Here is an 87,470-nt window from a genome sequence, read left to right on the forward strand (position 1 = left end):
CTTCAATAACGATTCGTTCAGGACTGTGACTCTTAATCGTTTTGAGTGCTTTTTTGATGCCTTTATCATTGTTCTCTACTGAGAAAAATAGGTCTAGTGGCCTGATGTGGATGCCTAATTGTGTTTTGCCGGTATCAACTCCAACGTTGATGCTTTGATTGATTTTGGTATTCATAATAAGCTAACTCATGCTTGCGTAATGCGGGTTCGAGACCCAGTCGACTATTCGAGGTTTATGCTTGAAGTCCTATGTAGCGTTCATGTTTGTTATCGGTCTCTCGATAGAGGAGCCAGCGTTTAAACGAACTACTACATAGAAAGCTTTAGTTGCAGCTAAAGCCTGGGTCTCACATTACCCGATTGGAGCGCTTATTATCCATACAAAGCGTTTAAGACAGATTCCCAACGCATGGCATTTTTTATTCCATCGTTGGGTTTTGTGTTTACGGTGGTATGGTTAGGTTTCGTGGTGGCGTTGCTCACTACTTAACGCGGCTATAACACAAAATCAGGCTATTGCTCAAAATTGCTATTTGAACTATTATTTGTACATTAAATTGTACCATAGGGAGTTCAACATGAGCCGCATCCATTTTGATCAAGATATTCAGCCTTTGTCTGAATTTCGTGCTGGCGTGACGTCATTTATTAAACAGATTAACGAAACTCGCAGACCACTAGTTATCACACAACGTGGTAAGGGTGTTGCGGTTGTCCTTGATGTTGCGGAGTATGAAGCAATGCAAGAGAAGATCGAGTTACTGGAAGAAATGCGTACTGCTGAAGCACAATTAGCTTCAGGTTTAGGTGTTTCCAATGAAGACGCTCGTGCTCAAGTATTGGGGCGCATTAAGAAATGAAAGTAGTCTGGTCACCACTAGCATTACAAAAGTTAGGTGATGCAGCCGAGTTTATTTCACTGGATAATCCAGTGGCGGCAGAAAACTGGGTTAATGAGGTTTTTGATAAAACTGATTTACTCTCAAGTATGCCTGACATGGGGCGAATGGTTCCTGAGCTGCCTCATACCAATTACCGTGAAATTTTGTTTGGTCACTATCGCATCATATATAGCCTTAGCCATGAAATTCGCGTCCTCACAGTACGAAATTGTCGTCAGATACTAACGGAAAGTGACGTGTAGCAATTGTGTTATAACAAGCAATTTAGGAGGGATTCACAACGCTTGGCACTTTTGCTCCTACTTCAAGTTAAGTGTTTATGGCACAATGCGTTAGGTTTGGGTGGAGGCGTTGTTCACCCCTTAATTGGGCTAGTTGCCCAGAGGAAGTAATCAATCCATTGGGAACTTTTGTTTCTGGTGGAGTACGCGCATAATTCGGATAATGTCGCCTTCGATCCAATAGGAGACGATCATTGAAATCTCAGGAATTATAAGTAATTGCCCACGAATGCCGTCTCTCTGTACACCCATTAGAGGCTGCTCAAGCAAGTTTTCTACTTTTGTTTCAATGAGGTTGTCAGCGTTTTCTGCCGCATCAGGGTTGAAGTCATAGATAAACTCAAAGATCCTTTCACGATCATTGAGTGATTCTTCTTCCCATAAAATCATTGCTTACCTCGATTACGTATTCTGGCTTTGCGTTCTTCCATTCGAGATTTAGCAGTTTGGTGTTCAACGAAAACGGATTCTCCTGAGTCAAACTTCTCAAATGCTAGGTTTACTTGTTCAGTTAGCCATGCATCGTGAGATAATGTCTGTCTTTGTTGCTCAGCGAGTTGCTCAGTAAGCTCACGGCAAGCACCACTCAGTGTGCGACCTTGGCTCTCAGCCATCTGTTGAGCTAGGCGTTTTGTTTCTTCATCAACACGAAATTGAATTCTAGTGTCCATGATGTATTCCTTTATTGGTGTGTGTACAAATGTTAGCACTCACCTTTGAGATGGGCAACTGACAAGCTACTATGGCGCCAATAACTAACTTTTGGTGCTATGTTTCATCGCACATAGTCCCATATCTCATCAACCATTGCAGAACGTTAAATGGTAGGTCACCACTATCTGTAGAGGAAAGTGCATTGAAGTTAACGAATAAACTCGTACGTTACCCGCACATTGATGTTAATCGTGCGTTTGAAAAAGAAGCTGAATTATTGCAGCAAATTCAGGCGGGTGAGATTGGGCAAGCCTTAATGTTGTGGCAAGCAAAAGCGCCGACACTTGTTTTGCCCGCAGGTAAAAAGTGGCCTGTGACCGTAGAGTCTAGAAAACAACTCGCGGCACAAGGTTGGCAACTCACCTCACGTAAAACAGGCGGCGCTCCCGTTCCCCAACTGTCGGGGATCATTAACTTATCGCACATTTACCATTGGCCTCGTGATGAAGCCTACAACATCCAAAAAGCGTATCTACATCTGTGCAATATCTTAACCCTGTTTTTTAAAGAACTGGGTATCGATGTGGATGTACACGCGACTTCCGGTTCTTATTGCGATGGTGATTACAATCTCAATATCAACAAACAAAAAATAGTGGGCACTGCGCAGCGTGTTTTGCTTAAACAAGGGGGCGGCCAAATTGTACTTTCGCAAGCCTGTATCTTGTTGGATGTCGACTTAGAGAACATCGTTGCACCCGTAAATTTTTATAATCAAGTTTGTGGCAATCCAACCGTGGTGGACGCGCAAGTTCATACTCCGTTGTCCGCACATCTGACAACTCTACCCAACGTAGACTCACTCTTTCAGCAGTTAAGCCAAGCTTTCATCAAGCATGCGTGATACCAACCTTTCGTTAACGCCAAACTAATTTGCCGATGGTAGAACGATTTCAATACTATGTGTCGATGACAACGAATGGGTTGAACTTGAGGCGGTGAGAACTTTATAATGTTACTTGTAACATAATAAAGAGTTCAAATAGTTATGACAGAACAGCAGAAGAAAACTCGAACCACACTTCAAGATGTTGCAGACAAAGTGGGGGTCACAAAGATGACCGTCTCTCGTTACATGCGCAATCCCGATTCAGTCGCAGCCAAAACTCGCGTTAAAATTGCAGCGGTTATTGAAGAGATGGGATACATCGAAAACAAAGCGCCAGCTATGCTCTCTAAATCGTCGAGTAAAGCGATCGGTATCTTGCTCCCTTCGTTATCAAACCAAATCTTTGCCGCGTTTGTTCAAGGTATCGAAACGGTTACTAAAGAGAATGGCTACGAGACGTTGCTTGCTCACTTTAGCTATGATGCTGTGGAAGAAGAGGAAAAGATTGCTTCGCTGCTTTCGTATCAAGTTGATGGGTTGATATTGACGGAAAGCCACCACACCCCCCGCACGTTACAGATGATCAAGAATTCAGGTGTTTCTGTTGTTGAAACGATGGAACTCCCAACCAATCCGATCGATATGGTTGTTGGCTTGGACCATATTGATGCTTCTTACCATGTCGTGAAGCGAATGATTGAAGCTGGTAAACGCTCTATTGCTTACTTTGGCGCTCGATTGGATGCGCGAACCAAGTTGCGTTTGCAAGGCTATGACAAAGCGATGTATGAGGCTGGATTAGAGCCTAAACACGTGTTGACTGAACAGCACTCTAACTTCTCTTTGGCTGAAGATCTGCTTGATCGCGCTCTTGCGGATTACCCAAATCTAGATGGCGTGTTCTGCACCAATGATGACATCGCGATAGGTACCTTGCTCATTGCCCAGCAACGTGGAATCCAAGTGCCGCAACAGCTATCTGTAGTGGGCTATAACGCGTTAGATATTGGTCAAACCATACGCCCAAAACTGACTAGCGTGGATACGCCACGTTATGAAATAGGTAAGAAAAGTGCCGAGCTACTGCTTGCCCGATTGAAAGGTGAGCCAGTCACGGAAACGGTAGTGGATATGGGCTATCGCATCACGGATGGAGAAAGCGTTTAACCAAGTATGGTGGAAACGGAAAGGGGCATCGAAATGATGCCCCTTTTGCTTTTACATTTAAGCGATGACACAGTTAGACGATAAAACTCGCCCCTTGTTCTGCACTCGAAACGCTTTGGCGCATCACGCTAAATAGGTTGCGCCCCATGGTTTGCTGGTTAGCGTCTACCTCAAACACCTTCGCTTGGCGAGACTGCATGTCGTTGAGGTTATTGAGTTCGCCACTCGCGCAATCTAAGCGCAGGATATCGCCTTCGCGAACAAGCCCAATGGCTCCGCCTCGAATCGCCTCTGGTGAGACATGAATCGCGGATGGGATCTTTCCTGAGGCTCCGGAAAGACGACCATCGGTAACCAGAGCCACTTTAAACCCTTGTTTCTGAACATTACCTAGAATCGGCATAAGCTTGTGCAGTTCAGGCATACCGTTCGCAGCTGGGCCATTGTTTATTACCACAACAATGCAATCTTTGTTGAGTTCACCTCGTTGATACGCGGCTTCTACCTTATGTTGGCAATCAAAAACTGCCGCAGGTGCTTCTATTACACGTTGCTCTTCTGCAACCGCTGACACCTTAATCACTGCGTTGCCAAGGTTCCCTGAAAGGACTCGCGTTCCGCCTGTGCTTTGGAATACCTGTTCTTGGCCTGCAATTACCTCTGCATCTGCCGACTGTTTGCACTTTTTCCACGTTAGCTTTCCATTTTCAAGCTCTGGAATACTCATTTGATCTTCAAACGAGCCAAAGGTAGGTGTGACATCTCGGTGCAGTAAGTTGGCTTGATCTAAACGGCGTAACAGCGCGGGAACTCCGCCTGCCGTTTGGAACGCATTCATATCTGCTGGACCGTTGGGATAAACTCGAGCAAGTAAAGGCACTACATCGGATAGATCGCTGATGTCTTGCCAAGTCAGAATAAATCCTGCTGCGCGTGCTACTGCGACCATGTGAATGCTGTGGTTGGTACTGCCACCTGATGCGAGTAGGGCAACAATGCCATTGATTAAGCTTTTAGCGGTAAAGACTTCAGAAAGCGGGCGGAAGTTTGCGGCTTGTGGTGTCATTGAAGCAATTTCAATGGCGGCATGCTGAGTGAGTGATGCGCGCAATTTAGAGTCAGGATGAATAAACGCTGAGCCCGGAAGCATCAGCCCCATCGCTTCAAATACCAGCTGATTGGTATTGGCTGTGCCGTAAAAAGTGCAGGTGCCCGCTGAGTGATAAGCGTTGCACTCCATATCCAGTAAGGCACTTTTTCCTACCTTACCAGCTGCGTATTCTTGGCGAATATGTACTTTCTCATCATTGCTGGTGCCCGTTGCCATCAAGCCCGCCGGAACAAAAGCGGTGGGTAGATGTGCAAAAGAGAGCGCGCCCATCAGTTGTCCTGGAGCTATCTTGTCGCAAATACCAAGTAATAGGGTTGAATCAAACACGTTGTGACTCAGTGAAAGAGCGGTCGATTGAGCAATCAAGTCCCTTGAAAACAAAGACATATCCATGCCTGGTTGCCCTTGAGTTACCCCGTCGCACATCGCAGGAACACAGCCTGCTACTTGAGAGGTGTGGCCGAACTTAGCTAACGCCTTTTTGATCTGATCTGGATAGTGTTGATACGGCTGGTGAGCGCTTAACATATCGTTGTAAGAGCTGATTAACGCCACATTGGATTTAGTGAGATCAAGAATCGAGCGTTTCTCATCGGAGCAAGAAGCTGCGACAGCATGAGCCAAGTTGCCGCAAGAAAGCCCTTTACCACCTTTGCCAGCAGAGGCTTGGTGTTGGGTTCGGTTTAGAAACGCTTCATGAGTCTCTTTGCTTCGTTCAATTAATCGTTGAGTCACCGCTTGGATGGTTGGAAGGGTCATGCTGTTTCTGCCTCATCAGTCATTGAAAGCACAATCGCAGCACAGTCCACAACGTCATCAATATCGCCATCAATGCTGATGACAACCGTATCTGGCTCGTGATCGGGTCTTTCTAATGTTTCGAACTGGCTTTTAATCATGTTCTCTTTCATGAAGTGGCCTTGGCGCTGACGCATTCGATGCAAGATCAGGTCAATGTTGCCATCTAAAAAGAGAAAGGTGAGGTTTTTGTTCCCTTCGCGAATTTGGTCGCGGTACTTCTTCTTCAACGCAGAACACACAATAATGCCGTGCTCATTTTTACTTTCTAGGCTGTACGCTGCATCACGAACGCGTTCCAGCCATGGAATGCGATCATCATCATTAAGAGGTTGGCCTGACGCCATTTTTTGAATGTTTGCTCGAGGATGAAGGTCGTCACCATCAATGAACTTACGCCCAAGTTTTTTTGCCAACTGCTCGCCTATCGTGCTTTTCCCACAAGCACTGACACCCATGACGATGACACTACTACCAGCCATAACTCAATCCTCTTAACAAATTTGCGCGTGATCTCAATTTTGAACATCGCTTGTAAATATGGCTTTATCTTATAAGCGTTACCGGTAACATGTTACCGGTAACTTAAGGAAGTGTGATGAAGGACACAAAACAACAATTCACAACAATTGTGATTGTTTTTGCATCCTATTGACGGAAAATTAGTCACATCTCACTATATTCGCGTTTAAAAATCACTGGAAAGAGATCTTTGGGGGATAAAATGGCCAACGATTACCGCGCAATTGCGAAATCTGTTGTTGAGCATCTTGGGGGCAAGACAAATGTGGCTGCCCTAACACACTGTATGACTCGACTACGATTCGTTTTACACAGCCAAAATGGCGTCGATATTAACAAGCTAAAAGCACTGAAAGGTGTGATGGGTGTTGTTGATAATGGAGACAAAGTACAAGTTATCATTGGTAACGAGGTATCGTATGCATACAAAGAAGTGATGGCGCTTTGTGAGCTATCCACTGTATCTGAGTCAGAGGTTCCTGCTAAAAAAGAGAAGCTAACGGCTAAGTCAATTGGTGCGAAAATGTTGGACGCACTGGTTGGTACCATGTCGCCTCTTATCCCAGCAATCATTGGCGCTTCAATGGTCAAACTGCTCGCCATGGTACTTGAGATGCTGGGCTGGGTTGAGCCAAATGCACCTACCTTGATTATCTTGAAAGCGATTGGCGATGGCGCCTTCTTCTTCCTACCGGTTATGGTTGCCGCTTCCGCATCGATCAAATTCAAGACCAATATGTCTCTTTCCATTGCGATTGCCGGTGTCTTAATCCACCCGAACTTTATGGAATTGATGGCGCAAGCAGCAGAAGGCAAGCACGTTGATTTCTTCGGTATCCCAATCACGTCAGTGAAATACACCTACACGGTTATTCCTGTACTTGTGATGACTTGGGCTCTTTCTTACATAGAACGTTGGGTAGATAGCATTACCCCTGCTGTGACTAAAAACTTCCTGAAACCTATGCTTATCGTATTGATTGCAGCTCCGGTTGCTATCGTACTTATCGGTCCATTTGGTATTTGGGTTGGTACTGCACTTTCAGCGCTTGTTTACACAATTCATGACACATTAGGTTGGTTGTCGGTTGCTATCATGGGCGCACTGTGGCCTCTACTTGTTCTTACTGGTATGCACCGTGTATTTACTCCAACGATTATTCAAACCATTGCTGAGACGGGTCGTGAAGGTATGGTTATGCCTTCAGAAATCGGTGCCAACCTCGGTATGGGTGGTGCGTGTCTGGCTGTTGCTTACAAAACCAAAAACAGCGCACTAAAGCAGACATCATTAGCCGCAGGTGCTTCAGCTATCTTCGCCGGTATCTCTGAGCCTGCATTGTACGGCGTGCTTGTTCGTCTGAAACGTCCACTTATCGCAACAATGATTACTGGTTTTATCGTAGGTGCATTAGCGGGCATGGGTGGCCTTGCGAGTCACTCGATGGCAGCACCAAGCTTGTTTACGAGTGTTCAGTTCTTCGATGTGAATGACCCAATGAGTATCGTTTGGGTGTTCGGTCTGATCGCATTGTCTATTGTTCTGTCATTTGTTCTAACCCTAGTTTTAGGCTTTGAAGATGTTCCAGAAGATGATGCCGATGAGAAAGCAACTTCAGAGTCAGCAAACAAAGAAGCTGGTAAGGCAGAAGACAAGCCGACAGTAGTGTCCGCGTCTTAATTAGAATTGATTAATTTATTCAGTCACCTTACTTCAGCGTAAGGTGACTTTTATTGTTTCCGAGGTATTCGATGTCAAACATTCAATTTCCCGAAGATTTCTTATGGGGCGGCGCTATTGCTGCAAACCAGTCTGAAGGCGCTCACTTAGCGGGTGGTAAAGGCCTAACAACCGTAGATATGATCCCTTATGGTGAGAACCGCATGCCAATTAAGCTTGGTCAGGTTGATAAGGTGACGCTCAGCGAAGACGAGTTCTACCCAAGCCATAACGCGATAGACTTTTATCACCGTTACAAAGAAGACATCGCCTTGCTGGCAGAGATGGGATTTAAAGTCTTCCGCGTATCCATCGCTTGGAGCCGAATCTTTCCAAAAGGTGACGAGCTAGAGCCGAACCAAGCTGGCTTAGATTTTTACCGTGATGTTTTTGAAGAGTGTAAGAAATACGGTATTGAGCCGCTCGTTACCTTGTGCCATTTCGATGTGCCTATGCACTTGGTCAACGAGTATGGTTCGTGGCGTAATCGTAAGATGATTGAGTTCTTTAGCCGTTACGCGAGAACCTGTTTCGAAAACTACAAAGGCTTGGTGAAATACTGGTTAACTTTCAACGAAATCAATATTTTACTAGCGAGCCCGTTTTCTGGTGCTGGATTGTTGTTTCAGGAAGGCGAAAATCACGATCAAGTGAAGTACCAAGCAGCTCACCATGAGCTAGTAGCAAGCGCTTTGGTAACCAAGATTGCCCATGAAGTTGATGAGCAAAACCAAGTGGGTTGTATGCTGGCGGGCGGTAACTTCTATCCATATTCATGTAAGCCAGAAGATGTGCTGATGGCTATGGAAAAAGACCGCGAGAACCTGTTCTTTATCGATGTTCAATCGCGTGGTTACTACCCATCTTATGCTCAAAAAGTGTTTGATAACAAAGGTGTGGTGCTTGAAACACAAGAAGAAGATTTCGAGATTCTAAAGAACACCGTCGATTTCATTTCTTTCAGTTATTACGCTTCACGCTGTGCTTCCGCTGATATGAATGCAGGAAATACGAGTGCAGCGAACGTCGTTAAGTCCATCAAAAACCCTCATCTTCCAGCAAGTGATTGGGGCTGGGTCATTGACCCTACAGGTCTTCGAATTACGATGAACACACTCTATGACCGTTACCAGAAACCACTTTTCTTGGTAGAAAATGGCTTAGGTGCTCGTGATACCTTGGATGACAATGGAGAAGTGAACGATGATTACCGCATTGATTACCTTCGTCAGCACATTGTTGCGATGCATGAAGCAATGGAAGACGGTGTACCATTGATGGGTTACACACCTTGGGGTTGTATCGATCTTGTTGCGGCGTCGACCGGAGAGATGAGCAAGCGCTATGGGTTTATCTACGTGGACAGAGACAACCTAGGCAATGGTACGTTAAATCGTATTCCTAAAAAGTCATTCCACTGGTACAAAAAAGTGATCGCAAGCAACGGCAGCGACTTGGCTTAATTTGTCTGTTTGATAATGAGAGAAATGAACAATGAAAACAATTGAACAGCGACTCAGAGATATTCGCATCGTTCCGGTGATCGCCATTAATGACGTTGCTCAGGCTGTGCCGCTTGCGAAAGTACTGGTTGAAAATGGCTTGCCTTGTGCTGAAGTGACATTTCGTACAGAAGCGGCAGCAGAGTCGATTCGTTTGATGCGTGAAGCTTACCCTGAGTTACTGATTGGCGCAGGTACTGTGCTGACTACAGAGCAGGTGGATACTGCCATTAATGCGGGTGTTAATTTCATTGTCAGCCCAGGTTTGAATCCAACCACAGTCAAATACTGTCAGCAAAGAGGGGTTACGATTGTTCCTGGAGTGAGTAACCCAAGCTTGGTTGAACAAGCAATGGAAATGGGGCTTAAGACACTAAAGTTCTTCCCTGCCGAGCCATCTGGCGGTGTCGCAATGTTGAAAGCGTTGACGGCTGTTTACCCGGTTAACTTTATGCCTACAGGCGGTGTAAGCCCAGCGAACGTTGAGTCTTACTTAGCACTGAAATCAGTCGTTGCCTGCGGTGGAACTTGGATGGTACCGACAGACAAAATGGACAAGGGTGATTGGGATGGAATCGCAGAATTAGTCCGAGCGGTCGGCTCCAGATAGTTCGATAGAGAGATACATAGCTAGAAAATGAAAGGGCCAGCTGACACTGGCCCTTTTTGTGGCTGCTTCAAACGATGTAGAGGTTACTCGTTACCAAGCAAAAGTTTTAATGACGTTTTGCTTAGTGATTGGGTTATGCGCGATGTCTTGATTTATCTTATCAAGAAACGGCTTACGAGCCTGAGGCAACATGCCACGCATTGGTGAGATGTTATTGCCGTGGTCACCCCAGTAGTAGCAATCGAAATCTTCTAGGTTTTCGAGTAAGTATTTTTCTTCTTCCAGAATCTGCAATGGCGTTGGTAAAACAAACTCGCCACGGTTTACTTCTTTTTCCAATACCGATCCCGGTTGAACGGCTAAAGCCATTGGTGCAATCGCATCTGGCTGCATGATGTTCAACAAGCTGGTGGTATTAATCGCATGCTCTATAGAACGCTCTTTGCCGCCAAGGCCAAAGATGAAAGAAGCCAGTACCTTGATGTCTGCTTCACGGGCTAGGTTCATTCCTTCAATCGCATGCTCACGCGTCATGCGCTTTTGAATGCGTTCAAGCAAAATTGGGTCACCGGACTCCAAGCCTGAATAGGCCATGCTTAAACCTGCCGACTTAATCTCTTTTAATTCAGACAAGCTCTTACGACGGAAGTCATTGAACCCTGAATACAGAGAGATGTTCTTGATCTCTGGGAAGGTGATCTTGATGTAATCCAGAATCGAAATCAGCATCTCGGTTCTAATCGCCATCACATTACCATCGACCAAAAAGATAGATTCAACATGCGGGTAGATTTTTCTCGCCGCATCAATATCTTCAAAGATGTCTTTGATGTCTCTTACTTTGAAACGCTTATCATCAAACATCGTGCAGAAGGTACACTGGTTATTACTGCACCCCAATGTTGTCTGGATGAGTACGCTCTCTGCTTCCATCCAAGGACGATAAACTTTACCTTCAAAACGCATAAATGCTCCTCGGCCGTAGCCTGTGTTGTTTCGACGGGGGCAAGTTTAGCAATCTGCATCTTGGGTGATAATTGGGCAAAGCGGGGAATCAGTATTAAAGAAATCTTAATAATCGAAAGAGCGCGCAGTTCTTTGTCTGTATAGATAGAACTGCGGCTTGGATTGTGTGTGTGGTGGTGGGGGGAGTGTTAGTGGTCGTTTTTTACTAATGAATGATCAGTGCGTAACGCACAGCTTTTCTTCGAGTAATTGATTAAGCACTGTCACCAGCTTGTGGTTCTTAGTGTTGTCTAATGCGTCGGCGTGCGGGTCTTTGAACAACCCAGAATCATTATCAAAATATTGACCAGAAGCGTTGGCAAACTCATCACTGAGCGCAGCACGACAAAGAATATCGGCTCCAATCGCAAGGTCGTTGCCATCAACGCCATAAGCATCTTTCACTAATTTACTACCAAGGAAAGAAGCTGGGTTTACAGGGATAATTGCGGTGCCTTTGTCTAAAAGAGTATTGGCTAATTCGATGGACCACATCGTTAGCGCCAGCTTACTTTGCGCGTAAACCGGACCATCAAGTTCGCCCGCATTCGGACTGATTAATGCATCTAGATCTACGGGTGCTTGGGCTGCTGAAGATAGGTTGACGATACGACCTGTCGCATCAAAAAGAGGAAGCAGCTTTTGTGTCAGTAGATACGGCGCAATGGTGTTTACGACAAAACGCACATCAAGATTGTCTGGAGTGGTGATGTCCGACACTTTATACACACCTGCGTTGTTAATGAGTATATCGAGTCGTTTGTGATCGCTTTTGATTTGGGTTGCGAGCGCCTCAACTTCAGAGAGCGTCGATAGGTCTGCGATGTAGCTTTCGATGATTGCATTCTTAGACAGGCGAGACAGAGCGGTCACGACTTTATTGACCTTAGCTGGGTTGCGGCCATGAATCAGAACATGGTGCCCTTGCTGCGTTAGTGCTTTTGCGGTCTCTAAACCAATGCCATCCGTGGCACCTGTGATCAGAATTATTTTTTGCATATTCCGTCCTTCAAAAAATAGTTTGAACAACGTTATAACAAAGATTAATGACACATAGTTGCATTTGGCTCACAAGCTGAAGACTCAAATGTGAGTCTATGGGGCAAATAATGACCATTTTAACACTTGGTGGTTAACCGTTGGCGTTTAACGATTAAGTAAGACAATGGGTCAGTTTGTGACTGACCCAAATTAAGAGAAGTGACCGAGTTATTTGATGTCTTGAACGTTCATAACCAGAGTTTCCCAGTTACGTTGGTTTTCCATATCGTGCTCTAGGCCTTGCTCATCGGCAATTTGGAAGCGCTTAACCGCAGGGGTTTTGCTCGTAGCTTGATACAACCAATAAGCTTCCGCTTTGAGTGCTTCGGCTTCGTCAGCATCAAAGTCTCTTGCCCTTGAACATTCACAGTACCGAAGTCAAAAGTGACGGTAAGAATTCCATCCTCGGCTTGAGCTTTAAACGTTGTATAACCTTGATATACCATTTCCATATTCCTTCTGAGAGATTTCATTTCAGCCTATTCAGTGTGAATGCGACCTAAATTCAGGCTAGCGAGGAATGTTCGAACCAACAATTAACCATTAAACGAAACACTATTAACGAATTATTAAGAGTGTTGGCGCGTTTGATAATTTCAATTTATTCAGTGTCTTAGATGGATATTTTAACGTTGAAGGTATCTTGCTAATTCGATTGTCAACGAAATCTAAAAACTCATTCCTTGTCTGGCGCTCTTATCCTTTTCATTTAGCTTCGTATACTGCTCAACTAGGTAATTAGCCCCAAGGTACAGACAAGAGTGAACCGACTTATGCAGATGAGATCCGCGACTTTGAAAACCATTATTGAGAAAACGCTGCCACTGACGCTGGGTGTGTTTGCGATCATGATGGTTCAATTGGTCGATTCGATCTTTATTGGTCAGCTAGGGGTGAATGAATTGGCGGTTCACGGTATCACCTTGCCATTTCAAGCAGCGTTTACCGGTGTTCAAGTGGGCATCGGTGTGGCGGCAACGTCCATTATTTCTCAAGCGGTAGGGGCAAAAGAACAACGTAAATCTACTTCAATTGCGACGCTGTCGGTTGGATTTGGAGTGTTGGTGATTGCTTTGATCTGCATAGGGCTGATTGTTTTTAGCGATTCTGTTTTTGCGTCGTTTGTGAATGATGTCTCTGACGCTCAATACCAATCCATGCTGTCTATTTTTAATGTGTACTGGCCACTGTGGTTGTTCAGTGCATTGATGGTGGCGGTGCTTTATCTGGCCACCTGCGTTTATCGTGCCAATGGCGATACCAAAACAACCGGAAGCATGTTCTTGGCTGCTAGCGTGATTAACCTAATTCTCGACCCTATTCTGATCTTTGGATTGGATATGGGCATCGCAGGGGCGGCGATCGCATCGAGCATTGGCTACGCTTTCGGCGCAATCTACATGCTAATCAAGTCTCGCGGCAAAGGTTGGTTTGGCTTCAATGGCGCGTGCAGTAACCGAATCAAAGGCTACAGTTTTGAGTTATTCAAGACGGTAATGCCAACCACTGCGAATCAGATATTACCTGCGGTCAGCGCGTTCTTCTCAATGCTATTGATTGCGAGAATCGGAACCGATGAGATGGCTTTTTGGAGCTTACTCGCCCGTGTTGAAAGTTTTATGCTGGTGTTTTCTCTTGCTCTGACGATGTCTATCCCGCCTATGATTGGTCGTTACCTAGGGGCGCAGCAGCGATGCAAAATCCCTGAGCTATTGAATACAACAGCGAAGTTCTTATTGGTTTTCCACACCGTGATGGCAACATTGTTGGCGCTGTTTAGTGGCTGGATTATTCCTGTTATCTCGGAAGAACAAAGCATACGCAGCTGGTTTGAAGTGACCTTGTTATTTATACCGTTCAGCTATGGGCCGCTTGGGCTTTGCATGTTGGTTGCGTCGGTCTTTAATGCCTTGGGTGTGCCGCGTAAAGCTTTGAATGTCTCTTTCCTACGCTTGTTTGTTTTCTACATTCCCGCTTTATGGATCGGCTCGATAACCGGAGACATGGTCAATGCGGTTATTGCTGCGACAGTCGCCAATGTTTTAGCGGGCGCTTTTGCATGGTTTAAGCTTAATGCCTATATTAAAACTCACATTATTCCCCGTGCCGCTGCGGCCAATAAGCAGCGTGTACTCAGCGCAGGCTAGCCATTATTGATGAACATTGAACATCTAAAATTGTTTGTGCGACTCGCGTCTACGCACAATATAGGTCAAGCAGGACAAGAGCTTGGGTTGTCACCTCCGGTAGCCAGTATTCATATCGGAAAACTCGAAGAGAGCCTAGGTGCTATCCGCGTCGATCACGGTGAAGCGGTAAGGGATGTATGTGTCGATGGCTTGGGCATTGCCATGTGCGCGAGTTGGATAGCATACAAGCAGCTCGCGGAAGGTTCGCTGGTTGAGGTGTTGCCGGATTACCCTTTAAAGGATGAGGCGGCTATCTGGGCGGTATACCCGAGTGCTCAGTTACTTGCACCAAAGGTGCGCGTATTTATCGATTACTTTGTTCAATATTATGGTTCACCTTCTTATTGGGATTGCGACGTAAACGGGCAAACTCAATAGCGATTCAGAAGCATATATTGAGAACAAATAAGAAAGCCCCAACCAAAAGGGAGGGGCTTGTTTTTATGTTCTTTATAGAACGTTTTTCTAGCTAACTGCTGTTGTTTTTATTTAGTGTATCTGGCGTTTAATGAGCGTGTACCGCTGAATCTTGGTATAGCTCTGCATCAACTTCTTCGCCTTTGTTTGGACGCGGTACAATCTCAAAAGAGGTGTCAGCTTCTGTCAGTGAAGACAGCAGTTTGTTAAGTGATGTCTTATCACCTTTCACGCCTGCTTGTCCGTCTTCTAACAGTTTTCCTAGGCTTGTTTTCTTAAGCACGATGTCAGACACGTCAGACTTATTGATGATCAGTGTTGTATCGGCGTCTTGTAGCTCGCTCACTTGAATATTGTTCAGGTTACCGTTAGACATTTCAACGTAGTAGAACTCTTGCACGTCTGGTAGCTGAATATTCAACGTAAATGGTGTTTCTTGTGCTTTTAGCGAATCCACTTTAACTGCTAAGTAATCCAACAAGTTCTCAATGGTCATGTTCGCTAACACATCCGGAGATGCAGTCTTTGGTGCGCCCGGTTGTGTGCCAATGCGAAGCTCTTGAGCGCCGGTTAGGTAGATGTTTCTCCAACCTGCACCTTCTGATTGATAACCCAACTGCTCGTATGTATCTGCCAATAAGCCACGTGCAACTTTGTTTTCTGGCTCAGCTTGAATCACCTTATTCAGTGCTGTTGCAATGAAGCGGTATTCACCTTCTTGGAAATCTTGCTGCGCTTTTTCAATCACAGCGTCGCTGCCGCCCATGTACTCAACAAACTTCACTGACTCTGGCTTGATTGGTAGTGGGTTTAGGTTAGCTGGGTTCATGTCGAAGTAACCAAGATACATGTTGTACACAGCGCGAGCATTGTGAGAGTAAGTACCGTGGTAACCGTTGGTGTGCCAAGACTGTTGGATGCTGTCTGGCATGACCTTGTAAATCTCGTCACCGATGTCTTGCAGAACCACGCCGTTATTGGCTAAGCGAAGCGTTTGGTTATGAGTAAAACCGTAAGCGTCACGCTGCATTTTTAGGTAATCAGAGATCTCTTGTTCGCCCCAGATTGGCGATGAGTGAGACGCAAACAACACCTCTGTTTCTTCACCCCAAGTGATTAACATCTCGTTGATCTTCTTAGACCATTTCAAGCCGTCACGTACTTTAGCGCCACGCAGCGTGTACAGGTTGTGCATGCCTTGGTAGGTCAGTTCGCCAGTCCAAAGTGCTTTCATGCTTGGAATATATGTCACCATTTCAGAGGCCGCTTCGGTACCTGAAGCATCCATGAATTGCATTTCTAGGCCGTCGATAACCAGAGTTTCAATCTCTTCGTTATGGTTCAGCTCGTAGTCTGGCAGTACGTAAGTAATGCTACCGGTTGATAGACCTTTCGACAGTGCCGCATCCACAATACCGTGTTCGTGTCGGTTCAGGGTTGCGCCATATTGATATGCGGTACGACGAGACATTGCATTACCCGCCAATACGTTTTCGTCGACGATTTCTTTAGTGATGTTTTTCGAACCGTACACTTTTACATCTGGATACGCGTCTTTGATTGCTCTTGCGCCACCAAAGTGATCAGCGTGCGAGTGAGAGTAAATCATGGCAACGACTGGCAGTTCACCGCCGTCAGGCACATTGTTCTTGAAGAATTCGAGTGATTTGGCGGCTGATTCTTTGGTAAGAAGAACGTCGTAGGCGATCCAACCGTTGTCACTACGAATGAAAGAGATAGACGCTAAATCTGCACCTCGAACTTGGTAAACTTTACCCGGAACAACTTCATATAAACCTTCCGCCGCTTGGTTCAATACCGCTTGGCGCCACAGTGAAGGGTTTACTGAATCTGGTGCTTGGTCTGCATTCGTCACACTTGGATCGATGAAGTTAAAGCTATTACGAATGATGTCGCCCGTCTCTTGATCAAAGCTAGCAATCAGACCTTTGTTGTTATTGTCGAAAGCGCGAGTGTCGGCAAAGTTCAGTGTTTTTGCGAACTCTTGGTTTGCTTTGGTCGTCATCTCGGTTGCGCTTTTGCCACCTTGATCGCCAATTTCGCTGAAGTGTGCGTGGTCATGGTTAGCTGCAATCGCCGGGAATGCCAGCGAGATAGCTAGGAACAGTGATGCATTTTTGAACGTGCGAGAAGTTTTCATAAGAGCCTCTTCATTTCAGAATTTTGTTTCGTTGAGGCGATTATAGGAATAAGACATATAGCAAAAAATAAAGTAAGCTTTATTTAACACATCACGAACTGTTATGTGTTGTATGCTTAAAAGTAGCAGATTGAAGCGCAAAGCTTGTCGCATACCCAATGCGAGTGCAACTAAACATGGAGAGTGACCGTGAGTGATGTTGAAAAGTTAGATCTAAATTTACTGAGCGTATTTTTGGAAGTGTATCGATTAAAGTCGATAACGCTTGCATCAGAATCGCTTGGTATGACTCAGCCTGGGGTTAGCGGGGCATTGAAGCGATTGCAATCTCAGCTTGATACCGACCTGTTTATTCGTGAAGGGCGTGGGATTATTCCGACTAACGCTGCGGTGCAATTGGCAGACCGAGTAGAGCCTGCTCTAGAAGGGATAAGCAGCGCAGTAAGCACTTTAAAGACATTTGATAATCAGCAGCATCATGTGTTTCGTATCCTGGTGAATGAGATTGGATTAACCAAGCTTCAACCTCTCGTCGAGCAAGATGAGACGTTGGGCAATATCTCGATTGAATTCAATATGGTGCCGAACAACGAAGAAGAATTATTGCAAGGCTTGAGCATGCAACAAGCTGATTTAGCGATTGATATCCATTACCCGCAAGTTAACGGCTACATGAAGCAGCCGATGATTGAAGATGAGTTGGTGCTGATAGCTCGAAAGGGGCATCCGAGAATCAATGGCTCTGTGACGCAAGAGCAATATTACAACGAAAAGCATGTTACTTTTAGAATGCGTCGAACCCGTTTATACACGGCAGATTATTTTACCAAGTCGCCACTGAAACAGAGAAAAGTGAGTGCCGAGTGTGACTCGCTGATGACCATGTGTGTGCTGGTATCGGGCTCAGATTGTGTCGGCAGTACATCGCGTGATTTTGCCAATCAATTTTCCGAATCCTTCCAGCTTCAAGTCCTTGATCAGCCGTTTGAAATCTTACCGATGCAGCAATACATGATTTGGCATAAAAGAACCGATTTGAACCCTGCTCATCAGTGGCTGAGAAACAAGATTCAGCAATATATGGCTGATTAACGAGCCGCTCTTGCTGCTCGTTTCTGTTTGGCGCTCTCTATCATCTTAGAAGGCGTCATTCCTGTCACCAACATGGTGCCGGTGATAACCAGAATTGAACCAACAATCGTATTGATGCCAATTGCTTCATCTAAGAATAAGTTACCCCATAGAATACCAAATACCGGAATGATGAAGGTCACGGACAGGGCTGAAGGTGCGCCGAGTTCAGAGACGAGATTGAAGTAAAGTAGATACGCTAACCCAGTACATACCGCGCCTAATAAGACAACCGATGTAGTGATCGTAACGTCGGGTGTTTCTCTCATCGGAATAAAGAATACAAACGGCAAAACCAGCAATACCGCAGCCCACATGCTGCCATGAGCATTGTTGAATGCCTCAACTTTAGGGGCTTGTTTGGTATAGTTTGACGCTATTCCGTAGCTAAAGGCCGCCATCACTGCTGCAAAGATAGGAAGCATAGCCTCACGGCCAATGTTCATCGCATCCCAACCGACTAACACGCCAACTCCTGTTACCCCAATCCCAAGTCCCAATAGAACTTTCGCCTCGAGTGCTGTTTTGGTCCATATTGCACCAATGATTGCCGCCCATATTGGCGCGGTAGAGTTCAAGATGGCGAGTGTCGAGGCGTTAAGTGTCTGCGCGGCATAAGCGAAAAGCAAAAAAGGAAGTGTGGTGTTAAACAGGCCGAGAATGAAGAAGTGTTTTGCGTGATCATGAAAAGAGAGCTTCTTTTTTAAATAGAAAGAAACTAAAAGCAGAGTAAGTGCTGCAAACAGAACTCGCGCTTCAATTAAGACTGCGGGCCCTAATGGATTGGCGGCCATTCTCATGAAAAGAAACGAGCCTCCCCATATAGCCGCAAGTAGTATCAGTTTTAAAAAGCTCACAGTTTGAATCTCAGATTGTGTAAAACCTGACTATGGAGGAAAGATAACTATTACACAAACATAGATGCCAATACTGTGCAGTTATGGACATAAAATCGAGCCCGTTAATCAGGAACAATTTCGATGAATTTCGTTCTGTTTATTGTTCCTTATTTGATGAGTAATCTAGCGTTAGACATCAAACTTAGGCAAACAAAATGAAGATTGAACACATCGCAATTTGGACCAAACAACTCGAAGTACTGAAGCGATTTTATGAAGATTATTTCGGCGCGACATTGAACTCAAAATATCACAACCCAACCAAAGGGTTTTCTTCATACTTCCTCTCATTTGATACGGGAAGTCGTTTAGAGATTATGGAAATGGACTCTGTCCCTGAATCGAAAGACGACATCTATGACCAGTTCACAGGCTTCATTCACATGGCGATATCATTAGGTTCGGAACAGGCGGTCGATCAACTGACTCAACACTTGGTCGAAGACGGCTATGAGCGCTTAGATGGCCCAAGAAGAACAGGCGATGGCTATTATGAGAGCTGTGTACTCGATCCGGATGGTAATCGTTTGGAACTTACCGTTTAATGTAGAGACTTAATTGAGTTACTCATCTACTAACGGAACTGAGGTATGACAATGATGAAGCTTGCTGTGACTTTCCTTTTTAGTCTTGGGCTTATGGGATGTGCTACCTCAGAACCGGTGTATGAGCAGGAGGCGGACTCAAAGCTTGAACCATCACAACCCATAGGTTACCTCGGTTTTAAAGCTCACCAAGAGTGGGCGATTCAATTCAATGATTGCACGGTCTACGATTTAATCGGTGCACAACCTTACCAGTGGTTTGATCGCACTTCAGCCTCTGTGAGCTGTTATACGTTTAAGCCAAACGATGCCATCGAGCCTTTATCTGTCTATGCCGACGCAAACTTCGACAGCAATAAGCTAGCCCCGATTAACCTATTTCAAGAGCTGCAGGTATCAGAGTCTGGCTGGGGCAAGTTTCCTGCCGTCTATGAGACCAACGGTACCAATTGGCTGAAAGTCAAAGAGGGTTGGATTCACCTTACTTTAGCCGATCAGACACTCGTCCAGTTCTACCCGGGAACTCAAGACCTATCCGGCAAATCTCAGCATGATCAGTATTTTGAGCAGCATTGATCGTAATGCTGACTGTTGATTAGTCTGTAGTTCGATCAAAAAAGATCTTTTAACTGTTGCTGAAACCGGTTTCAACCTGTATCTTTTCTTTTATTGAAATCGGTTTCAGAGTTGCAATGAGCTCTCTAATCCTGATCTTTTTCACGAATAACTTGTAGCGAGTAATGGTATGAACAACGAATTTCCGAACGATTTTTTATGGGGTGGTGCGGTTGCTGCACATCAACTAGAAGGCGGCTGGGATGCGAATGGTAAAGGTGTCAGTGTTGTTGATGTATTAACAGCGGGCGCTCATGGTGTACAACGTCGAATCACCGATGGCGTCATTGATGGCGAAAACTATCCCAACCAAGTCGCAGTGGATTTCTACCATCGCTATAAAGAAGACATTAAGTTATTCGCTGAGATGGGCTTTAAGTGTTTCCGTACCAGTATTGCTTGGACGCGTATCTTCCCAAATGGTGACGAAGCTGAGCCGTGTGAAGCAGGTTTAGCATTTTACGATGATCTGTTTGATGAGCTGCTGAAATACGACATTCAGCCAGTAGTGACGCTGAGCCACTTTGAAATGCCTTACCATCTAGCTAACGAATATGGCGGCTGGATGAACCGTAAAGTGATCGACTTCTTCGTTAAGTATTCAACTACGGTGATGGAGCGATACCAACACAAAGTGAAATACTGGATGACGTTTAACGAGATCAACAACCAGATGAACACTTCGGCAGACATCTTCGGTTGGTTGTGCTCTGGAGTGAAGTTCCCACAATGTGAAAAGCCACAAGAAGCCATGTATCAAGCGGTTCACCACCAGTTTGTCGCCAGTGCGTTGGTGGTTAAGAAAGGTCACGAGATCAATCCAGACCTTCAAATCGGCGCAATGTGTGCGATGGTGCCTTTCTACCCTCGCTCTTCAAAGCCTGAAGATATCATGGTGGCACAACAAGCGATGCGTGACCGTTACTTCTTCTCAGATGTGATGGTTCGCGGTCATTACCCAAATTACGCTACGCGTGACTGGGCAATCAAAGGCTTCAATATCGAAATACAGCCTGAAGATGAGCAAATCCTAAAAGAAGGCAAAGCGGACTACCTTGGTTTTAGCTACTACATGTCGAATACCTTGGATTCTTCTTCGCATCAGTCGACTGAAGAAGCAATGGACGGTGGTCATGAAAATTCGGTCGAGAACCCGTTCATCAAGTCGAGCGATTGGGGCTGGCCGATTGACCCAACAGGCCTACGTTACTGTTTAGCATCTCTTTATGAGCGCTATGAAGTGCCGTTGTTCATCGTTGAAAATGGTTTTGGCGCAGTTGATACCATCGAAGAAGATGGCAGCATTAATGATGACTATCGTATTGCTTACCTTGGAGATCACATCAAAGAGATGAAAAAAGCTGTTGCGATTGATGGCGTTGACTTGATGGGTTACACCCCTTGGGGCTGTATCGACTTAGTTTCGTTCACCACGGGCGAGATGAAAAAACGCTACGGATTCATTTACGTAGATAAGCACAACGATCAATCTGGCTCACTAGAACGCAAGCGCAAGAAGTCTTTCGAGTGGTATAAAGGTGTGATTGCATCTAACGGTGCCACTATTTAGAATGCATTCCCCAGCGCAGTTATGTGAACTGTGAGCTGTCATTTTGCAATGAATTAGTCGGCCTATGTCGGCTAATTTTTTATAAAGGAAAAGAAGCGAATGGTAACCATGCTTGATGTCGCAAACCGCGCAGGCGTATCTAAATCGACCGTTTCTCGTGTCTTAAATGGCAAGAACATCGTGCGCCCAGATGTGGTGAAAAAGGTATTTGATGCGATTCAAGAAACAGGTTATCGACCGAACTTGTTGGCTCAGCAATTGGCGACCAAGAAGACCAATTTCATCGGCTTTGTAATTACCAATGAGTTGTTCAATGGCCCTTACTTCTCTTCCTTGATGTATCACGCGGCTTCTTATAGCGAAAAGTCGAATCACCAATTGGTGATCACCGATGGCAAACACAGCGCTGAAGACGAAAGAAAGGCGATCAATTTCCTGCTGGATATGAAGTGCGCGGGCATCATCCTCTATCCGCAATGTTTAACCGAAAGCGAGATAGCTCAGATCATCGAAAGCACTGACACTCCGATTCTGGTACTCAACCGAGAAATGCCGTCGAAGCCCAATCATGCTATTACCACCGACCATTATCAGAGCGCTTGTTTGATGGTTGAACACATCATCGAGCAGGGTCATACCGATATTGCAGTGATTCGTGGTAAAGCCGGTTCTTCGACCGATGAGCTGCGTTACCAAGCCTATCAAGATGTGTTAACTAAACATGGTGTTGCATTGGATGAGTCCAACGTTGTTCAAGGTGATTGGACGATGGAGAGCGGTTATCACGCGGCTCAGGCTTTGGCAAAAAGCAGAACCACATTCACTGCTATCTTGTCTGAAAACGATGATATGGCGATTGGTGCGATTAAGGCGTTAACCGAACTTGGGTACTCATTGCCTCAAGATGTTTCGATCGTCGGCTTTGATAACAGCAAAGTGGGGGCGTTTTTAACGCCAAGCTTAACGTCTGTGAGTGTGCCATTAGAGCAAATGACGCAAAAGGCGATCCTGCAAATTGTCGGTGAAACAGAGCAAGCGACCACCATCAATACCACTGGTAGTTTGGTGTTACGTGATTCGATAGCGAAGCTAAATTAGCACTGTTCGAATTTCATATTTTACCTACAAAAAGTGACGAGCTGCGCATCTCTTAAACCAAGCTCAAACACTCCTTATTCACTGTTATTTAGATGTGCGATATTGCGTTTTTGGTCGATGAATTGACCACCATTAGTTAAGTAATGTGGAGCTAGATAAGTAATATGAAAATAGCTAATTGATGTGAGAACAGGTAAGTAACGTGAAAACAGAAAAACAAAAAATGCTAGCAGGTGAACCTTATCAGGCTTGGGATAAAGAGCTTTATGCAGCTCGTATCGAATGTCGCAAGGTGCTTCAAAAACTCAATAACAGTATTCCTGGCACATCTGAATGGGAAGCAGCAACGCAAGAGCTCATTCCGGACTGTGAAAATGCACATTTAGAACCTCCATTTCGTTGTGACTACGGCTCGAACATCAAGCTAGGCAAGAACTTCTACGCTAACTTTAACTGCGTGATTTTGGATGTGGCTGAAGTGACTATTGGCGATAATGTGCTGCTTGGTCCGAACGTTCAAATCCTGACTGCAGGTCACCCACTCGATGTGAAAGGCCGTGTAGAAGAAGGCGTTGAGTTTGGCACACCGATTAATGTTGGCAACAATGTTTGGCTTGGCGGTGGTGTAATTATCTGCCCCGGTGTCACCATTGGCGAAAACAGCGTGATTGGCGCGGGCAGTGTCGTAACCAAAGACATCCCAGCCAATGTGGTTGCAGTCGGTAATCCATGTAAAGTGCTGAAAGCGATCGATAACGAGTAATAATCAGATTGAATTGATAAAGCCCGAACCTAGGTTCGGGCTTTGTTTTTTCTATTCTTGCTAGATGCTAGATGCTAGATGCTAGATGCTAGATGGAACAGCTTGTTGTGCTTGCTTCTTATCTAACGCACCACTGAATCGAGTCAGAACAAGAGCGATCAAAACGATCACAGCACCTACCCAAGGGGTGTTCATTAATCCAGATTTCGCGACAATCAAACCACCGCCCCATGAGCCTAATGCAATACCGACGTTGAAGGCTGCAATGTTCAATCCAGAAGCGACATCGACGGCGTCTGGTGTGTATTTCTCAGCCAGTTTCACAACATACACTTGTAGTCCTGGAACGTTACCGAATGCGAATGCACCCCAAACCAAAATGGTAGCAACAGCTGCGTAAGGGTTTACTGCGGTAAAGTTGAATACCACCAGTACTGCGGCTAAACCAGAGAAGATAACGGTCAGTGCTTTAATTGGGCCCATCTTGTCGGCCATTTTTCCGCCCCAGATGTTACCGACCGCCACTGACACACCGTAAACCAACATGATTAAGCTGATTGAGCTCGAATCAAATCCTGATACATTTTCCAGTATTGGAGCAAGGAACGTAAACGCTGTGAATGTGCCGCCATAACCTAGTGCTGTGATAGCGTAAACCAACAGTAAGCGTGGTTGAGTTAGAACCTTTAGTTGTGCCGAAATCTTCGCCGCTGGTGGTTGCTTAAGGTTGCTTGGAACCAAGATAGCGCTACCGATAAGAGCAATAAGACCAAGCAGAGCCACGATCAAGAAGGTCGCTTGCCAGCCAAAGGTTTGCCCGATATAAGTGCCCAGTGGTACGCCGGTTACCAATGCAACCGTTAAACCTGTAAACATGATCGCAATGGCACTGGCTGCTTTATCTTTTGAAACCAAACCTGTCGCGATGGTCGATCCAATCGAGAAGAACACGCCATGGGCAAGGCCAGTCAAAATTCGTGCGGCGATCAGCGTGTTATAACCCGGAGCTTGCCACGCCAATAAGTTACCAATGACAAACAATGCCATCACGGTCAGCAACACCGCCTTACGATTCCATTTGCCGGTTAATGCCGTTAATACTGGTGCGCCAATGGCAACGCCAAGCGCGTATAAACTGACTAATAGGCCTGCCGATGGCAGAGATACATTCAAGTCGCTCGCCATGGTAGGAATCAAGCCTACGATGACAAATTCTGTGGTTCCGATGGCAAAGGCGCTGAGCGTCAATGCAAGTAATGCTAATGGCATAATCATCTCTCTTACTGTTCTTTGTTAAATACCGAGCGCGATAAAATGGGGCAGCTTGTGACTGCAATAGGAGCGCTTCGTTTGATGGCGAGGATTATCTAGCAAAATATATTTGTGAAAAATGCCGCTATTCACAAATAACCTTTGTGAAATTTGCAATAATTAAAGAGTTAGCCGATCATTGGGTTAAGCTGATGAGATCGAAAAGACTCAGATGATTTGAGCTGTGATGAGCACAAGCGAGATGACATTAAACAAAATGAAGATAGCGAAGGAGCCTCATGTTAACCCGTTCAGATGATTTAGAAATGGTACTCACCGTTGTCGATGCTGGTGGTTTTTCTGCGGCGGCAGAGGCGCTGGATGTGCAGGTCGCCAAGGTGTCTCGTTCGGTGAGTAAGGTTGAGTCGCAACTCGGCGTCTCAATATTCAACCGAACAACGAGACGCGTGGAATTGACGGAGGAAGGACGGCAGTTTGTCGATTCAGTCAGGGTGGGATTACAGATGATTCAGAGCGCGGAAGAAGAAATCGTGTCGCGCGGAGAGTTGCCAAAAGGTCGTTTAAGAGTCGATGCCGCCAGTCCATTCGTATTCCATCAGCTAGTGCCGTTGGTGCAGTCATTCAAAGAGGCTTACCCAGACATTGAGTTGGAACTCACTTCCAACGAAGGCTTCGTTGATCTTCTCGAAAAGAGAACTGATGTTGCGATTCGAATCGGTAAGTTGTCCGATTCAACACTGCACGCTCGCCCGTTAGGAAAAAGTTTACTCCATATTGTGGCGTCACCTGATTATCTCGCTAAGCGTGGGCTGCCCACCAAACCTGAAGATTTGAGTTCGCATCAAATTGTGGGGTTTGCGGGTAACAAAGTGCTTAACCATTGGCCTTTACCAAACCAAAGTGATGTCGCGCCTACTGTGACAGCCAGTAATGGTGAAACCGTGCGTCAACTAGTCTTAGCTGGAAATGGGATTGCTTGTTTATCGGGGTTTATGGTGCAGGAAGATATGGCTGCGGGTCGCCTAATCCCTATTCTGGAACAAGACAAACTTGCCAACACAGACCGAGAGCGAGTGAATGCGGTTTACTACAAGTCGTCATCGGTCTCTAAACGTATCTCGGCGTTTATCGACTTTATTCAGCCCCGTTTGAGCTTGTAGGGAAGGCTTGTGTAGAGACGATAAAGGTTATGCAGCGTGAACAATGTTTTCGGTGTTGATCCTTACATGCCCTTAGATCAACAACAGCTTTAGCGCTTACGTAAGTAATGCGTTTGCACAATCTCATATAAGTAAGTCGACACGCCTGTTAGTGTGAAATCAAGCGGTGAAACTAGATCTCCAAACAATGGTGAAGCATCACCCAGACCGAACAGACTCAACATCGAAATGGTAGAAAAGCCGCTGAGTTTATACTGTTTGGCACTCACCCAACTTAAGTGATCTGTAGGCCAATTTACCGACCTTTAAATTTATACTGGATAATTACCTATAAATTTCGGGCTTTAGCAGTAATAATCAATGAATAGATCGGAATAGCTTGTTCATTGAAAAGCTGTACGGAAAGTTTCTAAAGACGTCATCGTGAAAAGGAAGTCAGATACATGCCTGTGCTCCAACGCATCAGTTTAACACTAATCTTAATCGCCGTTTTAGGTGGGTGTTCTTCACTTCCTGAAGGCATCGACCACCCGACAGAACCGCCAACCTCTCCTGCACCCAGCACTTTATCGGTTCTAACCAATGAATTTCAGCCTGAAGCTTTAGAGCAAGGCACCACTGCGGTTCGTCTGCAAGAGTCTGGTTGGGATGCCTTGGCACAGCGATTAGCGCTGGTCGAAAGTGCCGAGCACACCATCGACATTCAATACTACATCTGGAACTCTGACGAGTCGGGCAGTTACTTAGCCAGTCGTTTGTTAGCCGCGGCCGAGCGCGGTGTGAAGGTTCGTGTAATGCTGGATGATATCAACCTCAACGAACGTGAAGGTTTGCTGTCGGCACTGGATGCGCACCCGAACGTCGAGATTCGTATCTTCAATCCAACACCAACACGCCGTGGCTTCAGTAAATGGCTGAGCTTTGTCGGTGACTTTTCTCGCTTAAATCGCCGTATGCACAATAAGTCGTTTACCGTAGATGGTACTTTGTCTGTGGTTGGCGGGCGTAATATTGGTGATGAATACTTTGACCTTTCTGATGAAATCAATTTCCGAGACCGCGATGTATTAGTCATGGGCTCGGTAGTTAACACCATCCAAACCAGTTTTGTTGAATACTGGAACAGTCGTTGGTCTTACCCTGTCGATATGCTGGGGGATGACGAACAACCTGATCTCTCAAAGATAGATAATATTGTCGTTCCGCACTATCAAAATTACCCTGAATTACCATTAGACCGTGAGGCTGCTGATAGTTTGCTGAAAGAGGTGATTGGTGAGATGACATGGGTGAATGCTCGTTTTGTTTACGATCAACCCGTCCCTGATGATTCAGACAATACCGATGAACCGAAAGCGACTGCGATTCTTCTAGGGAAATTAGCGAGAGAATCGAAACAAGAGATCTTGCTGGAATCCGCTTACCTTGTATTCGATGATGGTCAGCTTGAAGAGTGGCAGGTATTGAACAACAAGGGCGTTGAGATAAAAGCGCTAACTAACTCTATGGCGTCTAATGATCTGGTGACTAATCATTCTGCTTATGCAGGCAGACGTTACGACATGTTGGAGCATGGCATCGATCTGTTTGAGCTAAAACCAGAATCTAAGCTGTGTGAAGCATCGACTCAAGACGTGTCTAAATGTGCGCCTGAGACGGCCTATGGTTTGCACGCTAAATCAGTTGTATTCGACCGCAGCATCGCAAGCATTGGCTCATTTAACTTCAACTTGCGTTCTACCTACCTCAATACGGAATCGGTTTTGATCATCGAGAACAAAGAGATTGCTGAAATGTTAGCTGACACCATTGAGCAAGCGATGAGTGAAGATAATAGCTGGCGCTTGGAACTGGAAGACGGTGATGTGTATTGGTATTCAGGCGATCAACGTTGGGACAGCGAACCTGACACTGGTCAATGGGAACGAATGCAATCAGGTTTCCTACAGTTGTTACCGATTGAGAAATATCTGTAAGCTAGCCGCCTCCGGATAAATAAAAATGTCAGCGTATATTACGCTGACATTTTTGTTTGTACTGCTGTTTGCTGCTAGCTCTAATCGCTTAACGGCTTAACGGCTTAACGGCTTAACGGCTTAACGGCTTAACGCTTGGTCAGCTGCTTGCTGTTTAAGTAAGGCAGGATATGTGGGCGAGATTCACCAGAGAGTTTCTGTGTGATCTGCTGTGACCAACTGCTCTGCTTTTGGTTGCTTGAACGGCTTGCGTAGTAGCTTTGCATCGAATCATCGTAGCTGGCAATTTCATCTAGGCTCAGCGGTTGGTATTGGTTTTCGTGCATTACTACGTGAGCAGGGAGGCGAGGTTTCACCTCTGGTTGTTGTGCCGGGTGACCTAAGCACATCCCGAACAACACGGCGGTGTGCTGTGGCAGTTCTAACAGTTCATCGACTTGTTGTGCGCTGTTACGCAACCCGCCAATGTAAACGCCACCCAAACCTAGAGACTCAGCAGCCAGCATGCAGTTTTGCGCCATGATGCCAGAATCGACCGCGCCAATCAGGGTCAGTTCAGTAAAGTCGGTTTTCACTTCAGGGTTAATTTGAGCGTGGCGTTGATAGTCGATACAGAACACCAAAAACTCAGCCGCGTTCTCCACGTAAGCTTGATTGCCTGCGTATTCAGCTAGCAACTTGCGCTTCTCTGTGTCTGTCACTCTCACGATAGAAACAGCCTGCAGTAAGCTCGATGATGAAGCCGCGAGACCAGCCTGAATAATCACATCAAGTTGTGCTTTTTCAATCGGTTGATTTGTATATTGACGAATGGAGCGGTGCCCCAGAATAGTTTCAATCGTGCTGTTCATAACTCTCAGACAGTCCTTGTGATGATGGCGTAGAGAATCACAATAACGACAATTACCATGAGCGTAAAGGGTGTTCGAGCCTTTCTGGTTGACATATTTCAGCAGCGTCAGCCCAGTTTTTGAGATTCTATTTATAATCGATTAATGCCAGCTGCTATGCCGCTGGCATTTTATTATTGAGCGAAACTTGCTTCGAAATAGGCACTAAATGATAAAAACTGTCGGATAAAATAGGGCATACTGGACTCAATATATAAACCCAAGAAAGTAACCACGCGCATGAATCCGATCTGCCTCAACGACCCTTTTTCTCTTCCTAATGGCCAAGTGATCAAAAATCGCCTGTTCAAATCGGCAATGAGTGAACAGCTAGGTGATAAACATCATAACCCTAAGCAAGGTTTAGTCACGCTTTACCAGCGTTGGGCTCAAGGAGGAATTGGTCTATCCATAACGGGTAACGTGATGGTCGATAGAGGCGCGCTTGGTGAACCTAAAAACGTTGTGTTGGATGAACAAAGTGACTTAAGCGTATTTCGTGAGTGGGCGAAGGCTGGAACACAAAATGGTTCGCAGATATGGATGCAATTGAACCACCCAGGAAAGCAAATCCCTAAATTCTTATGTGATAGCCCGGTTGCTCCTTCGGCTATCTCTTTAGAGCGTGGATTAGAGAAAGGCTTCAATACGCCACGAGCTCTGACTGAGACGGAAATAATCGCAATCATTGATAAATTTGCGCTGAGTGCAAAGCTATCAAAACAAGCGGGTTTTACCGGTGTGCAGATCCACGGTGCTCATGGTTATCTCGTGAGTCAGTTTTTGTCTTCAAGACATAATCAACGCCAAGACAAATGGGGTGGCTCACTCGAAAACAGACTTCGTTTCGTGCTTGAGGTTTATCGCGCGATTCGAAAAGAGGTCGGTGACGATTTCCCTGTCGGAATTAAGCTCAATAGTGCTGATTTCATGAAAGGTGGCTTCACTGAAGAAGAGTCGATGCAGGTTGTACAAACACTCAGTGACAATGGTATCGACCTGATTGAGATCTCCGGCGGCACCTATGAAAGCCCATCAATGATGGGGTCGAAAAGCAAAACTGAACCAATCAAGGCCAGCACAGTAAAACGTGAAGCGTATTTTATGGATTACATGGTTAAGGCGAGAAAACTCGTCAGCACTCCGCTGGTGGTCACGGGTGGTTTTCGAACCGCGCAAGCAATGAATGAAGCATTAAACACCTCGGCGACCGATTTTATTGGTATTGCGCGAACAATGGCGGTTGATCCTGATTTCCCTAACAAGTTAATTGAAAACCCTAGCCACGGCATGCCACTAACGGTGCCAACCACAGGAAAACCCGCATTAGACAAGGTGGCGATGGTCGGGCTGGTTTGGTATGAACATCAGATGTGGCGCATTGCCTCTGGCAAGAATGCTGACCCTAAACTTAGCGCATTAAGCGTGGTGGTAAAAACAATTTTCAGCGCCGGCTGGCACGCTTTCAAAAAGCGCAGAGCGTAAGCAGTCATGGATTGTTAAAGCAGAACTTTGAGGAATTGAAGTTCTGCTTTTTTGTTTGTCTCCTTTTAAGTTCTCGATAAATACATCGCAGAGCACCCTCAGCCAGCTTAGCTGTGGTACTAATCTAATACCAACATGAGCATTGGTTATAGTGTTCATAAGTGGTAAATCAGAGTAGACCAACTAGGATGAATTGAATTAAACCCTACAATTAATTCAACAACATGGTAGTTGCTATGATGAAAATAACCCTCTTATCTGTCGCGATCTTATCCAGTCTCTCTTTCTCATCTTTTGCTAAAGATTGTGATCCCAACTTGCTGCCTTCTTGGAAGGACAGCGAGAGCAAATCCGCTATCGTCGACTTTGTTGGGCAAGCCACTAAAGCTGAGTCTGATACGTTCGTGGCAATTGAAGATCGCATTGCCGTGTTCGATAACGACGGTACGCTTTGGTCGGAAAAGCCTTATTACTTCCAATTAGCCTTTGCACTAGATCGTGTAAAAGAGATGGCGCCTGATCACCCTGAATGGAAAACCGAAGCACCGTTTAAGTTTGTACTCGAAGATGATATTGAGAGCGTTCTGGGCAGCGGTGAAGAAGGGCTATTGAAAATCATCATGGCGACACATTCTGGTATGACTGTTGAGCAATACCAGCAAGACGTTGAGCAATGGCTGACGGTAGCAAAAGATAAACGTTTCAACAAAGCCTACACAGACCTTACTTATCAGCCAATGAAAGAGATGCTGACTTACCTGCAAGAGCATGACTTTAAGACTTATATTGTGTCGGGCGGAGGCGTTGATTTCATGAGGGCGTGGGCTCCACAAGCTTACAATATTCCTACAGAGCAAATCATCGGTAGTGCGCTTAAATACAACTACAGCTACAACGATGGCAAACCAACGGTGACCAAAGATTCGTTGATTTTGACCATTGATGACAAAGCCGGAAAGGTCACTAACATTCAGCATATTATCGGCAAGAAACCTATTCTAGCGGTCGGCAACTCAGACGGTGACCAAGCGATGATGCAATGGGCAACGAGCCAACCCAATTCAATGGCGATGATTGTTCATCACACTGATGCTGAGCGCGAGTGGCAGTACGATCGTGAGTCTCACGTTGGCAAGCTTGATAAAGCGCTAGATGAGCCGAATTCCAGAGAGGATTGGACACTGATCGACATGAAATCCGATTGGTGTGAGGTGTACTAACGCCAAGTATACCCTTGGTCAAAACTTCAAAGGCTCGGATTTTAAATTCGAGCCTTTTTTGTGAGCGGAGGTTTTGGGAATGAACGGTTTGAAAGCAATCGTTTGAAAGGAATAAGGTGTTATGGGTTCGCTTTAAGCAAGAACGTACTATAAATTTTCAATGCATGACGGTTTAATCGAGTTAGTCGGAAATTAAAGGAATAGAAAAATGAAAACGATCGGTTTGCTCGGCGGTATGAGTTGGGAGTCGACAGTGAGCTACTACAAATCCATCAACGAGGGCGTTAAAGCCACACTCGGCGGGCTCAATTCTGCAAAGGTTTGTATGTACAGCGTGAACTTCGATGAGATAGAAAAGCTTCAACATCAAGGTCGCTGGGCTGAGACGGCGGATATCTTATCGGACGCGGCTTTATCGGTAGAGAAGGGCGGGGCTGATTTCATTCTGATTTGTACCAATACCATGCATAAGGTCGTTCCTGAGATCGAAGAGAAGGTCACGATTCCTATCTTGCACATCGCTGATACCACAGCGCAGAAGTTGCTTGAACAGGGTGTAAAGAAAGTTGGATTACTCGGTACCGCTTTCACCATGGAACAAGATTTCTATAAAGGCCGTCTGACTAACAAATTCGGTATCGATGTGGTGATTCCTGATGAGAGTGACCGAGAGAAAGTCCACAACATCATTTATCAAGAGCTGTGTCGAGGCCAAGTAAAAGAAGAATCTCGAGATGTATACCGTCAAATCATTGAGAAGCTAGGCCAACAAGGTGCAGAAGCCGTTATTCTGGGCTGTACTGAAATCGCCCTCCTGATTCAGCAGCAACACACTGATGTTCCCTTGTTTGATACCACAGCCATTCATGCAGAAGCGGCTGTACGTTTGGCGACGAGTGACTAACTTCTAGTTCTTATTCTTAGTTCCATAGCTGTCCTATTTTCGCTCTTGTACGATTTTCATTCGTTGAAGTGAAAGTTTTTTGTACAAAAGCAGGTCGTTAGTTAAAGAAGCGATGCTTTGTTCATTAACCAAGGCCTTATCGGTAGGTAAGGTTTTAGTTAATGACTGAGGTATCCGCGCTTTTAAGCACTATGCTTTAGTCATGACCGAAAGAGGATTTATTATGAAATGGCTTATCTTATCTGTAACGCTGTTATTCGTGGCAGGATGCCAATCGACGGGGTCTCAAGAAGCACAAGTCGGTGACGACATGAATCGAGTTCATACCCAAGGGTGCAGCAGCTAATCTTCTTTTGTGGAAACACATTTTCAGCTGCTCCGGTAGAGAGTTACCCCTACAAAGCCTTGTGTTGTCACAAGGCTTTTATTTTATACAAAATCTAAAAACTGATTCGACTATATCGCGAATTATCAATGAATACTGGTGTTGATAAACTCTGTTTTATTAAAGCACGCTCTCGTGCTTATAGACCGGAGAAACCAATATGAATTACGAGGGAAAAGTATATCGTCCATGGACAGAGGCGAAGAGCATTCTGATTCAAACCACTTTAGGTTGCAGTATCAACACGTGCACGTTCTGTAATATGTTCAGCGATAAACGATTCAAGGTTTGTGATATTGAGGATGTGTTTAAAGATATCGAAGAAGCTCGCCTGATTTATCCTTATGTTGAATCAATTTTCCTTATCGATGGCAACGTGATGGCCGCCCGCACGGATTATCTCCTTAAGATTTTGGATAAGCTTCGTCATACCTTTCCAGAAAGCAGAAAAGTATCGCTCTATAGTGGTTTGAACGATTTCCGTCGTAAAAGCTTGAGCGAACTTAAAGAGCTTAAAAGTGCCGGTCTCACTATGTCTTATGCGGGGTTGGAGTCAGGCGATGCGGTTGTACTCGACAACATCAAAAAGCGCATGACACCAGAACAAGCGATCGAAGGCATGGAATTAGCCAAAGAAGCCGGCATTGAAACCTTACTTTCGTTTATCTTCGGCCTTGGCGGTCGTGATCGATCACGTGAACATATTGTCGAGACCACAAGATTACTGAATATCATGAAGCCTGAGCAGATAGCGCCAATGGCGTTAGCGATTCAGCCAGGAACCGTGATGGAACAAGAAGTAAAAGGTGGCAAGTTCGTTATGCCGACGCAACTTCAGATCTTAGAAGAAGAAAAGTATCTGCTTGAGAATCTAAACATCGACACTTTCTATTGGGGCGACCATGGTAATAACATCGTGACTCAGAAAGGTTTCCTGCTTGATTCAAGAGAGCAATTTTTGGCTAAGGTGAACCATGCGATAGCATCAAACCCAATGGCTAAAGACAGTGTTATTCAGACGTTTGCTTGGTAGCGTTTAGTTAAAAACGATACTTGCAGGCTAAGTAAAAATCGAAAGAAGTATTGTTTTCGAGGCGGGATAATCGCCATAAGCCTACTTCCGTTACTGAGACAATTCAAAATCAGTAAAGCCATTTTCTTGGTGGATGTTGTAAATTTGTGAATCTGAACTGTCTATATTCTAGGCTGTGTACTGGATCTCATTTGTTATTTGAGTCCCTTGCTAAGGTAAATAATGAATGTGTACTACCAATCACTTTACTCAACTTAAGAGGTTTCTATGCTAGGTGAAAATCACTCTCTTGTTCACGAATTTCCTGAAATGAAAGACAAAATTGCTGAGCTTGCTAAAACTGACGATGGCTTTGCAGAAGATATGAAGACATACGACAACCTTGATAAAGAGATTCGTAAACTAGAGCTGAAAGATTCACCCATTGATGACGGCTCGATGCACCAATTGAAACATGATCGTTCTGAACTTAAAGATTCACTGCATGCTCGTTTAACTGGCTAGTGAGTTGGCAATTTTGCTGACTAGCTAAATGGCGAATTACAGACTTAGACAAAAACTCCTTCGGGAGTTTTTTTTCGTTTTGGCTCAATCACTTCTTCACAATTCAACTGAGTTAATACGTTGTATTGTTATGTTAATGACGCATAATGAGGGTTACTGGTACACGATTTTTAAGATTTTATTGGTAATCTCATGAATATTGAACACCTCAAATTGTTTGTTCGTTTAGCTTCCACACATAACATCAGCATGGCTGGGCAAGAGCTTGGTTTGTCTCCTGCTGTTGCAAGCTCGCACATTAGTAAACTGGAAGACAATTTAGGCGTTCGCTTGGTGCATAGAACCACTCGTAAGGTCTCTTTAACCGAAGAGGGGGAAGCGTTCTTGCCTCATGCTGAAGAGGTGTTATCGAGCGTCGATGCTGCCAAATCGGCGGTTGGTGTGGGCTGTGACTCTCCAACCGGAACGCTGAGAGTTACCGCATCTGCGTCTTTTGGGCGTTTGCATCTTGTCCCTGCTTTACCTGGATTCTTAGAGCGCTACCCTGGGTTAAAAGTCGATCTCAGACTATCAGATTCGATGGTGGATGTTGTTGAAGGTGGCTTTGATATCGCGATTCGCATCTCGGAGCTGAAAGACTCGACACTGATTGCCCGAAAACTTGCGACAGACAAGCGTATTGTGTGTGTATCGCCTGATTACTTAATCAAATATGGTAAGCCAGCCACACCTCGAGATCTTAATGATCATCAGTGTATTAGCTTAATTGGTTTAGAAAACTGGACGTTCAATACTGAAAGCGGGCCTAAGACGATTAAGGCATCTGGGTCGTTCAGGGCAGATAACGGAGAAGCACTGCGTGACGCAGCCTCAGGTGGTATGGGTATCACGGTGACATCGAATTGGTGTGCCTATGAACAACTGAAAAGCGGTCAGCTGGTTCAAATATTAGAAGATTACCCATTAACATCAGAGCCTGCAATTTGGGCTGTGTACCCAAGCACAAGGTTACTTGCACCAAAGGTGAGAGCCTTCATTGACTACTTCTCTGAATATTATGGTAATCCGCCGTATTGGGAGAAAACATAGAGACAAACGTTATTAAAGCGCTGACATGGTGAGCGTTTTTAAATGTGTTGTTTCGTTGAGATAAAGAATAGCAACCTTTTGTGAAGTTGATAATCAACCGGATTAATAAAACACTATTTAGTTTTTGTTGAAAATAGAGGTGTGAATAAAGTCTCAGGCTGAGCGGAATAGTAGACAATAAAAAAGCTTAGCGTGGGGAGCGCTAAGCTTTGTCATTATTTATATTCAGGAGCGGATGGTTTTGCTAGAAGAACTAACCGACTTGAGAAAAGTTCACCACAGTGCTTTCAAGATTCTCTTTTAAGTAGCTAGAAACTGCATGCTGCTCTGTTTCACTTAAGTACAGGCCAAGCTTGGTTCTGCGCCACAAGATGTCTTCGTCAGTCATCGCCATCTCTTCATTGATCAAGTAATCGATCTCAGCTTGATAAACGCCGTGTGCTTCGCTTGAGAATTGGGTACCAAGATCAGCTTCGCTCGTTGCACCTTCCAGCAGCTTCCAAGTGTAAGTACCAAATTGAGTCACATAACGTAGTAACAGTGCTTCTGATATCCAAGGGTACTTGGTGTGGATCATCTTAGCGAGCTGTTCTCTGCTGCAGCTGAAGTTACCACCCGGTAGTGTGTCGTTAGCTGTCCAAGGTGCGCCCATGTGTTTCAGGTAAGGTTCTAGCTTGTTCAGTGCCGCTTCGCCGAGTTTACGATAAGTCGTTAACTTGCCACCAAAGATAGATAGCAGTGGTGCTTGATCCATTTCTGCATCCAGCTCCAGTGTGTAGTCACGAGTGATCGCTTGTGGCGAGTCAGATTCATCATCACAAAGCGGTCTTACGCCACTGTATGTCCAAACCACGTCTTCACGGCCAAGCTGTTTAACAAAGTGCTGGTTAACGATATCAATCAAGTAATCTACTTCGACATCATCAATTGCGACGTTACGTGGGTCGCCTTTGTATTCAAGGTCGGTAGTGCCGATGATCGAGAACTTATCTAGGTAAGGGATCATGAACACAATACGATTGTCTTTGTTTTGCAGAATGTACGCTTGTGGTTCGTCGTGAATGCGTGGCACAACAATGTGCGAGCCTTTGATCAGACGAATATTACGAGGCGAAGCCTGCTCTAAACCATCATCAAAGAACTGTTTCACCCAAGGGCCAGCTGCGTTGACCAATGCTTTCGCTTTGCGCTCGAAACGTTGGTTTGTCATCACATCAAGAATCGTTACGTGCCAAATGTCGCCTTCGCGGTGCGCTTTTTCAACTCGGCAGTAGTTGCGTATTTCTGCGTTGTTTTCTTTCGCCGCTAATACGTTCAGCAATACCATACGCGCATCATCGACCCAGCAGTCTGAGTATTCGAAACCTGTTTTCATTTCTGGTTTAAGCAAACCTGATTGAGCCAAGTTCACCGTTTTACTTCCAGGAAGAGTCGTACGTTTACCTAAGTTATCGTAAAGGAATAGGCCACAGCGGATCATCCAAGCCGGGCGTAAAAATGGTCGGTGCGGTAAACGGAAACGCATTGGTTGTGCAACGTGAGGTGCTTTTCTCAGCAACACTTCACGCTCTGCAAGTGCTTCTGAAACTAAACGAAATTCATAATGTTCAAGGTAACGTAAACCACCGTGGATTAGCTTTGAACTTGCAGAAGACGTCGCAGAGGCGAAATCATTTGCTTCGTATAAACCAACGTTTAGACCACGACCAGCAGCGTCTGCCGCGATACCCGCACCATTGATGCCGCCGCCAATAACGATTAAGTCTAGAGTTGAAGATGTACTATTGTTTGAATTAGTTTGTTGAGCACTCATGGTTTTGACCTCTTTCTGAGCGAACGAGCATTTTAGAACATAATTGAATCGTATATTAACTTTCGTTTGCGGTCATTTATTATTTTCGTTTATGCGCGTTTTATGTGATTTGCGCATAAAAAAACCTTCGCTTATGACAGCGAAGGTTCCAAATAACTCTCATTCGAGCATAGAAGTGATATTAATCATGTTCAAGTGCGACTTTCCAAGTAACAAAAAAGCCCATTATCGATAAAGTGATCTATCAATAATGGGCTCTTTTAATGAACATGATTTCTGAGCGTTTTTTTATTCGTCCGACGCTAGTGGTTGAGACGCGGTCTCGATCACTTCCAATGGGATCGATGAATCCTTGAGGATGTTCAGGATCTCTTCTGGTGGCTGTTTATTGGTGAACACCATGTGTGCTTGAGAGATGTTACCCAGCTTAACCATTGCGTTGCGACCAAACTTACTGTGGTCGACTGCCAGGAAGATGCTGCGGCTGTTTTCGATGATAGCTTGCTTCACTCGAACTTCATGGTAGTCAAAATCAAGCAGTGAGCCGTCAAAGTCGATGCCGCTGATCCCTAGAATGCCGAAATCGAGGCGGAACTGCTTCACGAAATCGAGTGTTGCTTCACCCACGATACCGCCATCACGGTTTCTTACCTCGCCACCTGCCAAGATAACTTTTATCTCTGGGTTTGGTAGCAGGATACTGGCAACGTTGATGTTGTTAGTCACGACTCTGAGTTGTTTGTGGTTTTTGTTCAGCGCGCGTGCCACGGATTCTGGTGTGGTGCCGATATCAACGAACAAGGTTGCACCATCTGGAATGTGTTTTACCAGCTCGTCGGCAATCACATCTTTTTCATTGAAGTTAAGCGCTTTACGCGTGTTGTAAGAGGTGTTTTCTGAGCTAAGAGGAATGGTTGCACCACCGTGATAACGACGGATTTTGTTGCTATCAGCCAGCTCATTGAGGTCTCGTCTGATGGTTTGTGGGCTAACATCGAACTTCTCTACGAGCTCTTCGGTGCTCACATATCCTTGTGTTTTTACCAGGTCTACAATCTGCTGGTGTCTTGGTATCTGCTTCACTTAACTTACCACTCCCTGCACGCTATGGGCTCTAGCGCGTCACAATCGAAAATATTAACTCGCGCTATTGTGCTCGAATTGATGAGGAGAGAGAAGTAATGATAGTAAGGAATTATGTCCAAACCGCAAAAACGTTGATCAAAACATGAAAAATTGGCTCCAAACGCAAAAAAGAGCACAAAATAGTGCTCTTTTTAGTTTCGTTTACTGAGGAACGAACAATTCAATCGATAAGAGAGTGATTATTCGAACGCTCGATTTTACTCTTCGTCGTCATCGTGCAGTTCAGACCAAACTTGTGCACACTTGATAGCACGCTTCCAACCTTTGTAACGGCGGTTACGCTTTTCTTCATCGTGGTGTGGCAAGAACGTACGGTCTAGTACTGCTTTGTCTTGAAGCTCATCGATGCTGTCCCAGAAACCAACTGCTAGACCAGCAAGGTATGCTGCACCCAGAGCCGTTACTTCAGTTACTTCAGGACGGTGAACTTCTGTATCTAGTACGTCTGATTGGAATTGCATTAGGAAGTTGTTCGCTACTGCACCACCATCAACACGTAGGTTTGCTAGCTTGATGCCAGAGTCCGCTTGCATCGCATCCAATACGTCACGAGTTTGGTAAGCAATACCTTCCAGTGTTGCACGGATGATGTGGTTAGAGTTAACGCCACGTGTTAAGCCAACAATCGTACCGCGAGCGTAAGCATCCCAGTATGGTGCGCCCAGACCAGTAAAGGCTGGAACAACGTAAACACCGTTTGACGTATCTACTTTAGTTGCGAAGTACTCAGAGTCTTCTGCGCCAGCCAGTAGCTTCATTTCATCACGTAACCATTGGATAGATGCGCCACCCATGAATACCGCACCTTCAAGTGCATAAGCTGGTTCGCCTGTAGGACCACATGCTAATGTCGTTAATAGGCCGTTCTTCGATGTTACTTTCTCTTGGCCTGTGTTCATCAGTAGGAAACAGCCCGTGCCGTATGTGTTTTTCGCTTGACCAGCTTCAACACACATTTGACCGTAAAGCGCTGCTTGTTGGTCACCTGCAATACCCGCGATTGGGATACGAGTACCGCCTTTACCACCAAGGTTCGTTTGACCGTAAACCTCAGAAGAGCGCTTCACTTCAGGCATCATGATTGCTGGAATGCCCATTTCATCAAGTAGCTTCTGATCCCAGCATAGGTCGTTGATGTTGAACAACATAGTACGTGACGCGTTGGTGTAATCCGTAACGTGTACACGTCCTTGAGTCATCTTCCAAACCAACCAAGTATCAACGGTACCGAACAATAGTTTGCCAGCTTCAGCGTCTTCGCGAGCGCCTTCAACGTTGTCTAGAATCCATTTTACTTTTGTACCTGAGAAATACGGGTCAAGGACTAAGCCTGTATTGTCACGTACGTAGTCTTCTAGGCCACGCGCTTTTAGGTCTTCACAGATGTCTGCAGTACGGCGACACTGCCATACGATTGCGTTATAAACAGGCTTGCCTGTCTCTTTGTTCCAAACAATGGTGGTTTCACGTTGGTTCGTGATACCAATGCCCGCTAGCTCATCGCTGCGGATGCCTGCTTTAGCAAGAGCTTCAACCAATGTAGAGCTTTGAGTCGCCCAGATTTCCATTGGATCATGCTCAACCCAACCCGCTTTCGGGTAAATCTGAGTGAATTCTCGTTGAGAAGAACTAACGATGTTTGCATCGTGATCGAGGATTACAGCGCGAGAACTTGTGGTGCCTTGGTCTAGGGCAACAATGTATTTTTGCTCGGTCATGGTAAGAATCCTTTTTCTTTCGTTATTTATATTTTAGTAAATGTAAGGTCGCTTAGGGATTAAGCTTGAGCTTGTTCAGCTTCTTCTTCTGTTTCACATTGGTTTGGAATTGTGCAGCCTTGGCCTTCTACTGGTAGGTAAGCACCGATAACACGTGGGTACAACCAACCACCAAAACACGCACCAGCAATTGGAGCAAGAATTGGAACGATGAAGTAAGGAATATCACGTGCACCGCTTAGTGCGAAATCCCAACCTGCAAAGTAAGCGAACAGTTTTGGTCCGAAGTCACGAGCAGGGTTCATTGCAAAGCCCGTCAGTGGACCTAAAGAACCACCGATAACCGCGATAAGAATACCGATCAGTAGAGGGTTCATTGCACCGCGAGATGCGCCGTTGTTCTCATCACCTAACGCTAAAATGGCAAACATCAACACTGCAGTAATCACGAATTCCACAGCAAAAGCGCCGAAGAAAGAAAGTGAAGCATGTGGGTAAGTCGAGAAGATACCAGCAGTTGATAGTGCGTCTTGGCTGCTACGAACAAAGTTATGTGCGATTTCGTAGTCAGTAAATAGGTTGCTGTACAGGCTGTAAACCAATGCTGCAGAGCAGAAAGCGCCAAGCAGTTGCGAAATGATGTAAGGCACCACTTTCGCTTTATCAAAACCATGGAACATGGCCAGTGCAATCGTTACGGCTGGGTTGATGTGTGCGCCTGAAACGCCGGCAGTACAGTAAATTGCAATCGCAACACCGAAGCCCCAGATGATGCTGATTTCCCATTGTCCGAATGTCGCACCGGTTAATACCAGAGCGGCCACACAGCCAACGCCAAAGAATATGAGTAATCCTGTACCGATAAATTCAGCCAAGCATTGCCCAAATAAAGAAGGGTGTTTGTTTGTTGTCATGTTCGAGTCCTTTTTAGTTTTGCTTATCTAGCACGTGTATTGTGCATATATTTGCGAACTCGAAAATAAACGAACATCAAAAGTGAGCGTTTGAGCATAAAATTGTTAATTAAAGTCACTTGAAATGTTAATCCGAACACTTTTGCTCGAAAAAGATGCTCGCATGAACGTCATTGCTCGAATTGATAGGTTGCGAAGCCGCTCAAACTACCTATATGTAAATGAATGCGCAACTGGTACGAGGAGTTTATGTTTGGATTTGTGATGCTACTTCGTGAGTGGCGGATTATTAGACTTAATTAGGGAGGGCTGTGTGATGTTTTTGCTATGTAACAAGGGAGTTAACAAATGAGCTTATATGCATAAATGAATAAACTGCCAACTATTTTGTAGTTTGGCAGTTTTCATTTGGGTGTATGTTCTTGTTATACGAGACGAACTTACCGCTCTAAACCAGAGCTGCCACTTTTCCTTTCGCAACCAATTGATATCGAACCGAGTCATACGCCCAGTTGAACGCTATCGCGTAAAGTACGAAGAAAATAACTAGGCCGATGTCCATGATCAGTACGGTTAGGAAATCGAGTTGTAGAACCCACATCAAGACAGGTAGAGTCACTGTCATTAAGCCAAGTTCAAACCCCAATCCGTGTAAAACTCGGGTTTTCTTCGTTCGTTTTGTTCTGTCTGCCCCGAAGATTTTGTCGTAGACGTAGTTCCAAGCCATTGCTATTAGCGACATCGCAAGTGCTAACCCCGCCATCATGATCAGTGCGAACACTTCAAATAGCACCATGTGCAACATGCGTTCTTTATGTGACATTTTTCTAACTCTCTTTACGATTAAATAGCCGCCGATGGGCTAATGACTTGGCTAAATAATATCTACTTAAGTGATAATATAAAGATAGTTAGCATCACATATAGTGATAGTAAGTTTTGGGAGACACCGAATGTACAACATTGAACAACTGAAAATGTTTGTGTATGCCGTTGAATTAGGGTCATTTTCTGCCAGTGCTCGTCATTTGGGGAAGGTGCAGTCGGCGGTGAGCCAAGGCATCAGTAATCTTGAAATAGATTTTAATGTTGAGCTTTTTGATCGTTCGACTCGAAAGCCTTCACTAACCAAAGCGGGCGAGCAGTTATTTAAACAGGTGAAAGCGATCGTGCTTCAGGTTGAAGATCTGAATGTGACGGTTAGTGCGATGGGCAGTGGTGAAGAGGGGCTCATCAAAATTGCATTAGATGATTCACTATTGGTCCCGAATCTATCTAAGATCCTTAGTCAGTTCAGTCAACAATTCCCTGCGACTGAAGTGGAACTGGTTGCGTGTACCACGACAGAGGTCAATCCGTTAATTATCGAAGAGAGGGCCGACATTGGATTAATGTTTACTAACTTGGCTTTTGATGTCGGTTCTGAGCCTTGCTTTATCGGTCACTTACCGTTTATTGCTGTGTGTCATCCAAGTCATGCGCTCGCAAAAACAGGTGTGGCGAAACTCTCTGACTTACTCCCGCATCGTCAGTTAATGTTGAGGGGAGACAAAGGTAAGGTGATGGATCAGTTTCCGCTGATTGCCGGAAAGGTATGGTGGTCAAACAGCTTTATCGTCATTAAAGAGATGATTCTTGGTAGCGATATCGGTTGGGCATACTTACCGAAACACCTTGTTGAAGAAGAGCTTATTAAACAGCGCTTGGTAGAGGTGAATGTGTCATTTGACCATAAAACTTGGTCGCCTCCGGTTGATCTTGTTCTGTCTAAAACACGCTCAAAAGGTCCTGCATTACTTTGGCTTGAACAAGCATTGAAAGGCCTATTAGACGAAACTGAATAAAGAAAAGGCTCACCGTTTAACGTGTGAGCCTTTCTGTTCAAAGTGATGCTGCTTTTTGTTAGTTCTAGTTCTAGGTGTAGACGTAGATGCTATACGCTAGGTTTAACCGTCTGACCGTTGTAGTACTTGTCTTTCATCTTAAGCGCCACGTTCACAAGGTAAATCAGCACAGGGACTTCAATCAGTGGACCGATAACGCCTGCAAACGCTTGGTCTGAGTTGATACCGAATACTGAGATAGCCACGGCAATCGCTAGCTCGAAGTTGTTACCTGTTGCTGTAAATGCAATTGATGCGTTCTTGTCGTACTCGATGCCCATCTTTTTACCGATGAAGAAACTGATGAAGAACATCGCAGTGAAGTAGATAGTCAGTGGAACCGCAATTAATAGAACGTCCATTGGCAGTTCAACAATCATTTCACCTTTCAGGCTGAACATCAGAACGATGGTTGCCAGTAGTGCAATCAGTGTGATTGGAGAGATGCGTGGAATAAATACGTCGTTGTACCACTGCTCGCCTTTCATCGACACAAGGATCTTACGGCTTAGGAAGCCCGCTAGGAATGGGATACCTAGGTAGATAAGTACACTGTGTGCAATGTCGATCATCGAGATATCAACCAACATGCCTTCGTAACCAAATACTGGTGGAAGAACGCTGATGAACAACCACGCCATAAAGCTGTAGCTCACCACTTGGAATGCACTGTTTAGAGCAACCAATGCCGCGCCGTACTCTTTGTTACCGCCGCCGATGTCGTTCCAAACCAGAACCATCGCCACACAACGAGCAAGACCAATCAGAATCACCCCAACCATGTAACCTGGGTGGTCTCCCAAGAAAGTTAGTGCCAATACAAACATCAGAATTGGACCAACGATCCAGTTCATGATCAAAGAGAGCTTAATGGCTTTCTTATCTTTTACCACAGTGCCTAGCAGGTTGTAGTTAACCTTAGCCAGAGGTGGGTACATCATTAAGATAAGGCCAATCGCAAGCGGAATGTTAGTGGTGCCAACAGACATTGAATCGTTCCACTGTTCGATCTGTGGGAATAGGGTGCCGAGTAGTACACCAAGGCCCATGGCAATAAAAATCCACAGTGTTAAGTAGCGATCTAGAAAACCTAACTTTGGTTTCATGATAATCTCTCTTAGTTGATATCGTAAATCGTCGAAAAACGATTGGTTGTGGCAAAAAAACACGCTTAAAAGTAAAGGCTATCAAAGCCGATCATTCAAGCGTGAACTTCTATTTTAAAATGCTGTTAAATATCGATTCGAAGCGTTGAATATTGTCGCGGTCGATGCGGTAACACATCTTCGGCGGAATCGACTCAGCCGTAATAAAACCTGAGGCTTTCAATATTCTTAAGTGCTCTGATACCGTTGATTGAGCTAAACCCAATTCACTCACCAGATCACTGTTCAAGCAGCCGCCCGATTTTTCTAACGTGGAAAGGATACTCAATATACGTATTCTTGCTGGGTGAGCGAGTGCTTTCGCCAGTGCGGCCATTTGCTTTTCTGCTTTAGCATCACCGTGTTCGATGGGCAGAGAACAGCCACCAGATGTCGAGCAAGTTGAGTTCATATTGACGTCTCACTTTCATTAATCGTTAAAAGACGATTAATGATAAGCCTATTTTAAATAGGGGTCAATGCTCACTGTCTATTTGAACGAACTTTAAGGTGGCGATTCAGGGACTATGGTTGAACTCTGCTTTGACTGAGCTACGCAAAATGGCGTGAACATCGATTAAACGCCATTTTGCTCGGTTATCCGCTAGTTAAGAACGGTATAGCCTCGGTTGATCATACAGTTACGATTCACTTGAAACTTCTGCTGCTCAGATAGCTCGGCGGATTGTCTTTTTTGAGCACCGTGCTTTAAAGCGCCGCTGATAATACCGATGCCAGCACCAATTTTTGCACCATCATGACCACTCCCGCCAGAGACGGCTCCACCAACCGCACCCAGCGCTGCACCCTTAGCGGTTGAACCGACAATATCGCTGCCAAGAGAATCGACCTCTTCAGGCTTCACTTGTTGAGCGTATTGCTCACATTCATACAGATCGGCGTGATACTGTGTTTTATCAACACCTTTAGTATCGACAATGATTTGATTAGCAAATACTGAACTTGATGCTACAAGCAATATCGCTGCGATTGGAGAGAATGGAAATTTCACAATATAGACCTCTAGAGTATTCATTGCATTGTTAAAGTGACGTGTAGTTCTCGATGAAATCAAGGCGACGATCGGTGTACTCACCAGAATCCAACATCTTAGATAACCCGCGAAGCGTGTTGTAAGGCTGAGAAACGGCCACCATGTTAATGAGCCAATACGGAATATCGCCACCTGGATCACTCAATACTCGATAAGAGATATGGGTGGTGTTTTCGTCGATTGGTGTCAGGATCCAACTCGCCTCTAATTCAGCCACTCTGATGATTTTTTTATTATTGTTTGGCAGGTAATCAGGCCTACCATGCTGATCAATGGTGACAACCATCGTCTCTGGATCTTGAGTGATGACGTTCTCTACGATAGCTTCACGATCGGCAACTGGCCAAGGTGCCTTGGTATAGGTTTTGGTGATCGTGTGCGCCGCACTAAAATGCTCTATTTCTTCCATGTCATCGATGTTTTCTACCCATTGCGTGCCAACAGAGGTATCGATAAAGAGTGCGATAATAGAAGTGAGGGACGCGTTGATGTCGCCTTCTGCTCGAAATTCTTTAAAGTGACTGCCTTCAATTTTACGGTTATAAACCTCGATGCCTTTTTTATCGCGTGCCAGTGACCAGCCATCGGTGTCTGATGCAAACACCGAAACTGAACAAGCAAGAAGAAGCAAAGTAATAATCTTATTCATCATGTTAATGAGCGCCCTTTCCAGCTGATTTTATTGGTTTTAGATAAGCGGTAACTGTTCAGCACGAGTAGGCTTTGAACACAAATACCGAAGGGTACGGTTAACGCAAATTTTGCGGGAACAAACAGTTCCTTAACCAAAATGAAGTAGGTGACGATCGACACCAAGAGCATCACAGAGCTGACAATGAGCGAATAAGCATGAATGGCAGACATGTCACTGATGAAGGCGTTCGCCGATACCAGCATCAAAAGCGGTCCCGCCCATGCGATGATGTTGGCTTTGATGAAGACTTTTAAAGCTTGTGCTTGCGATTGACAATTCACAATAAGATTCATGTTTTTGGAAAAGCCAGCCCAGATTGAGTTGAAGTCTGAATACATGTGCGTACTCATTAGTTTGTCTGCAAATGCCCAGAAAATCTTAAATCCATTGACCTTCATGACTTTTGCAAAGGCGATGTCTTCCGATATCGCGTTTGCTACTGCGGCGTGTCCACCGACTGCGTCGTAGGATTTTCGGGTAAACAACATCGCCTGACCGTTAGCAATCGCTTCTTCCTTAGTCATGTCGTTCGAGTTTTTAAAGTTCATATAAGATGCGATCGATAGAAAGATGCCCGGCAAGGTCGCTTTTTCTGCCACAGACGCAAAAGTTTGTTTTGGATTAAACGATAAGAGATCAGTTTTTTGTTGGATAGCAAAGTCGATAACGCTCTGTAGCATCGCGGGTGCTGAATCGGTATCTGCATCAATGAAATACACATATTCACCGCTCGCGTTGAGTGCGCCAGCCATACATGCATTGCTCTTACCAAGCCATCCGGTCGGTAACGTTCTACCTGAAATACAGCGCGCGCTAACGTCGAACTTACTGATCAATGCTTCTACTTTTGCACGGGTTGAGTCAGTAGAAAAGTCATCAACAACAATGACTTCAAACTTGTCTTTTGGGTAGCTCTGCTTCAATAGAGAGCCAAGGCTGATTTCAATATTGTCTTCTTCATTTCGCGCAGGAATAATGACGGAAACAGTCGGCCACTCAGTTATTTTGAACGATATTTTAGGTTCAATGTGAATACGATGGCGCTCTAAGTTCGCAAGTGTGATTAGAAACTTGACGGTAACGATGCAAAGCAAGGTCGTAATAATAGCTAAAATCATAATGACTGTGGTCGGAATAAAGTGATGGAGAGACAGGAAAGAATATAGTGGAGTGTGACCTAACGCACATCTTGTATGTAGGACTTAACCCTTCAAACTGGAATGCGCTTCTGTTAGCGTTTGCCTTGGAAAGATGTGAAACAGTGACTGACAGGCGGTAAAATAAGCATTGTATTCACCAGCGACTCTAGCGATATAATCGAACCCAGAACCGTTACTCAAGATAACGAATGATCATAATCCAATAATAGGTACGCCCGACATGCCCCAACAAAACATCAAATTTATCGCGACTGATATGGATGGCACCTTACTCGATGAGCATGGAAAGCTCGACCCTGAGTTTTTCAATCTTTATGAGCGCTTAGAAGCGCAAGATATTATTTTTGCTGCCGCGTCTGGCCGCCAGTATTACAGCTTGCTAGAAACATTTTCCCCGCTTAAAGATCGCATGATGTTTATTGCTGAAAACGGCACATTAGTGATGCACAAAGGCCAAGAACTTTACAGCTGCTTGCTTGATACCGATGCCATTAAAGAGATCATTAAAGAAGCTCGAGCTATTGAAGGCGCGCATGTGGTGCTATGCGGTAAGAAATCGGCATACATCGAAACCAAAGATGAGCGTGCTCTGGCGGAGATCTCTAAGTACTACCATCGCCGTGAGCAAGTAGAAGACTTACTGGCGGTAGAAGACGATTTCATCAAGGTGGCTATCTGTCACTTCGACGGTTCACAAGAGAAAGTGAACCCAACTATTGATGCCAAATTCGGTGAGAACTACCAAGTGGTTGTAAGCGCAAAAATTTGGTTAGATGTGATGAACGCTGAAGCGTCAAAAGGTGCGGCGATTAAACATCTACAGAACACATTAGGTTTCACTTACGAGCAGACCATGAGCTTTGGTGATTACCTAAATGACTTGGAAATGCTTAAAGAGAGCTACCACTCTTACGCGATGGAAAACGCGCATCCAAAGTTAAAAGAGATCGCGCGTTTTGGCGCGCCAAGTAACGTTGACGCGGGTGTGTTCCAAGTACTTGAGAAGTTGCTAGCGTAACGCTCTTAAGCTAGATTCGATTTTTATCAAAGCCAACTCGTGAAAATGAGTTGGCTTTTTTGTTGGCTGCTGTTGTATTGAGTTAAATTTGAACGAGTGTTCAGCTTGTTGTAGTCTAACCAGAAAGATGGGTATTCACTTTGAATTGGATACGCCTTAGTAACGATATTTGGAATGATTATGAGCAAGAAACTTCAACTTGATATTATTTCTGACGTAATGTGCCCGTGGTGCGTAGTCGGTTACAAAAACTTAGAGCTAGCCGTTGCGGAACTTGGTTTAGAAGACCAGATTGAACTTGAATGGCAGCCGTTTGAGCTTAACCCTGACATGCCGCAAGAGGGCGAAAACCTGCGTGCCCATATCATGAGAAAATACGGTTCTAGCGCAGAAGAGAGCCAACGTTCACGAGAACAGCTTTCGGCTCGCGGCCAAGCGGTTGGTTTCGATTTCAATTTCTATGACAGTATGAGAATGGTCAATTCACGTCATCTACATGTACTTCTCGATTTTGCACTAGCGCACGGCAAACAGACTGAGTTAAAGCTACGCTTCTTTGCTGCTCACTTCACAGAGCAAAAAGACCTGTCCGATCTTGAAGTCATTGCACAAGAGCTTGAAGCGGTTGGCTTAGACTCAACGAAGGCACTGAAGCGCCTAAAGAACACCGACAACTTGAAGCAAATTGAAGCGCAAGAGTTTGAATGGCAACGCATGGGGATCTCTGCGGTTCCTACTGTGGTGTTCAACCGTAAGAGTGCAGTAACGGGCGCGCAGACGGTAGAAACCTACAAGCAGATTCTTCAAGAGCTTATTGCTGAATCATAAACGGATCATTGCTATCAATTAGAGTCTGAATTTCATGGAATCACTGTCACTCGCTCAAGCGCAAAAACTGGTATTGCTTTCGCAAAAGCTGCCGCCTAAGAAGTTGCCACCTAAAAAGCAACGCAATGGGGGCGCTTTGGCGAACACGTTGTCTGCGATTGAAAACCTTGGCTATGTGCAAATTGATACCATCTCTGTGATTCAGCGAGCTCACCACCACACGCTTTGGAATCGCAATCAAGATTACCAACTGAACCATCTTGATAAGCTGTTAGAGCGTCGAGAAGTATTTGAGTATTGGTCGCATGCCGCCGCGTATTTACCCATGCGTGACTTCCGATTCAGCCTACACCGCAAGAATGGCTTTGCGAGCGGTAAGCTTAAGCATTGGTATAAAAAAGACGATGCCCTGATGGCGCATGTTCTCAAACGTATTGAGAGCGAAGGGTCGTTGATGGCGAAAGACTTTGAAGGGGATAGGCCAAACCCCGGTGGGTGGGGCGGTAAACCGGCCAAGCAAGCATTGGAAACCTTGTTCATGCAAGGCGATTTAATGGTGCCAAGCCGAGTGAACTTTCATAAAGTGTATGACTTAACCGAGCGAGTTTTACCGAGCGAGTTTTACCGAGCGGAATTGATACCTCTGAACCGACTGAACAAGAGTACATCGAGCATCTGATAACTCGTTATTTAGAGGCTAACGGAGTTGGAATAGCGTCGGAAATGAGCTACCTACTCAAGAACACAAAGCCTTTGATTCAGAGAGCACTCCAACAGATGCTTGAAGATAAGCAGGTTCTGAAAGTAGATATTCAAGGCTCTGATTACTATGTCCTGCCAGGTGCTTTTGAACTGCTGAATCAACCTCTTTCCAGAACCAAACTAAAGATACTGTCGCCATTTGATAATTTGTTGATTCAACGTAAACGAATGCAATCATTGTTCAACTTTGACTACCTCCTTGAGTGCTATGTGCCAGAGGCCAAGCGTCAGTTTGGTTACTTTAGTTTGCCTATTCTGTGGCAGGGTGAGCTGGTGGCACGAATGGATTGCAAGGTCGACAGGAAGAGTGGTTTGCTCAATATCCGTAACTTGGTTGTGGAAGAGCGAATTAAAAACCATGAGTCGTTGGTTCATGCTTTATGCGATGAACTAAAACACTTCATGGTGTTCAACCAATGTGATGAGATGATCGTCCATAACACCACGCCCTCTGATCTTGGCAAGCGCTTGATGAGCCAATGGCAAACAGTCTAGCGGTCTTTGTTGTTTAGAAAGCGCTTAGTTACTCAGCAAACGCAGCTAACAAGAACTCGACAAAGGTTCTGTTCTTCAACGACAGTTGCTTGGTTTTGTAGAGCAAGTGAATCGGCTTTGGTAACGGCGCCATGCCGGGTAGGATTTCCAACAGCGCTCCACGATCAATCTCTTCTGCGACTAAGATAGTCGGTTGCAACAACACGCCCACACCCTGCAGGGCGGCATACCGCAACACATCACCATTATTCGACATCAAGCGCACACGTTCTTTATTCGGTGTGGCGTGAGGAGCTTGGCTGCTGTAACTGAATCCAAGCGATGGGTGTTGTGCCAAGTCTTCTAATACTCTGATCTGAGCATGTTGGTTAAGGTATTCGGGCGCCGCGCAATAACACATCTCATAATCCCCTAAATACCTTGCGACCAAGCTTGAATCGGACAGGTCGCCAATTCGCACAATCAGGTCAATGTCGGATGAATAAGGGTCGACAAGGTCATTATTCAACATCAGCTCAACGTTGATGGTTGGGTGATGCGCGAGAAACTTAGCTACGATAGGGGCGAGTACCTTGTTTCCATAGGTGACAGGGCAGTTTATTTTTACCGTGCCTTGTGGTTGATTTTCCAAGGTTTGAATCAGGTTCTCTGCATTGCTGATGTCTTCGAGAATTCGCTTACACTCACGATAGTAAAGTTGTCCTGAATCGGTTAACGATTGCTTACGCGTGGTGCGGTGGATCAGCTGAGACTTCAAACTGGCTTCTAAGGAATGGACATGTTTGCTTATCATGGTCGCCGACAGGTTGAAGTGGTTTGCGGCGCTGCGAAAGCTACCTTGTTCCACCACATAGACGAAGACTTTCATGCTGGTTAACTTATCCATTGAACACTTTTGGTTGATAAACAATAAACAAAACGTGAGTTTATCAATTATTAGGGGTTAATTATATTAATGGCAAACCGATAATTAACTAAAATAAGAGCGTGCAATGCCTCAAACGAATGAAACTATCTTTGTTACTGCCGAACTTAAGATCAAAACCAACATAGAACGAGCAGCTGCGCTCGAAGCTATCGAACAGTTTTGTTTAGACATGCAAAGCGAACCGGGCTGCCTCCAAGCAATTGCAACCTATGATCAAAGCCAAAGCGATCGTGTGATCTTGCTTGAGCAATACGCAAACCGCGAGGCGATCAATCAGCACTTTGTGATGCCTCATACCCAAGCGTTTATTGAGCGTGATATTACCGAGTTGGTTCAAGCATTCGAAACGCAACGTGGGCCTATCAAAGCACAAGAGCAGGAGATCTAAGACATGAAATGGGGAATCCTAGGAACCAGCTTTATCTCAGGCGTAATGGCGGATGCGATCAAAGGCGATGCTCAAAGCGAGCTGTATGCCGTTGCTGGTCGCACAGAGAAAACACTTAACGAGTTTGCTGCCCAATACCAACCAACACAAACCTTCAACAGCTATGAAGCCTTGATTGAAGATGAGTCGGTCGACATTATCTATATTGCTCTGCCAAACCATGTTCATCATGAGTATGTGATTAAAGCGGCTCAAAAAGGCAAAGCGATCTTGTGTGAAAAATCGTTATCGGTTGATATGGAAAAAACCGAGCAAGCTTTACAAGCCGTGAAAGAAGCGGGCGTATTCTTTGCTGAAGGTCTGATGTATTTAAACCATCCACTTATCACCAAGCTTCATCAAGAACTGGCAACTGGTGAGATCGGCGAAGTGCGCTCAATTCAAGGTTCCTACGTTGCGGCGATTGATCAGTTCGTGAACCCAGCAAGCAAAGGCGCGTTGTACAACCTAGGTTGTTATCCAATGTCGCTGGTTCATTCTGTTGCGCAGCAGCAATTTGGCGAGAGCGTGTTCGATGATGTGCAGATCTCAGCAATCAGCCGACGAGGCCAAGATGGCAATATCTGTGAATCATCGGCAATGATGCGTTTCAACGAGCGTTTTACCGCGCAAATCCACACCGCAGAAGACCACGGCTTAAAGCATGGTTTTACGATTCTAGGTAGCAAAGGCTGTATCATTCTCGACACCAACCCATGGTTACCGACCGAAGACAACACATTCACGGTTGAGATCTACGAAACATCGACACGTGAAGTAAAAGTCGAAGCGCAAGGCGATGGCTTCCATTATCAAGCGCGCAATATCCGCCAAGCGGTTGAGCAAGGTGATACACAACTTGCTGCGCCGATGGCGACTCATCAAGACTCTCGCGTGATCATGAAGTTACTGACTGATTGGGAACAAGCGGCGAGCTAACATCGTCGTAAATTCTATATTCGCCTCATGTATGATTGCCTCGTAAGCGATCAAACATGAGGCGTTTCCTCTATATCTTCCAGTCGACTCTCCCCAATAAATACTTTGCATTTGAAACCGCCACAGTGTCCAATATCAGGTAGTACGAAACTGACCGAAAAACCTTATTTTTTAAGGTGTTAAATAGGACCTTTGCCGCATGCGTAAATCAGATAAGAAAATCGAGAATCAAATCAGAGACGTGCTAACTGACGTTTGTGAAGACACGCTAAAAGGCTTCGATGGTTTTTTGTGGGTGACTCACTCGGTCAACTTCTCTTCATTTCCGCAAAGTTTGAAAATCGTCTGTGTATTCGATACCAATCAGGATAGAACGAACTTCTTAAATGGCGAAGGTCAACAGAGTGTCTCTGAGTCTATTCAACAAGCGTTCAATCAAGTTGGGATTCAACTGAAGAATATCGATAAGCATGTTAGCTACGATACGCAAGAAAATTGCGATCGCGACCATCAAGGGAAGTGGAACAAGAGGCTTTAAGGAGCGTTGTCATCGTTCTTGTTTAGACAGCCTATCCAAATTGAGTTTCAATAGTGTGGCGCTCAAACTGAGATTCGATACAGCAAATCCAAGTCCTATTCTGAGTTCTAGGCTCTGATAACTTCTCATCTTCCAAACCGTATTATTCTCATTTTGAGAAAATCTGAGCTGATTTCTCGTTAGCCGGAGATACTTGGTTTCCAAATAAAATTAAAATCACAAAAACTTATATTTTCCTTAATGCATTGATTTTGAATCGGCATTTGCTCGTTTTACTTGCCACCGATGAAACAAGACAGACGAGCACTTGAACAATAGAGCCATGTAGTCGATACTTTTTTCGTATTTTGATTCCTAAATTGACACGTAAGTTGGCTGACTTTTCGTTTTGTGATTTAAGGCATGACAGTATCGATTAGGAAATTTGAATCATGAAAACCTACATTTCTGGGCTGCTCGCACTCATACCGTCATGTTTAATCGCTGGTTACGCTTTTGCTGTTGGTACAGCGGTTGTGCTGCCAGGGCAACATGAAGTTGGTGTTGATCTTTTGGGCTCCCCACTATCTACGAATGCCGTCATTGATTGGGAAATTTCCAACAGTGATATTGTGTTCGGAGCTTATGCCGACAAAGCCGACAATGAGCGGGCCACGACAATTGGTTATATGTACAACCAAGTCATGGCGATGAACTCGGGTTGGTTGGAGAACGATCTCCGTAACCAAGCTGAGTTAGAAGGCCTCAATTTCGAAGACTATTTCCTGCACTTTTCTGAAGATACTGTCATTGCCGAAGTTGATAAAACTCATGGCGAAAAGACCCTTTTAAACCGAAAACCTATGATCTTGGGTTATACAGCCAGTGAAGACCATGCTGGTTTTTGGTTGTATCAAGAGCCTCCGTGGGATGCCGATGTGTTTGAGAATTTCGAACAGGGTGGGGCTTTGTATGTCTATCATGCTGAACAGTTCGAACGGCTGACCTTTAAGTTCTCACAGTTTGCTGGCAGCGGTGAATTTTGGATTGAATACCCAACTGCTATTGATTCTCAGGGTAGGGTTTCACAATGGGAAAGGCTTGATGTAAAGAAAGACAAAACGCTCAATATGACCAAAAACCAATCGGTGATCTGGAACCTTCCGGATAACTGGTTAAGAGCTACAACTCATGATGGGAGCGGTGCGAGTTATGGCGGCGGCCAGTATTTTGGTTCAACCTTTTTGAGAGATGGTGGGCGCTTATACGTTGTGAGAGTTCGTTGGCAAAGTGAGAATGCCGACGACAGGCCGCGTTTAAAAGAAGTAAAACTCAAAAACAGTTTTCCAACCGTCAAGTTAACCGATGCTCCGACTTCAACCCCGGACGGCAATGCTATCAGCCAATGGCGAAAAATCCGTGGTTTTGATGTGTCTGCAGACCTAGATGGTGATAACTACTTGTCGCCAAGCGAGTATCGAAATCGAACCAATAAGAACGCGACAGCACGTTTTCGTTGGGAATCAAGAGTGGTGCCATTTGGTCGAATGTGGAGCGCTAACTCATCTTGGTCGCTAACGAACGTCGCAAACGCGGATTATCTATCTGCTATTCATCGCTACTACAAGCAAAGCTGGGCAAGACAAGGTTTGAATGGTGCGTACAACGACGACACAAATAAACTCATTGGCTCGAACCAGTTCTATGTTCACTCTGGCGGGCATGTTCAAGAGTTAGGAGCTGTTGCGGGTTCGAATCAAGCGGATGATCTCTACAAGCAACAATTTTCAGCGTTTCTGAAAAATCTATCTGCTTTAGAAAGTGATGCGTCGATTGGGTTGAATATCGGAACCGCGAACTTACTGGGTCGAAATGGACAGTCTCATCTTAGCGAGGCGGGCTCTCTGTATTTACGCGAGCACTACATTTTTCCGTCTACTGGGTTTAGTGGTTACTCGGGGATCTCAAAATTCTGGGATAATTCTGCGCTCGCCTACAATGGGCAAAGTGTTATTTTTCAGGCGACAACGCGTTATGGGCGAGTTCAGTATCTTGGAAATAGTGAAGATAATTGGAAGCAAGACCAATACTCGACCCTAGCGATCTACCACCTCAATCGACACGCTCAACATAGCTACTTTAATCAGTGGAACAATGGTTACGTCTATGGAAGTGGCAATACGACGGCTGACACTTTCTGGCAAAGTGGTGTCCCTAAAAACATCGCCTACCAACCCAGTTCGTTATTGGCCGTTGACTTGGGAGAGCCGAGTCATCAAATCCCACATGGCTTTGCGCCGATTCCTTTGATGCTTTCGACAACGACACCTCAGCCTGCTGACTACACCATCGTTGGCGATTCCTCGATGAACGAAATGGTGCATGCTGATCTGCCCAATGGTATCACTCACGTTCTACCGACGTTCACGTACTTTATGTATCAATCTGAAAATCAGGTGGTTGCTGGTGGCCCTGAGGACATGGTGTTAGCGAGAGAGTTCAGCAATGGTCGTGTGTTGTATCGCACGGATTTCCACGGTAAGAATCCGAGCTTTTATGACGCGGCAAAACTCACCATCGCGCTGGATGTTCCAATGAAACCTGTTGATGCCAACGGTAACGTTGGTGACTATGTGAGTGAAATCGAAATTGGCGGTTATGAAGGGCTGTTCTTACTTTATTAGAACCAATGTGAGTGAGTACTCTCGAACCAGAGCAGACTTGAGCTTAGGTTCGGGATATTAGCTTATTCTTTTTACACTGCTTAAACTCTTTGGCGATCCACGATTGCTCGTTTAAACCATTGTCGATTAAAGCAAAAAGGTAGCCATCGACTTTGCTTGAAGCCGCAGGATATTCTTGAAAAGCGTGCTTAGGGTAGCCGGGGTAATCTGTCTCGTATTGAGCGTCTAACTGCTTACCGAGTTGACGCCATTTTACAAATAACTCAGAAGAAGATGTCTCAACCTTATATTGGCCTAAAATGCGTTGGTGATGGGTTAACGCCACTTTAGCGCAGTGATTGGTCTGTACGACTTTTTGTATCAACTCAACTTGTTCTTCACTCATGGCTTTCGCCAGTACATTCTCTTGTTCGATACGCGCCATTCGCTCACCAAACGTTTCAGCATGGATGGGAAACACAAAAGTAAGCGGTAAAGCCAATACCAAAAGACGCTTGTAGAACATAACCAAACTCGTTAGAAGGATTCGCGGCTATTATGCCGCCCGCCGCCAATATTATTAATGAATATAAACGCTTAATTGTAAGAATTATTTTTGTCGAGTAGATAAACAGATGATTTTGGAGTGGTGGCATTTAGGCTCTGAATGTTTGGTTATTTTACGAAGCGACACCGATAACAGAATCAACCCAATATCTAACCATCTTGATTATAAATGTTGGATATCAATCGAGTGGTAGGAAAAACCGATTGCTTTAGCGGCGTTCAACAAAGCTTGTTGAGTCTTGAATACCCTGGGTTGCATTTTTCTGTCGGATTCAAGAAAGCTGTTTACTCCCCACTTATGACTTTTGACCATTAAGTAATAACCATTAGCTCCAGGGGACACGACACCAATTGCTGCTTTCAGGTCGCCACGACTGAAATGTTTTTTGAACTCACGTAATACCATATCAACATCCTTATTCGATGATAAAAAAAGGGAGCGCATTGCTCCCTAGTTAGTGCTTTTCTTAATGTTTACAAGAATGCGCGGTATGGCAGTTCTGGGTCATTTGTGAAGATGTCTGCAAAGCCACGGAAGTGCTGGTAGTGCATGCGGCCTTTATCTGTTGGGTATGTGTATTTACCACCAACTTGCCAGAAGAAAGGTGCGAAGCCGTATTGAAGACGTTCTTTCTTCATGTTCCACAGCATTTCGATTTCACGCGGGTCATTTTGGAAGTTAGCCCAAATGTCGTGGTGGAACGGAACAACTACTTCACAGTTCAAAGACTCAGCAGCACGAAGAATGTCTGAAGATGTCATTTTGTCTGTTACGCCACGTGGGTTCTCACCGTAAGAAAGCAGTGCAACGTCGATCTTGTGGTCATTACCGTGTTTAGCATAGTAGTTTGAGTAGTGAGAATCACCAGAGTGGTAAACTGAACCGCCTGTTGTTTCTACTAGGTAGTTCACTGCACGGTCGTCCATTCCGTCTAGAATTTCTTTGTCTAGGGAAGATGTTCCTTCAGGAAGTGTCACTAGAGCTGTACGGTCGAATGCGTCAAGAACCTTGATGTTCACGTCTTTGATTTTGATCTCGTCGCCAACTTTAGCAATAACACACCGATCTTCTGGCACACCCCATTTCATCCATAAATCAACACACGCTTTAGGGCCAATGAATTTAACGTGGTCGCCGCAGTTTTGTAGAACTGCCGCTGCAACGTTGATATCAATGTGGTCGCCGTGGTCATGAGATGCCATAACTGCATCGATCTCTTTGATAGCGAAAGGGTCCAATGGGAAGATCGCGGTACGTAGGTTTGGTTGAAGTGCTTCCACACCGCCCATACGCATCATTTGGTGCTGGTTTTTCATTTTTTGAACGGCTTGTGTTTTTTTACCAGTACCACACCAGAAGTCCATTGATAGGTTTGCACCTTCTTCTGATTTTAGCCAAATACCTGTACAACCCAGCCACCACATAGAAAACGTACCCGGTTGCACAACTGTTTGTTCAATCTCTTCATTTAACCATGTGCCCCACTCAGGGAATGTATTTAGGATCCAAGACTCGCGAGTGATTTCGTTTACATTGCTCATGATAATACCTTTTATTTCAATAATTTGATTAATTTTGGATGTAGGGAGCCGAGCGCCTTAATTTGGATTAAGGCACTGAGCTAAATTTATTATTATTGGTGGGCTAGTTAGCCCTGCGATTTAAACTAGGATGACTTGCGTCCCTTGAGCTTCAATCCGCTTAACGACGTCTGGGTTGGCTTCTTTACCGGTGATGACGATGTCTATTTGCTTGGTGCTGCAAAAGAGCATTCCGGTACGTTGTCCAACTTTTGAGCTATCGACCACGACGACAAGCTTATCGACCTGTTCGAGCATTTGTTGTTCGGCTACGGCCGTTAACATGTCGGCTTTGTACAGCCCGGCATCGGTTAAGCCTTTACCTGAGGTGAACATCCAGTTTCCCGCATAGCCGCCTAATGAATTAGGGGCAGGGTTTAGAAAGATGTTCTGCGCTTTGTTGTATTGACCACCAATGATGATGACATCGTCATGATCTTCGTTGATCAAGTAGCTTGCGAGTGGAAAGTAGTTCGTTACGATTTGAACGTCATCGCCACATAATTGCTGACCGAGTAGGAAAGCCGTCGAACCACAGTTGATCACGACTGTATCGCCAGCCTGACAAAGCCCTGCAGCTGCTTGAGCAATCTCTGATTTCTCTTCATAGAACTCAGTGCTGTTGATATTCAGTGGTGACCACTTTCTCTTCTGAGTTTCTACTCGTTCCGCACCATTTCGAATTTTTCTAAGTCGGCCAACTTCATCTAACTTAGCGATATCGCGCCTAGCAGTAGCAGGAGAAACGCTAAATTTATCAATAATATGAGAGACGTTGATTGTCTGCATATCTTCTAACAGCGACAAGATGCCGTTATGTCTTTGTACTTCATTCATATTTATCACTCTTTTTGTCGTTGTGACAATTTAATGATTACTTTTGATTTGTTTTGATTCTAATAATCACCATCATGATTGTCAAACCACATCGCTATAAAAACCAGACATTAATCACAATGTTTTATAAGTGGTTGATTTTATTGTATTTATAGTTTTTACGTGTGATCTAAAGCTCAATTAAGCACATTTTGGGTGTGGTTAATTGATATAAATCAAAGTAATCACAAGTGAGCATTGAATGATTACTTTTGATTGGTAAAGTCTAGTTCGTGAGCAAAACTAGAATCATCACATCCTACAAATCATTAAAATTAAAAATCAATCAGGGGTAAAGATATGGAATTCTTATACGATATTTTCTATATTTTTTACAGTCAGGTAATGACCAAAGCACCGTTGCTACTCGGTCTTGTTACTTGTCTCGGCTACATCCTTCTAAAACGTGACGCAACAACTGTTATCTCCGGCTCTATTAAAACCATCGTTGGTTTCATGATAGTGCAGGTAGGTGCAGGAACATTGGTAGCGGGTTTTAAACCGGTTATTGAAAAAATGAGTGAAATACATGGATTAACGGGATCGGTAATTGACCCGTACACCTCCATGATGTCCACCATGGAAACCATGGGCGACAACTACTCTTGGGTTGGGTATGCAGTATTACTGGCTCTTGGGCTAAACATTCTACTTGTTGCCTTCCGACGTATTACGGGTATCAGAACCATCATGCTGACTGGGCATATCATGTTCCAGCAAGCTGGCCTCATTGCTGTTTTCTACTTCGTGCTTGGTGCAGGTATGTGGGAAACCATTATTTATTCAGCAATATTGATGGCGTTGTACTGGGGTATCTCCTCAAACATCATGTTCAAGCCGACTCAAGAAGTCACTGGTGGTGCGGGTTTCTCGATTGGTCACCAACAACAGTTTGCTTCATGGGTAGCCACCAAGGTTGCACCGAAGCTTGGCGACAAGAACGACAGTGTTGACCACATCAAACTGCCTAAGTGGTTACACATTTTCCACGACAGTATCGCTGCAACAACGTTAGTAATGACTGGCTTCTTCGGCATTATTCTTCTTTCGTTCGGTCTTGATAACCTTCAGGACATGGCAGGTAAAACGCACTGGTTTATCTACATTTTTGAAACTGGTTTGAAATTCGCTGTTGCCATTCAAGTCATCGTTACTGGTGTTCGCATGTTCGTTGCGGAACTGTCCGAGGCATTTAACGGTATTTCTCAACGCCTTATTCCTAACGCTGTTTTAGCAATCGATTGTGCTGCTATTTACGCCTACTCTCCTAACGCAATGGTATTTGGTTTCATGTGGGGCGCAGTGGGTCAATTCACCGCTGTTCTTGCAATGCTAGCGTTTGACGCACCAATCATGATCATTCCTGGCTTTATCCCAATGTTCTTCTCGAACGCCACTATCGGTGTGTTTGCTAACCACTTTGGTGGCTGGAAAGCGGTGATGAAGATCTGTTTCGTGATGGGCATCATCGAAGTGGTTGGCTCTGCGTGGGCAATCCATATCTTCGCTCAATCAGGTACTGAGTTTAATGGCTGGATGGGCATGGCTGACTGGGCTCTGGTATTCCCACCAATCATGCAAGGTATCTCAAGCTCTAGCATGTTCTTCTTTGTGATTTTGGCTTTGGCTGGCATCTACATGTACTTCGCTTCTAAGCAACTACGAGCTGAAGAAGACGCAGAAGCTGCTGCTGAAACAATGACCGCAGTGACGCCTGAAGGCATCGAGGTTGAAATCGCAGTACCACAACAATCGACAGCAACCGCTGAAGCACCATCTGCTTCAACAACGGCAGCTTCTACGACGTCAGGTTCTGCAACGTCAGAAACTCGAACCTCACCTGCCGCTGACCAGAAACCGGTTCGTGTCTTAGTGTGCTGTGGTTCAGGTCAAGGTTCGTCAATGATGTGTTCTAAGAAAATCAAAGAGTACTTGGACAAGAAAGGCATCCCAAGCTCGACCTTTAACAGCGCCATTACTGATTACAAATCGCACCTTGGTTCATTCGACATCATCGTTACGTCGGTTGCGCTTGCAGCGAAGATCACTGGCCTGCCGGAAGGTAAGCAACAATTAGCGGTTAAGAACATGATCATGGTGAAAACTTTCGGCGACGAACTGGTTTCCATCATTGAGAACAACTTCCACAAATAATGATAAACGGCTCAGTGGTCTCGCACTGCTGAGCCAATAAAAACAATTATATAAGTGAGCAATAACATGAACTTAAAAGAATCTCTTATCAAGAATAACTCTATCCTACTGAACGCAAAAGCAGCTGACTGGAAAGCGGCGATCAAGCTTGGGACTGATGCATTGGTGAAAGCGGGTATTGCAGAAGAGCGTTACTACGACGCGATTACCAAAGCGATTGGTGAAGAAGGCCCTTATATCTGTATTCACGATGCGTTCGCACTGCCACATTGCCGCCCTGAAGACGGTGTTATTCGTACTGGGTTTGCGCTAACCGTGCTTGAAACGCCAATTACGTTTGAAGGTGTTGATGAGCCTGTAGATGTGCTGATAACACTAGCGGGTAAGGACTCAGAAGAGCACATCGAAGGCACCATGCAAGTGGCGAACTTGATTGAATTCGATGAAGACTTCTCAAAACTTCGCGCGTGCAAAAGCCCAGAAGAAGTGGCGCGTTTAATTGATGCTGCATTGCTTCAAGCGGAAGCGGCGTAAGGAGGCAACGATGTCTAAATATAGCCAATTGAAACAACGTGTTTTAGAAGCCAATTTGCAACTTCCGAAATACGGTTTGGTGACATTTACTTGGGGTAATGTCTCTGAGTTTGACCGTGTTAACGGAGTGATAGCGATTAAACCATCAGGTGTCGAATACAGTGATATGACGGCTGAAGACATGGTGGTCGTCGATCTCGAAGGCAAGGTTGTTGAAGGGAAACTCAATCCTTCAAGCGATACCGCAACGCACTTAGAGCTCTATAAAGCTTTCCCTGAAGTGAGTGGCATTGTTCACACGCATTCACGCAGTGCCACCATTTGGGCACAAGCGGGTATCGACATCCCAGCCTTAGGCACCACTCACGCTGATTATTTCTACGGTGACATCCCATGTACACGTCGATTGTCTCACTCTGAAATTTCTGAAGAGTACGAGAAAAATACTGGCTTGGTGATTATTGAAGAGTTCAAGCAACGTCGAATCGATCCAATGGCCGTTCCAAGTGTGATTGTTGCAGGACATGCGCCGTTCTCTTGGGGCAAAGATGCCAACGACGCCGTTCATAACGCGGTGGTATTAGAAGAAGTGTCGGCAATGGCGTTGGCAACGCGCACCTTGAATAGCGGCATCAAAATTCAGCCAGAACTATCCGACAAACACTACTTACGTAAGCACGGTGAAAATGCTTATTACGGCCAACAGTAAATCGGATTTCGTTTAAGTAAGTCGTTTCTATTCGAAGTAGCTTCAATATTGATTAGGCCCGACTTCAGGGAATAAGTAGAGGACTCTATGTATAAAGTGCTGGCGTTAGATCTCGATGGAACCGTGTTAAAGGATGATCACACGATTCATCCAGAAGTAAAAAAGGCGATTCAAGAAGCCAAACAAAGTTGTCACGTCATGATTGTTACTGGCCGACACCACACAGCAGCACGACCTTACTATTACGAATTGGGGCTAGATACTCCAATCATCTGCTGTAACGGCACTTATGTTTATGACTATCAAACTGAAACGGTATTGACTCAAAACGCCATAGAGAAAGATAAGGCACTTACTTTCATTAACATGGCTGACGAGTTTCAGCTCAAGATGGTGATGTATATAACTCATGCCATGACGTACTCACAGTACAACCCATTTGCCTACATGTTGGCATTGGAAAGCTGGGCTGAAACGGCACCAGAGCAACATCGCCCACAAATTTACCAAGTGGAATCATTCATAGAAACAGCTCAACAAGCTGAACACGTTTGGAAGTTTGTGGTAGAGGGGAGCCAAGATTCCGTCGACCGTTTAATGCAACACCCATGGATAGGAGAGAACTTCAACGGTGAGCGTTCTTGGTCAAACCGAATCGACTTTGCTGCAAAAGGTAACAGTAAGGGCCTACGCCTTGCTGAATACATCGCAGAACTGGGTTATCACGCCGATGACGTCATTGCCGTCGGTGATAACCACAACGACATATCCATGATTAAGTACGCCGGATTCGGTGTAGCGATGCTCAATGCTGATGACATCGTCAAATCACACGTTCAACGCGTGTGCTCAACAGATAACAACCATGATGGCTTAGCCCGTCTAATACGTGAACAAATTAAAGGATAACAACATGACTAAACCAATGATTCAGATCGCCCTAGACCAAACAAATCTTCCTGCCGCAATTGAAGTGGCAAACAACGTTGAAAGCTTTGTTGATGTGATTGAAGTGGGCACTATTTTGGCTTTTGCTGAAGGGATGACAGCGGTTTCTACCCTTCGTAAAAACCACCCAGACCATATCCTTGTGTGCGATATGAAAACCACCGATGGCGGCGCAATTTTGGCTCGAATGGCATTCGAAGCGGGTGCTGATTGGATAACCGTTTCTGCGGCTGCACACATCGCAACCATTGGTGCGTGTAAGAAAGTCGCTGACGAATTTAACGGTGAAATACAAATCGAAATTTACGGCAATTGGACAATGGACGATGCTCAATCTTGGGTCGACCTAGGTATCTCTCAAGCTATCTATCACCGTTCTCGTGACGCTGAATTAGCTGGTGTGGGCTGGACTGAAGAAGATCTTGTGAAGATGCGTGCATTGTCTGAAATGGGCATCGAGCTTTCTATCACAGGTGGCATCGTGCCTGAAGACCTTTACCTATTTGAAGGCATTAAAGCGAAAACCTTTATTGCAGGTCGCGCACTTGCGGGTGAAAAAGGTAAAGAAACAGCAGAAGCACTAAAAGCTCAGATCGACCGTTACTGGAATTAGGAGGCGTTATGTACCAAAACTTATTACGCCACCGGGTAGGGCTTTATGAGAAGGCCCTACCTAACGAACTCAGCTGGGAAGACAAACTGGCAACAACCAAAGAGCTCGGCTTTGATTTTCTTGAGATATCGGTAGATGAATCAGACGAGCGCCGTAGCCGTTTGGATTGGAATGACGATGAAGTGTATGTCTTACGTCGCCTGTGTGAAAAGCATGGTGTACCGCTGCAATCCATGTGTTTAAGCGCGCATCGCAAGTTCCCATTTGGATCTGCAGATCCGGTGATTCGTGAACAAGCGGCTATCCATATGGAAAAAGCGATCTCACTCGCTTACAAATTGGGTATTCGTACCATCCAATTGGCTGGGTATGACGTTTACTACGAGCCTGCGGATAAGGTGACTCACCAGAGGTTCATTGAAGGCATGAAGCTTTCTGCGCAGTTGGCGGAAAGGTCGGGCGTTATGCTCGCTGTGGAGATCATGGATACCGATTACTTGAACTCTTTGAGCAAGTTTGAAGTGCTGAGTCGTGAAGTCAATTCACCGTATTTCACGGCGTATCCAGATGTGGGTAATATCTCCGGTTGGAATTACGACATAGTGACGGAACTAAAGTTGAGCAAGCCTCATATCACTCAGATCCACCTCAAAGACACTTATAAAGTGACTGACGAATACAAAGGTCAATTTCGAGACTTAGTGATTGGTGATGGTGAAGTCGACTTTAATGCCATTTTTGAAACGTTGAAAGAGACTGAGTGCGTCGTACCACTCGTGATTGAGATGTGGGCTCAAGATGAACGTTGGAAAGAGAATATACTTACGGCACAAAAACGACTGAATGATGTTTGTGTGCAAACGGGTGTTCCGATGTTGTTTGACCACTAGCTCTACTTAGAATGATTAACCCGTTTCTCTTTGCGTTCTCAATGCTCCTAACGAAAAGAGAAAATGCAGCATATTGCCCCCAATATGCTGCATTTTTATATCAACTCGGCACTTTAAGCTATTTAAAGCAGCAGAAGTTATGTCAATTTCGCAATAGCTACAGTGTTTAAACTGCGATCGTCACATGATCACGGCCCACTTCAGCCATCTGAATCAGGTAGTCCGTGTGGTATTTTTTCTTGATGACGATTTGGCTACCGATTTCAGCAACAATCTTTACCACTTCCAACGCATCAGAAGGATGCAATGAAGAGTCTTTTGAAATTTCGATATTAACGCCTAAATTTGCCAGTTTGATGATGTCGCTAGAATGCATGGTCGTGTCCAAAGTATTTGATTTTCGTGGACTATATCATCATCGATTAATTCAACGCCACTCTGCTAAGCCCAAAGTTTTGAACGATGCCCTCAAACTATGATTTCAATATGCAAGTAGTGAAATTTGATCGCAAACTGATATCATGGTCTTTCTTATGGGATTATGCCAACTTTGGCGGGGATGTTGTTGTTCAGTCTCGTGTGAAGAAATGAACAGTCAACTTGATAGGTTTTATCTATAACAAAGATAAATAGAAACGATTATGTTTATTTTTAATGCCGACCTATTCTTTATCCACACTAATTCAATGGTTTAAATGCTGGGTCTACTTAAATTTACGGTGTCACAACGATTGTGCACATTTACCCTCTAAGGAATCGATCATGAGTAAAAAACTAACTACAGCAGCAGGTTGTCCTGTTGCTCATAACCAGAATGTTCAAACGGCGGGCAAACGTGGTCCACAACTTCTTCAAGACGTTTGGTTTTTGGAGAAATTGGCCCATTTTGATCGTGAAGTGATTCCAGAGCGTCGTATGCACGCGAAAGGCTCAGGTGCTTACGGCACATTTACCGTTACACACGACATCACAAAATACACCAAGGCAAAATTGTTCTCTGAAATAGGTAAAAAAACCGACTTGTTTGCACGTTTCACAACAGTGGCGGGTGAGCGCGGTGCTGCCGATGCTGAACGTGATATTCGTGGCTTTGCATTGAAGTTTTATACTGAAGAAGGCAACTGGGATATGGTGGGCAACAACACGCCAGTATTCTTCCTTCGTGATCCTCTTAAGTTCCCTGACTTAAACCACGCGGTGAAACGTGACCCACGCACCAACATGCGTAGCGCGAAAAACAACTGGGATTTCTGGACTTCTTTGCCGGAAGCTCTGCACCAAATTACTATCGTAATGAGTGACCGTGGTATCCCTGCGACTTACCGTCACATGCACGGCTTTGGTAGCCACACGTTCAGCTTCATCAACGCTGATAACGAACGTTTCTGGGTGAAATTCCACTTCAAATCTCAGCAAGGTATTAAGAACCTTTCTGATGCAGAAGCGGCACAAGTGATCGGTGATGATCGCGAAAGCCACCAACGTGATTTGCTAGACAGCATCGATAACCAAGATTTCCCGAAATGGACGTTGAAAGTACAAGTGATGCCAGAAGCGGATGCAGCGAAGGTTCCATACAACCCGTTCGATTTGACTAAGATCTGGCCTCATGCAGATTACCCGTTGATCGAAGTGGGCGAATTTGAGCTAAATCGTAACCCGCAAAACTTCTTCGCAGAAGTAGAGCAGTCAGCATTCAACCCAGCGAACGTAGTTCCAGGTATCAGCTTCTCGCCAGACAAGATGCTGCAAGGTCGTCTGTTTGCTTACGGTGATGCACAACGTTACCGTTTGGGTGTTAACCATCAGCACATTCCAGTGAACGCTCCTCGTTGCCCAGTACACAGCTACCACCGTGATGGCGCGATGCGTGTCGATGGTAACTTCGGTGGCACATTAGGTTATGAGCCAAACAACGAAGGTCAGTGGGCAGAGCAGCCAGATTTTGCTGAGCCAGCACTGAACCTAGATGGCGCAGCAGCACACTGGGATCACCGCGAAGATGAAGATTACTTCTCGCAACCGGGTGACTTGTTCCGCCTAATGACACCAGAGAAGCAAGCGATTCTGTTTGATAACACTGCTCGTAACCTAGGCGGCGTACCAAAAGAGATTCAATTGCGTCACCTAAGACACTGTTACAAAGCCGACCCTGCATACGGTGAAGGCATTGGTAAACTGCTTGAGATCGATGTGAGCGAATTTAAGTCGTAATCAATCATCTTGATTCGTTAATTTAAAGGCCGTTGAGTGAATCACTCAACGGCCTTTTTTGATCTCGCCGTTTATTAAGCAACCCTAAATCATTGAAAAATTTAATAATCCACATTGATAGTTTTTACCTATCGAATTGATAAATCTATCCCATTATCTTTGTAAGAGTGATGGGATTATTCTACGACTATCAGTTTATAAAGTAGAAGAGTTTGAGATGAATAAGAGCGCATTAATCGTTGAAGGTGGAGCAATGAGAGGTATTTTTGCTGCCGGAGTTTTAGACGCCTTCATGCAAGACGATTTCCGTCCTTATGATTTTGCCATCGGCGTATCTGCAGGTGTGTCGAATCTGGTTGGCTACTTATCTCATGCACCAAAACGCAGTTATGATGTGATCACCACGATGGCGACGGATAAAACTTTCTTTAATCCTGCTCGCTTTGCCAAAGGCGGTAACTTGGTAGATGTTAAATGGTTATGGAACGAATCCAATCAACGTTATCCGCTCGATTGTGGTGAGTTGTTTTCAAGTATCCCACTCATTGCTGCTGTCACAAATGTCGATACGGGCAGTGCAGACTACTACCATATTAAGCCAGAAAACCTTTCTAACGTGGTGGAAGCGACCACCGCTTTACCTATCGCTTACCGCGAAACACCGTGCTTCTCTGGTGGCTGTTATACCGATGGTGGTGTCGCGGATTCAATTCCGGTTCGTGAAGCATATCGCCGTGGCGCACGCGATATTACCGTGATTCTGTCTCACCCATTGAGCTACCGAATGAAGCCTCAAAAGCACCAATGGATGCTGAAGAAACTATTAAAGAAATTCCCGAATATTGCTGAGTCGATGGCGGTACGTGCTGAAAACTACAACCAGTCTCTGGAGTTCATTCGTAACCCACCCAAAGATGCGACCATTAAAGTGATAGCGCCGCCAGAAGCGTTCGCAGTAAAGCGTTTAACTATGGATCAAAGTACTCTTAATGCAGGTTATGAGATGGGCATTAAAGCGGGTGAAGAGCACCTTGCCATTCGAAAAGGCGTGTATGGTTTAGACACCGAAGATTGTCATTTCTGCGTCTAGGAACGTTTTTAGGATACTGGATAAACGACAAAGCCACGCTGTTCACTTCAGAATAGCGTGGCTTTGTATTTGTAGACCTAGTTTGTTTTTAACTCAGTCTGCTATTAACTCAATTAGCGATTAAACGAGTTCGTTACCGCTGGTGTTGCCAGCAAAGAAGGCATCAACACTGGTGAGCGTTGTATTGGCGATGTTGAACAGAGCATCTTTGGTCAAGAAAGCTTGGTGACCTGTGAACAATACATTGTGACAAGCAGACAGGCGGCGGAATACATCATCCACAATGACATCGTTCGATTTGTCTTGGAAGAACAACTCTTTTTCGTTGTCGTAAACATCGAGGCCAAGCGCGCCAATCTTGCTCTGTTTAAGCGCTTCGATTGCAGCTGTTGAATCTAACAATTCACCACGACTTGTGTTGACTATCATCACGCCATCTTTCATTTTATCAAATGCAGTCGCATCCAATAAATGGTAGTTTTCTTTGCTCATTGGGCAGTGTAGAGAAATAACATCAGACTCTTGGTAAAGCTCGTCTAGTTCAACATATTTAGCCCCAAGTTCGACAGCCAACGGATTCGGATATGGGTCGTAGCATAGGATGTTCATGCCTAAACCTTTCAGAATACGCATGGTCGCTAGGCCAATTTTTCCAGAGCCTATCACACCTACAGTTTTACCGTGGAAGTTGAAGCCTACCAAGCCCTCAAGAGAGAAGTTTGCATCACGAGTACGCTGATACGCTTTGTGCAGCTTGCGGTTTAAACACATCATCATGCCGACCGTATGTTCTGCTACTGACTCTGGTGAATAAGCAGGAACGCGTACCACTTGCAAGCCAAACTCTTTGGCTGCGTCTAGGTCGACCTTGTCAAAGCCCGCACAGCGCATCGCGATTAACTTGGTGCCGCCTTGAGCAAGAATCTCTAACGCGTCTCGCGATAGGTCATCGTTTACAAACGCACAAACCACTTCGTTGTCGTGCGCCATTTTTGCTGTTGTTGTGGTGAGTCGAAAATCGTGAAAATGAAACTCAGCGTTGAGTTCGCCTTTTGCCAGTTCGAATGATTTTTCGTCGTATGATTTTGAGCTAAAAAAAGCAATGTTGAGCATGGCTTCCTCTCTTACCTAAAATATAAATAACCCACTAATTCATTCTCTGAAACGGGATTAAAACAAGGGCATGTTGACCTTTCGCGGTTAAGTTTTGTTCGAGATAAAATCGTTTTAATCGCGACGAGAGGTTTGCCGCCTAGTCATTCTAAGCAAAACCCTCTCAACAAAGAGTAAAACGATTTTAGCCGAACCCTTCGGGCAGTGTTTGTGGTTCCTTTCTACAGCGTTATCGAATTCTCATGTAGGCGAGCTACACGTCGAATTCTCTGCCTTGTATAAATAACCCACAAACGGCTGCAAAAATCAGCTCGATAGGTCAACATGCCCTACAACTCTGTTCAGTGTGCTAGAGTTTTTTTCTCTTGTCTATCACCATTAGTCATTGTAATTGCTATGGTTATTTGATCTTTTGTCTTCACTTATTGAACATTAAAAATCACATTACGAGGTTGCTTGCTTATAAGTTCATCAATATTGAATGAATCTTACTTTCGGGTGTGGAACGTTGAATTTTCCAGTGTGACGGAATACGTAAATGACTCATATAAAACCTCTTCTCTAACTGTTCTTTGAAAGTTGTGCTTCTGTCTAACGAGTGGCGGTTGTTATTTACCAGTAGTTCTCACTGCTGAATTGACCGGGTTTTCTGCGTAAGTGCTTTTCGAAACCTAAGCTAGTTAGCGCTTCGCTTGTGTCACGAACCATTTGCGGATTGCCGCAAAGGTAGAAAAAACTGCGGGTTTGATTGAAAGCGACAGACGCGGCTTGCTCGAGGTCGCCTCCAAGTAACAAATTTGGGATTCGTCCGCGCAAAGTTCCGGTAACTGATTCTCTAGAAATAATTGGCACATATTTAAGTCTCCCTTGAAAGTGATTAACGAGTTGAGTGATACGATCTCGATAAGTCAGGTCTTGCTCTGTTCTTACAGCATGCACTAGAACCAGATTCTTGAATGAAGAGGCTTTGTCTGAAGCCAACTCATTTTGCTGTATCTGCATGCTCTCAAGTATTGAGATAAATGGGCCTACCGCGGTTCCGGTTGAAAGCATCCATAGATCGTCGGCGATCTCTGGGATCTCATCTAATGTCATAAAGCCACTTGGGTCTTTCCCGACAAAGATGTCATCACCAGCTTGCAATTCGTGAAGTTGAGGCGAGAGCTGACCGTTCTGATCCTTAATAATCAAAAACTCTAGATGCTGATGTCCTTGCTCATGCTCTGGTGCATTCACCATAGAATAAGCGCGTCTCACAAACTCACCTTCGTTATTGAGCAAGCCAAGCTTAGTAAACTGACCTGCCTGATAAGAAGAGACAGGTGCACTAACCTGGAGTGAGAACAATTGATCTGTCCATTCTGTTTTGTTTAGGACTTTGCCTGTAACTAAACCATGAGGAATATCTGTCATATCATCCACCTTTAAGAAGAGAAGTTATCTCATTAAGGATACTCAACTATTTACACTTTAGAGTTGCATGTACCACGCCAATAATGAGAATGCTTATCAATACTGATTGAAGGTTAATTATTGGGTCGAATATTGTCAAAAAGACAATATACTATTTGAGTCCAAATGACTCGTACATGTGTTTTTGGTTTCGTTTTAATAGACTTTAGCTGGTTGAACATCGTTAACATAGGTTGAGTGGTTTGACCCCTAGGATATTCAATCAATTACTGAAGAGAATAATTTATAGATGCGTATAATGGCGGCTTTCGTTCTCAATATAACTGTGTTTTATGCTTGATAATCTTCGTATGGCCTTGAACGTATTGTTCGTGACCATTAATACTGCATTCACCGCATTGGCTGTGAGCCTGTTTGCCCTAATCAAACTTATTTTGCCAATTTCTGTCGTTCAAAAATCATGCACTCGCTTAGCTAACTTCACATTCTGGTGTTGGGCTTCTCTTAATTTATGGATGTTGAACGCCAATAACGATATCGAATGGCAAGTGGAAGGGGGGGAAGATATTTCGACCAAGCAGTGGTATTTGATGATGTCTAACCACCTAAGCTGGGCAGATATTGTGATTTTGTCTTCAATCCTAAAAGACAAAATGCCGATGACGAAGTACTTCTTGAAACATGAATTGTTGTACGTACCATTTGTTGGCTTGGCCTGCTGGGGCTTAGATATGCCATTCATGAGACGCCACTCTCGTGAGTTCCTATTACGCAACCCAGAACGCCGTAATGATGATTTTAATGCAATCAATAAAGCGTGTACTAAGTTCAAATTAGCACCGACAACATTGGTTAATTTTGTTGAGGGGACTCGTGCAAACCACGAGAAACTGGCGTCAGCAAAGACCCCTTATCGCCACTTATTGAAGCCGAAAACTGGGGGCGTGGCATTTGCTTTATCTGCAATGGGCCCAATTTTGGATGGCATCGTGGATGTGACCTTAGCTTACCCTGAAAACCAAACCTCTCCGTTTGAAGATATGCTGAAGGGCAAAATGACTAAGGTCGTTGTGCGTATTAAATTGCATCCAATGGATGAGAACGTGAACGGTAATTACTTTGAAGATAAGGCTTTTAAACGTCGCTTCCACAATTGGTTGAACAGCACGTGGAAAGAGAAAGACGTCTACCTTGACACGGTTTATGGGGTTGATAAGCCTTCTGAGGTAGAGACAGTTGACGAGCCTGATGTGGCTTATAAGAAACAAGAACAGTAAGCTAAAACTGAATCGATAGCATTAATAAAGCCGATAGCTCATTGAACTATCGGCTTTTTTATTAATTTGACTTTCTTAATATTCAAACCATTAAGTTAGTACTTACTATGGCTTAACCGCCTGGTAAGCATCAATAATATGCTTTACTTGGCTAGGTTTGCCTTGCTTCTCTTGTCCTTGATGGATACGTAAGTAGTGCTGCAATGTTTTGGCTTTGTATTGCTGTGATACCTTCACTTGTTCATCACAACTTGGTGTCCAGATCTTGTCACCGACGTTTGATATCTCGCTAACGGTTTGGCTCTTTTCTGAATCACCGCGACTATTACTCACCAATAAAATCTCGTAGTAACGACGGTTCTCTTCAATCAACACTTCATCAATAAGACCAAAATGGATCGCCTTTAAATGGCTTCTCAACTCGAATTGCTGATGCACAGGACAAAGCAAGAAATCGATCGCTTTGTCTGGGTGTTGGCGATGAATATCATCTACGAGCTTTTGAGTAAGATCGCCACCGACGCCCGCAATAATCACCAGGTGTTTGCCAGTATGTTTCTCAAGCGGGATAGCGGCGACATCCATACAGTAGACTTGCCATTGGCTAGTCACTTTCTGTTCTGCTATTGCACCTTGCGGAAAGTAACGCGTAAGTTTGCTTTCCAAATCGCTCATAAGAGACGGGACAATATCGACAAAGTGAAGCTGAGGTGCTTTGTTATCCGACAACAGTTGAACACCCAAGAAGCCGTGATCACAACAACAGTCCCAAATATGTTGGTAGTCATTGCTGACAAGGGAATGGAGAGTTTGCAGTCGGTTACTTAGCTTCATAAGGCTCGTGTCGTTAGAAAAGGGGTATTGTCGTGTTGAACGCGCATTGTAATGACTTTCCATAAAAACAAAAGCACCTAGGGTATGAATCCTAGGTGCTTTGTAGTGGCTACAGAAATGTAAGTATAGGTTTACGATGCTTTTGCAACGGCTCTGATATGGCCTTCCACTCGGTTCTTACCAAGTTGTTGCGCGATAAGTTTCGCTTGTTCCGCCAGCGCTAAAGCTGAGTCTGTTTCACCCTCTATTTGCGAGTATCCCACGCTAACCCCTAGCGATAAGGTGATATCTGGAGTGACGATGGTTTTCTCCGCGATTGCGACTCTGCACTGGTCTAGCTGGAATTTGGCATCTTTCACATCATTGGCTTTGAATAATACTGCGAACTCCTTTCCTCCAACACGAGCCAAGCAAAGTCCCTTTGGCTTGGGGAAGTAACTGCGTATCGATTCTGCAGTCAGCTTGATCATCTTGTCGCCAACCGCTTCACCGTAGGCTCGGTTTACGTGGTCGAAGTTATCGATATCAAGCAGAGCGACATAGGTATCGGGCTCGCTCACGTAGTTTTCGATGGCGATGCTGAAACTGCTCTTATTGTCTAACTGCGTCATCAGATCTTTGCTGCTCAATTGATGTTGAAGCAGTAAGTTAGACAAAGAGACTTCAGTGTAATCACGGATCATTCGTAGAATACTCTGGCTGATCGGTAAGTTTACGTTTACGTACAACACTGCGATCAACTGCTGACGAGAGTGCAAAGGAATACAGTAATGACGTTGGTGTATTTTGAGTTTACACGCCAGTGGATCGGCGTACTTACCACTTCGGTAAGCCATAGTGTCCGGTGTAAATCGCTCTGCAAGGGCTTTGTCACAATGTACCGTGGATTTGTTTCCGTGATAGTCGATGGTACTGAATGCGTGGTTCTCAAGCTGATAGAGACAGAATTGAATGCCTTTTTGGTAGGTGAAACTATCCAGTATGGATTTTAACTCTCGCTTAAAGCTTACAAGGTCATCGACTTTATTCAGTTGCGACAAGGACACGTTCAAACGATAAGCCAGATAGTTGGCACCAATCCACAATAGCAGGAGTGAGCCCAGTACTAAGCCCGTCAACGTAAATTGATGTGAGCTGGTTAAGATGTCATGGCGGTCAGTGCCCGCAATGAACACCCAATTTAAGCTGTTGTCTGCGTCAAATACCGATATTTTGAAGTTATCTTGATAGTAATATTCGTGCTTACCAACGGTTTCACCTTGTGAGAGTTGGTGGCTGATCCCTGCATGGAAGCTGATGGATTTAGAACCGATACGCTGTGGATCCGGGTGGAATACCAGTCGCTCTGTTGCTCTGTCTACAACAAATACATAGCCATTATTAAGCGTTTTTAAATCTCTTAAACCCTGCGTGGTGTGCAACAAGTCAAATTCAATCCATATTTCCTCGTTCAATCTTTCTACCGTGTGTTTTACCGCAAATACCCAACGCCCATCAGGCTTTTGATAAACGGAAGAAATGTAGAAATCCTCAACGACGTTGTCTATTGAATGCCATTGTATTACGGCGATTTGTTCGCTCGAAAGTGGAAGACCTCGAGTGGAAATATAATTTTGAGATTGCGGTTTGTATCGAACGATATCTGAGAAATTGGGTGTTCTTTTTAGGATATTATCACTGATTTCGCGAAATTTTTTGTCATCAAAGCTGGATGCCTTAGGTAAGCCTAAACTGGTCTCAAGAAAGTAAAGCTTGCCGAAAACGGCTTCGATATTTGAGCGAATAGTGGAACTAGCGATACGAATATTTGATGATGATTGGTTAGTTGCTGTAGTTTCAACTTTCTCTAGTTGAGCGATAGCTAAATAAAGCATTCCTCCGGTTAGTAAGAGTATGTATGGTTTGAAAAGCCGAATAAGTGTTTTAGGTAAAGCCATGATATCCAAGACGTTATAGATTCATTTTTATAGTACGGCAATACTAAACAGTTTCATCCATCACATCAATGCAAATGATTCCATATAAAAGAATGATTTATGTGATATTCAGCTAATAAAAAAACCAGCTATAAATATAACTGGCTTTTATGGTTTTTTGGCGTTTTATTAAGCTAGCTTAGCTTTTACTTCAATCAAATCAGTGTTATCTGGCGAGTAGTGCAAAATTGCCATCGAAGTCGGCGATAGCAGCATTTCACCTTCTGCATGACCTGGTTTTACATTTCGTAAGTTGGTATCACAAATGGTGACCCAGTTTTGGTCGCGATCAGTCGGTAACGAGAATCGAGCGGGTGCGTTGGTTTGGTTTATCAAATAAATCAATTCGTCACCGTCTTTGCCAATACCTAAGTGCAGCGCAACAGAGCTTAAACGATTCCAATCATCATGCTCCATGAGTGTGCCATCGACACGGCTCCAGAAGATGCGGTTCGAGTTGCGTTTTTCTCCGCTGAACGCCTTAATAAAAGGCACCATATATTGTTGACGTGCAGAGATCATTTCAGCTAACCAAGTCTTGAAATAAGTTTTTCGCTCAGAATCTTCCCAGTTAATCCAGCTAGTTACACTATCTTGACAGTAAGCGTTGTTGTTGCCTTTTTGAGTGTGAGATAACACATCAGCTGTCAGAATATGTGGAATGCCAAAGGCAAACAACAGACTCGCCATGAAGTTACGTTTCTGTTTTTCGCGTGTGGCAACAACCAATAGGTTTTCGGTTTCCCCTTCAACACCGTAGTTATCAGAGCGGTTATCACCGTGTCCATCTCGGTTGTTCTCGCCGTTATCTTCATTGTGCTTGTGTTTGTAAGAGACAAGGTCCTGCATTGTGAAGCCGTCGTGATACGTGATGTAGTTTACGGTTAGTCTGTATGGCCAGTGTGCTGCGCTGTAGATATCGCGAGATCCCATTAAGCGCGTCGCAAACTCTTTTAGATAGCCTTGATCACCGCGCCAGAAGCTACGTGTGATATCACGCAGTTTGTCGTTACATTCATTCCAGCCTAGTGGAAAGTTACCTACTTGATAACCGTTAGGGCCAATATCCCACGGTTCTGCAATCAACTTGGTCTCTTTGAGCACAGGATCTTGAGCAACGGCTTTGAAAAAAGCAGCTTCAGGGTTGTAATTATCGCCTTCACGTCCCAGCGTCGCGGCCAAATCAAAACGGAAGCCGTCGACTTTGAATTCACTCACCCAGTAACGAAGCGTATCCATCACTAAGTTGAGTGCGGGCTGGTGGGTGAGATCTACTGTGTTTCCACAACCCGTGAAATTCGCATAATGGCAGCCATGTTTAATGTAGTAGCGGCTATCGAGTGCTTTTAGGTTGAAGGTGGTTCCGCCTTCCCCACCTTCTGCTGTGTGGTTGTACACGACATCTAGAATGACTTCGATGCCATTGCGATGCAGCTCACGAATTGCAGTTTTGAGTTCATTAACAGCGTCTTTTTCTGCGTAGCGAGGGTCTGGCACCATGAACAAATATGGGTTGTAACCCCAATAGTTCACTTTATCCATGTCCAAGAGATGAGGCTCATGCATACATGCGGCAATGGGCAAAAGCTGTAGAGAGTTGATATTTTGCTGTTTGTAGAACGCAAGCATTTCAGGGCTCACTAACCCTAAGTAGCGTCCTTTAGTATTGGCAGCCACTTCTGGGTGCAGTTGAGATAGACCTTTTACATGCGTTTCAAAAAGAACGGTATCTTCGCGGCTAATGCGTGGCTTTTCTACATCTTGCCAATCGAAGGTGTCATCAACAACGACACATTTCGCCATAGCAAAGCTTTTTTCATTGGTATATGGTGTGACGTAATCGAGCAGTTCGCTTATTGCTTTGGCATACGGGTCTGAAAGCAGGATAGGGCCATTGTCCGTTTCGGCAATGAAGCCGTATTTTTGCCCCGCTTTAATACCATCAATAAAGACATATCTGATATCAGCGTATTCATTTTCCAATTTATAAGTGGTGAATTCGTCGTTCTCGTCAAAAAGAGCGAGTGAAAGAGATTTACAGTCAGGAGAATAAATAGAGAAGTTGCAGCCAGTGTTACCTAGCGTTGCGCCTAGCGGATAAGGGCGAGCGAGCGTTCTAGTCATTGCTTGATTTCTTGTTCGTTTATCAACATCAGTGAACTATTAGTAAAAGGCTTTGTCACAGTAAGGTCAAGCAACTTCACAGATTAATTACGGTAAAAAAATAATTCATCGATGAAGTTCAAATTATATATTTGAGCTAGATCTCACTTATGTTGAATAATTAGATCTGTGTGCTGTCTACTCCTCCTATATTAAGTGATCTACCTCTTTAAAACACCATTCTGTATATTTTCTACTCCCCTCTAGTCCCCCTTAATTAACTTAGGGGCGGAGGAAGTCAAACTTGTCATCCCCTCTTAATATTGACCCCGTTGAAACGAATCAGGGGAAACCCTAAACCTCTCTATCTTACGACTACCATTACTGCCTTTGGTTGCCGCAAGAGAGCAAAAATATAAAAACCTAAAATAAATCGTCCTTAATGGAGTTAAGAATGAAAAAAGTAAGTTTGATTGCTGCTGCGGTGACTACTGCACTTATGGCTGGTTCTGTATATGCAGAAGAAGTAGCTCTTGATGTAACAAGTGGTGATGAAGCAATGGAAGTTGAGGTTAAAAACCCAACGGAAGTTATTGCTGATGGCTGGGAAGTTCACGGTTACATGTCTTCTAACGTACGTGTTGTAGATGGTAAAACAGTAGATACTGAATTTGGCAAGCCAGATTACAAAACTGCGGGTACACATGGTAAGAGCACTAACCAAGTTGAATTCGTAATTAAGAAGCACTCTGAATACCAAAATGGTGTTTGGGCTGACTACGTTCTACGTACTGAATATGGTAATGGTAACTCTTACGCATACTCTTCTGAAGGTGGACAGAAGCAGAATACTGACTCTCAGTTTGAAGTAAAAGAGGCCTTTGTTGAACTAGGTGGCGTTCTTGGAGAAGACACATCAATTTGGGCTGGTCAACGTTACCTAAATCGTGCTGCAGGTATCTTGTCTGGTGAGTTCTGGAAACAATCATCAGGTGTTGGTGCTGGTATCCAAACTAAGTTAGGCGGAAATACTGCAGGTATTGCATACACGATGGCTGATACAAATGATTCCATCAATAATGGTACTGACCGTGCAACACTTTCTTCTCTTGACCTTTACTATTACGGTGTTGACGCAGGTATCGGTTCATTAGATTTTGATTTGAAATACGGCCAACAAGCTCTTGACGGAGAAAATGACGACGGCTTCGGTGCATCTGTGACTCTTAATACTAGCTACTACGGCTTAGATGGTTGGACTCAAAACGCGATTGCATACGGTACAGGTGTAATGCAAAACCGTGGCGTGAACTTCGGTAACTGGTCAGGCGGTAATGATGATGCCGAGTCTCTATTCTTGACTTCTTACGGTGTCCTAAATATCTCAGAAAGATGGCAACTAGGTACAGAAGCGACATATATCACAGCTCTTGATGAACTTTGGGGCGCTGAAGGCCTAACACGTTATATTGTTGCAGCTCGTCCTTCTTACAAGCTTAACGACAATATTCGTTTAGAGGCGACAGCTTCTTACGCACACGAAGAAGGTGATGAAGGTTACTGGGGTCGCACTGGTGATGATGTAGAAAGTGATATTCTTAACCTAGAAATTGCTACAGCATTCACAGCAAACTCAGACTACTTTGGTCGCCCACAAGTAAAACCTTACATCAGCTACATTAAAGCTGACGACGAAGCAAGTGCTAAGCAAATTGGTATCGAAAACGGTAAAGACCAATTTGTATTCGGTGTGCACACTGAAATTTGGTTCTAAACCATTTACAGTATAAGGCAGCCAATTGGCTGCCTTTTTCCGTTTTCCCCAAAACAACAACCAATAGTGAGAGAGATTAAAATGACAAATAAAAGCTCTATGTTAGCCGTGGTACTAGGTGCCTTGCTAAGCGGTTGTGCTTCAGATGCTCAAGTTCAAACTAAATTAGATGCCCCTACCAACGCAGAAGTATGTTGCAGCGATTTTTCTCAGTTCCCATACGCACGATTAAATGACAATGAAGATTTAAAATTTGATATCGACCTGGGTTCACCTGTCGGTACATTTACGACCGGTAATAGCCACTTTGCAGCGTTCAAGTTCAGCGATCGCTCTGGTGAGATGTTAGTTAAGCTCTCTAGTTTGATGATCGATGATTCTGTTTTCGCTCCAGAAGCTATGCTTCTTGATGAGAACTTTAAGCCAGTACAAACATTGAAGTTTGAAGACTTTAAGGTTCAGGCATCCGATGCGTTTACACGCACTAGTTACATTGAGCGCTTACGTGTTGATGCAAGTAAAACACCTTACATTATTATTTACACACCAGCTGATGAGCTAGGAAAAGCGATTAGAGTTGATCACCCTGCGAAAGTTCGTGCGAAAGAGTTTGGTGAAGTGATGCCTATGGTCACTGACCCTGTATACACCAATCAACTAGTTGGTCGTCTAGTATTAGAAGTTGAAACTCTAAAGCTTCGCCCTTACCGTGCTAAAGCTGCTGTAGTTCCAGTGGCTGCTGTTGCCACTCCTGTGGTAGCGACAACTAACAAAGCTGATACACAGATTCGCGTACAACAAGAGACAAAAGACTTCTATTTATCTGCTATACAAAATGCGGTTAAATCTGGTGATGTACCTAAAGCTTTAAGTTTGTTGGATGAAGCAAAAGCTCTCAATGTTGAAGGTGCACAAGAAGCCTTTGTACGAGCTGTCAACGCAAAATAGCTTAATAAATTAGCAGCCTTGTAGCTTAGATCGAACGCTCCTTTAAGGGGCGTTTTTTCTATATGTATTCATATATTTCAGGTTTAGAGGTAGTTATGCAATCTGAATTGATTCTTATTGATGAGTTCCTAATCCCACAACTTAATCGAACTCGCACACTTCGTATTTATCTTCCTGCGGGTTACCGACAATCAGAACAAGCTTATCCGGTCTTATACATGCACGATGGGCAGAATGTCTTTGAAGAGTCCACAGCGACATATGGGATGTGTTGGGATGCACGAACGGCCCTTGATGAGATGCAGAGACTTGGTAAATTATCTGGGTTAATTGTCGTAGCAATCGACAGTAGTGATGAGCTTAATAAGATGGGGCGTTATAACGAGTATTCACCTTGGAAAGCACATCGAGACATAAAAGAAATGGGCGTGGGTGATGAGTTACTTAAATTTGGTGGTGAAGGTGACGATTACATGGCTTTCATCTGTCGAACATTGAAGCCTTATATAGACCAAACATACAGAACAAAGCCTAGCCGAGAGTTTACGTATCTTGCTGGTAGCTCCATGGGGGGATTAATCAGTTTGTACGGAGGTTCTCTATATCAGGATACCTTTGGCGGACTTGGGGTATTCTCTCCAGCGTTTTGGTTCAATAAAACCTCATACTTCGAATATATGAAAGAGTTGAACTTTAGGTATCCAACAAAAATATATATGGATATGGGAACGGATGAAGCTCGCGAAGGCACAATAGTGGATTTCGCGGATGTATATCTAAGTGGTTCGCGGGAAATGAATAAGTTACTCGCTCAAAAACGGAACGTGACACTGTTTTATCAAGAAGGTAAAGATCACAAGCATAATGAAATGGCTTGGTCTCTACGATTCCCTGATTTCATCAACTTTATTTTTGGACAATAAAAGAAGGCCTAATTCCATTCTCTTTCGAGTAATAAGTGGATTAGGCTTTCTTTATATCGGCTTGCTAACAATGAAATTAGTCTTTTGCTACTGATAGCTGTTGTTTATTCCGTTTGTTCAACAAGTAGTCATTGTTAAACATGCTTCGGTGTTTCCTGGAAAAATCTGGTTTAGCAAATTTTAAGTCATTTAAGATGGTATTACTTTGTTTAGGTTGAATATCAATATGCGCCTGTTTATTGCTTACAGTGACCTGACTTTGGAGACTATCGATCATTATTTCCAACTGCTCCGTCAATGGTGTTGAGATAACAGCCACAGATTTTTGGTCTATATACAGTTTAAGAACTAATGTTATGTCGGAACTCATTGTACCTTCTAAATTTGACTGAATCTCGTAGTGAGAAATACCACTTTTAGAGTCAAATGCTAACCGTAGTTGATTTCCTTTCCCAAAAGGCAGCGTAGCAACTAATTTATGCCAACAACTTGGAAGGTTGGGTGTTAGGTGTATCTCATTATCTAATAAGCGTGGGCAGTACCCCAAATAGTCCTGTTGCGCGTTACGAGCATATTCGGAAACAGACCAAGCTTGAGCGAATGTGCCTGATTCTACAAGATTGCGGTCATCGACTTGGTAGGCGTCCAAATTCTCACTCATTGTTCCTCTACAGCCTTGTTTAAGGATTTGTCTCGCCAAGTTTTTAGATAGTTGGTAACTGAGGTCTTGCTTCTTAAACTTGTTGAGAGCAGTGATGGTAAAGCCTGCATTCCACCCCCAGATCGTACCATTGTGATAAGCCGCGTCTTTATGGTATGTGGCTTGATTGTCATGATATGGGTGAAAATCAACGTGCTCTTGTTGTAATGAACAGATCCCCCATGGGAACAATAGATTTTCGATAGCATTCTTGACGATGCATTGCTCTTTTTCACTCTGATTAAGATCAACTTTCTGAGGAATTGATATCGTCATGAGCTGGTTTGGACGCACGCTATAATCTGGAACGTCACCTTCAGATAAATGGTCGGCTAATCGATTATGTACATTATCCCAAAATTTGGTTGCGAAGTTTTCCTTCACTTTTCCTGCTTGGATTTTCCAGCTCTTTTCTGCTTCGGAGTCGCCCACTAAAGTTGCGAGTTGAATGGCACAGTTTAAGCTTTCAAACCATAAAGCTTGGATGTCATTGGCTTTAGGTCCGCGAGGAGACCAAGGTGTCATCCCATCAATTTTTGCATCCATCCATGTATCAGGGTGGCGATGTGCCATCAAGCTATCTTCACTTAAGTAGTGTTTTTCGACACCTGTGATGAAACGCTTCAGGGTTGGGTAAATAGCCTTAGCGAACGCGACATCACCAGAATAGTTGATGTATTCGAGAGCTTCTCGAATCATCCACGGTGTGCCATCAGTAGTGTTGTAAATGATGTTCGTTTTACTTGTCACGCGATTGGGGATTCGGCCAAAATTCACGGAGTTTTCGTCGAGCATCTGCATTGATGCAAAGTTTTCAATTATCTCTTTGGCTTCGCTAAATAAGCCATTAACCAAGCTTGTTCCTGATAAAGCGATAAACGTATCGCGGCCCCAGCAGTCTTTGAACCAAGGTAGCCCAGCCCAAATACCGGTCCCAAATTCATGGTTAACAAAGGCTCTACTGGCAAGACGTGACCACATAACCGCTCGGTTGTATTCCAGGTCGTTGGTCCACAAATAATTATTGGTCAGGAAGTCATAAACTCGCTGCTGGTGAAGAACGTGCTCGTTATTTTTGACAGCTTGATTTACCAGTAAACTAGCGGATTCAAGCGTGTCAGCAAAGCCTAAATAGACAATAAGGTCTGTTTGTTTATTCGACGTTGAGAGCATCAGTTTTACATTACCCTCTGAGAGTTGAACTAGATCGCGTAGTTCATGGTGATCGTCTAGTGAGACCTCTTTCGCATGTATTGAATGGTTGCTAGCGATTGCTACAAATCTTGGGCTGCCTTCAGGGCAAACTTGAGGGCTGAGCTCTAAGACTACATTTGATCTTGAGGTATGAACTGTAGAGTGAACCGTCGGTATGTTGAGCTCTGGAATTAGGCTTAAAATGCTTGGTTTGTTTGACGAAACCGTGAGCGATACAAGCCTCGAACCTTGAACAAGGCTTAGCGATTCCTGACTATTGTCGTAATGATGCTCAATTCCATAAGGCATAAGGCGAGCACATTGAGCTTCTAGCTTATTATTAAACTTGCCGTTGGTATAGCTGGCGAAGGAGCCTAGTATCCAACCTTGGTGGTGGCGATATTTTCCACTGTTTACATAGTTATAGGTAGTACCGTGATAATAACCATCGACGTTATCCCCGAATACAAACGGGAATGACTGTTTTTCTGTGATGGCTAGCTCTTGGAATAGTTGCTCATGTGGTATTGCAAACTCAGTGTGCTTCCAGTCAGGAAATACGCCCTCAATCTCAATGAGCTTAGTATCAAGGCGCTCTCGTTGAGGTGTTGATTGAGTGTTGTATTCACCTTTGCTTATGGTGAGGGTTGGAGTCGACGAGGAGAATTCAACTTTCAAGGAGTACTGACCTGCCTCGGTGGGAGAGAGTAGTAGGTCATTGCCAATTCCTTGTGTATTGATAAGAGAGATTGCTTGTTCGAACTCGCAAAGTGTTGCTTCACTTTCATGTCCTGAAAGTGTCCATTGCTTCGTTCCATCTGAATCAGAGATCTTGAAGCGATAGAGATCGGTTGATAAGCATATGCTTGCTCTATAAGAGCCATCTTGCTCTTTGATAAGTGGGGTGTCTAAGCCCCAACCATTAAATGTACCTTTGAGATAAAGAGTAGGGATTTGCATAACGAGGTGACTTCCAAAACAAAAAAGGCACAGCATGCGCTGTGCCAAAGGACAATAGGATATTAATAAGAAGAAAGGTTATTTGGTAATTTGCTTAGCTGCTGTGTCTAGTGCTTCTTTAACCGTTTGCTTACCTTGCATTGCGTTATCGATTGCAGCACCCTCAGCGAACCAGTAAGCGGTCATTTGAGGGATGTTAGGCATGATTTCGCCGTTTTCAGCGTTCGTCATAGTTGACTTGATGCGTTCATCACTCTCAAGGATCTTTTGGAATGATTTTAGTGTCACGGCGCCAAGAGGCTTATCATCATTCATGGTTTTCAAAGCATCGTCTTGGAATAAGTAGTTTTCTAAGAATTCGACAGCAAGATCAGTATTCGGACTTGCAGCATTGATGCCCGCACTTAGGATTCCAACAAACGGGTTACCCTTACCACCATTTAATGTCGGCAATTCTGCAACACCATAATTAACGCCAAGTTTATCTAGGTTGCCCCAAGACCAAGGGCCATTAATGGTCATCGCAACGTTACCATTGGTGAACTCAGCTTCAGCTACTGAGTAATCCATGTTCGGGTTAACAACCCCTTGGTTTACCATATCAACTAAGAATTGAAGACCGTGAACGCCTGCTTCGTTGTTAACACCAGTGCTTTTTGCGTTATAGCCTGTTTCTGTTTTCTCAAAAGCGAATGCACCACCGGCAGAGATCATTGGCCATGTGAAGTAAGCATTTTTCACATCCCACATAATGGCTTTTTTATCTTGTTTAGCCATCTCTTTTTGAATAGCAGCAAGTTCTTCCCATGTTTTTGGTGGGTTTGGAAGTAGATCTTTATTGTAGATTAGAGAAGGTGCTTCGATTGCTAGAGGGTACCCTACAATTTTGCCGTTCACCGTTACCGCATCCCAGCTGAAGTCGACAAGCTTTTCTTTGAATTCTTTGCTTGGGTTTAGTTCGTGAAGTAAACCTGATTCAGCGTAACCACCAAAACGGTCATGTGCCCAGAAGATGATATCTGGACCGCCGCCTGTCGCAGCGTGTTGTTGGAATTTTGCTTCCAGTGAATCTGGATACTGAACATTGATTTTAACGCCCGTATCTTCTTCAAATTGCTTACCAATTTCAGCGAGACCGGCATAACTTTTATCGCCGTTGATCCAGATAGTAATTTCACCTTCTTCCATAGCAAAAGCTGGTGCATTAAAAAGAGCAGCAAGGGTACAAATAGACAGTGTTTTCAATAGAGGTTTCATAGTTTCATTCCATATTCAGAAGGTTATCCATAACGATAATCACTTCTATCAGTTCTTATTATCTTGGAGTGATTTTATCGGTTTCCTTGTGCCTTGAGAAATAGGTAAACAAACAGAAGATATAGTAAAAATCTATATCATTAAGGTGAGGCTAGAGTTTTAGAGGAAGATGGAAAGCTTTTGTGATGTTGAACATGAAAAGAAATGTGAGGGTGGGCTCAAACAAATTGCTGGTCATTTAGCTATAGCTAGCTAAGGAGGGAGTTGCGTATGTCGGTTTATGCTGTGTGAGTTAAAACCACTGATTAGGAACAATAAAAAAGGCAAGGAATTACCTTGCCTTTGTGCGGGGGTTGGGCTTAGAGGGCTATAGTTTTAAAGCAAAAGATTCATAAGGTGCTAAGTGTAATAGCGTATCTACACTTGAAACTTCACCATAGTTGTTGATTAGGCAAGTCGGCGTTTGGGTGCGATATTGTTCAGGAACTTCAAGAGTTAACGACTCTCCTGAGAAGTTACATACGATAAAAAGCTGTTCACCATCCAATTCACGAACGTAGGCAAAAACCTTATCGTGTTCTTCAAAAACAGGAATGAAAGATCCGTAGACAATTGCTGGGTGAGCTTTGCGTAACTCAATTAATTTCTTGTAGTGGTAAAATATTGAACCTGAATCGGCTAATGCACTTTCGACGTTTATATCCGGGTAGTTTGGATTGAGCTCAATCCACGGCGTTCCGTTAGAGAACCCTGCGTTAGCTTGATTGTTCCAGTGCATTGGTGTTCTGGCATTGTCACGGCTGTTCTCGTGAATGGCATCCATCATGTGTTCATGGGTGACACCAGACTCTGTTTTTACTTTGTAGAAGTTATGAGTCTCAATATCCTTGTACTGATCCAAGCTGTCGAAGGCAACGTTCGTCATGCCAATTTCTTCACCTTGGTAGATATAGGGTGTGCCTTTCAAGAAGTGTAGACAAGTCGCGAGCATTTTTGCTGACTCGATCCGGAAGTTTTTGTCATCACCGTATTTTGACACCAAGCGCGGTAAGTCGTGGTTATTCCAGAATAGAGAGTTCCAGCCACCATCTGCCAATTCTAGCTGCCATTTCGTCAGAACATTCTTGAATTCTCTAAGGTCGAGCGGAATAGGATTCCATTTGTCACCGTTTTCCCATGTCAGTGTGATGTGTTCAAATTGGAATACCATCGATAGTTCATTTCTATCTTGTCCGCTGTATAGCTTAGCAATCTCTGGTGTTGCGCCCCAAGTCTCTCCAACTGTTAACAAATCTTTATTGCCAAAGGTAGCCTGATTCATTTGTTGCAATAGCTTGTGTAGTCTTGGCCCGTTGCCCGTAATTCCTTTATCGATCTCTTTACCGATAAGGTCGATCACATCTAATCGAAAGCCGCCGATGCCAAGGTCAATCCACCAGTTCATCATATTATGAACTTCTTCTTGTACCTTCGGGTTTTCCCAATTTAAATCTGGTTGACGTTTTGAAAATAGGTGGAAGAAATATTGTTGTGTTAGCTCATCCCAATGCCAAGCGCTACCGCCGAAGATAGACTCTTGGTCGTCTGGTGCGCTCCCATCCGGTTTTGCATCACGCCAGATATAATAATCTCTATATGGGTTATCTTTTGAAGAGCGAGCTTGTTCGAACCAACGGTGTTCGTCTGACGTGTGGTTTACCACTAAGTCCATGACAATCTTGATGTCACGTTTTTTTGCTTCGTCCATAAGGCGTTGCATGTCTTCCATGCTGCCAAATTCTTTAGCAATCGCTTGGTAGTCAGAGATGTCGTAACCATTATCATCCATTGGAGATTGGTAAACAGGCGATAACCAAATGACATTGATGCCAAGTTCCTTGAGGTAATCGAGCTTACTGATAATCCCATTTAGGTCGCCGATACCATCATTATTTGAGTCTAAAAAACTACGCGGGTAAATTTGGTAGACTACCGCGTCATGCCACCATTTCTGTTCCATCTCAATTTCCACTTAATTAGTTAATTGCCTTTACTATAGTGATTTCACCTTTGAGTGGGAAATAGCATTACTAATGCCCTATATAGAAAAATCCTATATCATGTTGCCTATCCGCTGTGTGCAAACATCAGTGGGGTAATTTGTCGAATTTCTAACCTCGCATTTTGTGATCGAATGCAAACTAAGAGAATCTTATGAATAAGCTATATCGATATTTTCTGATGGTTGCGCATACCGGTAGCATTAAAGGTGCTGCAGAAAAACTGAATATAAGCCAGCCTTCCTTGACTGCTGCAATTAAGAAATTAGAGAGTGATATTGGTGTTGCTATTTTTATTCGGAAGTCAAAAGGCGTTGAACTTACCGAGTATGGGGTGCTGTTTCGGGAGTTTGCGCAAGAGCAGCAAGAAAAGCATCTGTCGCTAATGCACCGTTTTACCGATATGCAGCAGCGCCAATTAGGTAAATTGAAGCTCGGCACAGGCGAAGCTTGGTGGGAACAATTTGTCTGTAAGGCTGTTGAAGAGTACAAACAACAAGAACAAATGGGTTCGCTACATTTAGAGTTCGGAAATAATTTATCTTTGATGCATCACCTTGTTCAAGGGGATATAGATCTGTTTGTTGGCCATGAAATTTATGGGTTGCATGAGCGATGTAAAGTGACTTTCTACCCACTATTTCAAGACAAAGAAGCCGTGTTTGTTCGAAATGGTCATCCATTGTTAACAAAGAAATATCTAGATTTCAGCTTGTTAAGGCGTGATATGTTGGATTATCCAATACTCCAAGTGACTCCCGATCACTCGAGACATAACTCCGTACTTTCTGATCACGTAAATTCACAATCTGGTGGGCGAGATTCTGAGGTAGTAGGAAGAGATGTTTATGATGTTGATTCTCTTTTTGCGAGCTTAGATATGTTAAGAATGTCAGATGCAGTGATGCCATACAGTCATAAAATGTGTGATTGGATGAGAAAAAGAGGATTTGAAACTTTATTGATTGATGATTCTAAGCGAGGGAATGTTGGTCTTTACGCGAAGCAGGGAGCGGACGATCTGAAGATTAAAACCTTCATTGAAATTCTACAAAAGGCTAATTTTGATTAGGCTATAAAAACTAATAGGATTTTGTGCAATTTCGATGGTTCAACATCTCCACTGCTCATGGCATTTAGGTACTTAACATGTTTCATAGACAGGATCTTA

The 87,470-nt window shown here is 44.4% G+C and carries 78 protein-coding genes and 3 pseudogenes; 45 read left to right on the forward strand and 36 right to left on the reverse strand.

Annotated elements, in window-relative coordinates; translation table 11 throughout:
* Nucleotides 1-175, reverse strand: a pseudogene (locus tag AB4623_RS06040) (IS110 family transposase); the annotation flags it as partial.
* A 403-nt stretch (nt 176-578) separates the two neighbouring features.
* On the opposite strand from AB4623_RS06040, the gene AB4623_RS06045 reads away from it, so the two are divergent.
* Both AB4623_RS06045 and AB4623_RS06050 read left to right on the forward strand, forming a co-directional pair.
* Nucleotides 579-860: a type II toxin-antitoxin system Phd/YefM family antitoxin gene (locus tag AB4623_RS06045; RefSeq protein ID WP_011080399.1), complete on the forward strand. Its 282-nt coding sequence runs from the start codon at nt 579-581 to the stop codon at nt 858-860.
* On the forward strand, nt 857-1,144 hold the full coding sequence (locus AB4623_RS06050; RefSeq protein WP_017064044.1) for a type II toxin-antitoxin system RelE/ParE family toxin: 288 nt from the start codon (nt 857-859) through the stop codon (nt 1,142-1,144). Before AB4623_RS06045 ends, AB4623_RS06050 begins: the two co-directional genes overlap by 4 nt.
* A gap of 150 nt (nt 1,145-1,294) precedes the next feature.
* On the opposite strand, the gene AB4623_RS06055 is transcribed toward AB4623_RS06050, so the two are convergent.
* Both AB4623_RS06055 and AB4623_RS06060 read right to left on the reverse strand, forming a co-directional pair.
* Nucleotides 1,295-1,573 carry a type II toxin-antitoxin system mRNA interferase toxin, RelE/StbE family gene (locus tag AB4623_RS06055; RefSeq protein WP_017064043.1) on the reverse strand — a complete coding sequence of 93 codons (279 nt, stop codon included), beginning with the start codon at nt 1,571-1,573 and terminating at the stop codon, nt 1,295-1,297.
* Nucleotides 1,570-1,854: a hypothetical protein gene (locus AB4623_RS06060; RefSeq protein WP_017059448.1), complete on the reverse strand. Its 285-nt coding sequence runs from the start codon at nt 1,852-1,854 to the stop codon at nt 1,570-1,572. Before AB4623_RS06060 ends, AB4623_RS06055 begins: the two co-directional genes overlap by 4 nt.
* A gap of 185 nt (nt 1,855-2,039) precedes the next feature.
* Between AB4623_RS06060 and AB4623_RS06065 the strand changes: the two genes are divergently transcribed.
* Both AB4623_RS06065 and AB4623_RS06070 read left to right on the forward strand, forming a co-directional pair.
* A complete protein-coding gene (locus tag AB4623_RS06065; protein WP_372145966.1) occupies nt 2,040-2,741 on the forward strand; it encodes a biotin/lipoate A/B protein ligase family protein in 702 nt (233 codons plus the stop codon).
* Between the two features lie 144 nt (nt 2,742-2,885).
* On the forward strand, nt 2,886-3,893 hold the full coding sequence (locus tag AB4623_RS06070) for a substrate-binding domain-containing protein (protein ID WP_372145968.1): 1,008 nt from the start codon (nt 2,886-2,888) through the stop codon (nt 3,891-3,893).
* Nucleotides 3,894-3,966: 73 nt separating this feature from the next.
* Here AB4623_RS06070 and edd read toward each other — a convergent pair whose 3' ends face one another.
* Together edd and AB4623_RS06080 are read right to left on the reverse strand one after the other, a co-directional pair.
* Entirely contained in the window at nt 3,967-5,763 is a 1,797-nt protein-coding gene (gene edd, locus AB4623_RS06075) for a phosphogluconate dehydratase (RefSeq protein WP_372145970.1), read from the reverse strand.
* Nucleotides 5,760-6,284 (reverse strand): gluconokinase, encoded by a 525-nt coding sequence (locus AB4623_RS06080; RefSeq protein WP_017059452.1) that lies wholly within the window; start codon nt 6,282-6,284, stop codon nt 5,760-5,762. The genes edd and AB4623_RS06080 overlap by 4 nt, the downstream gene beginning before the upstream one ends.
* A 242-nt stretch (nt 6,285-6,526) precedes the next feature.
* Here AB4623_RS06080 and ascF point away from each other — a divergent pair, with 242 nt between their 5' ends.
* From ascF to AB4623_RS06095, 3 genes are all read left to right on the forward strand, one after another.
* Entirely contained in the window at nt 6,527-8,005 is a 1,479-nt protein-coding gene (ascF, locus tag AB4623_RS06085; protein ID WP_372145972.1) for a PTS cellobiose/arbutin/salicin transporter subunit IIBC, read from the forward strand.
* Nucleotides 8,006-8,076: 71 nt separating this feature from the next.
* On the forward strand, nt 8,077-9,507 hold the full coding sequence (ascB, locus tag AB4623_RS06090; protein WP_017059454.1) for a 6-phospho-beta-glucosidase: 1,431 nt from the start codon (nt 8,077-8,079) through the stop codon (nt 9,505-9,507).
* 31 nt (nt 9,508-9,538) lie between these two features.
* Complete coding sequence (locus tag AB4623_RS06095) at nt 9,539-10,156, forward strand: bifunctional 4-hydroxy-2-oxoglutarate aldolase/2-dehydro-3-deoxy-phosphogluconate aldolase (protein WP_017067569.1); 618 nt, start codon at nt 9,539-9,541, stop codon at nt 10,154-10,156.
* Between the two features lie 90 nt (nt 10,157-10,246).
* Here the strand turns inward: AB4623_RS06095 and AB4623_RS06100 are convergent, their stop codons facing one another.
* The 3 genes and pseudogenes from AB4623_RS06100 to AB4623_RS06110 all read right to left on the reverse strand — a co-directional run.
* Nucleotides 10,247-11,122, reverse strand: coding sequence for a radical SAM protein (locus AB4623_RS06100; protein WP_017067570.1), 876 nt, complete (start codon nt 11,120-11,122; stop codon nt 10,247-10,249).
* A 216-nt stretch (nt 11,123-11,338) separates the two neighbouring features.
* On the reverse strand, nt 11,339-12,160 hold the full coding sequence (locus AB4623_RS06105; protein WP_102320416.1) for an SDR family NAD(P)-dependent oxidoreductase: 822 nt from the start codon (nt 12,158-12,160) through the stop codon (nt 11,339-11,341).
* Between the two features lie 210 nt (nt 12,161-12,370).
* Nucleotides 12,371-12,529, reverse strand: a pseudogene (locus AB4623_RS06110) (enoyl-CoA hydratase/isomerase family protein); the annotation flags it as partial.
* A 446-nt stretch (nt 12,530-12,975) separates the two neighbouring features.
* Here AB4623_RS06110 and AB4623_RS06115 point away from each other — a divergent pair.
* Complete coding sequence (locus tag AB4623_RS06115; protein WP_017064035.1) at nt 12,976-14,349, forward strand: MATE family efflux transporter; 1,374 nt, start codon at nt 12,976-12,978, stop codon at nt 14,347-14,349.
* A 9-nt stretch (nt 14,350-14,358) separates the two neighbouring features.
* Nucleotides 14,359-14,769: a LysR family transcriptional regulator gene (locus AB4623_RS06120; protein ID WP_017059460.1), complete on the forward strand. Its 411-nt coding sequence runs from the start codon at nt 14,359-14,361 to the stop codon at nt 14,767-14,769.
* 127 nt (nt 14,770-14,896) lie between these two features.
* Here AB4623_RS06120 and AB4623_RS06125 read toward each other — a convergent pair whose 3' ends face one another.
* A complete protein-coding gene (locus AB4623_RS06125) occupies nt 14,897-16,969 on the reverse strand; it encodes an alkyl/aryl-sulfatase (RefSeq protein WP_372145974.1) in 2,073 nt (690 codons plus the stop codon).
* Between the two features lie 189 nt (nt 16,970-17,158).
* On the opposite strand from AB4623_RS06125, the gene AB4623_RS06130 reads away from it, so the two are divergent.
* Nucleotides 17,159-18,061, forward strand: a complete 903-nt coding sequence (locus AB4623_RS06130) for a LysR family transcriptional regulator (protein ID WP_017059462.1) — start codon at nt 17,159-17,161, stop codon at nt 18,059-18,061.
* On the opposite strand, the gene AB4623_RS06135 is transcribed toward AB4623_RS06130, so the two are convergent.
* Nucleotides 18,058-18,957, reverse strand: a complete 900-nt coding sequence (locus tag AB4623_RS06135) for a DMT family transporter (protein WP_017059463.1) — start codon at nt 18,955-18,957, stop codon at nt 18,058-18,060. The genes AB4623_RS06130 and AB4623_RS06135 overlap by 4 nt on opposite strands.
* Nucleotides 18,958-19,154: 197 nt before the next feature.
* Between AB4623_RS06135 and AB4623_RS06140 the strand changes: the two genes are divergently transcribed.
* From AB4623_RS06140 to AB4623_RS06160, 5 genes are all read left to right on the forward strand, one after another.
* A complete protein-coding gene (locus AB4623_RS06140) occupies nt 19,155-19,544 on the forward strand; it encodes a VOC family protein (protein ID WP_017064032.1) in 390 nt (129 codons plus the stop codon).
* A gap of 51 nt (nt 19,545-19,595) precedes the next feature.
* Nucleotides 19,596-20,120 (forward strand): hypothetical protein, encoded by a 525-nt coding sequence (locus AB4623_RS06145; RefSeq protein ID WP_102398572.1) that lies wholly within the window; start codon nt 19,596-19,598, stop codon nt 20,118-20,120.
* Between the two features lie 169 nt (nt 20,121-20,289).
* The gene (locus tag AB4623_RS06150; protein WP_372145976.1) at nt 20,290-21,729 is read left to right on the forward strand and encodes a 6-phospho-beta-glucosidase; all 1,440 of its coding nucleotides are present in this window, start codon (nt 20,290-20,292) and stop codon (nt 21,727-21,729) included.
* Between the two features lie 99 nt (nt 21,730-21,828).
* Nucleotides 21,829-22,827, forward strand: a complete 999-nt coding sequence (locus tag AB4623_RS06155) for a LacI family DNA-binding transcriptional regulator (protein ID WP_136982442.1) — start codon at nt 21,829-21,831, stop codon at nt 22,825-22,827.
* Between the two features lie 202 nt (nt 22,828-23,029).
* On the forward strand, nt 23,030-23,590 hold the full coding sequence (locus tag AB4623_RS06160) for a sugar O-acetyltransferase (RefSeq protein ID WP_017064028.1): 561 nt from the start codon (nt 23,030-23,032) through the stop codon (nt 23,588-23,590).
* 81 nt (nt 23,591-23,671) lie between these two features.
* On the opposite strand, the gene AB4623_RS06165 is transcribed toward AB4623_RS06160, so the two are convergent.
* Entirely contained in the window at nt 23,672-24,859 is a 1,188-nt protein-coding gene (locus AB4623_RS06165) for an MFS transporter (protein WP_017062388.1), read from the reverse strand.
* Nucleotides 24,860-25,140: 281 nt separating this feature from the next.
* Here AB4623_RS06165 and AB4623_RS06170 point away from each other — a divergent pair, with 281 nt between their 5' ends.
* Together AB4623_RS06170 and AB4623_RS06175 are read left to right on the forward strand one after the other, a co-directional pair.
* A complete protein-coding gene (locus tag AB4623_RS06170) occupies nt 25,141-26,022 on the forward strand; it encodes a LysR family transcriptional regulator (protein WP_017064026.1) in 882 nt (293 codons plus the stop codon).
* 443 nt (nt 26,023-26,465) lie between these two features.
* The gene (locus tag AB4623_RS06175) at nt 26,466-27,998 is read left to right on the forward strand and encodes a phospholipase D family protein (protein WP_372145978.1); all 1,533 of its coding nucleotides are present in this window, start codon (nt 26,466-26,468) and stop codon (nt 27,996-27,998) included.
* Nucleotides 27,999-28,126: 128 nt separating this feature from the next.
* On the opposite strand, the gene nfsA is transcribed toward AB4623_RS06175, so the two are convergent.
* Nucleotides 28,127-28,849 (reverse strand): oxygen-insensitive NADPH nitroreductase, encoded by a 723-nt coding sequence (gene nfsA / locus AB4623_RS06180; RefSeq protein WP_017060948.1) that lies wholly within the window; start codon nt 28,847-28,849, stop codon nt 28,127-28,129.
* A gap of 279 nt (nt 28,850-29,128) precedes the next feature.
* Between nfsA and AB4623_RS06185 the strand changes: the two genes are divergently transcribed.
* The 7 genes from AB4623_RS06185 (at nt 29,129) to AB4623_RS06215 (ending at nt 35,508) form a co-directional block, all read left to right on the forward strand.
* A complete protein-coding gene (locus tag AB4623_RS06185) occupies nt 29,129-30,373 on the forward strand; it encodes an NADH:flavin oxidoreductase/NADH oxidase family protein (protein ID WP_102428074.1) in 1,245 nt (414 codons plus the stop codon).
* 236 nt (nt 30,374-30,609) lie between these two features.
* Nucleotides 30,610-31,593, forward strand: a complete 984-nt coding sequence (locus AB4623_RS06190) for an HAD family phosphatase (protein WP_102428086.1) — start codon at nt 30,610-30,612, stop codon at nt 31,591-31,593.
* Nucleotides 31,594-31,801: 208 nt separating this feature from the next.
* Entirely contained in the window at nt 31,802-32,497 is a 696-nt protein-coding gene (locus AB4623_RS06195; protein WP_102428073.1) for an aspartate/glutamate racemase family protein, read from the forward strand.
* Between the two features lie 223 nt (nt 32,498-32,720).
* Entirely contained in the window at nt 32,721-32,843 is a 123-nt protein-coding gene (locus AB4623_RS06200) for a hypothetical protein (protein ID WP_258182976.1), read from the forward strand.
* Nucleotides 32,844-33,042: 199 nt separating this feature from the next.
* Nucleotides 33,043-33,915, forward strand: a complete 873-nt coding sequence (locus AB4623_RS06205; protein ID WP_102428072.1) for a radical SAM protein — start codon at nt 33,043-33,045, stop codon at nt 33,913-33,915.
* 267 nt (nt 33,916-34,182) lie between these two features.
* Entirely contained in the window at nt 34,183-34,419 is a 237-nt protein-coding gene (locus tag AB4623_RS06210; protein WP_065606862.1) for a YdcH family protein, read from the forward strand.
* A gap of 192 nt (nt 34,420-34,611) precedes the next feature.
* Nucleotides 34,612-35,508, forward strand: a complete 897-nt coding sequence (locus AB4623_RS06215) for a LysR family transcriptional regulator (RefSeq protein WP_102428071.1) — start codon at nt 34,612-34,614, stop codon at nt 35,506-35,508.
* 253 nt (nt 35,509-35,761) lie between these two features.
* Here AB4623_RS06215 and glpD read toward each other — a convergent pair whose 3' ends face one another.
* The 5 genes from glpD to AB4623_RS06240 all read right to left on the reverse strand — a co-directional run bounded on the left by glpD (nt 35,762) and on the right by AB4623_RS06240 (nt 41,922).
* The gene (gene glpD, locus AB4623_RS06220; RefSeq protein WP_102428455.1) at nt 35,762-37,321 is read right to left on the reverse strand and encodes a glycerol-3-phosphate dehydrogenase; all 1,560 of its coding nucleotides are present in this window, start codon (nt 37,319-37,321) and stop codon (nt 35,762-35,764) included.
* 288 nt (nt 37,322-37,609) lie between these two features.
* Nucleotides 37,610-38,404 (reverse strand): DeoR/GlpR family transcriptional regulator, encoded by a 795-nt coding sequence (locus AB4623_RS06225; protein ID WP_004740378.1) that lies wholly within the window; start codon nt 38,402-38,404, stop codon nt 37,610-37,612.
* A 260-nt stretch (nt 38,405-38,664) separates the two neighbouring features.
* Nucleotides 38,665-40,185 carry a glycerol kinase GlpK gene (gene glpK, locus AB4623_RS06230; RefSeq protein ID WP_102428456.1) on the reverse strand — a complete coding sequence of 507 codons (1,521 nt, stop codon included), beginning with the start codon at nt 40,183-40,185 and terminating at the stop codon, nt 38,665-38,667.
* A 59-nt stretch (nt 40,186-40,244) separates the two neighbouring features.
* Nucleotides 40,245-41,099 (reverse strand): MIP/aquaporin family protein, encoded by an 855-nt coding sequence (locus tag AB4623_RS06235; RefSeq protein ID WP_004732234.1) that lies wholly within the window; start codon nt 41,097-41,099, stop codon nt 40,245-40,247.
* 448 nt (nt 41,100-41,547) lie between these two features.
* A complete protein-coding gene (locus AB4623_RS06240) occupies nt 41,548-41,922 on the reverse strand; it encodes a PACE efflux transporter (RefSeq protein ID WP_102428457.1) in 375 nt (124 codons plus the stop codon).
* 130 nt (nt 41,923-42,052) lie between these two features.
* Here AB4623_RS06240 and AB4623_RS06245 point away from each other — a divergent pair, with 130 nt between their 5' ends.
* On the forward strand, nt 42,053-42,943 hold the full coding sequence (locus tag AB4623_RS06245) for a LysR family transcriptional regulator (RefSeq protein ID WP_017066099.1): 891 nt from the start codon (nt 42,053-42,055) through the stop codon (nt 42,941-42,943).
* Nucleotides 42,944-43,032: 89 nt separating this feature from the next.
* Here the strand turns inward: AB4623_RS06245 and arsB are convergent, their stop codons facing one another.
* The 5 genes from arsB to AB4623_RS06270 all read right to left on the reverse strand — a co-directional run bounded on the left by arsB (nt 43,033) and on the right by AB4623_RS06270 (nt 46,993).
* On the reverse strand, nt 43,033-44,088 hold the full coding sequence (gene arsB, locus AB4623_RS06250; RefSeq protein ID WP_017065681.1) for an ACR3 family arsenite efflux transporter: 1,056 nt from the start codon (nt 44,086-44,088) through the stop codon (nt 43,033-43,035).
* Between the two features lie 109 nt (nt 44,089-44,197).
* Nucleotides 44,198-44,539, reverse strand: a complete 342-nt coding sequence (locus AB4623_RS06255; protein WP_017064015.1) for a helix-turn-helix transcriptional regulator — start codon at nt 44,537-44,539, stop codon at nt 44,198-44,200.
* 192 nt (nt 44,540-44,731) lie between these two features.
* Complete coding sequence (locus tag AB4623_RS06260) at nt 44,732-45,139, reverse strand: glycine zipper family protein (protein ID WP_372145980.1); 408 nt, start codon at nt 45,137-45,139, stop codon at nt 44,732-44,734.
* Nucleotides 45,140-45,170: 31 nt separating this feature from the next.
* A complete protein-coding gene (locus AB4623_RS06265; RefSeq protein WP_065583761.1) occupies nt 45,171-45,833 on the reverse strand; it encodes an START domain-containing protein in 663 nt (220 codons plus the stop codon).
* Complete coding sequence (locus AB4623_RS06270; protein ID WP_372145982.1) at nt 45,830-46,993, reverse strand: glycosyltransferase family 2 protein; 1,164 nt, start codon at nt 46,991-46,993, stop codon at nt 45,830-45,832. The genes AB4623_RS06265 and AB4623_RS06270 overlap by 4 nt, the downstream gene beginning before the upstream one ends.
* A gap of 262 nt (nt 46,994-47,255) precedes the next feature.
* Here AB4623_RS06270 and AB4623_RS06275 point away from each other — a divergent pair, with 262 nt between their 5' ends.
* The 3 genes and pseudogenes from AB4623_RS06275 (at nt 47,256) to AB4623_RS06285 (ending at nt 50,138) form a co-directional block, all read left to right on the forward strand.
* Nucleotides 47,256-48,053 carry a Cof-type HAD-IIB family hydrolase gene (locus tag AB4623_RS06275; protein WP_017069716.1) on the forward strand — a complete coding sequence of 266 codons (798 nt, stop codon included), beginning with the start codon at nt 47,256-47,258 and terminating at the stop codon, nt 48,051-48,053.
* 180 nt (nt 48,054-48,233) lie between these two features.
* Nucleotides 48,234-48,881, forward strand: a complete 648-nt coding sequence (locus AB4623_RS06280; RefSeq protein ID WP_017060931.1) for a DsbA family oxidoreductase — start codon at nt 48,234-48,236, stop codon at nt 48,879-48,881.
* Between the two features lie 34 nt (nt 48,882-48,915).
* A pseudogene (locus tag AB4623_RS06285) lies at nt 48,916-50,138 on the forward strand (winged helix-turn-helix domain-containing protein).
* 28 nt (nt 50,139-50,166) lie between these two features.
* Here AB4623_RS06285 and AB4623_RS06290 read toward each other — a convergent pair.
* Nucleotides 50,167-51,024 carry a LysR substrate-binding domain-containing protein gene (locus AB4623_RS06290; protein ID WP_372145983.1) on the reverse strand — a complete coding sequence of 286 codons (858 nt, stop codon included), beginning with the start codon at nt 51,022-51,024 and terminating at the stop codon, nt 50,167-50,169.
* Between the two features lie 106 nt (nt 51,025-51,130).
* Here AB4623_RS06290 and AB4623_RS06295 point away from each other — a divergent pair, with 106 nt between their 5' ends.
* The 4 genes from AB4623_RS06295 to AB4623_RS06310 all read left to right on the forward strand — a co-directional run bounded on the left by AB4623_RS06295 (nt 51,131) and on the right by AB4623_RS06310 (nt 55,633).
* Nucleotides 51,131-51,454, forward strand: coding sequence for a putative quinol monooxygenase (locus tag AB4623_RS06295; RefSeq protein ID WP_372145985.1), 324 nt, complete (start codon nt 51,131-51,133; stop codon nt 51,452-51,454).
* A 3-nt stretch (nt 51,455-51,457) separates the two neighbouring features.
* The gene (locus tag AB4623_RS06300; protein WP_372145987.1) at nt 51,458-52,432 is read left to right on the forward strand and encodes a Gfo/Idh/MocA family protein; all 975 of its coding nucleotides are present in this window, start codon (nt 51,458-51,460) and stop codon (nt 52,430-52,432) included.
* Nucleotides 52,433-52,631: 199 nt separating this feature from the next.
* A complete protein-coding gene (locus AB4623_RS06305) occupies nt 52,632-52,970 on the forward strand; it encodes a Fis family transcriptional regulator (protein ID WP_372145988.1) in 339 nt (112 codons plus the stop codon).
* 431 nt (nt 52,971-53,401) lie between these two features.
* Nucleotides 53,402-55,633, forward strand: a complete 2,232-nt coding sequence (locus tag AB4623_RS06310) for a hypothetical protein (RefSeq protein ID WP_017064008.1) — start codon at nt 53,402-53,404, stop codon at nt 55,631-55,633.
* 43 nt (nt 55,634-55,676) lie between these two features.
* Here AB4623_RS06310 and AB4623_RS06315 read toward each other — a convergent pair whose 3' ends face one another.
* From AB4623_RS06315 to ulaR, 4 genes are all read right to left on the reverse strand, one after another.
* On the reverse strand, nt 55,677-56,138 hold the full coding sequence (locus AB4623_RS06315; protein ID WP_372145990.1) for a hypothetical protein: 462 nt from the start codon (nt 56,136-56,138) through the stop codon (nt 55,677-55,679).
* A 204-nt stretch (nt 56,139-56,342) separates the two neighbouring features.
* Nucleotides 56,343-56,585 (reverse strand): hypothetical protein, encoded by a 243-nt coding sequence (locus AB4623_RS06320; protein WP_017064006.1) that lies wholly within the window; start codon nt 56,583-56,585, stop codon nt 56,343-56,345.
* Between the two features lie 68 nt (nt 56,586-56,653).
* Nucleotides 56,654-57,721, reverse strand: coding sequence for an L-ascorbate 6-phosphate lactonase (gene ulaG, locus AB4623_RS06325; protein WP_017060922.1), 1,068 nt, complete (start codon nt 57,719-57,721; stop codon nt 56,654-56,656).
* Nucleotides 57,722-57,841: 120 nt separating this feature from the next.
* Nucleotides 57,842-58,597, reverse strand: coding sequence for an HTH-type transcriptional regulator UlaR (ulaR, locus tag AB4623_RS06330; protein ID WP_372145992.1), 756 nt, complete (start codon nt 58,595-58,597; stop codon nt 57,842-57,844).
* Between the two features lie 339 nt (nt 58,598-58,936).
* Here ulaR and AB4623_RS06335 point away from each other — a divergent pair, with 339 nt between their 5' ends.
* From AB4623_RS06335 to AB4623_RS06360, 6 genes are all read left to right on the forward strand, one after another.
* Nucleotides 58,937-60,790, forward strand: a complete 1,854-nt coding sequence (locus AB4623_RS06335) for a PTS ascorbate-specific subunit IIBC (RefSeq protein WP_372145994.1) — start codon at nt 58,937-58,939, stop codon at nt 60,788-60,790.
* 66 nt (nt 60,791-60,856) lie between these two features.
* Nucleotides 60,857-61,324, forward strand: coding sequence for a PTS sugar transporter subunit IIA (locus tag AB4623_RS06340; RefSeq protein WP_017064004.1), 468 nt, complete (start codon nt 60,857-60,859; stop codon nt 61,322-61,324).
* Between the two features lie 10 nt (nt 61,325-61,334).
* Nucleotides 61,335-62,033 carry an L-ribulose-5-phosphate 4-epimerase gene (locus tag AB4623_RS06345; protein ID WP_017064003.1) on the forward strand — a complete coding sequence of 233 codons (699 nt, stop codon included), beginning with the start codon at nt 61,335-61,337 and terminating at the stop codon, nt 62,031-62,033.
* Between the two features lie 87 nt (nt 62,034-62,120).
* Nucleotides 62,121-62,942: a pyridoxal phosphatase gene (locus AB4623_RS06350; protein WP_017064002.1), complete on the forward strand. Its 822-nt coding sequence runs from the start codon at nt 62,121-62,123 to the stop codon at nt 62,940-62,942.
* A gap of 4 nt (nt 62,943-62,946) precedes the next feature.
* Nucleotides 62,947-63,594, forward strand: coding sequence for a 3-keto-L-gulonate-6-phosphate decarboxylase UlaD (locus tag AB4623_RS06355; protein ID WP_017064001.1), 648 nt, complete (start codon nt 62,947-62,949; stop codon nt 63,592-63,594).
* A gap of 8 nt (nt 63,595-63,602) precedes the next feature.
* Complete coding sequence (locus AB4623_RS06360) at nt 63,603-64,484, forward strand: L-ribulose-5-phosphate 3-epimerase (RefSeq protein WP_017065671.1); 882 nt, start codon at nt 63,603-63,605, stop codon at nt 64,482-64,484.
* Between the two features lie 166 nt (nt 64,485-64,650).
* On the opposite strand, the gene AB4623_RS06365 is transcribed toward AB4623_RS06360, so the two are convergent.
* Nucleotides 64,651-64,860, reverse strand: coding sequence for a hypothetical protein (locus tag AB4623_RS06365; protein WP_009845895.1), 210 nt, complete (start codon nt 64,858-64,860; stop codon nt 64,651-64,653).
* Nucleotides 64,861-65,246: 386 nt separating this feature from the next.
* Between AB4623_RS06365 and AB4623_RS06370 the strand changes: the two genes are divergently transcribed.
* Nucleotides 65,247-66,698 carry a catalase gene (locus AB4623_RS06370; RefSeq protein WP_017066332.1) on the forward strand — a complete coding sequence of 484 codons (1,452 nt, stop codon included), beginning with the start codon at nt 65,247-65,249 and terminating at the stop codon, nt 66,696-66,698.
* A 217-nt stretch (nt 66,699-66,915) separates the two neighbouring features.
* On the forward strand, nt 66,916-67,788 hold the full coding sequence (locus AB4623_RS06375; protein WP_017063996.1) for a patatin family protein: 873 nt from the start codon (nt 66,916-66,918) through the stop codon (nt 67,786-67,788).
* 120 nt (nt 67,789-67,908) lie between these two features.
* Here the strand turns inward: AB4623_RS06375 and AB4623_RS06380 are convergent, their stop codons facing one another.
* Nucleotides 67,909-68,901 carry a 2-hydroxyacid dehydrogenase gene (locus AB4623_RS06380; RefSeq protein WP_372104664.1) on the reverse strand — a complete coding sequence of 331 codons (993 nt, stop codon included), beginning with the start codon at nt 68,899-68,901 and terminating at the stop codon, nt 67,909-67,911.
* Between the two features lie 612 nt (nt 68,902-69,513).
* The gene (locus AB4623_RS06385) at nt 69,514-70,314 is read right to left on the reverse strand and encodes a ferredoxin--NADP reductase (RefSeq protein WP_017063994.1); all 801 of its coding nucleotides are present in this window, start codon (nt 70,312-70,314) and stop codon (nt 69,514-69,516) included.
* Between the two features lie 332 nt (nt 70,315-70,646).
* Here AB4623_RS06385 and AB4623_RS06390 point away from each other — a divergent pair, with 332 nt between their 5' ends.
* Nucleotides 70,647-71,591, forward strand: a complete 945-nt coding sequence (locus AB4623_RS06390) for an acyltransferase (RefSeq protein WP_017063993.1) — start codon at nt 70,647-70,649, stop codon at nt 71,589-71,591.
* Between the two features lie 105 nt (nt 71,592-71,696).
* Here AB4623_RS06390 and AB4623_RS06395 read toward each other — a convergent pair whose 3' ends face one another.
* From AB4623_RS06395 to glgX, 3 genes are all read right to left on the reverse strand, one after another.
* Nucleotides 71,697-72,425, reverse strand: a complete 729-nt coding sequence (locus tag AB4623_RS06395; RefSeq protein ID WP_017069730.1) for a tRNA (adenine(22)-N(1))-methyltransferase TrmK — start codon at nt 72,423-72,425, stop codon at nt 71,697-71,699.
* 131 nt (nt 72,426-72,556) lie between these two features.
* On the reverse strand, nt 72,557-74,299 hold the full coding sequence (locus AB4623_RS06400) for a diguanylate cyclase (RefSeq protein ID WP_065583771.1): 1,743 nt from the start codon (nt 74,297-74,299) through the stop codon (nt 72,557-72,559).
* Nucleotides 74,300-74,530: 231 nt separating this feature from the next.
* Nucleotides 74,531-76,525: a glycogen debranching protein GlgX gene (gene glgX / locus AB4623_RS06405; RefSeq protein WP_372145996.1), complete on the reverse strand. Its 1,995-nt coding sequence runs from the start codon at nt 76,523-76,525 to the stop codon at nt 74,531-74,533.
* Nucleotides 76,526-76,958: 433 nt separating this feature from the next.
* On the opposite strand from glgX, the gene AB4623_RS06410 reads away from it, so the two are divergent.
* From AB4623_RS06410 to AB4623_RS06420, 3 genes are all read left to right on the forward strand, one after another.
* A complete protein-coding gene (locus AB4623_RS06410) occupies nt 76,959-78,278 on the forward strand; it encodes a carbohydrate porin (protein WP_248382685.1) in 1,320 nt (439 codons plus the stop codon).
* Nucleotides 78,279-78,359: 81 nt separating this feature from the next.
* Nucleotides 78,360-79,226, forward strand: a complete 867-nt coding sequence (locus tag AB4623_RS06415; RefSeq protein ID WP_372113915.1) for a MalM family protein — start codon at nt 78,360-78,362, stop codon at nt 79,224-79,226.
* Between the two features lie 95 nt (nt 79,227-79,321).
* Nucleotides 79,322-80,149 (forward strand): alpha/beta hydrolase-fold protein, encoded by an 828-nt coding sequence (locus tag AB4623_RS06420; protein WP_333010960.1) that lies wholly within the window; start codon nt 79,322-79,324, stop codon nt 80,147-80,149.
* 76 nt (nt 80,150-80,225) lie between these two features.
* Here the strand turns inward: AB4623_RS06420 and AB4623_RS06425 are convergent, their stop codons facing one another.
* The 3 genes from AB4623_RS06425 to AB4623_RS06435 all read right to left on the reverse strand — a co-directional run bounded on the left by AB4623_RS06425 (nt 80,226) and on the right by AB4623_RS06435 (nt 86,259).
* The gene (locus tag AB4623_RS06425; RefSeq protein ID WP_372145998.1) at nt 80,226-83,051 is read right to left on the reverse strand and encodes an amylo-alpha-1,6-glucosidase; all 2,826 of its coding nucleotides are present in this window, start codon (nt 83,049-83,051) and stop codon (nt 80,226-80,228) included.
* Nucleotides 83,052-83,081: 30 nt separating this feature from the next.
* Entirely contained in the window at nt 83,082-84,260 is a 1,179-nt protein-coding gene (gene malE, locus AB4623_RS06430) for a maltose/maltodextrin ABC transporter substrate-binding protein MalE (protein ID WP_048610530.1), read from the reverse strand.
* Nucleotides 84,261-84,627: 367 nt separating this feature from the next.
* On the reverse strand, nt 84,628-86,259 hold the full coding sequence (locus AB4623_RS06435; RefSeq protein ID WP_372113909.1) for an alpha-glucosidase: 1,632 nt from the start codon (nt 86,257-86,259) through the stop codon (nt 84,628-84,630).
* Nucleotides 86,260-86,453: 194 nt separating this feature from the next.
* On the opposite strand from AB4623_RS06435, the gene AB4623_RS06440 reads away from it, so the two are divergent.
* The gene (locus AB4623_RS06440; RefSeq protein ID WP_372113907.1) at nt 86,454-87,371 is read left to right on the forward strand and encodes a LysR family transcriptional regulator; all 918 of its coding nucleotides are present in this window, start codon (nt 86,454-86,456) and stop codon (nt 87,369-87,371) included.
* Nucleotides 87,372-87,470 lie beyond the last annotated feature (99 nt).

The sequence above is a fragment of the Vibrio sp. 10N.222.52.C12 genome (genome assembly GCF_041474215.1).
Taxonomy (GTDB): Bacteria; Pseudomonadota; Gammaproteobacteria; order Enterobacterales; family Vibrionaceae; genus Vibrio; species Vibrio crassostreae_C.

What these genes read in the sequence shown, in the direction of transcription:
- AB4623_RS06120 (WP_017059460.1), top strand. Translation starts at nt 14,359, where the DNA reads ATGAACATTGAACATCTAAAATTGTTTGTGCGACTCGCGTCTACGCAC.
- AB4623_RS06390 (WP_017063993.1), top strand. Translation starts at nt 70,647, where the DNA reads ATGCTTGATAATCTTCGTATGGCCTTGAACGTATTGTTCGTGACCATT.
- AB4623_RS06145 (WP_102398572.1), top strand. Translation starts at nt 19,596, where the DNA reads ATGATGAAGCTTGCTGTGACTTTCCTTTTTAGTCTTGGGCTTATGGGA.
- arsB (WP_017065681.1), bottom strand. Translation starts at nt 44,088, where the DNA reads ATGAAACCAAAGTTAGGTTTTCTAGATCGCTACTTAACACTGTGGATT.
- edd (WP_372145970.1), bottom strand. Translation starts at nt 5,763, where the DNA reads ATGACCCTTCCAACCATCCAAGCGGTGACTCAACGATTAATTGAACGA.
- AB4623_RS06440 (WP_372113907.1), top strand. Translation starts at nt 86,454, where the DNA reads ATGAATAAGCTATATCGATATTTTCTGATGGTTGCGCATACCGGTAGC.
- AB4623_RS06290 (WP_372145983.1), bottom strand. Translation starts at nt 51,024, where the DNA reads ATGGATAAGTTAACCAGCATGAAAGTCTTCGTCTATGTGGTGGAACAA.
- AB4623_RS06055 (WP_017064043.1), bottom strand. Translation starts at nt 1,573, where the DNA reads ATGATTTTATGGGAAGAAGAATCACTCAATGATCGTGAAAGGATCTTT.
- glpK (WP_102428456.1), bottom strand. Translation starts at nt 40,185, where the DNA reads ATGACCGAGCAAAAATACATTGTTGCCCTAGACCAAGGCACCACAAGT.
- AB4623_RS06070 (WP_372145968.1), top strand. Translation starts at nt 2,886, where the DNA reads ATGACAGAACAGCAGAAGAAAACTCGAACCACACTTCAAGATGTTGCA.
- AB4623_RS06265 (WP_065583761.1), bottom strand. Translation starts at nt 45,833, where the DNA reads ATGATGAATAAGATTATTACTTTGCTTCTTCTTGCTTGTTCAGTTTCG.
- AB4623_RS06365 (WP_009845895.1), bottom strand. Translation starts at nt 64,860, where the DNA reads ATGCATTCTAGCGACATCATCAAACTGGCAAATTTAGGCGTTAATATC.
- AB4623_RS06435 (WP_372113909.1), bottom strand. Translation starts at nt 86,259, where the DNA reads ATGGAACAGAAATGGTGGCATGACGCGGTAGTCTACCAAATTTACCCG.
- AB4623_RS06380 (WP_372104664.1), bottom strand. Translation starts at nt 68,901, where the DNA reads ATGCTCAACATTGCTTTTTTTAGCTCAAAATCATACGACGAAAAATCA.
- AB4623_RS06410 (WP_248382685.1), top strand. Translation starts at nt 76,959, where the DNA reads ATGAAAAAAGTAAGTTTGATTGCTGCTGCGGTGACTACTGCACTTATG.
- AB4623_RS06375 (WP_017063996.1), top strand. Translation starts at nt 66,916, where the DNA reads ATGAATAAGAGCGCATTAATCGTTGAAGGTGGAGCAATGAGAGGTATT.
- AB4623_RS06095 (WP_017067569.1), top strand. Translation starts at nt 9,539, where the DNA reads ATGAAAACAATTGAACAGCGACTCAGAGATATTCGCATCGTTCCGGTG.
- AB4623_RS06235 (WP_004732234.1), bottom strand. Translation starts at nt 41,099, where the DNA reads ATGACAACAAACAAACACCCTTCTTTATTTGGGCAATGCTTGGCTGAA.
- AB4623_RS06045 (WP_011080399.1), top strand. Translation starts at nt 579, where the DNA reads ATGAGCCGCATCCATTTTGATCAAGATATTCAGCCTTTGTCTGAATTT.
- AB4623_RS06215 (WP_102428071.1), top strand. Translation starts at nt 34,612, where the DNA reads ATGAATATTGAACACCTCAAATTGTTTGTTCGTTTAGCTTCCACACAT.
- AB4623_RS06400 (WP_065583771.1), bottom strand. Translation starts at nt 74,299, where the DNA reads ATGCTTTATTTAGCTATCGCTCAACTAGAGAAAGTTGAAACTACAGCA.
- AB4623_RS06355 (WP_017064001.1), top strand. Translation starts at nt 62,947, where the DNA reads ATGACTAAACCAATGATTCAGATCGCCCTAGACCAAACAAATCTTCCT.
- AB4623_RS06105 (WP_102320416.1), bottom strand. Translation starts at nt 12,160, where the DNA reads ATGCAAAAAATAATTCTGATCACAGGTGCCACGGATGGCATTGGTTTA.
- AB4623_RS06155 (WP_136982442.1), top strand. Translation starts at nt 21,829, where the DNA reads ATGGTAACCATGCTTGATGTCGCAAACCGCGCAGGCGTATCTAAATCG.
- AB4623_RS06370 (WP_017066332.1), top strand. Translation starts at nt 65,247, where the DNA reads ATGAGTAAAAAACTAACTACAGCAGCAGGTTGTCCTGTTGCTCATAAC.
- ascB (WP_017059454.1), top strand. Translation starts at nt 8,077, where the DNA reads ATGTCAAACATTCAATTTCCCGAAGATTTCTTATGGGGCGGCGCTATT.
- AB4623_RS06320 (WP_017064006.1), bottom strand. Translation starts at nt 56,585, where the DNA reads ATGGTATTACGTGAGTTCAAAAAACATTTCAGTCGTGGCGACCTGAAA.
- AB4623_RS06185 (WP_102428074.1), top strand. Translation starts at nt 29,129, where the DNA reads ATGAATCCGATCTGCCTCAACGACCCTTTTTCTCTTCCTAATGGCCAA.
- AB4623_RS06350 (WP_017064002.1), top strand. Translation starts at nt 62,121, where the DNA reads ATGTATAAAGTGCTGGCGTTAGATCTCGATGGAACCGTGTTAAAGGAT.
- AB4623_RS06195 (WP_102428073.1), top strand. Translation starts at nt 31,802, where the DNA reads ATGAAAACGATCGGTTTGCTCGGCGGTATGAGTTGGGAGTCGACAGTG.
- AB4623_RS06060 (WP_017059448.1), bottom strand. Translation starts at nt 1,854, where the DNA reads ATGGACACTAGAATTCAATTTCGTGTTGATGAAGAAACAAAACGCCTA.
- AB4623_RS06190 (WP_102428086.1), top strand. Translation starts at nt 30,610, where the DNA reads ATGATGAAAATAACCCTCTTATCTGTCGCGATCTTATCCAGTCTCTCT.
- AB4623_RS06305 (WP_372145988.1), top strand. Translation starts at nt 52,632, where the DNA reads ATGCGTAAATCAGATAAGAAAATCGAGAATCAAATCAGAGACGTGCTA.
- AB4623_RS06150 (WP_372145976.1), top strand. Translation starts at nt 20,290, where the DNA reads ATGAACAACGAATTTCCGAACGATTTTTTATGGGGTGGTGCGGTTGCT.
- AB4623_RS06050 (WP_017064044.1), top strand. Translation starts at nt 857, where the DNA reads ATGAAAGTAGTCTGGTCACCACTAGCATTACAAAAGTTAGGTGATGCA.
- AB4623_RS06340 (WP_017064004.1), top strand. Translation starts at nt 60,857, where the DNA reads ATGAACTTAAAAGAATCTCTTATCAAGAATAACTCTATCCTACTGAAC.
- AB4623_RS06165 (WP_017062388.1), bottom strand. Translation starts at nt 24,859, where the DNA reads ATGCCATTAGCATTACTTGCATTGACGCTCAGCGCCTTTGCCATCGGA.
- nfsA (WP_017060948.1), bottom strand. Translation starts at nt 28,849, where the DNA reads ATGAACAGCACGATTGAAACTATTCTGGGGCACCGCTCCATTCGTCAA.
- AB4623_RS06255 (WP_017064015.1), bottom strand. Translation starts at nt 44,539, where the DNA reads ATGAACTCAACTTGCTCGACATCTGGTGGCTGTTCTCTGCCCATCGAA.
- AB4623_RS06395 (WP_017069730.1), bottom strand. Translation starts at nt 72,425, where the DNA reads ATGAAGCTAAGTAACCGACTGCAAACTCTCCATTCCCTTGTCAGCAAT.
- AB4623_RS06210 (WP_065606862.1), top strand. Translation starts at nt 34,183, where the DNA reads ATGCTAGGTGAAAATCACTCTCTTGTTCACGAATTTCCTGAAATGAAA.
- AB4623_RS06080 (WP_017059452.1), bottom strand. Translation starts at nt 6,284, where the DNA reads ATGGCTGGTAGTAGTGTCATCGTCATGGGTGTCAGTGCTTGTGGGAAA.
- AB4623_RS06295 (WP_372145985.1), top strand. Translation starts at nt 51,131, where the DNA reads ATGCCTCAAACGAATGAAACTATCTTTGTTACTGCCGAACTTAAGATC.
- ascF (WP_372145972.1), top strand. Translation starts at nt 6,527, where the DNA reads ATGGCCAACGATTACCGCGCAATTGCGAAATCTGTTGTTGAGCATCTT.
- glpD (WP_102428455.1), bottom strand. Translation starts at nt 37,321, where the DNA reads ATGAGTGCTCAACAAACTAATTCAAACAATAGTACATCTTCAACTCTA.
- AB4623_RS06415 (WP_372113915.1), top strand. Translation starts at nt 78,360, where the DNA reads ATGACAAATAAAAGCTCTATGTTAGCCGTGGTACTAGGTGCCTTGCTA.
- AB4623_RS06140 (WP_017064032.1), top strand. Translation starts at nt 19,155, where the DNA reads ATGAAGATTGAACACATCGCAATTTGGACCAAACAACTCGAAGTACTG.
- AB4623_RS06345 (WP_017064003.1), top strand. Translation starts at nt 61,335, where the DNA reads ATGTCTAAATATAGCCAATTGAAACAACGTGTTTTAGAAGCCAATTTG.
- AB4623_RS06335 (WP_372145994.1), top strand. Translation starts at nt 58,937, where the DNA reads ATGGAATTCTTATACGATATTTTCTATATTTTTTACAGTCAGGTAATG.
- AB4623_RS06420 (WP_333010960.1), top strand. Translation starts at nt 79,322, where the DNA reads ATGCAATCTGAATTGATTCTTATTGATGAGTTCCTAATCCCACAACTT.
- AB4623_RS06310 (WP_017064008.1), top strand. Translation starts at nt 53,402, where the DNA reads ATGAAAACCTACATTTCTGGGCTGCTCGCACTCATACCGTCATGTTTA.
- malE (WP_048610530.1), bottom strand. Translation starts at nt 84,260, where the DNA reads ATGAAACCTCTATTGAAAACACTGTCTATTTGTACCCTTGCTGCTCTT.
- ulaR (WP_372145992.1), bottom strand. Translation starts at nt 58,597, where the DNA reads ATGAATGAAGTACAAAGACATAACGGCATCTTGTCGCTGTTAGAAGAT.
- AB4623_RS06315 (WP_372145990.1), bottom strand. Translation starts at nt 56,138, where the DNA reads ATGTTCTACAAGCGTCTTTTGGTATTGGCTTTACCGCTTACTTTTGTG.
- AB4623_RS06125 (WP_372145974.1), bottom strand. Translation starts at nt 16,969, where the DNA reads ATGAAAACTTCTCGCACGTTCAAAAATGCATCACTGTTCCTAGCTATC.
- AB4623_RS06200 (WP_258182976.1), top strand. Translation starts at nt 32,721, where the DNA reads ATGAAATGGCTTATCTTATCTGTAACGCTGTTATTCGTGGCAGGATGC.
- AB4623_RS06275 (WP_017069716.1), top strand. Translation starts at nt 47,256, where the DNA reads ATGCCCCAACAAAACATCAAATTTATCGCGACTGATATGGATGGCACC.
- AB4623_RS06240 (WP_102428457.1), bottom strand. Translation starts at nt 41,922, where the DNA reads ATGTCACATAAAGAACGCATGTTGCACATGGTGCTATTTGAAGTGTTC.
- AB4623_RS06175 (WP_372145978.1), top strand. Translation starts at nt 26,466, where the DNA reads ATGCCTGTGCTCCAACGCATCAGTTTAACACTAATCTTAATCGCCGTT.
- AB4623_RS06280 (WP_017060931.1), top strand. Translation starts at nt 48,234, where the DNA reads ATGAGCAAGAAACTTCAACTTGATATTATTTCTGACGTAATGTGCCCG.
- AB4623_RS06100 (WP_017067570.1), bottom strand. Translation starts at nt 11,122, where the DNA reads ATGCGTTTTGAAGGTAAAGTTTATCGTCCTTGGATGGAAGCAGAGAGC.
- AB4623_RS06385 (WP_017063994.1), bottom strand. Translation starts at nt 70,314, where the DNA reads ATGACAGATATTCCTCATGGTTTAGTTACAGGCAAAGTCCTAAACAAA.
- AB4623_RS06360 (WP_017065671.1), top strand. Translation starts at nt 63,603, where the DNA reads ATGTACCAAAACTTATTACGCCACCGGGTAGGGCTTTATGAGAAGGCC.
- glgX (WP_372145996.1), bottom strand. Translation starts at nt 76,525, where the DNA reads ATGACTAGAACGCTCGCTCGCCCTTATCCGCTAGGCGCAACGCTAGGT.
- AB4623_RS06170 (WP_017064026.1), top strand. Translation starts at nt 25,141, where the DNA reads ATGTTAACCCGTTCAGATGATTTAGAAATGGTACTCACCGTTGTCGAT.
- AB4623_RS06300 (WP_372145987.1), top strand. Translation starts at nt 51,458, where the DNA reads ATGAAATGGGGAATCCTAGGAACCAGCTTTATCTCAGGCGTAATGGCG.
- ulaG (WP_017060922.1), bottom strand. Translation starts at nt 57,721, where the DNA reads ATGAGCAATGTAAACGAAATCACTCGCGAGTCTTGGATCCTAAATACA.
- AB4623_RS06245 (WP_017066099.1), top strand. Translation starts at nt 42,053, where the DNA reads ATGTACAACATTGAACAACTGAAAATGTTTGTGTATGCCGTTGAATTA.
- AB4623_RS06115 (WP_017064035.1), top strand. Translation starts at nt 12,976, where the DNA reads ATGCAGATGAGATCCGCGACTTTGAAAACCATTATTGAGAAAACGCTG.
- AB4623_RS06205 (WP_102428072.1), top strand. Translation starts at nt 33,043, where the DNA reads ATGAATTACGAGGGAAAAGTATATCGTCCATGGACAGAGGCGAAGAGC.
- AB4623_RS06270 (WP_372145982.1), bottom strand. Translation starts at nt 46,993, where the DNA reads ATGATTTTAGCTATTATTACGACCTTGCTTTGCATCGTTACCGTCAAG.